General features: G+C 73.9%; 90 protein-coding genes (2 of these 90 running past the window's edge). 71 read left to right on the top strand and 19 right to left on the bottom strand.

Translation table 11 applies throughout. The annotated features are described in order from the left end of the window. Window positions 1–58, top strand: partial view of a C-terminal binding protein gene (locus BXA05_RS00700; RefSeq protein ID WP_076403327.1) — the 3' end only. 947 nt of this gene lie to the left of the window's left edge; 58 of the gene's 1005 nt are visible here — the last part of the coding sequence; its start codon lies off the left edge, out of view; its stop codon occupies window positions 56–58. A gap of 38 nt (window positions 59–96) precedes the next feature. Then, window positions 97–951, top strand: coding sequence for a fumarylacetoacetate hydrolase family protein (locus tag BXA05_RS00695; RefSeq protein ID WP_076403326.1), 855 nt, complete (start codon window positions 97–99; stop codon window positions 949–951). 15 nt (window positions 952–966) lie between these two features. Here BXA05_RS00695 and BXA05_RS00690 read toward each other — a convergent pair whose 3' ends face one another. After that, complete coding sequence (locus BXA05_RS00690; RefSeq protein ID WP_342065082.1) at window positions 967–1839, bottom strand: SMP-30/gluconolactonase/LRE family protein; 873 nt, start codon at window positions 1837–1839, stop codon at window positions 967–969. 208 nt (window positions 1840–2047) lie between these two features. Here BXA05_RS00690 and trpS point away from each other — a divergent pair, with 208 nt between their 5' ends. Both trpS and BXA05_RS00680 read left to right on the top strand, forming a co-directional pair. Continuing rightward, complete coding sequence (gene trpS, locus BXA05_RS00685; RefSeq protein ID WP_083711199.1) at window positions 2048–3181, top strand: tryptophan--tRNA ligase; 1134 nt, start codon at window positions 2048–2050, stop codon at window positions 3179–3181. A gap of 235 nt (window positions 3182–3416) precedes the next feature. Continuing rightward, window positions 3417–10151, top strand: coding sequence for an RHS repeat-associated core domain-containing protein (locus BXA05_RS00680; RefSeq protein WP_170963111.1), 6735 nt, complete (start codon window positions 3417–3419; stop codon window positions 10149–10151). A gap of 455 nt (window positions 10152–10606) precedes the next feature. On the opposite strand, the gene BXA05_RS00675 is transcribed toward BXA05_RS00680, so the two are convergent. Then, a complete protein-coding gene (locus BXA05_RS00675; RefSeq protein WP_083711190.1) occupies window positions 10607–12550 on the bottom strand; it encodes a phosphoenolpyruvate carboxykinase (GTP) in 1944 nt (647 codons plus the stop codon). 116 nt (window positions 12551–12666) lie between these two features. Between BXA05_RS00675 and BXA05_RS00670 the strand changes: the two genes are divergently transcribed. Next, window positions 12667–14163, top strand: a complete 1497-nt coding sequence (locus BXA05_RS00670) for an XRE family transcriptional regulator (protein WP_082774183.1) — start codon at window positions 12667–12669, stop codon at window positions 14161–14163. A 22-nt stretch (window positions 14164–14185) separates the two neighbouring features. Here BXA05_RS00670 and BXA05_RS00665 read toward each other — a convergent pair whose 3' ends face one another. Further along, window positions 14186–15256, bottom strand: a complete 1071-nt coding sequence (locus tag BXA05_RS00665; protein ID WP_061266650.1) for a hypothetical protein — start codon at window positions 15254–15256, stop codon at window positions 14186–14188. A gap of 162 nt (window positions 15257–15418) precedes the next feature. Between BXA05_RS00665 and BXA05_RS00660 the strand changes: the two genes are divergently transcribed. The 12 genes from BXA05_RS00660 (at window position 15419) to BXA05_RS00605 (ending at window position 26859) form a co-directional block, all read left to right on the top strand. Then, a complete protein-coding gene (locus BXA05_RS00660) occupies window positions 15419–16675 on the top strand; it encodes a hypothetical protein (RefSeq protein WP_076403322.1) in 1257 nt (418 codons plus the stop codon). A 52-nt stretch (window positions 16676–16727) separates the two neighbouring features. Next, window positions 16728–16943, top strand: a complete 216-nt coding sequence (locus tag BXA05_RS00655) for a hypothetical protein (RefSeq protein ID WP_043653789.1) — start codon at window positions 16728–16730, stop codon at window positions 16941–16943. A 180-nt stretch (window positions 16944–17123) separates the two neighbouring features. Next, window positions 17124–19469, top strand: coding sequence for a chemotaxis protein CheA (locus tag BXA05_RS00650; RefSeq protein WP_170963131.1), 2346 nt, complete (start codon window positions 17124–17126; stop codon window positions 19467–19469). Further along, a complete protein-coding gene (locus BXA05_RS00645; protein ID WP_076403319.1) occupies window positions 19466–19879 on the top strand; it encodes a chemotaxis protein CheW in 414 nt (137 codons plus the stop codon). The genes BXA05_RS00650 and BXA05_RS00645 overlap by 4 nt, the downstream gene beginning before the upstream one ends. Before the next feature lie 55 nt (window positions 19880–19934). Then, window positions 19935–21551, top strand: coding sequence for a methyl-accepting chemotaxis protein (locus tag BXA05_RS00640; protein ID WP_076403317.1), 1617 nt, complete (start codon window positions 19935–19937; stop codon window positions 21549–21551). Between the two features lie 48 nt (window positions 21552–21599). Next, window positions 21600–23207 carry a methyl-accepting chemotaxis protein gene (locus BXA05_RS20625; protein WP_076403316.1) on the top strand — a complete coding sequence of 536 codons (1608 nt, stop codon included), beginning with the start codon at window positions 21600–21602 and terminating at the stop codon, window positions 23205–23207. Window positions 23208–23271: 64 nt separating this feature from the next. After that, window positions 23272–24324 (top strand): protein-glutamate methylesterase/protein-glutamine glutaminase, encoded by a 1053-nt coding sequence (locus BXA05_RS00630; protein ID WP_076403314.1) that lies wholly within the window; start codon window positions 23272–23274, stop codon window positions 24322–24324. Further along, window positions 24321–25133, top strand: a complete 813-nt coding sequence (locus BXA05_RS00625; protein ID WP_043658116.1) for a CheR family methyltransferase — start codon at window positions 24321–24323, stop codon at window positions 25131–25133. Before BXA05_RS00630 ends, BXA05_RS00625 begins: the two co-directional genes overlap by 4 nt. After that, the gene (locus BXA05_RS00620) at window positions 25130–25513 is read left to right on the top strand and encodes a response regulator (RefSeq protein ID WP_021482437.1); all 384 of its coding nucleotides are present in this window, start codon (window positions 25130–25132) and stop codon (window positions 25511–25513) included. The genes BXA05_RS00625 and BXA05_RS00620 overlap by 4 nt, the downstream gene beginning before the upstream one ends. Next, on the top strand, window positions 25510–25980 hold the full coding sequence (locus BXA05_RS00615) for a chemotaxis protein CheX (RefSeq protein ID WP_076403313.1): 471 nt from the start codon (window positions 25510–25512) through the stop codon (window positions 25978–25980). The genes BXA05_RS00620 and BXA05_RS00615 overlap by 4 nt, the downstream gene beginning before the upstream one ends. Then, window positions 25977–26339 (top strand): response regulator, encoded by a 363-nt coding sequence (locus BXA05_RS00610; RefSeq protein ID WP_021482435.1) that lies wholly within the window; start codon window positions 25977–25979, stop codon window positions 26337–26339. The genes BXA05_RS00615 and BXA05_RS00610 overlap by 4 nt, the downstream gene beginning before the upstream one ends. Window positions 26340–26370: 31 nt before the next feature. Beyond that, window positions 26371–26859: a hypothetical protein gene (locus BXA05_RS00605; RefSeq protein ID WP_021482434.1), complete on the top strand. Its 489-nt coding sequence runs from the start codon at window positions 26371–26373 to the stop codon at window positions 26857–26859. Between the two features lie 214 nt (window positions 26860–27073). On the opposite strand, the gene fliW is transcribed toward BXA05_RS00605, so the two are convergent. Genes fliW through BXA05_RS00585 form a run of 4 tightly spaced genes read right to left on the bottom strand, consistent with a single transcriptional unit; the run spans window position 27074 to window position 30263 of the window. Then, window positions 27074–27439 (bottom strand): flagellar assembly protein FliW, encoded by a 366-nt coding sequence (gene fliW, locus BXA05_RS00600; RefSeq protein ID WP_021483278.1) that lies wholly within the window; start codon window positions 27437–27439, stop codon window positions 27074–27076. Then, on the bottom strand, window positions 27439–28311 hold the full coding sequence (gene flgL, locus BXA05_RS00595; RefSeq protein ID WP_241005902.1) for a flagellar hook-associated protein FlgL: 873 nt from the start codon (window positions 28309–28311) through the stop codon (window positions 27439–27441). The genes fliW and flgL overlap by 1 nt, the downstream gene beginning before the upstream one ends. 29 nt (window positions 28312–28340) lie before the next feature. Continuing rightward, window positions 28341–29762 carry a flagellar hook-associated protein FlgK gene (gene flgK / locus BXA05_RS00590; protein ID WP_076403311.1) on the bottom strand — a complete coding sequence of 474 codons (1422 nt, stop codon included), beginning with the start codon at window positions 29760–29762 and terminating at the stop codon, window positions 28341–28343. Window positions 29763–29774: 12 nt separating this feature from the next. Continuing rightward, entirely contained in the window at window positions 29775–30263 is a 489-nt protein-coding gene (locus tag BXA05_RS00585) for a flagellar protein FlgN (protein ID WP_021483253.1), read from the bottom strand. 205 nt (window positions 30264–30468) lie between these two features. Here BXA05_RS00585 and BXA05_RS00580 point away from each other — a divergent pair, with 205 nt between their 5' ends. From BXA05_RS00580 to csrA, 31 genes are all read left to right on the top strand, one after another. Next, window positions 30469–31269: a sigma-70 family RNA polymerase sigma factor gene (locus BXA05_RS00580; RefSeq protein WP_061266685.1), complete on the top strand. Its 801-nt coding sequence runs from the start codon at window positions 30469–30471 to the stop codon at window positions 31267–31269. 151 nt (window positions 31270–31420) lie between these two features. Continuing rightward, on the top strand, window positions 31421–32284 hold the full coding sequence (locus BXA05_RS00575; protein WP_076403310.1) for a flagellin N-terminal helical domain-containing protein: 864 nt from the start codon (window positions 31421–31423) through the stop codon (window positions 32282–32284). A 131-nt stretch (window positions 32285–32415) separates the two neighbouring features. After that, window positions 32416–33270 (top strand): flagellin N-terminal helical domain-containing protein, encoded by an 855-nt coding sequence (locus BXA05_RS00570; protein WP_076403308.1) that lies wholly within the window; start codon window positions 32416–32418, stop codon window positions 33268–33270. A 111-nt stretch (window positions 33271–33381) separates the two neighbouring features. Further along, window positions 33382–34758, top strand: coding sequence for a flagellar filament capping protein FliD (gene fliD / locus BXA05_RS00565; protein WP_061266688.1), 1377 nt, complete (start codon window positions 33382–33384; stop codon window positions 34756–34758). Window positions 34759–34784: 26 nt separating this feature from the next. Then, a complete protein-coding gene (gene fliS / locus BXA05_RS00560) occupies window positions 34785–35207 on the top strand; it encodes a flagellar export chaperone FliS (RefSeq protein WP_021483132.1) in 423 nt (140 codons plus the stop codon). Continuing rightward, complete coding sequence (locus BXA05_RS00555) at window positions 35197–35514, top strand: hypothetical protein (RefSeq protein ID WP_061266689.1); 318 nt, start codon at window positions 35197–35199, stop codon at window positions 35512–35514. Before fliS ends, BXA05_RS00555 begins: the two co-directional genes overlap by 11 nt. A 232-nt stretch (window positions 35515–35746) precedes the next feature. After that, a complete protein-coding gene (locus BXA05_RS00550; protein ID WP_021482579.1) occupies window positions 35747–36091 on the top strand; it encodes a flagellar basal body rod protein FlgB in 345 nt (114 codons plus the stop codon). Window position 36092: 1 nt separating this feature from the next. Beyond that, window positions 36093–36485 carry a flagellar basal body rod protein FlgC gene (locus tag BXA05_RS00545; protein WP_021482578.1) on the top strand — a complete coding sequence of 131 codons (393 nt, stop codon included), beginning with the start codon at window positions 36093–36095 and terminating at the stop codon, window positions 36483–36485. A 5-nt stretch (window positions 36486–36490) separates the two neighbouring features. Beyond that, window positions 36491–36820 carry a flagellar hook-basal body complex protein FliE gene (fliE, locus tag BXA05_RS00540; protein ID WP_061266694.1) on the top strand — a complete coding sequence of 110 codons (330 nt, stop codon included), beginning with the start codon at window positions 36491–36493 and terminating at the stop codon, window positions 36818–36820. A gap of 2 nt (window positions 36821–36822) precedes the next feature. Then, window positions 36823–38451, top strand: a complete 1629-nt coding sequence (gene fliF, locus BXA05_RS00535) for a flagellar basal-body MS-ring/collar protein FliF (RefSeq protein ID WP_076403307.1) — start codon at window positions 36823–36825, stop codon at window positions 38449–38451. Beyond that, a complete protein-coding gene (fliG, locus tag BXA05_RS00530) occupies window positions 38448–39569 on the top strand; it encodes a flagellar motor switch protein FliG (RefSeq protein ID WP_076403305.1) in 1122 nt (373 codons plus the stop codon). Before fliF ends, fliG begins: the two co-directional genes overlap by 4 nt. Continuing rightward, window positions 39559–40209 (top strand): FliH/SctL family protein, encoded by a 651-nt coding sequence (locus BXA05_RS00525; RefSeq protein WP_083711187.1) that lies wholly within the window; start codon window positions 39559–39561, stop codon window positions 40207–40209. The genes fliG and BXA05_RS00525 overlap by 11 nt, the downstream gene beginning before the upstream one ends. 95 nt (window positions 40210–40304) lie before the next feature. Further along, window positions 40305–41588, top strand: a complete 1284-nt coding sequence (locus BXA05_RS00520; RefSeq protein WP_232322819.1) for a FliI/YscN family ATPase — start codon at window positions 40305–40307, stop codon at window positions 41586–41588. Then, window positions 41588–42022, top strand: a complete 435-nt coding sequence (locus BXA05_RS00515) for a flagellar FliJ family protein (RefSeq protein WP_076403302.1) — start codon at window positions 41588–41590, stop codon at window positions 42020–42022. The genes BXA05_RS00520 and BXA05_RS00515 overlap by 1 nt, the downstream gene beginning before the upstream one ends. Before the next feature lie 2 nt (window positions 42023–42024). Beyond that, complete coding sequence (locus BXA05_RS00510; RefSeq protein ID WP_083711185.1) at window positions 42025–42747, top strand: C40 family peptidase; 723 nt, start codon at window positions 42025–42027, stop codon at window positions 42745–42747. 11 nt (window positions 42748–42758) lie between these two features. Beyond that, a complete protein-coding gene (locus BXA05_RS00505) occupies window positions 42759–44318 on the top strand; it encodes a flagellar hook-length control protein FliK (RefSeq protein ID WP_076403299.1) in 1560 nt (519 codons plus the stop codon). A 13-nt stretch (window positions 44319–44331) separates the two neighbouring features. Next, window positions 44332–44820: a flagellar hook capping FlgD N-terminal domain-containing protein gene (locus tag BXA05_RS00500; RefSeq protein ID WP_061266696.1), complete on the top strand. Its 489-nt coding sequence runs from the start codon at window positions 44332–44334 to the stop codon at window positions 44818–44820. Window positions 44821–44835: 15 nt separating this feature from the next. Continuing rightward, window positions 44836–46017, top strand: coding sequence for a flagellar hook protein FlgE (locus BXA05_RS00495; RefSeq protein ID WP_076403297.1), 1182 nt, complete (start codon window positions 44836–44838; stop codon window positions 46015–46017). 145 nt (window positions 46018–46162) lie between these two features. Further along, complete coding sequence (locus BXA05_RS00490; RefSeq protein WP_076403296.1) at window positions 46163–46474, top strand: flagellar FlbD family protein; 312 nt, start codon at window positions 46163–46165, stop codon at window positions 46472–46474. A gap of 3 nt (window positions 46475–46477) precedes the next feature. Then, window positions 46478–47251, top strand: a complete 774-nt coding sequence (locus tag BXA05_RS00485; RefSeq protein ID WP_021483317.1) for a motility protein A — start codon at window positions 46478–46480, stop codon at window positions 47249–47251. After that, the gene (locus BXA05_RS00480) at window positions 47251–48144 is read left to right on the top strand and encodes an OmpA/MotB family protein (protein WP_076403294.1); all 894 of its coding nucleotides are present in this window, start codon (window positions 47251–47253) and stop codon (window positions 48142–48144) included. Before BXA05_RS00485 ends, BXA05_RS00480 begins: the two co-directional genes overlap by 1 nt. Window positions 48145–48210: 66 nt before the next feature. Further along, complete coding sequence (locus tag BXA05_RS00475) at window positions 48211–49110, top strand: flagellar motor switch protein FliM (RefSeq protein ID WP_061266698.1); 900 nt, start codon at window positions 48211–48213, stop codon at window positions 49108–49110. A 3-nt stretch (window positions 49111–49113) separates the two neighbouring features. After that, the gene (fliN, locus tag BXA05_RS00470) at window positions 49114–49818 is read left to right on the top strand and encodes a flagellar motor switch protein FliN (RefSeq protein ID WP_076403293.1); all 705 of its coding nucleotides are present in this window, start codon (window positions 49114–49116) and stop codon (window positions 49816–49818) included. A gap of 5 nt (window positions 49819–49823) precedes the next feature. Continuing rightward, on the top strand, window positions 49824–50420 hold the full coding sequence (locus BXA05_RS00465) for a FliO/MopB family protein (RefSeq protein ID WP_076403291.1): 597 nt from the start codon (window positions 49824–49826) through the stop codon (window positions 50418–50420). Then, window positions 50417–51259, top strand: coding sequence for a flagellar type III secretion system pore protein FliP (gene fliP / locus BXA05_RS00460; RefSeq protein ID WP_076403290.1), 843 nt, complete (start codon window positions 50417–50419; stop codon window positions 51257–51259). The genes BXA05_RS00465 and fliP overlap by 4 nt, the downstream gene beginning before the upstream one ends. A 2-nt stretch (window positions 51260–51261) precedes the next feature. Then, window positions 51262–51537 (top strand): flagellar biosynthesis protein FliQ, encoded by a 276-nt coding sequence (gene fliQ / locus BXA05_RS00455; protein ID WP_021482560.1) that lies wholly within the window; start codon window positions 51262–51264, stop codon window positions 51535–51537. Between the two features lie 6 nt (window positions 51538–51543). Next, the gene (locus BXA05_RS00450) at window positions 51544–52296 is read left to right on the top strand and encodes a flagellar biosynthetic protein FliR (RefSeq protein WP_076403288.1); all 753 of its coding nucleotides are present in this window, start codon (window positions 51544–51546) and stop codon (window positions 52294–52296) included. After that, the gene (locus BXA05_RS00445) at window positions 52296–53429 is read left to right on the top strand and encodes an EscU/YscU/HrcU family type III secretion system export apparatus switch protein (RefSeq protein WP_076403286.1); all 1134 of its coding nucleotides are present in this window, start codon (window positions 52296–52298) and stop codon (window positions 53427–53429) included. Before BXA05_RS00450 ends, BXA05_RS00445 begins: the two co-directional genes overlap by 1 nt. Window positions 53430–53556: 127 nt before the next feature. Beyond that, window positions 53557–55602, top strand: a complete 2046-nt coding sequence (locus tag BXA05_RS00440) for a flagellar biosynthesis protein FlhA (RefSeq protein ID WP_206154354.1) — start codon at window positions 53557–53559, stop codon at window positions 55600–55602. Further along, the gene (locus tag BXA05_RS19900; RefSeq protein ID WP_170963110.1) at window positions 55574–56425 is read left to right on the top strand and encodes a hypothetical protein; all 852 of its coding nucleotides are present in this window, start codon (window positions 55574–55576) and stop codon (window positions 56423–56425) included. Before BXA05_RS00440 ends, BXA05_RS19900 begins: the two co-directional genes overlap by 29 nt. Before the next feature lie 69 nt (window positions 56426–56494). Continuing rightward, the gene (gene csrA, locus BXA05_RS00430; protein WP_061266705.1) at window positions 56495–56734 is read left to right on the top strand and encodes a carbon storage regulator CsrA; all 240 of its coding nucleotides are present in this window, start codon (window positions 56495–56497) and stop codon (window positions 56732–56734) included. Between the two features lie 83 nt (window positions 56735–56817). Here the strand turns inward: csrA and BXA05_RS19895 are convergent, their stop codons facing one another. Both BXA05_RS19895 and BXA05_RS00420 read right to left on the bottom strand, forming a co-directional pair. Next, complete coding sequence (locus tag BXA05_RS19895; protein WP_076403281.1) at window positions 56818–58188, bottom strand: hypothetical protein; 1371 nt, start codon at window positions 58186–58188, stop codon at window positions 56818–56820. A 138-nt stretch (window positions 58189–58326) separates the two neighbouring features. After that, window positions 58327–59277 (bottom strand): hypothetical protein, encoded by a 951-nt coding sequence (locus BXA05_RS00420; RefSeq protein WP_076403280.1) that lies wholly within the window; start codon window positions 59275–59277, stop codon window positions 58327–58329. A gap of 283 nt (window positions 59278–59560) precedes the next feature. Between BXA05_RS00420 and BXA05_RS00415 the strand changes: the two genes are divergently transcribed. Further along, complete coding sequence (locus tag BXA05_RS00415) at window positions 59561–60175, top strand: hypothetical protein (RefSeq protein WP_021483189.1); 615 nt, start codon at window positions 59561–59563, stop codon at window positions 60173–60175. A 12-nt stretch (window positions 60176–60187) separates the two neighbouring features. Here BXA05_RS00415 and BXA05_RS00410 read toward each other — a convergent pair whose 3' ends face one another. After that, window positions 60188–62815 (bottom strand): LuxR C-terminal-related transcriptional regulator, encoded by a 2628-nt coding sequence (locus tag BXA05_RS00410; protein WP_076403278.1) that lies wholly within the window; start codon window positions 62813–62815, stop codon window positions 60188–60190. A gap of 430 nt (window positions 62816–63245) precedes the next feature. On the opposite strand from BXA05_RS00410, the gene BXA05_RS00405 reads away from it, so the two are divergent. Beyond that, on the top strand, window positions 63246–64673 hold the full coding sequence (locus tag BXA05_RS00405; RefSeq protein ID WP_143310992.1) for a hypothetical protein: 1428 nt from the start codon (window positions 63246–63248) through the stop codon (window positions 64671–64673). Window positions 64674–64739: 66 nt separating this feature from the next. On the opposite strand, the gene BXA05_RS00400 is transcribed toward BXA05_RS00405, so the two are convergent. From BXA05_RS00400 to BXA05_RS00380, 5 genes are all read right to left on the bottom strand, one after another. Further along, a complete protein-coding gene (locus BXA05_RS00400; protein WP_076403275.1) occupies window positions 64740–66047 on the bottom strand; it encodes an alpha/beta fold hydrolase in 1308 nt (435 codons plus the stop codon). A gap of 53 nt (window positions 66048–66100) precedes the next feature. Then, complete coding sequence (locus BXA05_RS00395; protein ID WP_043658359.1) at window positions 66101–66610, bottom strand: pyridoxamine 5'-phosphate oxidase family protein; 510 nt, start codon at window positions 66608–66610, stop codon at window positions 66101–66103. Between the two features lie 151 nt (window positions 66611–66761). After that, window positions 66762–68279 carry a glycerol kinase GlpK gene (glpK, locus tag BXA05_RS00390; protein WP_021482287.1) on the bottom strand — a complete coding sequence of 506 codons (1518 nt, stop codon included), beginning with the start codon at window positions 68277–68279 and terminating at the stop codon, window positions 66762–66764. A 136-nt stretch (window positions 68280–68415) separates the two neighbouring features. Next, complete coding sequence (locus tag BXA05_RS00385; protein ID WP_233139602.1) at window positions 68416–69162, bottom strand: MIP/aquaporin family protein; 747 nt, start codon at window positions 69160–69162, stop codon at window positions 68416–68418. 188 nt (window positions 69163–69350) lie between these two features. Beyond that, window positions 69351–71099: a glycerol-3-phosphate dehydrogenase/oxidase gene (locus tag BXA05_RS00380; protein WP_076403274.1), complete on the bottom strand. Its 1749-nt coding sequence runs from the start codon at window positions 71097–71099 to the stop codon at window positions 69351–69353. 230 nt (window positions 71100–71329) lie between these two features. On the opposite strand from BXA05_RS00380, the gene BXA05_RS00375 reads away from it, so the two are divergent. Both BXA05_RS00375 and BXA05_RS00370 read left to right on the top strand, forming a co-directional pair. Then, entirely contained in the window at window positions 71330–72280 is a 951-nt protein-coding gene (locus BXA05_RS00375) for a sugar-binding transcriptional regulator (RefSeq protein ID WP_034655252.1), read from the top strand. A gap of 25 nt (window positions 72281–72305) precedes the next feature. Further along, a complete protein-coding gene (locus BXA05_RS00370) occupies window positions 72306–72959 on the top strand; it encodes an amino-acid N-acetyltransferase (protein WP_076403272.1) in 654 nt (217 codons plus the stop codon). 16 nt (window positions 72960–72975) lie between these two features. Here the strand turns inward: BXA05_RS00370 and BXA05_RS00365 are convergent, their stop codons facing one another. Then, window positions 72976–73941, bottom strand: a complete 966-nt coding sequence (locus BXA05_RS00365) for an iron-sulfur binding domain-containing protein (protein ID WP_083711184.1) — start codon at window positions 73939–73941, stop codon at window positions 72976–72978. Window positions 73942–74131: 190 nt separating this feature from the next. On the opposite strand from BXA05_RS00365, the gene BXA05_RS00360 reads away from it, so the two are divergent. Further along, a complete protein-coding gene (locus tag BXA05_RS00360) occupies window positions 74132–74992 on the top strand; it encodes a hypothetical protein (protein WP_076403270.1) in 861 nt (286 codons plus the stop codon). Window positions 74993–75073: 81 nt separating this feature from the next. On the opposite strand, the gene BXA05_RS00355 is transcribed toward BXA05_RS00360, so the two are convergent. Then, window positions 75074–75796, bottom strand: a complete 723-nt coding sequence (locus BXA05_RS00355) for a class I SAM-dependent methyltransferase (RefSeq protein ID WP_076403269.1) — start codon at window positions 75794–75796, stop codon at window positions 75074–75076. A 37-nt stretch (window positions 75797–75833) separates the two neighbouring features. Beyond that, a complete protein-coding gene (gene disA, locus BXA05_RS00350; protein ID WP_021479893.1) occupies window positions 75834–76919 on the bottom strand; it encodes a DNA integrity scanning diadenylate cyclase DisA in 1086 nt (361 codons plus the stop codon). 194 nt (window positions 76920–77113) lie between these two features. Here disA and BXA05_RS00345 point away from each other — a divergent pair, with 194 nt between their 5' ends. Further along, entirely contained in the window at window positions 77114–79579 is a 2466-nt protein-coding gene (locus BXA05_RS00345; protein ID WP_211435805.1) for a VWA domain-containing protein, read from the top strand. 85 nt (window positions 79580–79664) lie between these two features. Here the strand turns inward: BXA05_RS00345 and BXA05_RS00340 are convergent, their stop codons facing one another. Then, on the bottom strand, window positions 79665–81128 hold the full coding sequence (locus tag BXA05_RS00340; protein WP_076403266.1) for a DNA repair protein RadA: 1464 nt from the start codon (window positions 81126–81128) through the stop codon (window positions 79665–79667). Between the two features lie 84 nt (window positions 81129–81212). Here BXA05_RS00340 and BXA05_RS00335 point away from each other — a divergent pair, with 84 nt between their 5' ends. The 17 genes from BXA05_RS00335 to BXA05_RS00255 all read left to right on the top strand — a co-directional run. After that, window positions 81213–81749 (top strand): potassium channel family protein, encoded by a 537-nt coding sequence (locus BXA05_RS00335; RefSeq protein WP_061266718.1) that lies wholly within the window; start codon window positions 81213–81215, stop codon window positions 81747–81749. Window positions 81750–81979: 230 nt separating this feature from the next. Further along, a complete protein-coding gene (locus tag BXA05_RS00330) occupies window positions 81980–82720 on the top strand; it encodes a hypothetical protein (RefSeq protein ID WP_076403265.1) in 741 nt (246 codons plus the stop codon). A gap of 79 nt (window positions 82721–82799) precedes the next feature. Then, a complete protein-coding gene (proC, locus tag BXA05_RS00325; protein ID WP_076403263.1) occupies window positions 82800–83675 on the top strand; it encodes a pyrroline-5-carboxylate reductase in 876 nt (291 codons plus the stop codon). 35 nt (window positions 83676–83710) lie between these two features. Continuing rightward, window positions 83711–84763: a LacI family DNA-binding transcriptional regulator gene (locus BXA05_RS00320; protein ID WP_061266725.1), complete on the top strand. Its 1053-nt coding sequence runs from the start codon at window positions 83711–83713 to the stop codon at window positions 84761–84763. 113 nt (window positions 84764–84876) lie between these two features. Then, the gene (locus tag BXA05_RS00315) at window positions 84877–86550 is read left to right on the top strand and encodes a xylulokinase (protein ID WP_076403262.1); all 1674 of its coding nucleotides are present in this window, start codon (window positions 84877–84879) and stop codon (window positions 86548–86550) included. Continuing rightward, window positions 86547–87305, top strand: coding sequence for an L-ribulose-5-phosphate 4-epimerase (locus tag BXA05_RS00310; RefSeq protein WP_076403260.1), 759 nt, complete (start codon window positions 86547–86549; stop codon window positions 87303–87305). Before BXA05_RS00315 ends, BXA05_RS00310 begins: the two co-directional genes overlap by 4 nt. 124 nt (window positions 87306–87429) lie before the next feature. After that, on the top strand, window positions 87430–88938 hold the full coding sequence (gene araA / locus BXA05_RS00305) for an L-arabinose isomerase (RefSeq protein ID WP_076403257.1): 1509 nt from the start codon (window positions 87430–87432) through the stop codon (window positions 88936–88938). Between the two features lie 381 nt (window positions 88939–89319). Next, window positions 89320–90339, top strand: a complete 1020-nt coding sequence (locus tag BXA05_RS00300; protein WP_031315144.1) for an ABC transporter substrate-binding protein — start codon at window positions 89320–89322, stop codon at window positions 90337–90339. Between the two features lie 235 nt (window positions 90340–90574). Beyond that, the gene (locus BXA05_RS00295) at window positions 90575–92113 is read left to right on the top strand and encodes a sugar ABC transporter ATP-binding protein (RefSeq protein WP_061269177.1); all 1539 of its coding nucleotides are present in this window, start codon (window positions 90575–90577) and stop codon (window positions 92111–92113) included. After that, window positions 92110–93168: an ABC transporter permease gene (locus BXA05_RS00290; protein WP_043655183.1), complete on the top strand. Its 1059-nt coding sequence runs from the start codon at window positions 92110–92112 to the stop codon at window positions 93166–93168. The genes BXA05_RS00295 and BXA05_RS00290 overlap by 4 nt, the downstream gene beginning before the upstream one ends. An 83-nt stretch (window positions 93169–93251) precedes the next feature. Continuing rightward, window positions 93252–94229 (top strand): galactofuranose ABC transporter, permease protein YjfF, encoded by a 978-nt coding sequence (gene yjfF / locus BXA05_RS00285; RefSeq protein ID WP_021482614.1) that lies wholly within the window; start codon window positions 93252–93254, stop codon window positions 94227–94229. A gap of 263 nt (window positions 94230–94492) precedes the next feature. Continuing rightward, window positions 94493–98374: an alpha-L-arabinofuranosidase family protein gene (locus BXA05_RS00280; protein WP_170963109.1), complete on the top strand. Its 3882-nt coding sequence runs from the start codon at window positions 94493–94495 to the stop codon at window positions 98372–98374. A 208-nt stretch (window positions 98375–98582) separates the two neighbouring features. Continuing rightward, complete coding sequence (locus BXA05_RS00275; RefSeq protein WP_076403253.1) at window positions 98583–102761, top strand: beta-L-arabinofuranosidase domain-containing protein; 4179 nt, start codon at window positions 98583–98585, stop codon at window positions 102759–102761. Window positions 102762–102917: 156 nt separating this feature from the next. Beyond that, a complete protein-coding gene (locus BXA05_RS00270) occupies window positions 102918–105815 on the top strand; it encodes a beta-xylosidase family glycoside hydrolase (protein ID WP_076403251.1) in 2898 nt (965 codons plus the stop codon). A 152-nt stretch (window positions 105816–105967) separates the two neighbouring features. Beyond that, the gene (locus BXA05_RS00265; RefSeq protein WP_076403248.1) at window positions 105968–108382 is read left to right on the top strand and encodes a family 43 glycosylhydrolase; all 2415 of its coding nucleotides are present in this window, start codon (window positions 105968–105970) and stop codon (window positions 108380–108382) included. 224 nt (window positions 108383–108606) lie between these two features. After that, entirely contained in the window at window positions 108607–113544 is a 4938-nt protein-coding gene (locus BXA05_RS20340; protein WP_076403245.1) for a family 43 glycosylhydrolase, read from the top strand. Window positions 113545–113667: 123 nt separating this feature from the next. Then, window positions 113668–115343, top strand: the 5' portion of a protein-coding gene (locus BXA05_RS00255) for an immunoglobulin-like domain-containing protein (protein ID WP_076403243.1). 901 nt of this gene lie beyond the right edge of the window; the window shows 1676 of its 2577 coding nt (coding positions 1–1676); it begins with the start codon at window positions 113668–113670; the stop codon falls past the right edge of the window.

The raw sequence follows: 115343 nt of genomic DNA, 5'->3' as shown, positions 1-115343 counted from the left end.
CGCGGGCCGCCCCGTGCCGTCGATCGTCAACCCGGACCACGCGCGCGCCCTCGCCTGAGGAACCGCGCCACCCGCCCCGACCTAGGAGACCCACCCGTGCAGCTCGTCCGACTCGGCCCCCTCGGCCAGGAGCGTCCCGCCGTCCGCGAGGACGGGGTCGTGTACTCCCTCGACCCGCTCACCCGCGACATCGACGGCGCGTTCCTGGCAGCCGACGGCGTCGGCCGGGTCCGCGCGGCGCTCGCCGCGGGCGCGCTGCCCGTGCTCGACGGCGCCGACGAGCTGCGCGTCGGCGCGCCCGTCGCCCGGCCGACGGCCGTCGTCTGCATCGGGATGAACTACGCGGAGCACGCCGCCGAGTCCGGCTCGACGCCGCCCGACGTCCCGATCGTCTTCTGGAAGCACTCGAACACGGTCGTCGGCCCGCACGACGACGTGCTCGTGCCGCCCGGGGCGACGACGGTCGACTGGGAGGTCGAGCTCGGCGTCGTGATCGGCCGCCGGGCGCGCTACCTGTCGTCCCCGGAGGAGGCGCTCGAGCACGTCGCGGGCTACGTCCTGTCCCACGACGTCTCCGAGCGCGACTACCAGATGAAGGTCTCCGGCGGTCAGTGGTCGAAGGGCAAGAGCTGCGAGACGTTCAACCCGCTCGGCCCGTGGCTCGTCCCCGCCGACGAGGTGGACGTCCAGAACCTCGGGCTCCGGTCCTGGGTCAACGGCGAGCCCCGCCAGGACTCGACGACGGCCGACATGATCTTCGACGTCGCGTACCTCGTGCACCACCTGTCGCAGTACATGGTCCTCGAGCCGGGCGACCTCATCAACACCGGCACCCCGCAGGGCGTCGCCCTGTCCGGGCGCTTCCCCTACCTGCGCGCGGGCGACGTCGTCACCCTCGAGATCGACGGCCTGGGCCGCGCCGAGCAGCGCGTGCGCGACGCCGTCCGCTGACGACCGCGGGGACGCTCAGCCCGCGAACGGCAGGGCCGGGAGCCCCCGGACCCCCGGGTCCGCCACGAACAGCGACCCCGACGCGGCCTCGTCCGCGTCGGGGTCGTCCAGCCCTTGGCGCGAGGTCGTGACGAACAGCCGGTCGAGGTCGTCGCCGCCGAACGTGCACGCGCTCACCTGCGACACCGGGAGCGGGACGACGGCGTCGAGCGTGCCGTCGGGGGAGTAGCGCCGGACGGCCCCGCCGCCCCACAGTGCCACCCAGACGCCGCCCTCGGCGTCGACCGTGAGGCCGTCCGGCATGCCGTCGTCGGGGTCGATCTCCACGAACGCGCGACGCCGCACGAGACCGCGCGAGTCCTCCGCGGCGGGCACGACGTCGAGCACGTCGATCCGCCGCGTCGCGGAGTCGACGTAGTAGGCCCGCGACCCGTCGGGCGAGAACCCGAGCCCGTTCGACACCTCGACGCCGTCGAGCGCGACGCGCGACGACCCGTCCGACTCCACCCGGTACAGCGCGCTCGGCCGCTCGCCCTCGGCCTGGCCGCCCACGTAGAACGCGCCGTCGGGCGCCGCCGCCCCCTCGTTGAGGCGGACCGTCGGGTCGTCGACGAGCGTCGCGAGCCTGCGGACGGGGGCGCCGTCGCCGTCCGCCACCGCGACCGACCGCGCGAGCCCGACGACGAACCCGCCCCCGGTCCGCGGCCGCACCACGGCCGCGTGGTCGCCCACGTGGAGGCGGTCGACGCCGCCGTCGGGTCGCAGCGTGAGGAGGTCGCCCGCGAGCATGTCCACGTACCGCAGGCCGCCCCAGCCCGGCCACCACACCGGACCCTCCGCGTGGTAGGCGATGGGACCGGTGACGTTCTCGACGAAGATCTCAGGCATCCGACCATTCTCGCCGAGGGCCGTCGCCCCGCGCGGCGGGCGTAGGGTGGACGCATGATCACGCAGAGCTGGTGGTGGCTGCCTCCGCAGCCGTGACCAGTCCTGCCCACGTCCCGAGCTGCGCGCCGCAGCCGGGACGTCGTCATGTCCGGGCCGGTCCGGTCCTCGACCGGGCGTGGTGCGTGGCTCCCCACCGAAGGAGAGCACCATGACCACGACCCTCGACCCCGCGCCGTCGGCCCTCTCGTCCGCGACGCCGTCCGGGCTGTCCGCGTCGACCGCGTCCGTCGCGGCGGCCCGCGAGCGGTCCGCGCAGATCGAGGCCCGGCTCGCGACCGACCCGTCCGGCTTCCGCGTCCTCACCGGCGACCGCCCGACGGGCGCGCTGCACCTCGGGCACTACCTCGGCACCCTCGCGAACCGCGTCCGGCTGCAGGACGACGGCGTCGAGGTCGTGCTCGTCGTCGCCGACTACCAGGTCATCACCGACCGCGACGACGCCGGAGACCTGCGCGCCACCGTGCGCGAGGTCGTCCTCGACTACCTCGCGGCCGGGATCGACCCCGCCCGCACGACGGTCTTCGCGCACTCCGCGGTCCCGGCGCTCAACCAGCTCCTGCTGCCGTTCCTCAGCCTCGTCACGACCGCCGAGATCGAGCGGAACCCGACCGTCAAGGCCGAGGCCGTCGCGGCCGCCGCACGGCAGGGCCGCCCCATGAGCGGCCTGCTCTTCACCTACCCGGTGCACCAGGCGGCCGACATCCTGTTCTGCCACGGCAACCTCGTCCCCGGCGGGCAGGACCAGCTCCCGCACGTCGAGCTCACGCGCACCGTCGCACGACGCTTCAACCAGCGCTACGCCGCCGCGCAGCCCTACTTCCCCGAGCCCGACGTCCTGCTCGCCCCCGCGCCCACCGTGCTCGGCACCGACGGGCGCAAGATGAGCAAGTCCGCGGGCAACGCGCTCGAGCTGCGCGACGACGAGGACGCCACCGCGCGCTTCGTCCGCCGCCACCGCACCGACTCCGAGCGGCACGTCACGTACGAGCCCGAGCGCCGACCCGAGGTCGCGAACCTCCTCACCCTGGGTGCGTTCGCCGCCGGGACGACGCCCGAGGCGCTCGCCGACGAGGTCGGTGCCGCCGGGGCGGGCCGCCTCAAGCAGGTGGTGACCGAGGCGCTCGTCGAGCACCTGCGTCCCCTGCGCGCCCGCCGTCGTGCCCTCGCCGCGGGGGACGGGCCCGACCCGCTCGACGTGCTGCGCGAGGGCAACGCCCGCGCGAACGCGACCGCGGACCGCACCCTCGCCGAGGTCCGCGAGCTCATGGGCACCGCCTACTGACGCAGGACATCGCTCGCGCGGCGGGCCGCCGGCAGAGTGGCGGCCTCGCGCGAGCGTCGTCCCGGCGGACCGTGGCGCAGGACTCTCGCCGTGCGCTATGGTCCGTGCACCTTCGCTGGTTGTGAGCTCGCTGAGAACCAGGCTGGGGCCTGCCCGCAGGGGGTGTGGGCTTCGGTTTCCGGTGCGCGCTGGTGCGTGCCGTGACAGATCGGGCTGGTTCGCGATGGCGTTCTTGGTGTCGTTCTCTGGTGTTCCTGGTGCGTGGCGGGCGTCGATCGCCGCCCTCGCGGGGGCGGTCGCGCTGAGCGTGGGAGTGGTCTCGCTCCCTGCGCCGGCGATCGCCGCGTCCCTCCCGGCGGAGGCCGCCGCCGAACCCGCGGCGGTGGACCCGGCACTCGTGCCGCGGACCGCCCCGGACTCCGGGTCCGCGATGGTGAACGCGCGACTTGCCGGCGCGCCCGTGGAGGACCTGTCCCAGCGCACGGAGTCCGGTTCGGTGTGGGCGTTGCCGAACGGGCAGTGGACGGCGCAGCAGGGGTCGGGCCCGGTGTGGGTGCAGACCGGCGGTGACGGCACCGCGGAGGAGGACTGGGCGCAGGTCGACCTCACGCTCGAGGCCGGCGAGGACGGGGTGGTGCGCCCGGTCGCCGCGGTCTCGGGGCTGGAGATCTCCGGTGCCGTCGAGGTCGCTGACGACGCTCCGGTCGAGCTGGCCTCGGTGACGGACACCGAGACCGGTGTGGTCTCCGCGATGCACTGGACGGGCGCGTTGCCGGAGCCGGTGCTGGAAGGCCGGCGGGCGACGTACGAGGGCGTCTCTGAGGGCCTGGACCTGGTCGTCGAGGCGACGAACAGCGGGTTCGAGCAGTTCTTCGTCGCGCACGACGCGGAGGCGGCGCGAGCGGCGATCGAGGATCCGCTGGTCGTGACGGCCGAGGGCGGCACGGTGGCGGTGACCGCTGACGGTGGGTTCGAGGTGAGCGCGCCGTCGGGCGAGGTCGTGGGCGTGGGGGCGACGCCGTTGGCCTGGGACGCGCAGGTGGAGGAGCACCGTCCGGACTCCCTGCTCGAGCCCGCGGTGTCGATCGACCCGGAGGCGCCGCGGTTGGCGCCGCTGCCCGAGCTGGACGTGCTGTACGGCAAGGAGGCCGAGGGCGGGCAGGCGCCCGCGGCGAAGACGCCTGCCGGGACGCCGACCGCCGGTGGCAGCGGCCCCGTGGTCCCCGTGGAGGCCGACCCGTTGTCGGAAGCGGTGACCCTGGAGGAGTCGGTGACGATCGCCGACGCCTCGACCGCGCAGGTCGAGCTGTCCGGGGTGGAGGCCCTGATCACGGATGCGGGGACGCAGTTCCCCGTGGTGATCGACCCACAGGTGAACCTGAACAAGGGACTCGACCTGTACGTGCAGACGGACACGACGGTCGACACGTCGGCGCGCACGTACATGCAGATGGGCACCTACAACGGCGGTGCGGTGAAGGCGCGCGGGATCATCAACTTCCCGACGTCGGCGATCGCCGGCAAGGTCGTGTCTGCGGCGACGATGGAGCTGTGGAACTTCCACTCCTACTCGTGCCAGGCACGGAACTGGGAGCTGTGGCACACCGGGGGGATCTCGACCGCGACACGGTGGTCGAACCAGCCCGGGTGGTTGACGCGGCAGCTGACGACGTCGCAGACCAAGGGGTACGCCGACTCGTGCGGTGACGGCTGGGTCACGATGGACGTCAAGGGCGCGATGACCTACGCCGCGAACCGGGGGGACTCCCAGATCACGCTCGGGGTGAAGGCGGAGAACGAGTCCGACTCCTACGGGTGGAAGAAGTTCAACTCCGCCGACGCAGGTTCCTACGTCCCCTCCATCTGGGTCACGTACAACTCCTACCCGAACGTGTCCACGAACTCGGGGCACAGCGCGGGGGAGTACGCGTGGTGGCCGAGCTCGACCGCTGCGAACCGCGTGCTCTACGTCAAGGTCGCCAAGCCCAAGTTCTACTCGGTGGTGACCGACCCCGACGGCGGCAACGTCAAGGGCTTGTTCTCCGTGCTCAACCCTGCCGGGACCGCGGTCTGGAACCAGCTGCCCGGATCGAGCGTCGCGTCGGGCGGGCGGTCGCAGTTCGTGCCCGCCACGTCGACCCCCGCCCTCGTCAACGGGACCGCGTACACCACACGAGTGTGGTCGAGCGACGGTGCGCTGACCTCGAAGACCTACTCGAGCTGGGGTTTCACCGTCGACACGAGCGCGCCGGCGGCTCCGACGATCACCGCGTCGGGATACACGAACGGTCAGTGGAAGGACACGCCGCCGTCGTCGAACGCCTTCACGCTGAAGTCGACCTCGACGGACGTCGTCCGGTTCGAGTACTCCCTGGACGGCGGGGCATGGACCTCGATCGCCGCGACGGGCACGACACCGACGGCGACGATCAGCTGGAACCCCGTGAACGGGGCGCACACGCTGAAGGTGCGTGCGATCGACAAGGCCGCGTGGGCCTCGGCCGAGACGACGTTCGGGTTCGGCTCCGGTGGCGCGGCGCTGGCGTCGCCGGTCACGGGGCTCAAGTCGACGGACACCTTCCAGGTCAAGGCCAGCAGTCCTTCGACCGCGTCGGGAACGGTGACGCCGTCGATCTGGTGGCGGGCCGCGGGCACGGCGGAGCCGGCCAACTACGACGCCTCGAAGGGCTCGACCACCGGGTGGACGAAGGCGACAGATCTGCCCGCCGTCGCAGCGAACGCCGCGGTGGCGGTGAACAAGCAGTGGTCGGCGGCGGAGGCAGCGGAGGCCCTGGGGAAGTCGCGGGTCCCGGTCCTGCTGGACGTCCAGGTGTGCTTCACCTACTCCGCCTCCGGGATCGTGCGCTGCACCTGGAACCAGGACACGACGTCGCGCTCGTCCGTGGTGCGCGTACCGCACGCGTTCGGTGACAACTACCCGGTCGCTGACGCCGGCCCGGGGCAGGTCGCGCTGTGGACGGGGGAGTTCAACACCTCCGCGACGGACGTCTCCGTGCCCGGGTACGTGGGTGACCTGTCGGTCTCGCGGTCGTACTCCTCCCAGGCCGGTACCGACGACACGTCGGTGTTCGGGCCGGGGTGGAAGGCGTCGTTCGACGGCACCGACATCGGGATCGCCGGGTTCGAGGTCGTGGACTCCACCGACGTGGACGGCACGATCTCCCTGATCGACGACGAGGGTGGCGCACTCGTGTTCCGTCAGCCCGACGGCACGAAGACCGCGATGAAGCCGGGCCAGTACACCGCGGTCGACGAGGACACCGCCACGGTCGGCGCCAAGCTCAGCCTGACCGGCACCGGCACCGCGGCCACGCTCGACTTCACCGAGGAAGACGGCACCGTCACCCGGTTCACCTACTCCCACACCGCGGGAGGTGACCGGGTGTGGCTGCCTGCATCGGTGACGGAACCGGGCACTGCCGGAGCGACGTCGTTCACGCGTGACGCCACGACGAAGAAGATCACCCGCATCCTCGCCCCCGTTCCCCCCGGGGTCACGTGCCCGGCCACGGGCGCGCTGAACCCGGGATGCCGGGCTGTCGACATCACCTACGCCGCCACCACCGCGGGCACCGATGTCGCCGGGCAGGTCAAGCAGATCTCCTACACCGCCTACGACCCGGACAAGGCCGGGGGCGCAGGCATGAGCACCGTCGTCGTGGCGACCTACGAGTACGACTCCGCGAAGCGCCTGGCGAAGGTCACCGACCCGCGCGCGGGGCTGTCCACGAGCTACGCCTACGGCGGTCCCTCGACGTCCGGGCAGCCTCTGCTGACCACCGTCACCCCGTCCGGCCTCGCTCCCTACACCCTCGCCTACGGTGCCTCGTCCCAGGACGTGAAGTCCCTGCTGACGGTCGAGCGGGCGCCCGCCACGACGGGCGGGGCCGCGGCACGGCTGTCCCGGTTCGTGTACGGGATCGACCCGGCGACGACGAACACGGCGCTGCCCGACCTCAAGGCCGCCGCCACGACCACCTGGAGCCAGGAGACGCCTCCGTCGTACGGGGCCGCGGTGTTCTCCGCTGACAGGCAGCAGGTCTCCGGCTCCGGACCTGGTGACGTGACTGCGGCCGACTGGCCGTACGCGGACCTGCAGTACACCGACGCCGAGGGTCGCGTGGTCAACACCGCCGCGTTCGGGGCCGGGGACTGGCAGGTCACCGCGACCCGGTACGACTCCGGCGGACGCACCGTGCACGAGCTCGACCAGAAGGCCACCGCCCAGCTGCGCGCCCTGACCGCAGCCCAGGGCCAGCTCGCGACCGAGGTCATCGACTCCTACGCCACCATCACCCGTTACAACGCCGACATCACCGCAGCCACCGCGATCACCCACGACGGCGGCACCATCGCGGCCGGGGCCGTGCTGACCCCCGCCGGGACCGTCGTCACCGACGTGTGGGAGCCTGCGCGGGAGACCAGCAACGGGCTGCTGCGCAAGCACACCCGCACCGACTACGACCAGGGCGCGCCCAACGGCGGGGTGAACCCCAAGACGGGGATCGCCTACCGCCTGCCCACGGCCGTCACGGTCACCGAGGCGGACGCGCTCACCGGCAGCAGCGACACCAGCGTGCCGGTAGCGACCGGTGAGACGGTCGTGTCGCAGGCGCTCTCCGGGTACGACGCCATCGACGGAGTCCCGCACACCGACAAGACCTCCGGCTGGTTCCTCGGGCAGGCCACGACGTCGACCACGGTGATGGACGACCCTGCGCAGAACATCGTCACGAAGACCCGGTACGACGTCGAGGGCAAGGTGGTCGAGTCCCGCAAGCCTGGCGCCACCGGCAGCGATGCCGCGACGACGCGCAACGGCTACTACACCGCGGCTGCCCAGACCGGCGTCTTCGCCGCGTGCGGGAGCAAGCCCGAGTGGGCGGGTCTCGCCTGCTCCACCCGCACCGGCGAGTCCACGCCCACCCTGCCCGTCGAGACGACGACGAAGTACTCCTCCTACCTGGCACCGCGCGAGTCCGTGGAGTCGCTCGGTGCGACGACGCGGATCACCACCACGACGTACGACGCCGCCGGGCGCACCGTCCGGGTCGGCACCGTGGCGACGGGTCTCGCCGGGTCGACCCCGGTCCCGGCGACGCGCACGGACTACGACGCCGCGACCGGACAGGTCGCCGCGACCGTGACCCTCGGTGCGACGGGGGCCGAGACCGGGCGCATCTCCACGCGATACGACGCCTGGGGGCGCCAGACGACGTACACCGACTCCGACGGCGCCGTCACCACCACGACCTACGACGCTGCGGGGCGGGTCGCGAAGGTCACCGACCCGATCCGGTCGGTCGAGTACGGGTACGACGCCGAGGGCGAGCGCCGCGGTCTGCCCACCCTGGTCAAGATCCCTGGCACCGGGCAGTTCACCGCCACCTACGACGCCACCGGCGCGATGACGAGCCAGTCTCTGCTCGGTGGCCGCGTCACCCAGCGGCTGACGTACGACCGTGCCGGCGAGCTCACCGAGCTCGCCTACACGGGTGCCGCCATGCCGGGCGACCCCGAGCAGGACCTGCTCGCCTGGTCGATCGATTCTGACGTCCTCGGGCGGACCACCACCCTCACGTCGACGGCGGGGACGGGCGACACCGGTATCGCCCGCACGCAGTCCTTCACCTACGACAAGGGCGAACGCCTCACCGCGGTCTCCGACACCACCGGCGGGACCTGCACCACCCGGACCTACGGGTTCGACGTGCGTGGCAACCGCCTCGCGCAGAACGCGACCGCGTACGACACCGACTGCGCCAGCGTTCCGGCGAGCACCGTCGGCAAGGCCTGGAACTACGACGGCGCCGACCGCGTCCAGAAGGGGGCGAACGGGGCGGGGAGCTACGTCTACGACCTCCTCGGACGCCAGACCACGCTGCCCGGTGCCGACACCCCCGCAGGAGCCGGGGCCGGTGACCTGACGGTCGGTTACTACGACACCGACGCCGCGCGGAGCCTGACCCAGAACGGCACCACCACCACCTACACGCTCGACCCCGCCGGGCGCCGCCACACCGCGTCCACGGTCAGCGGCACGACCACGACCGGCACGGTGCGGCACTACACCGACACCAGCGACAACCCCGGCTACGCGACCAAGACTGGGACCGGCAGCCCGGTCACCACCTGGTACGGCGCCTCGATCGCCGGCGACCTCGGCCTGGAGATCACCGGCACCACCGCCACCCTGTCCCTCATCGATCCGATCGGCTCCATCGCCACGACCGTCGCTCTGCCCGCGGTCGACCAGCCGCTCCAGCTGGGCGCACTCGGCACCTGGGACGAGTACGGCAACCCGATCACCACCCCGACGCAGACCGGCGCGATCACCTACGGCTGGCTCGGCGGCAAGGAACGTGCCCGCGACACCACCGGGCTTACTCTCATGGGTGCTCGGCTGTACAACCCCACGACCGGCCTCTTCACCAGCACCGACCCTGTTTCGGGCGGTAACACCACCGCTTATACGTATCCTCAGGACCCAATCAATCAGCATGATCTTGACGGTCAAGTAAAGTGGAAGAAGATCTGGAGCAAGGCGAAGAGGATTGGCCGGTCGGTTGGGAACCACTTTCGTAAGAACTGGAGAACGTACGCTCAAGCGGGGATCGTGATCGCAGGAGCGATCGCTGCCGGCGCGTGCGCCGCCGCAACTGCTGGCGTGTGCGCCGGCGCCGGTGGCCTCATCATGTCAGCGGCGATCGGCGCTGCCACTGGGGTTGGGGCCTACCATGTGGGGACCCCTAAGAACAAGAGGACGAGAAGCGGGTACCTGCAGGCTGCGGGGTGGGGAGCGCTGCCGGGACCTGTAGGCAAATGGTTGGGCATGCGACAGATGGGCAGAGTTGTCCAGCCCCGATGGCTCACTAGCCGGTTGTTTGGGACGAACGGTGGCAAGCACACCCGGCCCATCCTCAACCGGTGGTCAGGCGCGAGGAGATAACGGTGAGGCCCAAGTCCTATCTGGCGTACATGGCTCGGTTAGTTGTGGCCGGAATCGCCTTTTTCGTGGTGGGGGTATCGAACATGTTGGACTTGGGTGGCCCGTTGCGTTGGGCTCTGACGGGCTGCCTGGGTTGCGCCTTTGCGATCTGCCTTTCACAAACGCCGCTGTCAGGCACACTTGATGATCGGAGCGCCCGCGGTTCTGGCGAAGAGAATCCACCGTCCCAACTGCGTGGCGGAAAGCGTCACCCGTAAACTGGCCGGCTGGTACGGCCCCAGCCGCCCGAGGCTCGCTCTGGGGGTCACCGTCGAGAACCTCTTTCCCTGCGTACGAACGAAGGTCAGCACCGCTTTTGACGAGAGCAATCGCTGCGTTGCAAGCCGCTGCGACGTCCTACCGCATCAATGCGGGCTCGTGGCTCCCATTCAAACGGGACCGCCTCGCTCGGGCGGCTACCCCCGCCCGAGGCGGTCCCGCAGGCGCGCGAGCTGCGCCCAGAGCTCGTCGGGCACGCGGTTGCCGAAGGTGTCGAAGAACTCCGCGGTCAGCTCGGCCTCGGCGAGCCACTGCTCGGGCGAGACGTCGAACAGGGCGTCGAGGTCGGCGTCGTCGAGGTCGAGGCCGCCGAGCTCGAGCGCGCCGGGCGCGGGGAGCAGGCCGACGGGGCTCTTCACGGCGCCGCTGTCGGTGCGGACGCCGCGCGAGCGGTCGACCTGTGCCGCGATCCACGCGACCACGCGCGCGTTCTCGCCGAACCCGGGCCAGAGGAACCGGCCGTCGGCGTCCTTGCGGAACCAGTTGACCTGGAAGATCTTGGGGCGCTTCTCGGGGTCGAGGGAGGCGCCGACGCGGAGCCAGTGCGCCCAGTGGTCGGCCATGTTGTAGCCGCAGAAGGGCAGCATCGCGAACGGGTCGCGGCGCAGCGCGCCGACGGTGCCCTCGGCGGCGGCGGTCTGCTCGGAGGAGATGGTGGCGCCCATGAACACGCCGTGCTCCCAGCCGTACGCCTGCGCGACGAGCGGGACGTTGGTCGCGCGGCGCCCGCCGAACACGATCGCGTCGATCGGGACGCCGTCGGGGTCCTCCCAGGAGTCGGCGATGGTCGGGCACTGCGCCGCAGAGACGGTGAACCGCGAGTTCGGGTGCGCGGCGGGGCGGCCGGCGTCGGGCGTCCAGTCCTGGCCGGTCCAGTCGATCAGGTGCGCCGGCGGCTCGGGGGTCAGGCCCTCCCACCAGACGTCGCCGTCGTCGGTGAGCGCGACGTTCGTGAAGATCGTGTCGCGCGCGAACGTCTCGACGGCGGCGGGGTTGGTCTCGACGCCGGTGCCGGGCGCGACGCCGAAGAAGCCGGCCTCGGGGTTGATCGCGCGCAGGCGGCCGTCGGGGCCGGGGCGCAGCCACGCGATGTCGTCGCCGATGGTCTCGACGGTCCAGCCGGGGATCGTCGGTCGCAGCATCGCGAGGTTGGTCTTGCCGCACGCGGACGGGAAGGCCGCGGCGAGGTGGTAGGCCCGGCCCTCGGGCGACGTCGCGCGGATGAGCAGCATGTGCTCGGCGAGCCAGCCCTCGTCGCGCGCCATCGCGGACGCGATGCGCAGCGCGAAGCACTTCTTGCCGAGGAGGGCGTTGCCGCCGTACCCGGAGCCGTACGACCAGATCTCGCGCGTCTCCGGGAAGTGGACGATGTACTTCGTGTCGTTGCACGGCCACGGCACGTCCTCGGAGACCGCCCCGGTGTCGTCGACGAGGGGCGCGCCCACCGAGTGCACGGCGGGCACGAACGCGGCACCGGCGTCGATGAGGTCCATGACGGCCGTCCCGACGCGCGTCATGATCCCCATGCTGACGACGACGTACGGCGAGTCGGTGACCTGGATGCCGACCTGGGAGATGGGGCCGCCCACCGGGCCCATCGAGAACGGCACGACGTACATCGTGCGGCCGCGCATCGAGCCCTCGAACACGTCGCGGAGCTCGGCGCGCATGGCCTCCGGCTCGCGCCAGTTGTTGGTCGGGCCGGCGTCGACCTCCTCGCGCGAGCAGATGAACGTGCGCGACTCGACGCGCGCGACGTCGCTCGGGTCGGAGCGCGCGAGGTAGCTCCCGGGGCGCAGCTCCGGGTCGAGGGGCAGGAGCGTCCCGGCGTCGACGAGGAGGTCGGTCAGGCGCTGCTTCTCCGCCGCGGAGCCGTCGCACCAGACGATCGCGTCCGGCTCGGTGAGGGTCGCGATCTCCCGCACCCAGGCGCGCGCGTCGCGCGGACGAGGGTCGGCCGTGCCGCCTCGCTGCCCCGGCGACCGGTCCGTCGACAGCCCGGCGAGGTCGGTCTCGACGTCGTCGAGCAGCGCGGCCTGGCGGGTGCGGCGGGTCTGGCGGGGGCCTGCGGCGGTGGTCATGGGTTCTCCTCGCTCGGCGGGTGGGCGGTGCTGTACCTCCAGCCTCACGCGGAACCGGCGTAGATTTCGCCTCAGAATGCTGTGAAGATTCGTTGATCTTGACGTACTGTCAAGCCATGGCCAGCACGACGTCGTCCAGCCGCCCCGGGGACCGTCCCGAGGCTCAGCCCACGGCCCAGGCGGACCTCATCACGCTCGGTCGGCGCGTGCGGCACTTCCGCACGGCGCGCGGCCTCACCCTCGACGCGCTCGGGGAGGCCGTGGGCACCGCGCCCAGCCTGCTGTCGATGATCGAGAACGGGCGCCGCGAGCCGCGGCTGTCGCTCCTCCAGCAGCTCGCCCAGGCGCTCGACGTCCCGGTCACGGACCTGCTCACGGACGAGCCGCCGTCGCGCCGCGCCGCGCTGGAGATCGCGCTCGACCGCGCCCAGCGCGGCCCGCTGTTCGCGGGCCTCGGGCTGCCCGCCGTGAAGGCGAGCCAGAAGCTGCCCCTGCCGGTGCTCGAGAACCTCGTCGGCCTGCACGCCGAGCTCCAGCGCCGCGCGACCGAGGCCGTCGCGACCCCCGAGGAGGCGCGCCGCGCCAACACCGAGCTGCGCCTCGAGCGCCAGGCGCGCGACAACTACTACCCGGAGATCGAGGCGCTCGCCGAGGAGATGACGCGCAAGGCCGGGTACACCGTCGGCGCGCTCACCCACCGCACCGTCGCGCGCATGGCCGAGCAGCTCGGCTTCACCATCTGGCACGTCGACGACCTGCCGCACTCGACGCGCACCGTCACCGACCTGGAGAACGGGCGCATCTACCTGCCGCCCGCGTCGATCCCCGGCGGCCACGGGCTGCGCTCGCTCGCGCTCCAGGCCATAGCGCACCGCGTGCTCGGGCACGAGCGGCCGCGCTCGTACGCGGAGTTCCTGCGCCAGCGCGTCGAGATCACGTACTTCGCCGCGTGCTGCCTCATCCCGCAGAGCGCGGCCGTCGACTTCCTGGAGCGCCGCAAGCGCGAGAAGGACCTCGCCGTGGAGGACCTGCGCGACGCGTTCGGCGTCACCCACGAGGCCGCCGCGCAACGCTTCACGAACCTCGCGACCGTGCACCTCGGCATCCCGCTGCACTTCCTGCGCGTCGGCGACGACGGCGCGCTGTTCCGGGGCTACGAGAACGACGGCCTGCCCCTGCCCGCCGACGTCACGGGCTCGATCGAGGGCCAGATGGTGTGCCGCAAGTGGGCTGCCCGCGAGGCCTTCACGCGCCGCGACCGCGCGCAGGAGTCGTACCAGTACACGGACACGCCCGCGGGCACGTTCTGGTGCTCCACGCAGACCGGCACGACGACGTCCGGCCAGTTCTCCATCGCCGTCGGGGTGCCGTTCGCCTCGGCGAAGTGGTTCCGCGGCCGGGACACGACGGTGCGGCGGCAGTCGTCGTGCCCGGACGAGTCGTGCTGCCGCCGCCCGGCCGCGGACGCGGCCGCGCGCTGGGAGGACGCGTCGTGGCCCAGCGCGCGCATGCACCAGCACGTGCTCTCCGCGCTCCCGAGCGGCGCGTTCCCCGGCGTCGACGCGACGGAGGTCTACGCGTTCCTCGCCAAGCACGCCCCGCGGGACGCCTGACCGGGCGCCGGGCGAGCGCGCCTCAGGCGACCGGCCGACCCGAGAGCGCCGCGACCTGCCGGTGCACCTGCGCCGTCTCGATCTCCGACCGCAGCGCGACGCGGTCGAGCCCGACGGCGGCCGCCTGCGCGACCGGGCCGAGCACCATGCGCAGGTCCGCGACGGCGTCGAGCGCGGCCCGCCTCGTCGTCGCCCGCTCGGCGCTCGCGGTGACGAGCGACAGCGCGAGCCCGAGGTCCTCGGCGACGAGCTCGCGCGGCGAGAGCAGCGTCGACGCGATGCGCGCGAGCGTGCCGACCTGCCGGCCGAGCTCGCGCGCGGTCGCCCGGCCGCGCCCCAGGCGGGCGGCGCGCTCGCCGAGCTCGCGCGCCACGAGGGCCGACGACGCGTCGCGCAGGTCCTCGACGTAGGTCCGGGACTCGCCCGGCCCGGCGAGGGGCCGGTGCACCCGGTCGAGCGACCACGCCGGGTCGCGCCCCTCGGCGTGCAGATGCCGGTCGAGGTCCACCGCGTCGAGCGCGGCGTCGTCCCCGCCGGCGAGCCACGCCTCGACCCGGGCGACGTCCGCCCGGTCGTCGACGTCGAGCCCGACGGTCGACAGCACGTCGAGCCACGTCCCGGTCGTCACGTCGAACAGCGGGACGAGGTCGTGGTCCTCCGGCCCGGCGGGGCGCACGAACCGGTCGTGCGCCGGGTCGTGCAGCAGGACCCACTCCTGCCCGTCGAGCGTCACCGGGCCCGCCTCGGTGAGCTCCAGCACGACGCGCAGCGCCCACTCGTCGTACGTCTCGCCCCACGTCTCGCCCGTCACCGGGTCGCGCAGGACCCGCGGCGTGCTCAGGCGCTCGGGCAGCCACAGGAGCGGGTGCCACATCGCCTCGGGGCGCACGGTGGTCCACCGCCGTCGGCCCGCGGGCACGGTCCACGGCAGGGGGAGCGGTGACGCGGACAGGGGCGAGAGCAGCACCTCGCCGTCGGCCAGGCCGGCGAACGCCTGCCAGCGGTGCAGGCGGGCCACCGTCTCGATCGCGGACGAGGGGAGCAGGAGGCCCGCTCCCGGTCCGGCGTCGAACGTCCGGCGTCTGTGCTCCACAGGGGTCCTCTCGTCGTGGTGGTCTCCACGCCTATGCGGCGGGGGCGCGCGCCAACCTGCGCGCGCCACCTCGAACGCCGCCCGCCATGGTGTGACGGACATCACAGCGCCGTGGGGCTGCGAGCGGCCGATTTTCGCGCGGGCGCCGCACACACCCTCGCCATGCACACCTCGACCGTCGCCACCGACGTCCCCGCCCCCCGCACCCACGACCGCGCGAGCGACGAGCTCGACCGCCTCACCACCGACCTCGCGCTGCGCGTGCGCGCCGGTGCGCTCCCCGAGCGCGAGGCCCGCATGGCGGTCTTCGAGGCCGTCTTCCGGACCGGGATCATCCCGTCCGAGACGCTGCGTTACTGCCACCGGCACGACGTCGCGCGGTTCCTGCACGACGACATGGTCGAGGCGGCCGTCGACTTCTACACCCGCAAGCTCCTCGACCTCCCGAGCGCCGACGGCGCGACCGGCGACTCGACCGGACGCAACGGCACCAAGTTCTTCGACCTCGAGGTGTTCGCCGACGGCGCGAGCGCGGCCGGCTCCATCCGCCAGGCGCTCGGCGACTACACGCTCATGCACCGCACGCTCCTGCGCACCGTGCGCAGCGCGCGCCGCGTGGGGCAGATCGTGTCGACCGACCTGCTGGAGGGCACGGTCGACGACGAGGGCCGGCTCGCGGGCCTCCTGCACGAGCTCCCGGTCGTCCCCGACCCCGCGACGGACGTCGTCGACGCGGGGCGCTCCGCGCAGCTCGAGCAGCTCTACGAGACGCACGTGAGCGCGGCCGCACGGCAGCGCGGCGTGCTCCGCACGCAGATCGACGCGGGCGCGATCCGCGAGGCGTTCGACCTGCCCGAGCTCGACCGCCCGCTCGACCCGGACGTGCGCGCCCGGATGCTCGGGTGGGTCGAGGAGGACGAGGGCCTCGCACTGCGCTCCGTCGTCGGGCTCCTCGCCCCGACCGACGAGCGCCGGGCGGTCCTGCTCGGCCGCCTCTGGGCCGCGTTCCACCGCGACCGGCTCTCGACCCTCGCCGACCACGAGTACGGCGCCCGGATCGCGGACCTGCTCGTCCGCGACGCGCTCGCCGACCGCGCGCGCCCCGGCCGGCCCGCCGTCTCCCGCACCCGCGTCGCCGTCAAGCAGGCCGTCGCGGGCTGCGGCGTGGACGCGGCCTGGGTCGCCGAGCTCACCGCCGTCTTCCTCGAGCACGAGCACGAGGCGCGCTCCGCGTGGGACCCCGACCGCGGGACCGGCGAGACGACGCGCGACGCGGCGCGCTACCTCGCCGCCCTGACGACGGCCGCGGCGCTGCCCGGCGCCCCGCTGGGCGCGACGCCGCTCGCCGTGCGCCGCGCGCTGGCGGACCTGGTGGCCGCGGCCCGCACGGGTGGCCAGAAGCGCTCGCTCGTCGCATAGGACCTCACGACCACCGACGCGCCTCGCCCGCGAGGCACCGAGAGGAGACCCCATGGCCGCCGTCCCGGCACGCCCGCGCACGACCATCGCCGAACGCTGCGCCCCGCTGAACAAGGAGCTCGCCCGGCGCCGGTCCGGCTCGCCGCTCAACCCGCGCGACGTCCACGAGCTCATCGCCTCGCTGGTCGAGGAGCTCGTCCTGCAGGGCATGACGCGCCCGGAGGCCGCGGGACTCGTGAACCGTGCCGCGCAGAAGGCCACCGCCTGACACGACCCCGGACGACCCGCACCCCACGAGGCGGCAGCGCGTACCGAGAGTACGCCGTGACCGCCCGTGCGAACGGGTCGGCCACCCGGGCACCCGCGGGGGTACCCGGGCCGCACGCCGGACACCGGCGACGAGACAGACACACGCCAGATGTGGCGGGGAGGTACGGACGTGGACGAGATGGACGAGATCGTCCACGAGTTCCTGGTCGAGTCCTACGAGAACCTCGACCAGCTCGACCAGGACCTCGTGGCGCTCGAGAGCGACCCGTCGTCGCGCGCGCTGCTGAGCAGCATCTTCCGCACCGTGCACACCATCAAGGGCACGAGCGGCTTCCTCGGGTTCGGCAACCTCGAGCGCGTGTCCCACGTGGGCGAGTCGCTCCTGTCGGAGCTGCGCGACGGCGAGCGGGCGATGGACCAGCCGACGGCGGACGTGCTGCTCGCGCTCGTCGACACGCTGCGTGCCATCCTCGCGAAGGTCGAGGCCGGTGCCGGGGACGACCTCGACGTCGACCCGATGGTCGCGCGCATCGTCGCGGTCCAGGACGGCACGGCGGCGCCGGAGCCGGACCTCGCGACCGCCGTCGCGGGCGGTACCTCGCCCGACGCCGCGGCCGGCACCGCGCCCGAGACCGACCCCGAGACCGCTCCCGAGCCGGAGCCGGAGCCGGAGCCCACGCCCGCGGCAGGCCCCGCGCCCGAGCCGGCTCCCGCACCCGAGCCGGCTCCCGCGCCCCGGACCGCCCCGGTGCTCGCCGCCGAGCCGGATCCCGCGCCCGCCGTCGGACCGGCGCCCGCGCCCGAGCCGGCACCCGAGCCCGAGCCGCACACCCGCAACGCCGCGGACGGCTCGATCCGGGTGGACGTCGACCTCCTGGACACGCTCATGCGGCAGGTCGGGGAGCTCGTGCTGGTGCGCAACCAGATCGACCGGATCGCCGGCGCGGGCGAGGACCAGGAGACCAAGCGGTCCGCGCAGCGCCTCAGCCTCATCGCGTCCGAGCTGCAGGAGGGCGTCATGAAGACGCGCATGCAGCCGATCGAGCACGTGTGGTCCAAGATGCCGCGCGTCGTGCGCGACCTCGCGAAGATGCTGGGTCGCGACGTCCGGATCGAGATGACGGGCGGCGACACCGAGCTCGACCGCTCCCTGCTCGAGGCGGTCAAGGACCCGCTGACGCACCTGGTGCGCAACGCCGTCGACCACGGGATCGAGGCGCCCGAGGACCGGCGCCGGGCCGGCAAGCGGCCCCAGGGGCTCGTGACGCTGCGCGCGTACCACTCGAACGGCCAGGTCGTCGTGGAGATCACGGACGACGGCGCGGGCATCGACCCCGAGAAGGTCGGCCGCACCGCCGTGGCCAAGGGGCTGCGGACGGCGGGCGACGTCGCCGCGATGGCCCCGTCCGAGCTGCTCGACCTGCTGTTCCTGCCCGGCTTCTCGACGGCGGCGAAGGTCACGAACGTGTCCGGGCGCGGCGTCGGGATGGACGTCGTCCGCACGAACATCGAGGCGATCGGCGGCTCGGTCGACGTCGAGTCGACGGTCGGGACCGGGACGACGTGGCGCATGCGGATCCCGCTGACGCTCGCGATCATGCCCGCCCTCACGGTGATGTGCTGCGGCGCGGTCTACGCGATCCCGCAGGTCAGCCTCCTGGAGCTCGTCGCCCTCGGCGACCAGCACGGCGAGATCGAGCACGTCGGCACCGCCCCCGTCTTCCGGCTGCGGGGCACGCTGCTCCCGCTGCTGTCGCTCTCCGAGGTGCTCGGGCTCGACCCGGAGTCCGAGGGCCGCGTGATCGCGGTCGTCGAGGCCGACGACCAGCGCTTCGGCGTGATCGTCGACCGCGTCCTCAACATGGAGGAGATCGTCGTCAAGGCGCTCGCGAACCGCCTCAAGCAGATCGGCATGTACTCCGGGGCGACGGTGCTCGGCGACGGCGGGGTGGCGCTCATCCTCGACCTCCAGGCGATCGCCCGCAAGGTGCTCACGTCGGACGCCGCGGACATGGCCCGTGCGTACGCGCAGGACACGACGGAGAGCGCCACGACCGTCGAGCAGATGCTCGTCGTCGGGGCGGGCGACCGCCGCGTGGCGATCCCGCTCTCCGCGGTGACGCGGCTCGAACGGATCCGCGCCGCCACGATCGAGCAGGTCGGCTCGCGCGAGGTGCTCCAGTACCGCGGCGCGCTGCTGCCGCTCGTCCGGCTCGACCAGCTCCTGGGCGCGGCGGGCGGCCCGCCCGCGGACGAGCTCGACATCGTCGTGTACACCCGCGCGGGGCGCAGCATCGCGATGGCGGTCACGGAGATCTTCGACATCGTCGAGGACGACGCGCGCCGGCGCAGCGACATCGACGGCCACGGGCTCACCGGGTCGACCGTCCTCAAGGACCGCGTGACGGAGCTGCTCGACGTCCGCAGCGCCGTCCAGGCGGCGGACCCCGGCTTCTACGACGACCTCGACCCCTTCGACGACGCGACGGCCGAGAACGACCTGTCGCTGGCAGGTGCCCGATGACCACGCAGCAGCTCGTGACGTTCACGCTGGCCGACCGGCTCTGCGGGATCCCAGTCGACCGCGTCCAGGAGGTGCTGCCGGGCCGCGCCCGGACGCGCGTTCCGCTCGCGCCCGACGACGTCGGGGGCCTCGTCAACCTCCGTGGCCAGGTCGTGCTGTCGGTCGACCTGCGGCGACGCCTCGGCATGGTGGCCCACGAGGGCGACCAGATGATGGTCGTCGTCTTCGTCGGCGACGAGACAGTGAGCCTGCTCGTCGACACGATCGGCGACGTGCTCGAGGTCGACGCCGACCAGTTCGAGACGCCGCCCCAGACGCTCCCCGAGGAGCTGCGCGCCGTGATCCGCGGCGCGTACAAGCTCTCCGACCGGCTGCTGCTCGCGCTCGACGTCGACGCCGCGGCGTCCTGAGCCCGACCGGCTCGCCCCCTTCCTCTTCTCGTCCCCACGTCCCCAGGAGCTCCTCATGTCCACGCTCGAGACCCCGCGGCCCGCCGCGCGCCGGCGTCGCTTCGCCGACTTCTCCGTCCGCACGAAGATCCTCACCGCGCTCGGCGTGCTCGCCGTCGTGCTCGTCCTCGTCGTGGGGTTCGCCCTGCAGAGCCTGCGGTCGACGTCCGACGACACGGCGTCGGTCGCGAGCGTCGCGAGCTCGCTCCTGCGCAGCAACGCGGAGGTGGACCACGGTGCCCAGGAGGCGTGGCGGCTCACCTACCAGTACGACATCGTCCAGGGCGAGGCCCGCGAGCAGACCGTGGAGCAGATGGCCGCGACGGACGCCCTCGTCGAGGAGCAGATCGGCGTGATCGACGCGGTGCTGGCCGCCGACGGGGTGGACGAGCCGAACTGGAACGCGTTCAAGGCGAGCTGGGCCGAGTGGCTCGCCTTCCGCGACGCGACGCTCATGCCGGCCGTGGAGGCCAAGGCGGTGACGCCCGAGATCCAGGCGGCCAACGACGAGATCATCGAGTCCTACCGGACCTCGCTGGCGGCGTCCGGCGACGCGGTGTACGCCTACCTCGACACCGTCGCGGACGACGCCGCGGCGAAGGCCACGCGGGCCTTCCTCCTCATGATCGTCGTCGCCGCCGTCGGGCTCCTGCTCGCGGTCGTCGTGGGCGTGCGTGTCGCGAACGGCATCCGGCGCTCCGCCGGCACGGTCCAGCACGCCCTCGGCGCGCTCGCCTCGGGCGACCTCACCGTGCGCGCGCAGGTGGAGGCCCGTGACGAGCTGGGGCAGATGGCTGCGGCGTTGACGAGTGCGCAGGAGAACTTGCGGGGGATCATCGCGGAGGTGGCGGGGACGTCGGAGGCGGTGGCTGCGGCGACGGAGCAGCTGTCTGCGGCGGGTGCGCAGTTCTCGGCGTCGTCGGACGAGACGGCGGCGCAGTCGGGTGTGGTGGCGTCGGCGGCGGAGCAGGTGTCGCAGAACGTGCAGACGGTGGCTGCGGGTGCGGAGGAGATGGGGGCTTCGATCCGGGAGATCGCGCAGAACTCGAACGAGGCGGCGAAGGTGGCGAACAAGGCCACGGAGCGTGCTGCGGCGACGAACGAGACGGTGCAGAAGCTGGGGACGTCGTCGCAGGAGATCGGTGACGTGATCAAGGTGATCACGTCGATCGCGGAGCAGACGAACTTGTTGGCGTTGAACGCGACGATCGAGGCGGCTCGTGCGGGTGAGGCGGGCAAGGGGTTCGCGGTGGTGGCCAGCGAGGTGAAGGAGCTGGCGCAGGAGACGGCGAAGGCGACGGAGGACATCGCGCGTCGGGTGGAGGCGATCCAGGGGGACACGGTGGGTGCGGTGGAGGCGATCGGGGAGATCGCGGACATCATCGGGCGGATCAACGACTACCAGCTGACGATCGCGTCGGCGGTGGAGGAGCAGACGGCGACGACGAACGAGATGTCGCGGGGGGTGCAGGAGGCGGCGACGGGGTCGAGCGAGATCGCGGGCAACATCACCGGCATCGCCGCCGGCGCCTCGTCGACGGCTCAGGCCGTCGAGCAGATGAACGGATCGATCGCCGAGCTCGCGCGCATGGCCGCCGAGCTGCGCGGACGCGCCTCCCGGTTCACCTACTGACCTGCTGACCCCCCGACACCCACGCACCCACGCGGAGAGACGACCACGATGACCACGAACCAGCAGCAGGACGCGCCCCGACGCCTTTGGGGGGACCGCCCCGTCCTCGTCAAGATCCTCACGTCGGTCCTCGTGATGGTGGTGGTGACCGCCGTCATCACGGCCGTCGCGCTCGTCTCGATGCGCCAGCTGCGCTCGGACGCCGACGAGATGTACCGCGGCAACGTCACGCCGCTGCAGCAGCTCACGGAGATCCAGCGCGCCTTCCAGGGTGACCGCGCCCGCGTGGTCCAGTACGGGATCGCGGACGCGGAGACCCGGGCGAGCCTTCTCGACGAGCTGGTGGAGCGCAAGGTCGACCTGGAGGCCCAGATCGAGGCGTACCGTCCGAACGCGGTGAGCCAGACCGACGTCGACGCGCTCGTCGCCGCTTTGGGCGCGTACTACGCGGCGGCCGAGGGCGAGCTGTTCCCGCTCGCGGACGCGGGGGACACCGCGGGCTTCGCCGCGTACTTCGACGACACCGTCCGCCCCCTGACGACGGGGGTCCTGGACGCGATGCAGGTCGAGACGGTGTCCCAGGGCGAGCAGGCGGCGGAGCTCGCCGAGGAGACGGACACGCTCGCGGCACGGGCGCTGCTCGCCACGATCCTCGTCGCGGTGCTCGGCGCCCTCGCGGCGACCGCGCTGTCCTACGTCGTGGCGCGCGGCATCGCCGTCCGGATCGGTGCGGTGTCGAGGAGCCTGACCGCGCTGGGCGACGGCGACCTCACGGTGCGTGCGGAGGTGGTGGGTCGTGACGAGCTGGGGCAGATGGCTGCGGCGTTGACGAGTGCGCAGGAGAACTTGCGGGGGATCATCGCGGAGGTGGCGGGGACGTCGGAGGCGGTGGCTGCGGCGACGGAGCAGCTGTCTGCGGCGGGTGCGCAGTTCTCGGCGTCGTCGGACGAGACGGCGGCGCAGTCGGGTGTGGTGGCGTCGGCGGCGGAGCAGGTGTCGCAGAACGTGCAGACGGTGGCTGCGGGTGCGGAGGAGATGGGGGCTTCGATCCGGGAGATCGCGCAGAACTCGAACGAGGCGGCGAAGGTGGCGAACAAGGCCACGGAGCGTGCTGCGGCGACGAACGAGACGGTGCAGAAGCTGGGGACGTCGTCGCAGGAGATCGGTGACGTGATCAAGGTGATCACGTCGATCGCGGAGCAGACGAACTTGTTGGCGTTGAACGCGACGATCGAGGCGGCTCGTGCGGGTGAGGCGGGCAAGGGGTTCGCGGTGGTGGCCAGCGAGGTGAAGGAGCTGGCGCAGGAGACGGCGAAGGCGACGGAGGACATCGCGCGTCGGGTGGAGGCGATCCAGGGGGACACGGTGGGTGCGGTGGAGGCGATCGGGGAGATCGCGGACATCATCGGGCGGATCAACGACTACCAGCTGACGATCGCGTCGGCGGTGGAGGAGCAGACGGCGACGACGAACGAGATGTCGCGGGGGGTGCAGGAGGCGGCGACGGGGTCGAGCGAGATCGCGGGCAACATCACCGGCATCGCCGCCGGCGCGCAGGAGAGCGCCCGGTCGATGGAGCAGCTCAACGTCGCCGTCGGCGAGCTCGCCCACGTCTCCGAGCTGCTCGACGCCCAGGTCTCCCGGTTCCGGCTCTGAGACCGCCGGCCATGACGCCCACACCCCGCGCGGCCGGCGCGCGCCGCGCCCGAGGAGGTCGGCGATGATCCGCGTGCTCGTCGTCGACGACTCCGTCGTGATCCGTCGCCTCGTCGCGCAGACGCTCGACCGGGACCCCGAGATCACCGTCGTCGGCACGGCGGCCGACGGTCGCCTCGCCCTCGCGAAGGTCGAGCAGCTCGATCCCGACGTCGTCACGCTCGACATCGAGATGCCCGTCATGGACGGCATCGAGACGGTCCGGGCGCTCCGCGCGGCCGGCCGGCGCATGCCCGTCGTGATGTTCTCGACGCTCACCGAGCGCGGGGCGGCCGCGACGCTCGACGCCCTCACGGCCGGAGCCACGGACTACGTCACCAAGCCGAGCGGGAGCGGGTCGGTCCAGACCGCGCTCGAGCGCGTCGGCCTGGAGCTCACGCCGAAGATCAAGGCGCTCGTCCCGCGCGCGCCCGCCGCCCCGACGGCGCGGTCCGGTGGGACGACGACCGCGGTCCGGCGTCCCGCCCCGGCCCGACCGGTGCGCGCGGTCGTCGTCGGCTCCTCCACAGGCGGGCCGGAGGCGCTGCGGACCGTGCTGTCGTCCCTGACCACGCCGCTGCCCGTCCCGATGCTCGTGGTCCAGCACATGCCGCCGGTGTTCACGCGGCAGCTGGCCGAGCGCCTGGACCGCGCGGGGCCCACGACCGTGGTCGAGGCCGCCGGCGGCGAGGTGCTCCGTCCCGGTCACGCCTACCTGGCGCCCGGCGGCCGGCACCTCGAGCTCGGCCGCCAGGGCACGGGCCTGACGACCCTCGTCACGGACGGGCCGCCCGTCAACTTCACGCGCCCCGCCGTCGACGTCCTGTTCCGCTCCGCGGTCCGCACGCTCGGCGGCGACCTGCTCGCCGTCGTCCTCACGGGGATGGGCTCCGACGGCCGCGACGGTACGGGCGAGATCGCCCGCGCCGGCGGCCACGTGCTCGCCCAGGACGAGCAGAGCTCGGTCGTCTGGGGCATGCCGGGTGCCGTCACGACCGCGGGGCACGCCCACGCGGTCCTTCCCCTCGACCAGGTCGCCCGCGCCATCGTCGGTGCGGCCGAAGGAGCGCACGCATGACCGTCTCGACCCAGTCGTTCGCCTACGTGAGCGACCTGGTCCGCAAGCACAGCGCGATCCAGCTCGCGCCGGGCAAGGAGTACCTCGTCGAGGCCCGGCTCGGGCCGCTCGCGCGCGAGAAGGGCCTGCAGGGCCCCGACGCCGTCGACAGCTACGTCCGCCGCTACCTGCGGGGCGGCTCCCCGACGGAGACCGTGCGCGTCGTCGAGGCCATGACGACCAACGAGACGTCCTGGTTCCGCGACACCTCGCCGTTCACCGCCCTGCGCCGGGCGATCCTGCCGGAGCTCGCGGGCGCGGACCTCAGCATCTGGTCCGCGGCGTGCTCGACCGGCCAGGAGCCGTACAGCATCGCGATGGTCCTGCGCGAGGAGCGGGTGCGGAGCTACCGGATCCTCGCGACGGACATCAACGCGCAGGTCGTCGAGCGGGCCCGGACGGGCCGCTACAGCCAGCTCGAGATCAACCGGGGCCTGCCCGCGCCCATGCTCGTGCGCAACTTCCGGCGCGTGGGCGCCGAGTGGGAGGTCGACCCGGCGCTGCGGGAGAACCTCACGTTCCAGCAGCACAACCTGCTCACGGCACCGCCCGGGCCGCGGATGTTCGACATCGTCTTCCTGCGCAACGTGCTCATCTACTTCGACATGCCGACCAAGCAGTCGATCCTCGCCCGGCTCCGCAGCCGGGTGCGGCCGGGCGGCTTCCTCCTGCTGGGGGCCGCCGAGACCACCGTCGGCGTCGATCCCGCGTGGGAACGGGTCGACGTCACGCAGGGCTCCATCTACCGACTCCGAGGAGGCAGCGCATGAGAGCGCTGATCATCGACGACGCCCGCGTGATGCGCCGCATCGTCGCCACGACGCTGAGGGATCTCGGCTTCGAGACCGCCGAGGCGGGTGACGGACGCCAGGCGCTCGACCTGCTCGAGGCGGGCGAGCGCTTCGACCTCGCGTGCGTCGACTGGAACATGCCGGTGATGGACGGGCTGCAGTTCGTGCAGGCCGTCCGCGCGCGCCGCGAGTGGCGCGACCTCACGCTCATGATGATCACCACGGAGTCCGAGCAGTCGCGCATCGTGCGCGCGCTCGCCGCCGGTGCCCACGAGTACCTCATCAAGCCGTTCACGCCGGACGCACTCATGGGCAAGCTCGACATGCTCGGGCTCCTGCCGACCAAGGAGCTCGCATGATCGACACCCGGGACACGCTCACCCAGAGCGTCCTGCCCATCGCCCAGGACCTCTTCGCCGCCATGGTCGACGGCGAGCCGGGCCTGCTCGAGCCCGTCGACGCCCTCGGGGCGCCGATCCCCGACCCCGTGCACGCGTGGGTCGACATCGTCGGCCCGACCTCGTGGCGCACGCTCGTCGTGACCGCCCGCCCGACAGCGGACCGCATCGCGCGCGCGCTCCTCCAGCTGGGCGACGACGAGACCGTGGGCCTCGACGACGTGCGCGACGCGCTCGGCGAGGTCGCCAACGTCGTCGGCGGGAACCTCAAGGGCATGCTCGACGGCGGCTCCTCGCTCACCCTGCCCGTGGTCGACACCACGGGCCCGGCGGTCGCGCGGGCGGCCGACCACGCGCAGGCGCTGCTGTGGCGCGGCGAACCCCTCGTCATCTCGTTGTGGACCTCGAAGGACGGAGAACAGCTGTGAGAGTCGTCGTCGCGGACGACAGCCGCGTGATGCGGCAGATCGTCGTCCGGACCCTGCGCCAGGCCGGGTTCAAGGACTGGGAGATCCTGCAGGCCGGGGACGGCGCCGAGGCGCTCGCCCTCACCCAGGCGGAGCAGCCGGACCTCGTGCTGTCCGACTGGAACATGCCGGAGATGAACGGCATCGACGTCCTGCGCGCGCTGCGCGCCGCGGGGTCGACCGTGCCGTTCGGTTTCGTCACGTCGGAGGGCTCGCCGCAGATGCGCGAGCTCGCGGACGCCGAGGGCGCCCTGTTCCTCATCGCCAAGCCGTTCGACGCGGACACGTTCGAGGACGTCCTGCGTCCCCACGTCCGTTGACCCGACGCACGTCCCCCCGGAGGAGCCCCCTGTGACCACGACCCCCCTGCCCGAGCTCAAGGAGATCCGCGACCTGTACGCAGGACTGGTCGGCCGCGGGTGCACGGCCGTGCGCGCGAGCGCGCTCCTGACGCCCGAGACGCGGCCGGGCGTCATCGCCGCGACCTACGTCAGCCACCGGGCGCAGGTCGAGGCGGTCGTCGCCGTCGACGTCCCGCTCGGTGCCCACCTCGGCGCCTCGATCGGCCTCGTGCCGCCCGGCCCCGCCCAGGACGCGGCGGCCGAGGGCACGCTGAGCGACGTCCTGCTCGAGAACCTGTCCGAGGTCCTCAACGTCACCGCCGCGCTCTTCAACGCGGAGGACGCGCCGCACCTCAAGCTCGCGGAGGTGTTCGACTCGACGCGGGGGCCGCTGCCCGGCGCGCCCGTGTCGTTCCTGCGCAGCACCGGTCGCCGGCTGGACGCGGAGATCGAGATCGCCGGCTACGGCGGCGGGGCGCTGACGGTGGTCCTCGCCTGACGGCGACGGGACCGACCCGTGCGGAGGCCGGGCCGGGGGCGCACGCCCCCGGGCCCGGCCTCTCGTCGTCCCCGGCCCGGTGCTCGTCCCCGGTGCCCGTCCCGGTGCGCGTCCCGGCACCGCACCGCACGGCACGACGACGGACAGCCACCCCGGTGCCGTGAGCGGCGCCGGGGTGGCTGTGGTGGGGGTGGGGACGCGGTCGTCCGCGACGTCAGGCGGTGACGAGGGTCCGTCGCAGGTCGAGCCCCTGGCCGTCGAGGACGGACTGGACCGCGGCGCCCGTGTCGGGGTGCACGAGCACCGGCGCCATGAGGTTCGCGTGCACGCCGCCGGCGCGCACGCTCGCGACGACGAGCACGAGCGGGTCGGTGTCCTCGGCCCCGATGCGCGCGAGGTCGGACGACGGGATGGCGGGGGAGTAGCCGGGCACCCAGCGGCCGGGGTCGAGGACGAGCATCTCGACGCCCGGGGTGTCGAGCGCGGACAGCGTGTAGACGCCGTCGCCCTGCTCGGTGAGCAGCTCGAACCGGCGGGCCGCGAGGCCGGGAGGCGGGGTGACGAAGGTGAGCGTGGTCATCAGCGGAGGTAGTCCAGGAGGGAGGGCTGCAGGAGGGTGGCGCCGATGCTCAGGGTCGCCTGGTAGGCGACCTGCTTGAGCTGGAGGTCGATCGCGAGCTCGGCGAGGTCGACGTCCTCGATGGCGCCGCGGCGCGTCTCGAGCGAGGTGCGGTTGCCGAGGTTGGTGTCGGCGGCGCGCTCGAGCTGGTTCTGGCGCGCGCCGACGGTCGTGTGCTGGGTGAGGACCGCGTCGAGCCGCGCGTCGACGGCGGCGAGATGGCTGCCGCTCCCGTTGCCGGCCCGCAGGTCGGCCGCCACGGTGTCCAGCAGCGCGAACACCGAGCCGGACCCGGTGCCGAAGACGGCGGCGCCGTCGATGTCGACGCGCACCGTCGAGTCGACGCCGATGCGGCGCTCGACGGACGCCCCGCCGCCCGTGAACGAGTAGTCGTCGCGGAACGCGACCCCCTCGTCCGAGGTCCCGGCGAAGACGGTGCGCCCGAGGTACGTCGAGTTCGACTGGCGCAGCAGCTCGTCGCGCAGCTCCACGAGCTCTGCGGCGACGGCCTCCCGGCCCTCCGTCGACGTCGTGTCCGACGCGCCCTGGAGGACGAGGTCGCGCACCCGCTGGACGATGTCGGTCACGGTGCCGAGCGTCGAGTCGAGCGTCGCGAGCCAGCCCTCGCCGTTCGCAATGTTGCGGTCGTACTGCTGCTCGGCCGCGAGGCGGCCGCGGATCGCGAGGGCGTCCGCCGCGGACGACGGGTCGCTCGAGGCGCGCGTGAGCTTGCGCCCCGAGGTGCCCTGCTCCTGGAGCTCGGCGATCCTCGCGAGGTTGGACTGCAGGCTCCTCGTGACGTACGAGGCCTGCATCTGGTTGGTGATGCGCACGGTTCTCCCCTTGCGGACCTGGTCGTGGGCTACAGCCCGACGCGGCCGGTGCGGTTGATGAGGTGGTCGAGCATCTCGTCGACGGCGGTGAGCACGCGGGCCGCGCCCTGGTAGGCGTGCTGGTACTGCATGAGGTTCACGGTCTCCTCGTCGAGCGAGACGGCGGAGTGCGAGAGCAGGTCGCTGAAGGCCGCCGTCGACGCCGTGGTCGCGAGCTTCGCGTCGTAGCCGGCGGAGCTCGACCTCACGGCGAGCTGCGTGACGTGCGTCGACCACACCGCGTCGGGACCGCCGCCGGCGCTCCCGAGCGCGGCGATGCGGTCGGCCACGGACCCGTCGAGGGATCCCGCCCCGACGGCGGCGGTCGCGACCTGGCCGGGCGCGGTCACCGCGACCCGCAGGCCGGCGCCCGCGGACCTGCCGGGCTCGATCGCGAAGAACGCGCCGCCCGGCGTGCCCGACGGCGTCAGGCCCGTCGTGTGCAGCGCGTTGACCTGCGTGACGAGCGCCGACGCGAGCGCGTCGTAGCCCGCCGCGGCCTGGGCGTAGATCCCGCCGGACGACACCGGCGCGAGTGCCGACAGGTGCCCGGCGAGCTCGCCGCCCTCGAGCCCGACGGCCGCGCCCGGGCGGTGCGACCACTCGAGCCGCACCGCGTCGTCGGCCGCGCCGTCGAGCGTCGAGGACCCGACGAGCCGGACCTCGTTCACGTGGTGGCCGTCGACGAGGAGGTTCCCGCCGAGGAGCACGTTGACGGTGCCGTCGGGGTTCGTGCTCGTCTGGGCGCCCGCGAGGCGCGCCAGGTCGGCTGCGAGCTGGTTGCGCTGGTCGACGAGCTCGTTGGCGGAGCCGTTCTGGCCGGAGGCGTCGAGGATGCGCGTGTTGAGGGCGGCGATCTTGTCGGCGACCGTGTTGATCTCGGCCACGAGCGAGCCCGCGCTCGTGCGCGCCTGGCCCCACGCGGCCTCCACGCGGGCGCGGCCGTCGACGATCCGGTCGACGACGGCGCCGGCCTCCTCGACCACGACCCAGGCCTGGGCGTCCTTGCCCGGGGAGTTCGCGGCGTCCTGCCACGCGCCCCAGAACGACTGCAGCGCGGCGGACAGCCCGGTGTCGGAGGGCTCGCCGTGGATGTCCTCGACGGCCGTGAACGCCGCGGCGCGCACGCTCGCGTACCCGTCGGCGGACGCCGTCTGGCGCACGCGCGACTCGAGGAAGAGGTTCCCGAGCCGGGCGACGCCGTCGATCGACACGCCTTGGCCGGACCGCGCGGACTGCGAGAGCCGCCCCAGGCCCATCTCGGTGAGCGGGGCCGTGGCCGACTGCTGCACGCGCTGGCGCGTGTAGCCCGGCGTGTTGACGTTGGCCACGTTCTGACCGGTGACGTCGATGCCCGCCTGGGCGGCGCTCATGCCCCGGAAGGCGGTGTTGAGGATGGAGAACGAGCTCATGGGCGGGACTCCTTACAGCACCGTGTCGAAGAGGCGGGCGACGTCGGACCGGTCCGTGGTGGCGCCGGTCGCGTCGTAGGTGCGGGGCTCGCCGCCGAGCGTCGCGAGCGTCTCCTGCGTCGAGCGCGACGCGTGGTTGACGAACTGCGTGTTCGTGTCGCGGACGGTCTTGATCCGCACCGTCAGCTCCGTGAGGCCCGTGAGGTGGCCCTCGAAGATCTCGCGCCAGGGCCCCGCGGCCGGGGCGGCCGCGGCGATCTCCCGCAGCGTGGCGTCGGGCGCCAGGCCCCACTCGGCCGCGACGGTCTCGGACGCGACGGTGCGCACGAGGGTCGCCTCGCGCACCTTCTCCATCACGGTCTCGACCTCGCGGTTCGCGTGGGCGAGCCAGCGGGTGCGGCCGGCGGTGAGGAGCAGCTGCTCCTCCTCGAGCTTGAACAGCAGCATCTCGAGCAGCTCGCGCTCTCGCCACAGCAGGGTCGACAGCTCCTGAGGGCCCAACGTGGCTCTCCCTTGTGTGCGCGGTGGTCGGTCGGGACGGCGGGCAGCGCCCGCTCGAGACCCACTGTCGGCACGCGCGGCGCGCATGTGGCGGCTGATCCCCGCGCCCGCTGCATGGGAGAGGTCAGGACGCGGTGCCACCGCGTGCCTCACCCGCGTCTCCCGGTGCCGTACCGGGCCCGCCCCAGCAGAAAGGTGCTTCGGCGTGAACCTCTCCGAGCGCAACGCTCTCGTCGTCGACAACCTTGCCCTCGTCGGCTTCCTCGTCTCCGACCTGTGCGCGCGGGCCGACCACCTCTCGCGCGAGGACCTCGCGTCGGTCGGCGCGGTCGCCCTCACCACGGCGGCCACGAGCTTCGACCCGACGCGCGGCGTGCCGTTCGGCGCGTACGCGCGGCGCCGCATCGTGGGGGCGCTCGCCGACGAGCTGCGCTCGCAGGACTGGGCCCCGCGCTCGGCGCGCCGCCGCATCAAGGCGCTGACGGCCGTGACGGCGTCGCTCACCGCGTCCCTCGGCCGCGAGCCGACCGACGCGCAGGTTGCCGAGGCGATGGGCGTCGCGGTCGCGGACGTGCGCGCGGCGCGGGACGACGCCGGGCGCTCGATCGTGGCGATGGAGGACACCACCTACGACCACGTCGCGCTCGAGGCGCCGACCCCGGAGGAGCAGGTCCTGTCCGTCGAGGAACGGCACGTGGTGCGCGAGGCGGTGGCCGCGCTGCCGGACCAGCTGCGGCACGTCGTCGAGCAGGTGTACTTCGCGGGGCGCAGCGTCGGCGAGCTCGCCGCCGAGCTGGGGATCAGCCACTCGACCGTCTCGCACGCGCGCATCGAGGCGGTCCGCCTGCTCCGCGAGGGGCTCGAGGCCCACTACTCGGGCCGCGAGGCGAAGGGCCCGGCCGCGCCGCTCACGGCCCGCCGGCGGGAGTACCTCGCCGCGATGGGCGAGCGCGTCGCGGGCGGTGCCACGCAGCGCTCCGCCTGGGCGGTGCCCGCGGCGTCGTGACCCGGGCCGCGACGGCGTCGACCGGCGTCGGTCGACGTCGGCCACCGTCGGGCCGCGGCGTCCGACAGTCCCCAGGAGCAGGCCGGTCGAGGTGACGGGCCGGTACCGGACGAGCCGGCCCGCCCGGGCCGCGCGGGACAGGAGCGCACGCATGGGTCTCTCGATCGTGACGAACGTGGCGGCGGCGACGACGTACCGCCGCCTCGCGACGACGCAGCGCGAGCAGGGCGCGTCGGCGGAGCGGCTCGCGTCCGGCCTGCGGATCACCACCGCCGCGGACGACTCCGCGGGCCTGACGACGGCCGAGGGCCTGCGGGCCCAGGCGAACGGGAGCGCCGTCGCGCAGCGCAACGCGGCGGACGCGGTCGCCATGCTCGAGACGGCGGACGGCGCGCTCGGCGGCATCCAGAGCATGCTCCAGCGCATGCGCGAGCTCGCGCTCCAGGCCGCGAACGACACGAACGGGCCGGACGCGCGCGCCGCGATGGAGGACGAGCTGTCGGCGCTCGCGCGCGAGGTGAGCCGGACCCACAACGAGTCGGCCTTCGCCGACCAGCTCCTCCTCGCGAGCGAGCCGACCGTGACCTTCCAGGTCGGTGCCGAGGGGGACGCCGCCTCGACGATCGCCGTCCAGCTCCCGCGCGTGACGTGGGCGGTGTCGTCGGTGCTCGTCGCGGGCGACGGCGACCTGCGCGTGAGCCTGACCGGCGCGGGGTACCCCGAGCTCGCGCACATGACCTCGCGTGCGGCGGTCGAGGCGATCGACCGCGCGATCTCGCGCGTCTCGGAGGAGCGCTCGCGCATGGGCGCGACGATCAACCGGCTCGACCACGCGGCGCGCGTCGCGGGCAGCACGGGGGAGAACCTGCGCGCGGCGGAGTCGCGGATCCGGGACGCCGACCTCGCCCAGGAGCTGCGCGACGGCGCCCGCCTGAACGTGCTGGCGCAGGCGGGGACGGCGATGCTCGCGCAGGCCAACCAGGCGCCGTCGTCGGTGCTGCAGCTCCTGGGCTGAGCCCCCGAGGCTCCCGAAAAGTGATGCAGGTCACTGACCACGAGGGGGTGGTGGCTGCCGAGAGTGCTCGGTGACCGGCCCATGGATGGGCTGGGGGATCATCCACTCGCCCGTCTCACGGAGGACTCATCATGGGCTTCAGCGTCAACACGAACGTCTCGGCACTCAACACGTACCGGAACCTCACGAGCACCCAGAACAGCCAGAGCAAGTCGCTGGAGAAGCTGTCCTCGGGTCTGCGGATCAACCGTGCGGCGGACGACGCCGCGGGTCTGTCGATCGCCGAGGGTCTCAAGGCCCAGGTGAACGGTTACAGCGTCGCGGCGCGCAACGCGCAGGACGGCATCAGCGTCGTGCAGACGGCGGAAGGTGCGCTGGGTGAGGCGCAGTCGATCCTGCAGCGCATGCGCGACCTGTCGGTGCAGGCGGCGAACGACACGAACAACGCCGACGCGCGCACCGCCATCAAGTCGGAGCTCGACGAGCTCGCGGACGAGCTCGACCGGATCGTCGACTCGACGAACTTCAACGGCATCGACCTGCTCAAGGCCAGCGCGACCGACCTCACGGTCCAGGTGGGCGCCGAGGGCACCGGTGACGGCAACACCATCACCATCGACCTCACCACCAACGACCTCCAGACGGTCCTCGAGGCGGGCGTGTACAACACCGCGGGCGGCAGCTCCCTCACGGTGAACACGGCGGCGAACGCGCAGGCGGCGATCGAGACGATCGACACGGCGCTCAAGGCTGTGTCGACGGCTCGCTCGGGCCTGGGTGCGACGCAGAACCGCCTGGAGTACGCGATCTCCAACATCAACGTCGCGACGGAGAACCTGACCTCCGCCGAGTCGCGCATCCGCGACGTCGACATGGCCAAGGAGATGATGAACTACTCGCGCACCAACATCCTGTCCCAGGCCGGCACCGCGATGCTGGCCCAGGCGAACCAGGCCAGCTCGGGAGTCCTCCAGCTCCTCGGCTGACCCTGACGGCCACCCGGCGGGCGGCACGGACCGCCCTCCGCGCCGTCCGCCGGGTCTTCTCCGCACCACGTCCCCAGCACGTCCCCCGTCCCACACCTGGAGGTGATCCGCGTGGGCATCTCCTTCACCGGGCTGTCGAGCGGTCTCAACACGGCAGACCTCGTCAAGCAGCTCATCGCCGTCGAGTCGATCCCGCAGCAGCAGCTCCAGGCCAAGGTCAAGGCCGAGCGCTCCGAGATCTCCGCGCTCCAGGACCTCAACACGCGCGTGGCCGCGCTCGCGAAGCTCGCCAAGGAGCTCACCGCCGGCGACGCGCTCGCGCTCTTCACCGCGAAGGGCTCGTCCGACGCGGTCTCGGTCACCGCCCGCGCCGGCGCCTCCCCGGGGAGCATCGACGTCGTCGTCGACGCCGTCGCCACCGCGCAGAAGTCGGTCACCGCGACCCTCACGACGGCTCCCACGACGCGCTTCACCCTCACGGACGCCGCGGGCGAGCACACCGAGCTGACCGCGGCCTCCACGTCGCTCGACGACGTCGTCGCGGCGATCAACCGCGCCGACGCGGGCGTCACCGCGGTCAAGGTCGGTGCGGGTACCGACGCCGCGACGGGGGAGAAGCTCTACCGCCTCCAGCTCACGGGCGCCGCGACGGGCGCCGCGGGCGCGTTCTCGTTCCACGCCGGGACCGCCGCCGAGGTGGACGCCGGCACCGCGACGAACCTGCTCGCCGCTCCCGGCGCGGCCACCGTCACGGCGGCCGCCGACTCCGTGGTGCGCCTGTGGGCCGGCACCGCCGCCGAGCAGACCGTCACCTCGGCGTCGAGCACGTTCACCGACCTCCTTCCCGGCATCGACGTCACCGTCTCGAAGGCGTCCGCCGACCCCGTCACCGTCACCGTCGCCGAGGACCCCGAGGCGCGCGCGAACAAGGTCCGCAGCCTCGTCGACGCCGTGAGCGCGATCCTCGCGCGCATCGGGACGCAGACCAAGGTGACCATCGGGTCCGACGGCTCGACCTCCGGCGCGACGCTCGCCGGCGAGTCCATCGTGCGCAACGCGCGCCAGTCGCTGCTCGGCGCCGTCACGGACCCGGTGGACGGGGCGTCGCTGTCGTCGATCGGCATCGAGATCACGCGCTACGGCGAGGTCACGTTCGACGCCGAGAAGCTCTCGGCGGCCCTCGCCGCCGACCCCGACACGACGATGAGCACGTTCACGCAGGTCGCGACGCGCGTCCAGAAGGCCTCCGAGATGCTCTCCGACAAGTACGACGGCCTCCTCACGACGTCCGTCAAGAACCGCGAGACCCAGGCCACCCGCCTGGACGACCAGATCGCCCGGTGGGACCAGCGGCTCGAGCAGCGCTTCAAGCGCCTCACCGCGCAGTACACCGTCATGGAGGTCCAGCTCGCCAAGCTCGACTCGCAGCAGCAGTGGCTGACGGGCCAGCTCGCGACCCTCATGCCCTCCTCGTCCTCGAAGCGCTGAGCCGCACCTCCCGCGAAGGAACCGCCGTGACCCACCTCGCCCGGAGCGCCTACGGGCGCGACGCCATCCTCACCGCGTCCCCCGCGCGCCTGCTGACGCTGCTCTACGACCGTCTCGTGCTCGACCTGCGCCGGGCCGAGGCCGCGCAGGGCGAGGAGCGGTGGGCCGCCGCGTCCGAGCAGCTCCTGCACGCCCAGGCGATCGTGGCCGAGCTCATGGGCTCGCTCGACACCACGGTCTGGGACGGTGCCGAGGACCTCATGGCCCTCTACGTCTACGTCCACGAAGCCTTGGTCGCCGCGAACGTCCACCGCGACATCGGGCGCACGCACGAGGTCCTCGAGATCGTCGTGCCGCTCCAGGAGACGTGGCGCCAGGCCGCCGAGGTGCTGCCCGCCGGGCACGGGAGCGCCGCGGCGCACGGCGGCGGAGCGACCGGTGTCGCCTGACCGCGCGGGCACGGTCACGGCCTGGACCCGTGCCCTCGACGAGCTCGACGCGATGGCGTCGGTCGCGGGCGAGCACGCCGGCGAGACGGCCGTCGCCCACCTCGCCGCGTGGACCCCTCCGACCGGGCTGGGGCGGCTCCCGGCCGAGCTCGTGGACCGCGCGCTCGAGGTCCTGGTCCGCCAGGCCGACGTGGTGGACCGCCTGCACGCCGCCATCGTGGAGAACCGGCGGCACTCCCGTGCCCTGACGTGCGTGCCCCGCGCGCACGACTCGACCGCGGCGGCGTACCTCGACGTGAGCGCCTGACCCTCGCGACACCTCCGGCCCGGCGGCGCTCCCGGGCGAGCACGGCTCACGCGTCGCGACCCTGCATAGGGGTCGGGTGAGCACACGACCGACCGCGCAGCACGCGTCCCCGCTGCGCGCGCACGACGCACGACGGCGGCCCCTCGGCCGTCGTCGGCTCAGGGTGAGCACGGACCGCTCCCCCCGCAGGCCATCGGACGGCCGACACCGACGACGTGGGGAATCCGCGACCGTGTTCGACTCCGTCACCTCCGTAGCGATCCAGAGCGCGCTGGACGGGCTGTCCGCCCGGCAGAGCGCCATCGCCGAGAACGTCGCCAACATCAACACCCCGGGCTACACCGCGAAGCGCGTGCAGTTCGAGGAGGCGCTGGCGGCCTCCGTCGCCGACGGCGACGCCCGGCGCACCGCCTTCACCGTCGACCGCTCGCTCGAGCCGACCCGGCTCGACGGCTCGAACGTCAACCTCGACACCGAGACCGTCTCGAACGTCGACACCGTCCTGCGCTACCAGTTCGCGACCCAGGCCGTCGGCGGCGAGGCCGCCGCCCTGCGCGCGGCGATGCGGACGGCCTGACATGACCTACGACGCTCTCGGCATCGCCGGCACCGGCCTCACCCTGCACCGCAAGTGGCTCGACGCCGTCGCGGACAACCTCGCGAACGTCAACACCGTCACGTCGACCGACGACGCCGCGTTCCGCGCCCGCTACGTCCTCGCCACCGAGGGCGGCGAGAAGAACCCGGGCGCGTACGTCGCCGGGGCGGCGTGGGGGAGCGCGGAGGGCCGGCTCACGTACGAGCCGGACCACCCGCTCGCGGACGAGGACGGCTACGTGCGCTACCCGGACATCGACATGTCCGAGCAGATGGGCAGCCTCATCCTCGCCCAGCGCGGCTACCAGGCGAACGCCGCCGTGATCGACCGCGCGAAGACGGCCTACGAAGCAGCACTCCAGATCGGGAAGTGATCCTCATGTCCATCCCCTCCGTCGAGGCCACGACCGGCACCGGGTACCTCACCGGCGTCGAGAGCCTCTCCGCGACCGCTGCCGCCGCGACCGGGTCGACCGGTGCCGCGGGCGCGAGCGCCTTCGCCGACGTGCTGGGCGGCGCGGTCGACAGCACGCAGCAGCTCCAGGGCGCCGCGAACGAGCTGGCGATCGCCGCCGTCACGGGCGACCTCGAGAGCGTCCACCAGGCGACCATCGCCTCCACCCGTGCCCAGACGACCCTCGAGCTCGTCGCCGCCGTGCGCAACAAGGCGGTCGACGCGTTCAACGAGATCATGAGGATGCAGGCCTGACGATGCCCGAGAAGATCAGGTCGACGTTCGGCCGCGCGTTCGGCGCCGTCCGCGACTTCACCATCGCCCAGCGCACGCTCGCGCTGCTCGCCCTCGCGATCCTCGTGGTCGGGATCGTCGCGCTCGTGTCGTGGGCGTCGCGCCCCAGCTACACGCCCCTGTTCTCCGGCATGTCGAGCGCGGACGCCGCCGCGATCGTCGACCAGCTCCGCTCGCAGGGCGTGCCCTACGAGCTGACCGACGGCGGCGGCACGGTGCTCGTGCCCGAGGAGCGGGTCTACGAGCAGCGGCTCGCGGCCGCGACGGCCGGCCTGCCCGCCGACGAGTCGGCGGGCGGCTACTCGCTGCTCGACGAGATGGGCGTCACATCGAGCGAGTTCCAGCAGGACGTGACGTACAAGCGCGCGCTCGAGGGCGAGCTCGCCCGCACCCTCTCCGCGATGGACGGCGTCGAGACGGCGACCGTCCAGCTCGCGATCCCCGAGGAGACGGTCTTCGCGGCCGAGCAGGGCACCCCGACCGCGTCGGTGTTCGTCGCTCCCGCCCGCGGCCAGAAGCTCACGACCGAGCAGGTCGAGGCGATGGTCCACCTCGTCTCGGCGTCGATCGACGGCATGGCACCCACCGACGTCGCGGTCGTCGACGCGCAGGGAGAGGTGCTCTCCGAGGTCGGCGTCGGGGCGCGGTCGTCGGGCGAGCAGGCCGGGCAGTACGAGGAGAAGGTGTCCGGGCAGGTGCAGGCGATGCTCGACCGCGTCGTCGGGGCCGGGAACTCGACCGTCGCGGTGACCGCGCAGATGGACGTGGCGAGCTCCGAGCGTCTCGAGGAGACGTTCCGCACGCCGGAGGGCGGGCCCGTCCTCAACGAGTCCACGACGACCGAGGAGTACACCGGCGCGGGCGGTGGCGTCGCCGGGGTGCTGGGACCGGACAACATCGCCGTCCCGGGCGGCGCCGGCGGGGACAGCAGCTACACGTCGGAGGACGCCACGCGCAACAACGCGATCGACAAGGTCACCGAGACCACGACGACGCCCGCCGGCGCGCTGACCCGGCAGGCCGTGTCCGTCGCGCTCGACGCCGAGGTGGCGCGGGGCATGGACACGGCCGCGATCACCGCGATGGTCTCCGCCGCCGCCGGCATCGACGCCGAGCGCGGGGACACCGTCGAGGTCGCGGTGCTGCCGTTCGACACGGGCGCCGCGGAGTCGGCCCAGGCCGCGCTCGCCGCGGCGGAGGAGGCGGCCGCCGCCGAGAGCCGGGCGCAGATGCTGCGCACCGCGGCGGTCGTCGCCGGGGTGCTCATCGCCCTGGTGATCGTGCTCGTGGCCGTGCGGCGCGCCCGTCGTCGCCGCGAGCGGCGCGAGACGGTCGACCTCGAGGACCTCCGTATGACGACCCTGCACGAGCTCGACCGCGAGGACGACCGCCCGGCGCTCCCGTCCGGCGGCGGTCAGGGCGAGCTCGAGCCCGTGCCCGAGCGGCCGGAGATCCAGCCGCCGACCCCGCGGTTCACGAGCCTCGACCAGCGTCGGGCCGAGATCGACGCGCTCGCGGCGACCGACCCCGACAAGACGGCCGAGTACCTGCGGGTGCTGCTCGCCGAGGACCGGGCGGGGGCGCAGCGATGAGCGTCACGACCGCACCGCCCGAGACGGCGCCCGCGGGCACCGGCGCCGCCGGTCTCGCGGCCGCCCTCGACCCCGCCGCCGCGGCGGCCGCGACCGAGGCGGCGCGCAAGGTCGCCGCGATGAGCGGGGTGCAGAAGGTCGCCCTGGTGCTCATGCAGCTCAGCCAGGAGCGGGCGGCGACGGTCCTGTCGCTGCTCTCCGAGGAGGAGGCCTCGGAGGTCGCCGCCGAGATCATGCGCACCCAGGTGGTGGACGAGGAGCTGGCGGTCGCGGCCCTCGACGAGTTCTACGACATGGCGCTGTCCGGGACGCCGCGCCCGCGCGGGGGCAAGGACTTCGCCGTCGGGCTGCTCGAGGCGTCGATGGGCGCCGACCGGGCGGCCGACGTCGTCGAGCGTCTCGTCGCGAGCATGCAGGGCAAGGCGTTCGAGTACCTCGACGGCACCGAGCCGGGACAGATCGTGTCCCTGCTCGACGGCGAGCACCCGCAGACCGTCGCCCTCGTCCTCGCGCACCTCAGCTCGGGCGTCGCGTCCGCGGTGCTCGCCAAGCTGGCCGACGACTACCGCACCGACGTCGCGCAGGCGCTCGCGACCATGGGCACCGCGTCGCCCGACGCGGTGAAGATCGTGTCGGAGCAGTTCCGCACCCGCATGGGCGCGAGCATCACCCCGCGTCAGCCGGTCGAGATCCTCGGCGGCGTCCAGCCGCTCGTCGACATCATCAACCGCTCCGACGGCGCCACGGAGAAGGCGGTCCTCGAAGGGCTCGAGGCCCGCGACCCGCAGCTCGCCGAGGAGGTCCGCTCGCGCATGCTGACCTTCGAGGACATCGCCTCGTTCGAGGCGCGCGACGTGCAGATCATCCTGCGCGGCGTCGAGATGTCGGTGCTCGCGCTCGCCATGAAGGGCACGACCGCCAAGGTCGTCGAGACGATCACGAAGAACATCTCCGAGCGCAACCGGGCGCTGCTGGAGGAGGAGGTCGCCGGGCTGGGCGGGGTGCGCATCAGCCAGGTCGAGGAGGCGCGCGCGGAGATCGTCCGCGTCGTCCGCAACCTCGAGGCCGACGAGAAGATCACGATCCACCGCACGGACGGGGACGAGCTTGTCTACTGACGCCTCCTTCGTGCCGCGGGCCGTGCCGGTCCTGCGCAGCGACCGCGTCGCGGAGGTCGAGGCGGCCGCGTCGGCCCGCGGGTACGCCGCCGGCTACGCGGCCGGGGCCCGCGCGGCCCGCGACGAGGCGGAGCGCCTGCGCGCCGCGCTCGAGGCGGACCACGCGCGGCGCACCGCCGAGCGCGACGAGCGGACCGCGCGCGCGGTCGCCGTCCTGCGTGAGGCCGCCCGGGCGCTCGGCGAGCGGACGGTCCCCGTCGTCGCCGCGGCGCAGGACGCCACGGTCCGGGGCGCGCTCGACCTCGCGGGGTCCGTCCTCGGGTACGAGCTCACCGACCGGCCGGGGGCCGCCCGCGCGGCCCTCGCGCGCGCGACGGCCGTCGCCGACGGCGCGGTCGTCGCCGTCCGGCTGCACCCCGACGACGTGCGCCTGCTGACCGAGGCCGGGGTCGACGACGTCCGCCTCGTCGCGGACGCGTCGCTCGACCGCGGCGACGCCGTCGCGGAGCTCGAGCACGGCTTCCTCGACGCGCGCGTGCGCGCCGCCGTCGACCGGGCGCGGGCCGAGCTGGCGCTGCTCGACGTCGGGCCCGACCTCCCGCCCGACGCCGGGCCCGGCGCGGCCGGAGGGTCGTCGTGACGGCCCCGGTCGGCTCCGCCGTGCCGGGCACGCGCACCACGGCGGGCGCGACCCGCCCGCACTCCCGCCCGCCCGCGCTCGAGTCCCTCGTCGCGGTGGCGCGGCCCGAGCGGGTCGGCGTCGTGACGTCGGCCGTCGGGCTGAGCCTCGAGGTCGCGGGCCTGAGCTGCGGCATCGGCGACCTCGTCCACGTCGGCGACGGCCCGCACCCCCTCGACGCGGAGGTCGTCGCGACCGCCGAGGGCAGGGCGCGCTGCATGCCGCTCGGCCGGCTCTCCGGTGTCCGCGCGGGCGACCCGGTGCGCACGCGCGGCACCGGGGTCCTCGTCCCGACCGGGCGCGGCCTGTTCGGCCGCGTGGTCGACGCGCTCGGCCGCCCCGTGGACGGGCGCGGCCCGCTCGGGCGCGCGCCCCGCGTGCCCGTGGACGCGGACGCGCCCGCCGCGATGGAGCGGGCGCGCATCGACACGCCGCTCCAGACCGGCGTGCGGGTCCTCGACACGCTCACCACGCTCGGCCGGGGGCAGCGCATCGGGCTGTTCGCCGGCTCCGGCGTCGGCAAGTCCTCGCTGCTGTCGATGGTCGCGCGCGGGACCGACGCCGAGGTGTCGGTCATCGCGCTCGTCGGCGAGCGCGGGCGCGAGGTGCGCGAGTTCCTCGAGGACGACCTCGGCCCCGAGGGCCTGGCCCGGTCGGTCGTCGTCGTCGCGACGTCCGACGAGCCCGCGATGATGCGGCGGCGCGCAGCCTTCACGGCGACCCGGATCGCCGAGTCGTTCCGGGAGGCCGGGTCGCACGTCGTCCTCATGATGGACTCCCTCACGCGCGTGTCCATGGCGCAGCGCGAGATCGGGCTGTCCGTGGGGGAGCCCCCCGCGACGCGCGGCTACCCGCCGTCGACGTTCTCCCTCATGGGGAACCTGCTCGAGCGCGCGGGCACCGCGGCGACGGGCTCCGTCACCGGGATCTACACCGTCCTCGTCGACGGCGACGACCACAACGAGCCGATCGCCGACCAGGCGCGCTCGATCCTCGACGGGCACGTGGTGCTCGACCGGTCCATCGCCGTCTCGGGCCACTACCCGGCGGTCGACGCGCTCGCGTCGGTCTCGCGCGTCGCGTCGCGCGTGACCACGCCCGAGCAGAGGTCGGTCGCGCTCACGCTGCGCCGGGTCCTCGCGGCGCGTCGCAAGGCGCAGGACATCCTCGACATCGGGGCGTACAAGAAGGGCACCGACCCCCTCGTCGACGCGAGCCTCGAGCACCAGGGGGCGATCGACGCCTTCCTGCAGCAGGTCATGACCGACAGGACGCCGGCCGAGGAGTCGTGGGCGCGCCTCACGCGGCTCACCCAGGTACTGGCCGGAGGGGAGGACTGATGGCGGGGAAGTTCCGGCTCGCGGGCGTGCTGCGCCTGCGCCGCCTCGAGGAGGACGGCGCCAAGGCGGCGCTCGCGGGAGCGCACGCGGACCTCGCGCGCACCGTGGAGGAGGCGGGCGGTCTCGCCGCCTACCTCGACGCCTCGCCCGAGCGCCCGACGACGAGCGCGGCCCTGTCCGGGCTCGCGGCCTCGCGCGCCGCGGCGAGCGCGCTGTTCTCCGTGCTCGAGTCCGAGGAGCGCGTGCGCGCCCACGCCGTGGACGAGGCGCGCGCCGAGCTCGCGCGCGCCCGCGCCGCCGCGCTGGGCCTCGAGAAGCTCGAGGAGCGGCACGACGCCGAGACGGCCCGCGCGGAAGGGCGCGCCGACCAGGCCGCGCTCGACGAGATCGCCTCGGCCGCGCGGCGCACGGTGCCCGGGGGGTCGACGACGTGAGCATGACCCAGGCGCTCGCCCGCGTGGGCGAGATCCGCACAGAGATCGTGGCGCTGCACGACGTCGTGGCCGCCCCCGGCCGGTCGACGCCGGCGTCGTCGTCCACGAGCGCGACCGACTTCGCGTCGGCGCTCTCGGCGCTCTCGGCGCTCTCGGCGCTGCCGACGACGGGCGCGGCGGGCACCGGCTCGGACGTGGTCGGGCGCCTGCTCGGCAGCCTGTCCGGAGCGACGGGCGCCGACGAGCTCGCGCGCAGCGCGCTGTTCGGGGCGGGGGCGTCGCCGGGCGCTGCGGGCGCAGCCGTCGTGCCGGCGGCCCCCACGGCGCCGGTCGGCGCCGCGACCGCGCCGGACGGCGCGACCGACGGCGCGGCGGGACGGTCGGTCGTCGAGACGGCGCGCCAGTACCTCGGCGTGCCGTACGTGTGGGGCGGCGAGAGCCTCGGCGAGGGCGGCCTCGACTGCTCGGGCCTCGTCCAGCTCGTGTACTCCGCGCACGGCGTCGACCTGCCGCGCGTCGCGCGCGACCAGATGCGCCAGGGGACCGAGGTCGGCTCGCTCGCCGAGGCGCGACCCGGCGACCTCGTGGTGCAGCGCGGGGGCAAGCACATCGGCATCTACCTGGGCGACGGGCAGATGATCCACGCGCCCAAGCCCGGCCGCACCGTCGAGATCACGGACGTCACCGACGCCTCCGTGACGACCGTCCGCCGCGTGATCGGCTGAGGAGGACCACGATGACCCTGACCACGAACGCCCTGGTCGCGGCTCCGGCACCGGCCACGACGGCGCGGCCCCGGGCGGCGTCCGGAGCCTCGGCCGACGCGTTCGGCCGCAGCTTCGACGCCGCGCTCGGCGAGGCGGCCCGCGGCCGCCCGGAGCCCGCGCGCGCTCACGGGGGCACCCCTGCCGACCGGGCCGTCGACGACGGCGCGACCACCGCCGAGTCCTCGACCGGCAGCACCCCGACCGCCGGGTCCTCGACCGACGGGCCCGCGGCCACCGGGGCCCCCGGCGCCGACTCCTCGGCGGACGGCGCCACAGCCGCGGACGGTCAGCCCGCCGTGCCGCCCGTGCCCGTCGGCCTGCCGGGCCTGCCGGTGCTCCCCGACGCGGCGCCCGTCGGTCTCGACGGCGCGCTCGCCGGCACCGCCACGCCGGACGGCGCGGCAGCTGCCGCCGTCGCGGACGACGCGGTGCCCGGCGACGAGCACGGTCCGACGCGCGCCGCGTCGTCGGCCGACGCCGCGGGCGCCCCGGACGCGTCCACGGCTGCCCCGGCCACGGGCGACCGCCCGGGCGCACCCGGCACAGCCTCGGCGGCCGGCACCGCCTCGGCGGTCGGCACCGCGGCGGCGGCCGGGCCGGGCGAGGCTCGGACGCCGACCGGTGCACCGTGGTCGTCCGACGCGACGGCGACGGCGGACGGCCCGGTGACGGTGCCCGCCGCGACGCGGGCGAGCGGTGGTGCCGGAGAGGCCGTCGCGACGGCCGGACCCCTGGCGAGCGCCGGGCCCGGGGCCGGGACGACCACGACCCCGCCGCCGGGTCCGGTCCCCGCCACGCCGGGTGCGCCGGTCCCCGCCGCGCCGGGTGCGCCGACCAGCTCGGGGGGCGTCGCCGTCGCCCCTGCACCGGGGGAGGCGGACGGCGTGACCTCACCGGTCCCGACCGGCCCGGAGGGCACGACCCTCGCGCCGGACGCCGCGCCGCGGGCCGCCGGGGAGCTCCTCGCCGCCGCCCCCGTCGCGGCCCCTGCCGCACCGGCCGCCGTCGGCGCGCCCGCGGTGACCGCCCCGGCGGCCGCGTCGCACCCGGCACAGCCGCTGCGCGCCCAGGTCGCCGGGCCCGTCGTCCGGCTCGCCGAGGCGGGCGACGGCGACCACGTGCTCACGCTCTCCGTGACGCCCGAGAACCTCGGGCCCGTGACGGTCCGCGCGCACGTCGCGGGCGGTGACCTGCGCATCGAGCTCTACGCGCCGCACGACACGGGCCGCGAGGCGCTGCGCGCCATCGTCGCCGACCTGCGGCGCGACCTCGCGGGCATCGCGGGCGGGGCGTCGTCGGTCACCGTCGCGGACGCGGGAGCACCGGGCGCGGCTGTCGATGGTCGGGACGGTCGGGACGGCCGCGGCGCCACCGCGGACGGGTCCGGCGCGCGTCGCGACCCGCAGGAGCCCGGCGCGCACGACCGCGACCCGGCCCGCCCGCACCGAGGGGCCACCGAGCCCGAGACCGAGCCGACAGTGGTCGGCAGGACGTACGGCGCCGCCCGGCGCCTCGACGTCCTCGTCTGAGGAGAGGAACCACGTGCCCGTCGAACCCGTGAGCGCGCCGGCGCCGGCATCGATGTATGCCACGAAGAGCGTGCGCGCGCCCAAGCAGGAGTACGACAGCGAGCTCTTCCTCGGGCTCCTCGTGACCCAGCTGCGCAACCAGGACCCGTCCAGCTCCATGGACACCGGCGAGATCGTCTCGCAGACGACGTCGCTCGCCATGATGGAGGCGCTCACGCGGATGAGCGGGCTCGTCGAGGAGTCGTTCGCGCTCCAGATGCGCCAGTCGGCCGCCGACCTCCTGGGCAACAAGGTCTCCTACCTCGACGCCGACGGCGTCGAGCACACGGGCACCGCCACCGCGGTGTCGTACCGCGACGCGGTACCCACCGTGACGATCGGCGGGGTGACGGTCGACCTCGACCACGTCTCCGCCGTCACCTCCTCGGTCAGCACGGATGCCACCGGGACCCCGGCAGCCACGGACGGCGCCACCGACGACCACGGCAGCTCCGCCGCCTGACCCGAAAGGACTCTCGTGCTCCGCTCCCTCAACACCGGAATCTCCGGCCTGCGCGCCCACCAGAACATGCTGGACGTCACGGGCAACAACATCGCGAACGTCAACACGACGGGCTTCAAGTCCTCGCGCACCCAGTTCCAGGACACGCTGTCCCAGCTCGTCGCGGCGGGTGTCGCGCCGGACCAGCAGGTCGGCGGCGCGAACCCCGCGCAGATCGGCCTCGGCGTCACGACGGCCGCCATCACGACGCAGTTCACGCAGGGCGCCGCGCAGACGACGGGCGTCCCGACCGACCTCATGATCGACGGCGACGGGTTCTTCGTCGTCGAGCGGGGCGGCCAGGCGTACTACACGCGCAACGGCGGGTTCACGTTCGACGGCGCGGGCCGGCTCGTCAACGCGAGCGGCGACCTCGTCCAGGGCTGGACCGCCACCGACGGCGTGGTGAACACGAGCAGCCCGCTCGGCAACCTCACGATCCCCGTCGGGGACGTGATCCCGCCCCGCGCGACCACGGGCGTGACGTTCGGAGGCAACCTGCCCTCGGACGCCGCGGACGGCACCGAGCTCGTGCGCGACGTCGAGGTCTTCGACGCGGCGGGCCGGGCGAGCAAGCTCTCGCTCGTCTTCACGGCCGCCGCCGGCGGCTGGTCCGTGAGCGCCCGCGACGGCGCGACCGGCGCCACGCTCGCGGGCCCGCAGGCCCTCACGTTCACGGGTGGTGCCCTGACCGGCGGCGGGTCCCTCGCCGTCGGCGGCGTGACGGTCGGCCTCGACGGGCTCACGTCGTACGCGGGGCTGTCGAACGTCGCCGTCGCGAGCAAGGACGGCGGGGCCGCCGGGTCGCTCACGTCGTACTCCGTCTCCGGCGACGGCTCGATCGTCGGCCGCTACTCGAACGGCCGGACCGAGGTCCTCGGTCAGGTCGCGCTCGCGACGTTCACCAACGCGGGCGGGCTCGAGAAGGCGGGCGACTCGCTCTTCGCGGCGACGCAGTACTCGGGCGATCTGCTGGTCGGCGCCGCGGGCGACCCGGGCCTCGGCTCGATCACCGCGGGCGCTCTCGAGATGTCGAACGTCGACCTCTCGCAGGAGTTCACCAACCTCATCGTGTCGCAGCGCGGGTTCCAGGCGAACTCGCGCGTGATCACGACGTCCGACGAGGTGCTCACCGAGCTCGTCAACCTCAAGCGCTGACCCGGGCGCGGTGGGGTGCCTCCCGGCCCGACCGGGAGGCACCCCACCGAACCCCGGACCGGAGCCCGCACCGCCCCCCGACCCGCACCTCCGTCCCGAACCCGTCCGCACCTGACCCGGACCCGTCCCACCCGAAGGGAGAGCCGTGATCGTCCTCACGCGCTTCAGCTCCGAGCGCATCGCGATCAACGCGGACCTGGTGGCCCGCGTCGAGACCAACCCGGACACGCGCGTGACGCTCATCGACGGCTCGCGCTACATCGTGACCGAGCCCATGGAGGTCGTGATCCGCCTCGTCGAGGAGCACAAGGCGCGCGTGCTCGCGCTCGCGCGCTCCCTGCCCGCCCCCGCCGAGCGCGCACCGCTCGAGGTCGTCCGGTCCGCGCCCGGCGACGCCCCCGCCCCCGGCGACCGCCCGGTCGCCCTCGCACCCCTGCCCGACACGAGGACGAAGTAGGCCATGGACCCCGCAACCATCATCGGCATCCTCGTCGCGTTCGGCTCGCTCATCGCGATGGTGTACCTCGAGGGGTCGCAGATCACCTCGATCCTGCTCCCGGCACCGATCATCCTCGTCTTCGGGGCGAGCATCTTCGCCGCCGTCGCGTCGGGGACGCTCAAGGACTCGGTCCGGGCCTTCAAGACGCTGCCGCGCGCGTTCACGGGCAAGGCGCCGCGTCCCGCGGAGGCCATCGAGGAGGTCGTCCGGGCCGCGGAGATCGTCCAGAACGACGGCGGCCTGCTCGCCCTCGAGGCCGAGTCCCAGAAGACGGACGACCCGTTCCAGCGCAGCGCGCTGCAGTCGCTCGCCGACGGCTCGGACGCCGAGCAGCTGCGCACCCTGCTCGAGGAGCGGATCGAGACCAAGGCCCGCGAGGACGCCGTCGCGTACGACTTCTTCAACGCGATCGGCGGCTACGCCCCCACGATCGGCATCGTCGGCACCGTCGTCTCGCTGACCCACGTGCTGGAGAACCTGTCCGAGCCCGAAAAGCTCGGGCACATGATCGCCGCGGCGTTCATCGCGACGCTGTGGGGCATCCTCTCCGCCAACTTCATCTGGCTGCCCATCGGCGCGAAGCTCAAGCGCCTGTCCGACCTCGAGATCGAGCGGCTCCACGTCCTCCTGGAGGGCTACATGTCGATCCAGGCGGGCTCGCGCGCCCGGGTCATCGACGAGCGGCTCAAGACGATGGTCCCCGAGTGGTCGTTGCCCGAGGACAAGGCCGCCTGATGGCGCGGCGTCGCAGGGGCGGCCACGGCGGCGGGGGCGGCGGTGGCGGGCACGACACGGGCGGCTCCGGCCGCTGGATGGTGTCGTACATGGACATGGTGACCGTCCTCATGTGCCTGTTCATCGTCCTGTTCGCCATCAGCTCGGTCGACCAGGGCAAGTACCAGGAGCTGAAGTCCTCGCTCGCGGAGGGCTTCGGCAACGTCGAGGACGCCGCGGTCGTCGAGGAGGTCGTGGAGAACCCGGCGCAGGAGCCGGTCGACGTCGAGACGGACCTCGAGCGCGCGCTCGACGAGGTGTCGGACCTCTCGGCGCTGCGCGACGCGATGGCCCGCGACCTCGCCGCGCACGGGCGGTCCGACACGGTCCGGTTCGACATCGACGAGCGCGGGCTCACCGTGCGGCTCGTGTCCGCGGACACGTTCTTCTCGCCCGGGAGCGCGGACCTCACGCAGGAGGCGCGGGCGGTGCTCGACGTCGTGGGCCCGGCGCTCGCGCCGACCGCGCACGAGATCCGCATCGAGGGCAACGCGGACTACACCTCGACCGTGACGTCGGTCTTCCCGTCGAACTGGGAGCTGTCGTCGTCGCGCGCCACCGCCGTGCTGCGCCACCTCGTCGAGCAGGACGGTCTCGCCGAGCACCGGATCGCCGCGGTGGGCTTCGGGTCGGCGCGCCCGCTCGCCGAGGGCACGAGCCCCGAGGCGCTCGCGACGAACCGCCGCGTCGACATCATGGTGCTCTCGTCCGCGCCGGAGGCCGTGCGCGCGCTCATCCCGCAGGTGCTCTCGGGGCAGCTCAGCGCGGCGGACGTCCCGGCCGCGGAGGCGGACGCGCGGGCTCTCGCGCGGGCCGCCGAGACGGCGGGGGAGGCGGGCGCTCCGGGGGAGTGACGCGGCCCGTCGAGCCTGCGCGACGTCGCGCAGGCTCGCGTCGTGCGCGCCCGCATAGGAGCGGTCGTGAGCACGACGACACCCGAGCGGGTCCAGCAGCCCGCACCGAGCCGCAAGGTCGAGGTCTACGACTTCCGCCGCCCGACGACGCTCGTCCGCGAGCACCACCGCATCCTCGAGATGGCGTTCGAGAGCTTCGCGCGCCAGTGGGGCACGCAGCTCACGGCCCGCGTGCGGGTCGTGAGCCAGGTCAACCTCGCCGCGGTCGCGATGCGCACCTACGACGACTACGTCGCCGAGCTGCCCGTGACGACGACGTTCGTCGTGTGCGAGCTCGAGGGGATCGGCCCGCGCGCCGTCCTGCAGTTCCCGCACACGGACGCCCTCACGTGGATCGCCCACATGCTCGGCGCCGGGCCGTCCATCCCGGTCGTCGACCGCAAGTTCACCGACGTCGAGCGCACGCTCGTGACGTCGCTGCTCACCGAGACGCTGCGCGACCTGCGCCACTCGATGGGCCGGCTGCTCGAGAACCCCCTGCGGATCTCGTCGATCCAGCACAACTCGCAGTTCGCCCAGGCCGCCCCCACCGCCGAGCTCATGATCGTCGCCGAGCTCGACCTCCGCGTCGGCGAGCGCGCGTGCCGGGCGACCCTCGCCGTGCCGTCGGTCGCGCTGCTCCCGCACCTCGGCGAGGCCAACCCGGCGGACGACCCCGCCGACGCGACCCGGCGCACGCGCCAGCACGTCGCGCGCTCGCTCGTCGACGTCACCGTCGAGCTCACCGGCGCGTCCATGACGCCGACCGAGGTGCTGGACCTCGCCGTCGGCGACGTCGTGCACGTCCCCCACGCCCAGTCCCGCCCGCTCGACGTCATCGTCGACGGCCACGTCCTGGCCCGCGGCGCCGTCGGCTCGTCCGGCTCCCGCCTCGCCTGCCGCATCGTCACCACCGAGGAGAACTGACCCATGAGCACCGCCACCCCGGTCGAGCAGTCCGTCGTCGAGGCCGCGTCCGCCGCCGCCCACGCGCTCGTCGAGCTCGTCCCGACCAGCACCCCGCTGCGCGCGGCCCTGCGCGGCGGCGCCCCCGTCGGCCCGCAGGCCGCACGGGCGGTCGTCGCCTCGTACGTGGGGGACTCCGGCACCGACCTCGCGCTCGCCCTCATCGACCAGGACACGCTCGCCGACGCCTCCCAGGAGGCGGCGCTCGACGTCACCGACGTCCTGCGCCCCGCCCTGGAGGCCGCGGGGTCGACCACCGGCGTCGGCGTGCTCGGGGAGGTGCGCGTCGCCGACGCGACCGCGCTCTTCGAGGACCCGGAGTCCGTCGTGTTCGAGCTCTCCACGGACGACGGCCCGACGGCGGGCTGGTTCGTCGTGCGCACGCGCCGCGCCCTGCAGAGCCTGCCCGACGAGGCCGTGACCGGTGCCCGGCTCGCGCGCATCTCCAACGTCGAGATGCGTCTCTCCGTCATCGTGGGCCGCACCCGGATGCCGGTGCGGGACGTGCTCAGCCTCGAGCCGGGCGCCGTCGTCGAGCTCGACCGGTCCGCCGGGGCGCCGGCGGACGTGCAGCTCAACGGCCGCACGATCGCCAAGGGCGAGGTCGTGGTCGTCGACGGCGGCGACTACGGGGTGCGCATCACCAAGATCCTCGACGCGGACGACTGACCGGCATGGACGTCACCACCGTGCTGCGCGTCGCCTTCTCGCTGGCGGTCGTGCTCGGGCTCCTGTGGGTCTCGTACCGCGTCGCGAGCAAGACCTCGCGCTCCGCGCCGCGCGGGCGCCAGGAGCAGCTGACCGTGGTCGCGCGCCAGGGGCTGTCGCAGAAGAGCGCCGCGGTCCTGCTCGAGGCCGGGGGCCGCCGGTACCTCCTCGGCGTGACGGAGTCGTCCGTGACCGTCATCGACGGCCCGTTATCCGTGCCGTCCGACGTCCCGCCCACCGCGGTCACCACGGTCACCGCCGCGGACGCGACGCCCGGTGCCCCGACCTCGGACGAGCCGTCGTTCGACGACGCCGTCACCGCGGCACGGCTGTGGCTCGCGCAGCCGCCCGCGAACGGGGACGCCCCGGCGTGGAACGGCGAGCCCGGCTCGGTTCCCGCCGACGTGCCCGCCGACGTGCCCCCGGCCGTCTCGGGGCCTCGGGCCGGGGCCCTCACGACCGCCGTCGTCGCGCCGCCCGTGCCGACGAGCGCCCTGCGCACCTTCCTCGCGCCCGACACGTGGCGCAAGGCCGCGCGGGTCGTGCGAGGAGGTGCCCGGTGACACGCGCCCTCCCGTCGCGCCGCGCGCTGCGAGTCGCGGTGCTCGTCGGGGCGGTCCTGCTCCTCGTCGCGGTCGCGACCGTCCTGCTCGCGCCCCACGCGGGCGCCGCGGTCGTCGACCCGACCGACCCGGCCCCGCCCACCCAGCCGGTCGACCCGCAGGACGGCGGGTCGACGCTCTCGGTGGAGATCAACGGGCCGAACGGCGAGCCGTCGTCGTCCCTCGTGACGCTGGTCGGCATCACGCTGCTGTCGCTCGCGCCGACGCTGCTGCTCATGATGACGTCGTTCACCAAGATCTTCGTCGTCCTCGCCCTGACCCGGAACGCGCTGGGCACCGCCACGGTGCCGCCCAACATGGTCCTCGCCGGGCTCGCGCTGTTCCTCTCGCTGTTCGTCATGTGGCCGGTGTTCGGCGAGATCAACGACGCCGCGGTCCAGCCCTACCTCGACGGCACCACGACCTTCAGCCAGGCGCTCGACGCGGGCGCCGTGCCGCTGCGCGAGTTCATGCTCGCCCACACTCGCGAGGAGGACCTCGCGCTCATGACGCGCGCCGCCGACCTCGAGAACCCGGCGACCCCCGTCGACGTCCCGCTCACGACGCTCGTCCCCGCGTTCGTCATCTCGGAGCTCCGCGCCGCGTTCATCATCGGGTTCGTCGTCTTCGTGCCGTTCCTCGTCATCGACCTCGTCGTCGCCGCGGCCCTCATGAGCATGGGCATGATGATGCTGCCGCCGACGATGATCTCGCTGCCGTTCAAGCTGCTGCTCTTCGTCCTCGTCGACGGGTGGGGTCTCATCACGACGTCGCTCATCGGCTCGTACGGGATGGGTTGACCGTGGAGACCGCCGCCGTCCTCGACGTCGCCACGCAGGCGCTCGTCCTCGCCGCCAAGCTCGCGGCCCCCGTGCTCGTCACGTCGCTCGTCGTGGGCCTCGCCATCTCGATCGTGCAGTCCGTCACGCAGATCCAGGAGATCACGCTCTCGTTCGTCCCCAAGGCGCTCGCGGTCGCCGTCGCGCTCGTCGTGTGCGGCAACTGGATGATCGGCGAGATGGTGACGTTCACGCACGAGATGTTCGACCTCATCCCGTCGCTGCTGAACGGGGGCTGACGTCCCGTGCAGCTCGAGATCGACCTCGCGTGGCTCCAGGCGACGATGCTCGCGGGCGTGCGCATGGCCGCGTTCATGACCATCGCGCCGCCGTTCTCGCACCACGCCATCCCGCGCCAGGTGCGCGCGATCCTCGCGGTGTCGCTCGGGCTCGTGGTCTCCGGTCGTGCCGCCCCCGGGTACGAGGCGACCGGGACCGCGACGTTCCTCGCGCACCTCGTCGCCGAGGCGGTCACGGGCGCGATGCTCGGGACGCTCGTCATGGTCGTCTTCTCGGCGATCACCGCCGCCGGTGCCCACCTCGACCTGTTCGGCGGGTTCTCGCTCGGCATGGCGTACGACCCGCAGACGAACGTCAACGGGTCGCAGTTCACGCGCCTCTTCGCGCTCCTCGCAGTCGTGCTCATGTTCGTCTCCGACGCGTACCAGCTGATGGTGCTCGGCCTCGCCCGCTCGTACGAGGCCGTCCCGGTGGGCGGCCTGGCCGGCGTCCCCGCGGCGTCGTTCGTCGAGGCCCTCACCGGCTCGTTCGTGGCGGGGCTGCAGATCGCCGGCCCGATCGTCGTCGTGCTCTTCCTGGCCGACGCCGGGCTCGGCCTGGTCAACCGGGTCGCCCCCGCGCTCAACGCGTTCGCGATGGGCTTCCCGCTGAAGATCTTCCTCACGCTCGCGCTCGTCGGGACGGTGCTCGTGGCGCTGCCGCACGTCGTCTCGGTGCTCACGGCCGAGGCCGTGAGACGCATGGGCGGGGTGGGCTGATGGCCGACTCCACCGAGGAGAAGACCGAGCAGGCCTCCGACCGGAAGATGAAGGAGGTCCGGTCCAAGGGCCAGCTCGGCAAGTCGCAGGACCTCACGGCCTGGGTCGGGGTCGGGATCGCCGGCGCGGTGATCCCGCTGACCGTGAGCGCCGCGGCGCGGGCCGCGACCGACCAGGTGCTGTCGCTGCGCACCGTGATCGAGAACCCTGAGCCCGCGGTCGCGCTCCAGCTCGCGCAGGACGCGCTCGGTTCCGTGGTGCCGACCATGCTGCCGCTCCTCGGGGCGATCGCCGTCGCCGTGCTGCTCGCGTCGGTCGCGCAGGGCGGCCTGCACCTGAAGCGGCTGAGGCCCGAGGCCGACCAGTTCAACCCGATGAGCGGGCTCAAGCGGATGTTCGGGGCGCAGGCGCTGTGGAACGGCGCGAAGGCCCTGCTCAAGACGACGGTCGTCGGCGTCGTGCTCTATGCGGTCGTCCAGTCCCTCATGCCGGTCCTCCTCGCCGCGGGCGGCCTGCCGATCGCGTCGCTGCTCGAGGCGGCGGGCTCCGGCGTGCGCTCGCTCCTGGTCTGGGCGACGGCGGCGGGCCTCACCCTCGCGCTGTTCGACGTGCTCGTCGTGGCGCGACGTAACCGCAAGAAGACGCGCATGACCAAGAAGGAGCTCAAGGACGAGAACAAGAGCACCGACGGCGACCCGCTCGTGAAGTCGCAGCGCCGGTCGATGGCGCGCTCGATGACGCGCAACCGCATGATCGCCGCCGTGGCCGACGCGGACGTCGTCGTCGTCAACCCGACCCACGTCGCCGTCGCGCTGCGGTACGAGCCCGGGCGCTCCGCGCCGCGCGTCGTCGCGAAGGGCGCCGACCACGTCGCCGCCCGCATCCGCGAGAAGGCCGAGGAGTCGCGGGTGCCGATGGTCCGCGACGTCCCGCTCGCGCGCGCCCTGCACCGGGCGTGCGACGTCGGGCAGGAGGTGCCCGTCGAGCTCTACATGGCCGTCGCGCGCGTCCTCGCGTTCGTCATGGCGCTCACGCGCCGCGGCGCGGCGGCCTCGTCCGTCCCGCACCGCATGGCCCGCCCGGCGATCGCGCCGGGCGAGTGGCCCGCCGCCGACGACGCCCGGGCCGCATGACGCCGCCCGGCCGAGCCGTCGGCGCGCGCTGCGGCGGCCACGACCTGCATAGGACGTCGCGTCAGCAGCCGCCGACGCCCCGGACCCGGAAGGACCAGCGTTCCGCGTGAAGAACCGATCCCTCGCCATGATCGCCGTGCCGCTCGGCGTCGTCGGCATCGTCCTGCTGCTCGTCGTGCCGATCCCCGCGGCCCTGCTCGACGTGCTCATCATCGTCAACATCCTGCTGTCGCTCGTGATCCTGCTGACGTCGATGTTCGTCAAGAAGCCGCTCGACTTCTCGGTGTTCCCGTCGCTGCTGCTCGTCGCGACGCTGTTCCGGCTGGGCCTCAACGTCGCCTCGACGCGGCTCGTGCTCGGGGACGGCTACGCGGGCGAGGTCATCGGCGCGTTCGGCCACATCGTGGTCGACGGGAACCTCGTCATCGGCATGGTCGTGTTCCTCATCCTCGTCGTCATCCAGTTCCTCGTGATCACCAAGGGCGCCGAGCGCGTGGCCGAGGTCGGCGCGCGCTTCACGCTCGACGCGATGCCCGGCAAGCAGATGGCGATCGACGCCGACCTCAACGCGGGGCTCATCAGCGAGCAGGACGCGCGGGCCCGCCGCGCCGAGATCTCCGCGGAGTCCGACTTCTACGGGGCGATGGACGGCGCGTCGAAGTTCGTCAAGGGCGACGCCATCGCGGGCATCGTCATCACGCTCATCAACCTGCTCGGCGGCATCGTGATCGGCGTCGTCATGCACGGCATGCCGGCCATGGAGGCCGTCGACACGTACTCCATCCTCACGGTGGGCGACGGGCTGGTCACCCAGGTCCCCGCGCTGCTCATGGCGGTCGCCACGGGCATGATCGTCACGCGCTCGAACTCGGGCGAGGGCGACGTCGGCTCGCAGGCGTCGAGCCAGCTCGTCCAGTCCCGGCAGGCGCTCGCCATCGCGGGCGTCGCGGCGTTCGCCATGGCCCTCATCGAGGGCATGCCGAAGCTGCCGTTCCTCGTGCTCGGGGTGGGCCTGATCGTCGCGGCCCAGCAGATCAAGTCGAGCCAGCGGCGGGCCGAGGTGGCGCGCGCCGCGGCCGAGCAGATCGAGAAGGAGGGCACGCGCAGCGACGGCACCGAGGACCTCCTCGAGCAGATGCGCGTGCACGCGCTCGAGATCCTGCTCGCGCCCGACCTCGTCGACCTGGTCACCGGCGCGCACGACGACCTGCTCGGACGGGTCCGCGCCCTGCGGCGCAAGATCGCGACCGACCTCGGGGTCGTCGTGCCCCCCGTCCGCACGCGCGACTCCCTGGAGCTCCCGGCGTCGACCTACGCGGTGCGGATCGCCGGCGTCGAGGCCGGTCGCGGCCAGGCGCCGGCCGGCAAGGTCCTCGCGCTCGGCGACGACCTCGCCGCGCTGCCCGGGCTGGCGACGGTCGACCCGGTGTTCGGCATGGACGGCAAGTGGGTCCCGGTGGAGATGCGGCACAGCGCCGAGATGGCGGGCGCCACGGTCATCGACCGGGTCTCCGTTCTCGTCACGCACCTGTCCGCCCTCATCGCCGCGAACGCGGCGCGGCTGCTGTCCCGCGAGGACGTGCGCGTGCTCACCGACGAGGTCAAGCGGACCAACCCGTCGGCCGTCGACGAGCTCACGCCGGCTCTGCTGTCGCTCGCGGAGGTCCAGCGCGTCCTGCAGGGGCTGCTCGAGGAGCAGGTCGCCGTCAACGACCTGCCCCGGATCTACGAGGCGCTCGCGCTCGCCGCGAAGCGCTCGACCGACCCCGAGCACCTCGTCGAGGCGGCGCGCGCCGCGCTCGGACCGGCGATCCCGGCCCGGCACACGGTCGCCGGCACGATCCGGGTCGTGACGATCGCGCCCGCCCTGGAGCAGGCGATGCTCGCGGGCCGCCAGCCCGGCGGCGACCAGGGCACCGCGATCGTCGTGGACCCGGCGCGCCTCGACGCGTTCCGCTCGTCCGTGGGCGAGCGGGTGCAGGAGGCCCGGGCCACCGGCGAGGACGTCGTCCTCGTGTGCGCGCCGTCGCTGCGCGCGGCGGTCCGGCGCCTCGTCGCGACGCAGGTGCCCGACCTCGCCGTGCTGTCGTACACCGAGGTGACGGCGGGCAACGCGCTCATCGAGACGGTCGGGGTGGTGAACGATGCCCCGGCGATTGCGGCTCGAGGGTGAGTCCCTCGACGCCGTGCTCGCCCAGGCGCGGCGCCTGCACGGCCCGGACGCGCGGATCGTCTCCGCCGAGCGGGTCATCACGGGCGGCTTCAAGGGGCTCTTCGGGCGGCAGCACTACGAGGCGGTCGTCGAGGTGGGCGACGCGCCGCCCCGGACCGCCGTCGGGCCGGTCCGGTTCCCCGCCGCCCGCCGGGCGGGCATCGCGGCGCTGCTCGACGACGCCGACGAGGGCGACGCGCTGCGCCCGGCGCCGTCGGCCGCGGTCGAGGTCTCGACCCGCGGCGACGACTTCGCGGCGCTGCTCGACGAGCTCGTGGCCGAGACGGCGGAGCCGCCGCCCGCGGCCCTCACCGCCCCGCCCGTGCCCGTGTCGCCGCTGCCGCGCGCGGCGCCGGGCGACCTCGTGGCGTTCGTCGGGCTGGCCGCGGACGTCGTCCCGGCGGCCCGCGCGCTGGCGCAGCGGCAGGGCCTGCTCATGGCCTGCGCGGGCAGCGCGACCGACGACGACACCGTACGCGTCGACGACCGCCGCGCGGCGACCGAGGCGCGTGCCCGCGGGGTCCGCGCGGCCCGCGCCACGGTCGTGGCCGTCGGGGTGCGCGTGGACGCGGTCGGCGTGGCGCGGGTCCTCGACGAGCTGGGCGCCGAGCAGGTCGCGGTCGTGGTCGACGCCTCGCGCAAGCCCGCGGACACCGAGCGCTGGGTCGCCGAGGTGCAGCGGCTCGTGCTGGTCCGCGCCATGGTCGTGGTCGGGCGCGAGCTGACGACGACGCCCGACTCCGTGCTCGCGCTCGGGCTCCCCGAGCTGCGGCCCGCAGGCTGACCCGGGCCGCGCCCGCATAGGTCCTCCGAACGGTCAGGATGACACGCGGGACGTCAGGAGGACGTGGCGATGCTGGTGCTGGGACGCAAGGTGGGAGAACGGATCCTCGTCGGCGAGGACGTCGTGGTCACGGTCGTGTCGGTAGGCCGGGACGGGGTGCGCGTCGGGATCGACGCGCCCCGCGAGGTGCGGGTCCACCGGGCCGAGATCGTCGACCAGGTCGCCGCGGACAACCGCGCCGCCGCGCTCGGGGCGCCCGGGGGCGAGGCGCGCGCCCGCGCGCTGCTGGGGCTGGACGCGCGCTCCTGACGCGCCGCACGGGACGTGCGGGGCCCGCGGCGGCGGAGAGCCGCCGTCGGGGGTGCCCGTCCCGTCGGGAGGCCCGCCGGGCGCTACCCGCGTCCCTCGCGGCCGCCGCCGTGGCCCCGGTCCTGCCGGCCCGAGTCCTTGTCGGGGCGCCGGTCGTCGTACGTCTGCGGCTGTGGCGTCACCGTCCCTGGCAGGGACGAGCCGCGTGCGTCGTCCGACCGCGGTGCGGGACGGTCGGGCTTCGGGAGAGCCGGACGCGTGACGGGCGGCCCGGGTCGCACGGGCGTCGGAGCGGGCCGAGCGGCCGGCGCGGGCTTCGGCGTCGACTTCGGCGACGGCTTCGCTGCAGCCGGCGGCGCGGGCTGGGGCGTGGCCGCCGGTGCCGGCGCCGCTCCCGAGGCCGGTGCGGGTGCCGGCGCGGGCGTCTGCGGGACGGCCGGGCCCGGCGGGGCCGGCACGACCACGGGCAGCGGCTCGACCACGGGCCCGCTGCCGGGCTCGGCGGCGGGCACCTCGACGGCGTCGCCCACCCGCGGACCGACCGGCTCGTCCGCCGGCTCGTCGACGAGCTCGACCGCGGGTGCCGGCGACGGCGCCAGGCCCGTCAGCACCGGGGAGGAGAGGTCGAGGCGGACGGACGCGGCGCCGGCGCCGTCGAGCGGCGCCCACGCGGTCGAGCCGGTCCCCGGGGTCGTGCCCAGGAGCACCTGCTCGGGCCGTGCCGAGACGCCCGGGCCACCACCGACCTCGTCCTGCGCGGGCGCGACGACGACCCCGAACGCGAGCGTCGCGGCCGAGAGCACCGCGGCGGCGCCCCAGCGCACGGGACGACCCGGGCCGCTGGTGCGCGCGCGGCCCCGCACCCTGGGCGCACGGCGGCGCTCCTGGCGTGCGAGGGTGTGCGCCGACGAGACCGGCGCTGCAGGCCGGACCGTCGGGAGCACGCGCGTGGCGGTGGCCTCGTCCAGCGGGTGCGGCGTGGGCGGGAGCCCCACCGCCACGGCACCCGCGCGGACGACCTCTCGCGGCGCGGGACGGTCCACGACGGCGGCGGTCTCGCGGAGCAGCAGCAGGGCCGCGCGGTCGGCCGCGAGGCGGTGGCGGTACGGCGGGACGGCGACCGCGCCCTCCGCGGCCAGCGCGCGCACCGCGCGCAGGGCCTCGAAGCGCACCGTGGGCGACCAGGCGCGGCCCTCGGGCGGACGGCGACCGGCGACGAGGTCGTCGAGCACGGCGCGCTGCGCGTCGGTCACCGCCCGCAGCGCGGCGACCTGGTCCGTCCCCGAGACCCCCGCGGCGCGCACGTGCCGCCGGGCGTCGCGCGCGAGCCCGACGGCGTGCGCGGCGACCAGGCCGTCCACCGCGCGCTCGCGCTCGCCCTCCGGCACCGTCGCGGCGACGACGCGTGCGTCCTCGACGACCGAGCGTCGAGACCCGGGTCCCTCGTCAGACATGTCCTGCTGCCCCCTGTGCTCCTGCGCCCGCCTGCGGCCGCCCCCTGGTCCCCGTGCTCGCCACGGTGCGGTTCTCCTGCTCGCCGCGGTACGCCGCGGGCCTCCCGGCAGGTGCGGGTCGTGGAGCGACGCTCGCGCTCACACGCTGTCCACGGCGTCGAGGACGATGCCGACGTCCCGGAGGTGCTGCGCCGCCAGCACCCGGACCCGGTCGATGTGGGCGACGGTCCGGTGCCGGGGCAGACCCAGCGTCCGGGCGATCCACACGACCGTGTCGTGGCCCGGGAGCGGGCCGCCGCCCCCGTAGGCCTCGGACATCCAGAGCGCCGCGACCCGTCCGCGGACCGGGTCCTCCGCGTGCGCCGCGTCGACGACGGAGCGGACGAGCGCCGGGACCTCGACCGCGTGCAGCACGCAGTCCGCGTGCGCGTCCGTCGTGCGCGCGGAGTCCAGGGCCTCGTCGAACGACAGCGCGCCGCGCAGCACGAGCTCGTCGGCCTCCGTCACGACCATGCCCTGCCGGACGACGTCTGCCCGGTGGGCGCCGAGGCGCTCGTTCGTCGCGCGGACGGCCTCCTCGACCGAGGGTGCCGCGCCGCGCAGCGCGGCGAGCTCCGACCGCGTGCGCGCGAGCTCGCGGCGGCGACGCTGCGCGGCCACCATGCCCGACGCCGGCGCGGTCGCGTGGTCGAGGAACGAGCGGACCCGGGGCCGGGCCGTGTAGACGACGATGGCGAGGAACGAGCGCATGCTGCGCAGGTACGCCGGGTCGCGCCGGGACCGCTCGAGCATCTCCCAGGCGGTCTCCACGACGATCGCCGCGACGTCGTCGAGGTGCTGAGCCGCGGGCACCGAGTTGGTGCGGCACAGGCGCGCCGCGATCCGGCGCCACTGCGTCGCGTGGGCGGCGAGGAGCGCCGAGACCTCGGCGCGGTAGCGGTCGTCGTCCTCGATCGCGACGACGCGGGCGACCTCGTGCCGGAGCGCCCCGGGGTCGTCGTCCTCCTGCGGGCCCTCGTCGACGGCACGCACGGGACGCGCGTCGCGCGCCCGCTGCGGGCGCGGGTCGAGCTGGGTCCGGTCGGTCACGGTCCAAGCATGCGGACCCGGAGGGGCTCCTGGCGCGCGGGACACCGTCTTTCACACCGGACTTCACCCTCGGGTGCCCCGGGCAGCGGGTGATCTCCGCACGCTTCGCCCGCCGCGGGTGTTTCGCGGACGTCGCCACGGTGGGATGCTGTCCTCGGCGACGGGCTCGCCGGCTGGACAGGGCAGGACGAGATCAGGAGGTGGACCGGGTGCACGCAGCGTCCTGCGCTTCGACGGCGTCGCCGTGCCGGGCCGCCGACGCCCCGGGCGGGGTGGTGTCGCGGTGACCCCGGAGGAGGACGGCGCCGGCGCGCCGTGGGACGACACGACCTGGGCCATCTGGGCCGTGGGCCTCGTGGAGCCGCTCATCGACCCCGACGACCGGCTCGCGACCATGGCCGCGATGCGCGCGCAGGCGAAGGCGCACCCGCTGCGCGCCGTGACGCTCCTCGCCGGCGCCCTCACCGACCTCCTGGACTCGTTGCCCGACGACGACCCGTGGCGCCACCTGGACCCCGCGACGTTCGGCACGTACCGGGACGGCCTGGACCTGGTCCCGTCAGAGGCCGTCGTGATCGCCGAGGACATCGGCCTCGCGGCGCTCGCCCGGCCGCTCGGGCACGGCGGGGCGCGGGTCATGAGCGAGGCGCAGCACGGGTGGGAGAACGCCGCGCACGCGGCGAACGAGCTCGAGGACCCGGTGCGCACGCTCACGCGCGCCGTGGCGTGGGCCGCCTGGCGCCGCCGCGTGTACGTGGGCGAGGACAGCTACCCCGTCCTCGTGGTCTTCTCGTGGCTGCCGCGCGCGGCGCTCATCGCCGCGGGGCGCGAGATCGACGACGACCTCGCGCGCGCCGAGATGCGCGCGTCCGCCAAGATCGTCGACGACCTCGTCTGACGGGCCCGGGCCTCAGCGCCCGTCCGTGCCGCTCGCGGGCAGGGGACGCTGGGCCGGGAGCAGTCCCAGCTCGATCCCGCGGGCGAGAGCGTCCTCGCGCCGACGCACCCCGAGCTTCCGGTAGATCGAGCGGAGCTGGCTCTTCACCGTGTTCACGGACACGGTGAGGCTCCGGGAGACGTCGACCGCGGTCGCGTGCCGCATGAGGGTGTCGAGGACGACGACCTCGCGGTCGGACAGGGGCTGGGGGAGGTCGGCCGTCGCGGCGAAGAGCTCCGGCACGGGTTCTGCGTCCCCGATGAGGCGCTGCGCCGTCTGGTCCTTGCTCCGTGCCGCGAGCTCGGCGAGCGTGAGGAGGTCGTGCCGGGCGGGGAGCGCGAGGGCGAACCGCAGCCGCCGGTCCTCCGCGACGCCGGCGAGCTTGTCCAGGGCGTCGCGCGCCTGCGTCTCCTCCTCGGCGTGCGTGAGGGCGGCGGCGAGCAGGACGGCGTGCGCGGCCCGCAGGCGTGGCGCGGCGGTCCGCGGCGGCGTGTGCGCGACGAGCACGTCCCGCGCGGTGCTCCACCGGCCGGTGAGCAGGGCGACGTGGGCCCGCAGCAGCCAGGTGAGCGACGACGTCGCCGGGGCGACCTTGAGCCAGGAGTGCACCGCGCCGACCTGGCCGCGCGCGAGCCCGAGCAGGCCGCTCACGTAGTCGAGGTGGTCGATGTCGCGCGCGGAGATGCGGCGGCGGCCGCGCTCGGACTCGATGTAGCGGCGCAGCCGCTCGATGCCCAGGGCCGGCTCGAAGGACACGAGGTCGACGTAGGCCTGGACCGTGGCGACGACCGGGCGGGTCTCGAGCGTCGCGAGGTGCGGTCGCAGCACGTCGAGGTGGGCCTGGGCGCCGCGGGCGTCGAAGCGCTCGAGGCACACGATCGCGCGGGCGATGCGGTACAGGTGGTCGTCGCGCCCCGCGCGGACCTCGGCGTGGGGCGACGCCTCGATGACCTCGAGGTCGCGAACGGCCTCCGGCAGGTCCCCGCGGAGCGCGAGCACGAGCGCACGCAGCGACAGGCCGTAGAGCGTGCGCGGGTCGACGGCGGGGGAGCCGCCGAGGTCCTCGAGCGTGGCGAGCGCCTCGTCGTCCGCGCCCGCCCGCGCGAACGACATCGCGACCTCGGCGCGGAGCCGGGGCAGCTCGCGCACGAGCTCCCGGCGCTCGTCCACGCCCAGCTCGTCGAGCGTCTGCCGAGCCCGGCGCGCCGGCTCGAGCGCGCGCTGCGTCGCGTTCGTGGAACGCAGCGCGACGCTCTCGAGCACGTCCAGGACGACGCGTTCCGTCGTCGAGGTCGCCCTCGCCCGGGGGCGCAGGGCGGCCAGCGTCAGCTGGTACGTCTCGATCGCCTCGGTGCGCTCCCCGGGGACGCTGTCGTGGTGGATCGCGAGGGCCCCGGCGAGCAGCGGCCAGCGCCGCAGGTCCGTCTGCGGGAGGCCCTTGAGGACGTCGAGGCGGGCCAGCGCCTGCGGCTCGAGCAGCTCGCCCCAGTACCGCGAGACGGCCGAGGACGCGAGCCCGAGGTCGCCCGCGCCGACCGCGTGCCGCAGCGCCTCGACGGGATAGCCGTTCGTCAGGTACCAGCGTGCGGCGGCGAGCTGGGCGAGCCCCCACTCGTCCGGGTGCTCCTCGCGGACGCGCTCCGCCACGAACGTCCGCACCACCGGGAACAGGACGAAGACCCGGCCCGCGGGACGTCGCTCCCACGCACCCAGCCCGCGCTCCTCGAGCATCCACAGCAGCTGCGGTGCCGCGGGCTCCCGCGTCAGCGCCACGGCGAGGTCGGCGGTGAGGACGTCCGCGACCGCGCACCGCCGCAGGACCTGCTCGAGCCGAGGGCGCTCGGCGCCCTCGAGCTGCTTCTCGAGCGCGGCGCGCAGCAGCTCGTCGGCGACCTGGACGTGCGCCGGGGTCCCGTGGGAGCCGGCCATCTCCGCGGCGAGCATCGCGACCCGCAGGTACAGCGGCTGGCCGCCGGTGAGGACGTGCGCCTCCGCGGGGTCGAGGTCCACGCCCGCCTGGCGCAGCATGCGGGCCGTCTCGTCCCGGGTCAGCGGCAGCTGGTCCGCCGTGATGACGGTCCGGTCGAGCTCGAGCCCGACCGATGCGGCCTCCAGGGGGGAGACCGTGCTCGTGGCCACGGCCACGGAGAGGTTCGGGCACAGGCGCAGCAGGGCGAGGACGTCGTCGTGGACCGCGGCGTCCGTGACGTCCTGGTAGTCGTCGATGACGACCACGACCTCCCCGGGCACCGCGAGGAACGCGTCGGCCAGCCGGCCGGGCACGTCGTCGGGGGCGAGCTCCGCGGGACCCAGCGCGGCCTCGAACGCCACGAGCCCGGCGCGCGCGGCGCGTCGCGCGACCGCGCGCCAGAGGTCCGTCCGGGACATCTCCGGGATGACGGACAGCCAGAGACCCGGCGTGGCCCGGCGTCGGGACCACTCGGCGAGGAGGGAGGTCTTGCCCGCACCTGCGGGGCCGCGGACCACGCGGAGAGCGGCGTCCACCTCGAGCCGGTCGAGCAGGCGCTCGCGGACGAGCTCGGTGTGCGGGGGGCGTGGCGCCCCGTACAGACGGAACGTCGTCGTGTCCGTCACCGACATGCTGCCTCCGTGCTTCCCCCGCTCCACGGGCGGGCGGACGGACGGCGGCGAACCGCGTCCGGCCACGGCTCCGCCCCGAGAGCCGGCACCGCGCCGTGATCCGCTCTCACCCTAGGCGAGGAGGTGCGCCGGTTCTCGGGGAAGGCGGGTGAAGCGCTCGAACCAGGTCGCCCGCGGCTCCCGCCACCCCGGACGAAACGGGACGCCCGGGGACGATGCGGACAGCGCGGCCCCTCGCGTGCATAGGGGCCTCGGGCGCGTCCACCCGCGGACGCGACCGGAGAGGAGGCGCACGCCCATGTCTGTGCACCGGGCCCGCCCACGGACCGCGCTCGCTGCGGTGCTGGTGTGCGCCGTCCTGGTCGGCGCGTCCACGACGGCCCACGCCGCCCCGGTCGCCAGTGCCACGGCAGACCCGGGCGTCGCGCCCGTGGCGACTGAGACCCTCGCGCGGGTCGCCGAGGACGGCCGGCCCGGTGCCGCGGGTGCGGCGACGTCCACGGCTGCGGCCGGAGCCGACGGCACGGGCCCCGACGCGGCATCCGGCACGCACCCCGGCGCGGGCACGGACTCCGGCTCCGGCGCGGGCGCCGGCACCGTGGGCGTCGGGCCGGTCGTGCCTGCCGTGCCCGGCGCTCCCGTGCCGGACGGACCGGAGCTTCCCGCGCCCGGGTCGGCCGCTCCGGAGGAGGGCGCGTCTCCCTCCGTCCCCGCTCCCGACCCGGCGGCCCCGGAGGAGGGCGAGACGCCCCCCGGCCCCGACCCCACCGTGCCCGACGGCGGGCCCGCGCCCCGCGTGGTCGTGCTGCCGCCGGTCCTCGTCCGCGCGGCGGCCGGGGACGCGGTCTACCTCGTGCCGGTGGTCGAGGGCGTGCGCTGGTCCCTGGGCGGCGAGCCGATGACGTGCACCGTGGTCGTGGTCGACGGGTACCGGACCGTCGAGGCGCCGCGGGACGGCGGCGTCCTGCGGGCGACGGCCGTGGCGGAGGACGGCCACGTGCTGCAGCTCCCGGACGGGCGGTCCGCCGCCGAGGCGGTCACGGAGCTGCTCCCCGTCGTCACGGCGGTGCTCCCCGCCGCGCAGGACGGCCCGGGTAGGGCGGACACGTACACCGTGCCCGACGCCGAGGGCCTCGTCGTCCGCGACGCGACCGGCGCGGTGCTCCCGCCCGGCAGCACGCACGCCGTCGAGGGGTACCTCGACCACGTGGCGCGCGTCGTCCTGACGCTCTCCCCGGCCGCGGGCCTGCGGCTCGCGGCGGAGGGCGCGGCGGAGCCGGTGCTGCCGGGGTCGGACGGGTCGCGCGCCGTCGAGCTCGTGTTCTCCGGTCTCACCGAGGTCCGGGCGCCGACGCCCGTGGTCGTCGCCGCGCGCCCGGGCGCGGTGGCCGCGGTCGAGGTGCCGCGGGCCGACGGCGTGGAGTTCGTCCTCGACGAGCGGGTCCTCGCCCCGGGCCGCCATCCTGCCCGGGGCACGGTGACCGTGACGGCGCGCGCGCTCGACGGCTACGTCCTCGTCGGCGAGACGTCGTGGGAGCTCGTGCTCGACGGGCCGGCCGTCCCCGAGGCGCCCGCCGCCCCGCCCGCGTCGCCTGCTCCGGCCGCCCCGGCGCCCGCTGCGACACCGGACGCGTCCGCGCCGACGACGGCGGACGGGCCCGCGCTCGACCTGGCGCCGGTGGTCGGCACGGCGGACCCGTCGGGCGCCGTCGTCGTGGCTGCGGGCGGGGCGCCCGCCGCGGTGCCACCGGCCCCGCCGCGCGGCGACGCCGGGTTCGACCTGCTCACGCTGGTGCTGGGCGGGGCGCTCGTGTCCGGGGCGTGGGTGCTGCGCGCGCGCCGCGACCAGACGGCCTGACTCCGCCCAGCCGGGGTCTGGGAGCCGGGCGCCGCAGCCCGTCCAGCGGGCCGGGCGCGGCACGCCTCAGGTGCGCGGGCCGCCGCGGGCGCCGAGCCGCTCGACCAGGCGCGCGAGGACGTCGCCCGTGCGCAGGCCGTCGTGCTCGAACTCGTTCGTCACCCACGTGCGGACGTTGCCCACGCGCGCCGCCGTCTCGAGCGAGAGCCCGGCGTCGACGAACATGTCGTCGACGTACACCGCCGCCTCGACGGGCACCTCGTTGCGCGCGAGGAGGTCGAGGTCGTACAGGTCGGGCCACTCCTCGCGCGCGGCGAGCGCCTCCGCCGCCGCGCGGAACGGCCGGAGCGCGGCGATCTCCTCGAGCATCCAGGGGTAGATCATCTCGCCGGTGAGGAGCAGCGGTCGTGCCGCCGGGTCGAAGGCCGGCTCCTCGGCGCGGACCGCCTCGGCGGCCCACGCCGTCGGGCCCGTGCCCGACTGCGCGTAGATCGACTCGTGGAGCACGGCGTACAGCGGGTTGGTGCGGAACGACGTCGCCGCCGCGACCTCCGCGAGGAACGTGTCCGTCAGGGTGTCGGGCGCGTCCGCGTCGAACGCCTCGTCCACGAGCCAGTGGATGCGCTCCGGGCCGGGCTTCATCCCGAGGTCCGTGCCGAGCGACTGGAGCCGGCGCACGGTGAGCCGGTCGCCGTCGGGCAGGCGCACGTCGTCGGCCGCGAGGAGGTCCGCGACGCGCGCGAGGCGGGCCGCGTCGTCCGGGTACCGCTCCCGGTAGGCGGCGTTCTTCGCGACGACGCGCGGCTGGGTGCGGCGGTACACCTCGCGCGCGTCCGCCGTCAGGCCGGGGAGCCCGCCCGTCACGTAGCACGCGGCGAGCGCCTCGGGCGCCCGCGACAGGTACGTCATCGTGAGGAAGCCGCCGTAGGACTGGCCGAGCGACGTCCACCGCCGCCCGCCGTACACCGTCCGGCGCACGTGCTCGGCGTCGGCGACGATCGCGTCCGCCCGGAAGCGGGAGAGGTACTCGGCTTGGGCCGCTCCCGGGCCGCGCGCGGCGAGCGCCGCCCCGCGCACGGCCGAGGACCGGCCGGTGCCGCGCTGGTCGAGCAGCACCACCCGGTGCGTCGCGAGCGCGGTGCCGACCCAGCCGTCCGGCCCGGTGGGCCGGGGCCCCTTGCCACCCGGGCCGCCCTGGAGGAACACGAGCAGCGGCAGGTCGTCGTGACGCCGGACCGGGTCGACGAGCTCGCGGACGAACAGCGTGAGGCGGCGGGGGTCCGTGTCGTCCTCCCACACGAGCGGCACCTCGAGCTCGCGGTCGGTGACGTGGATGCCGGGCAGGGTGTACGCGGTCTCGCGGGCGACGCTCACCCGGCCACCCTAGCCGCGCCGCGCGCGGCGCTCCGGGCGGCCGGCGGCACGGGTCACAGCTCGACGGTCTCGTTCTCCCCGCCGTCGTAGCGCGAGCCGGTGACCTTCGCCTTGACCAGGCTGAACAGCGTCGCGACGCGGCCGCCAGGGGAGTCCCAGTACTCCGCGGAGTGGGCGTGCAGCCGGACGAGCACCACGCCGGGCGTGTCCGGGCCGTCGGGGAACCAGGCGTCGGCGACCGTGTTCCACAGCTCGCGGATCTTGTCGCGGTCGCGGACCACCGCGGCGCGCCCGGACACCGAGACCCAGGACGTCGAGCCCGAGAAGGCCGCGTTCGCCGCCGAGTCCCGCGCGATCTCGGCGACCTTGTGCGAGTCGGCGGCGGCGAAGAACCACAGGTCGCCGTCGAAGTCGACGGCCTGGACGCCCATCGGCCGGCTGACCAGGCTCCCGTCGGTCGCGACGGTGGTCAGCATGGCGATCTTCTCGTCCTTGATGAGCTCGCGGACCGTGGCGACCTCGTCGGAGCTCGCGTGGGGCTGCTCGTGGTGCGTGCCGGTCATGTCGTCTCCCGTCGTCGGGCCGCGGGGCGCGGCATCTCGACGCTAGGCACGACGCGCGCGACTCGCCCCGTGGGAGCACGACGAGGGGGTGGGGTGCGCGACGCCGCGGCGCCGTGCACCCCACCCCCTCGGCAGGTGGTCCCGGGACGGGCTACTGCTCCACGTCCTCGTCGACCCACTCCATGGTCTTCGTCACGGCCTTCTTCCAGTTCCGGTACAGGCGCTCGCGCTCGCCGGACTCCATCGACGGGCTCCAGCGCTTGTCCTCGGCCCAGTTGTCGATGACGTCCTGCTCGCCCTTCCAGAAGCCGACGGCGATGCCCGCGGCGTAGGCGGCGCCGAGCGCCGTCGTCTCGGCGACCTTGGGGCGCACGACGTCGACGCCGAGCTGGTCGGCCTGGAACTGCATGAGCAGCTCGTTGGCGACCATGCCGCCGTCGACGCGCAGCTCGGTGAGGTCGACGCCCGAGTCGGCGTTCATCGCGTCGACGACCTCGCGGCTCTGGAACGCCGTCGCCTCGAGCGCGGCGCGCGCGATGTGGTTGCGGTTGACGTACCGCGTGAGGCCCACGAGCGCGCCGCGCGCGTCGGGCCGCCAGTAGGGCGCGAACAGGCCGGAGAACGCCGGCACGAAGTAGGCGCCGCCGTTGTCCTGGACCTTGCCCGCGAGCCACTCGACGTCGGGCGCGTCCTCGAACATGCCCAGGTTGTCGCGCAGCCACTGCACGAGCGAGCCGGTCACGGCGATCGAGCCCTCGAGCGCGTACACCGCGGGTGCGTCGCCGATCTTGTAGCAGACGGTCGTGAGCAGGCCGTTCTTGCTCATGACCTTCTCCGTGCCCGTGTTGAGCAGCAGGAAGTTGCCGGTGCCGTACGTGTTCTTGGCCTGGCCGACCTCGAAGCACGCCTGGCCGAACGTCGCCGCCTGCTGGTCGCCGAGGATGCCGGCGATCGGGACGCCGGGGACGAGGCCGCGGGGCCGGCCGTGACCGTACACCTCGGACGACGACCGGATCTCGGGGAGCATCGACAGCGGGATGCCCATGTCCGCGGCGATGTCCTCGCGCCAGGAGAGCGTGTCGAGGTCCATGAGCATCGTGCGCGACGCGTTCGTCACGTCGGTGACGTGCACGCCGCCCTCGGTGCCGCCCGTCATGTTCCACAGCACCCACGTGTCGGTGTTGCCGAACAGCAGGTCGCCCTTCTCGGCCTTCTCGCGCGCGCCCTCGACGTTGTCGAGGATCCACTTGATCTTCGGGCCGGAGAAGTAGGTGGCGAGCGGCAGGCCGACGATCGACTTGTACTTCTCGGGGCCCTCGTCGCCGCCGAGCTCGTCCACGATCTTCTGGGTGCGCGTGTCCTGCCAGACGATGGCGTTGTAGACGGGCTTGCCCGTGGTCTTGTCCCAGACGACGGCCGTCTCGCGCTGGTTCGTGATGCCGACGGCCGCGATGTCCTCGTGCGTGAGGTTGCCTCGGGTGAGGGCGAGACCGACGACCTCGCGCACGTTGTTCCAGATCTGCTCGGGGTTGTGCTCGACCCACCCCGCGCGCGGGAAGATCTGGTCGTGCTCGAGCTGCCCGGTGGAGTAGATCTCCCCGGAGTGGTTGAAGACGATGGCCCGGGAGCTCGTGGTCCCCTGGTCGATGGCGAGAACGTAGTCGGCCATGGTGCGTTCAGTCCTTCACGTCGGTGTGGGTGTGGTTGCGGCGTAGGTGCCCGGCGCCCGACGGCGCGGGTCGCGTGACCGGGGAGGCCCCCGGCTCCCCGGTCACGCGGGGGAGAGGTCCGGTCGTCCGGGTCGGTCAGACCCAGGCGGCCCCGAGCAGGCCGGCGAGGACGCCGCCGACCAGCGGACCGGCGACCGGGACCCAGGCGTAGGCCCAGTCGCTCGAGCCCTTGCCCCGGATCGGCAGCACCGCGTGCGCGATGCGGGGACCGAGGTCACGGGCAGGGTTGATGGCGTAGCCGGTGGGACCACCGAGGCTCGCGCCGATACCGACCACGATGAGCGCGACCGCGAGCGGCCCCAGGCCGGACGGGGTCTTGCCGGACGCCACGACGAAGAACACGAGCACGAACGTCGCGATGACCTCCGTGACGAAGTTCCACGCGTAGGAGCGGATCTCCGGGCCGGTGGAGAACACCGCGAGCTTGGTCGCGCCGGGTGCGTCCTCGTCGAAGTGCTTCTTGTACGCCAGGAACGCCAGCACGGCGCCGATGAAGGCACCGATCATCTGGGCCCCGAAGTACAGGAACATGTTGCCGACCGTCGGCTCGATGGTCGCCGTCACGAGCCCCTCGGGGCCGGTCACGGAGAAGAACGGCTCCTGGGCGGTGAAGAGGCCGATGGTCACGGCCGGGTTGAGGTGCGCACCCGACTTGTAGGCCACGTAGACGCCGGCGAAGACCGCGAGGCCCCATCCGAAGTTGATGAGGAGCCAGCCGCCGTTGAAGCCCTTGGTCCTCGGGAGGACGACGTTCGCGACGACGCCCGCGCCGAGGAGGATCAGTGTCGCCGTGCCGAGTATCTCGGACCAGAAGGCGTTCATGAGGAGTTGATCCATCGTGCTCTCTCTTTCGTGGTGGACTTCTCTGTCTCAACCGTCCCGACGCACCTGAGCGCCGGGTCCTCGGGTCGGTCCGCCGTCGGCGTGGCGCCCCGTGGGGTCGGTGTGCGGGGCCCCGGGGCCGACCCGTCGGTCGGCCACCGGGGCTCGCTCGCGGCGATGTGCAGCTGTCAGGTCGTGCGGAGCGGCTGGAGCGGCGCGACGTCGGGCGCCTCCAGCCGGGTGCGCTCGGCGGACGCGTCGTCGGGCTCCTGCTCGGCGGCGGCCTCGGCCTCCGCGCGGGCGATGTAGCTCGCGATCTCGGCGTCGCGCGTCGCGTCGTCCCACCCGAGGATCTCGGCGGCGACGGCCGCGATCTCGGGCAGCGCGGCGAGGCCCCGGTCGGGCACCTCGTAGTTGAGCCGCGTGCGGTGCAGCAGCAGGTCCTCGAGGTGCAGCGCCCCCTCGTGGGAGACGCCGTACGCGATCTCCGCGCGCAGGTACGCCGGCGCGTGCTCGAGCGGGCGGGCGAGGTCCGGCTGCGCCTCGCACAGCTCGACGAGCTCGCGCAGGTTCGACCCGTACCGGTGCAGGAGGTGGTCGACCATGGCCGGGGTCCAGCCGTACCGGGACGCCCAGGGCCGCGCCTGGCGACGCACGGCGTCGAGGCCGACGGCGCCGAGCAGCGGGATCTTGTGCGTGATCGACGGCAGGGCGCTCGCGCGCTGGCCGATCGCGAAGTCCACCGCGTCCTTCGCCATGACGCGGTAGGTGGTGAGCTTGCCGCCGGCGATGACCGTGAGGCCCGGGGTGGGGGAGGCCACCGTGTGCTCGCGCGAGACCTTCGCGGAGCTGGTGCCCTCCTTGGTACCCGGCTGGAGCAGCGGCCGCAGGCCCGCCCAGGTGCCGATGATGTCGTCGCGCGTGAGGGGGTGGGCGAGCACGGCGTTCGCGTGCTCGAGCACGTAGTCGATGTCGGCCGCGGTCGCGACGGGGTGCTGGAGCTCCTGCTCCCACGGGGTGTCGGTCGTGCCGATGACCCAGTAGCGGGACCACGGGATGACGAACAGGACCGACTTCTCGGTCTGCAGGATCAGCCCGACCTGGCCCTTGATGCGCTCGCGCGGCACGACGATGTGGATGCCCTTGGACGCGAGGACCCGCAGGCCGCCCTCGCTGCCGGCGAGCGCCTCGGTGTCCTCCGTCCAGACGCCGGTCGCGTTGATCACGGCGCGTGCCCGGACGGTGATCTCGCGGCCCGTCTCGAGGTCCTGGAGCACGGCGCCGTTCACGGCGCCCGTCGAGCCCTTGGTGAGCGAGACGACCTGCGTGCGGGAGGCCGCGTGCGCGCCGTACGACGCCGCGGTGCGCACGAGCGTCGTGACGAGACGGGCGTCGTCGACGGACGCGTCCCAGTACTGGACTGCGCCGACGGCCGCGTCGTGCGCGAGGTCGGGGAACTTCTTCTCCATGCGGCTGCGCGACAGGTGCCGGTGCAGCGGCATCGCGCGGCGCCCGGGCGCGACGCTCGCGAGCGTGTCGTAGAGCGCGATGCCCGCGCCGACGTAGGCACGCTCCCACACGCGGTGCTCGAGGGGGTACAGGAAGGGGACGGGGCGCACGAGGTGCGGCGCGATCTCCTTGAGCAGGAGGTCGCGCTCCGTGAGCGCCTCCTTGACCAGGTGGAAGTCGAGCATCTGCAGGTAGCGCAGGCCGCCGTGCACGAGCTTGCTCGACCGGCTCGACGTCCCCGCCGACCAGTCCTGCGCCTCGACGATCGCGGTGGAGAGCCCGCGCGTGACCGCGTCGAGCGCGATCCCGGCACCGGTGACCCCGCCGCCGATCACGAGGACGTCGAGCTCGGCGTCCGCGCTGGTGCTGGCCTCGAGCGCGGCGAGCGCCTGCCGCCGGGAGTCCGCGGTGAGTCTCGTGGATGCCATCCGTCTTCCTCTCTCGTCCCTCGGTGCTGCGGCACGCCGCGGGACGATCGCGCCCACGGTGCGCTCACAGCGACGGTCCCACGCCCGACCAGGGTGCGCGAGCGGGAACCGCCGTGCGTGCACCGGGGTCTCCGGCGCGGAGGCACACGGTCCAGACCACCACGCCGCGAACGCCCGCGCAACCGTGGTGCACGAACGTGCAGAATGGGGGTGACGGGAAGGAGACCGCGATGGTCGATCGGGAGCAGGACGTCCTGCGCGCGGCGTCGATGTACTACCTCCAGGACATGAAGATGGAAGCGATCGCCAAGCACCTGCACACGTCGCGGTCCACCGTGTCGCGGCTGGTCAAGCGGGCGCGCGACACGGGCCTGGTCGAGATCTCGCTGCGCCCCGCGCGCAGCCGCGGGCCGGGGCTCGGGCAGCACCTCGCGAGCACGTGGGGGATCGACGCCTACGTGGTCCCCGTGCCCGACCAGGCGCCGCAGGTCGAGCGGCTCGAGCAGGTCGCGCTGACGACCGCGCGCCTGCTGTCGACGTGGTTCGACTCCGACATGATCCTCGGGATCGCGTGGGGCACGACCCTCTCGGCCGTGTCCCGGCACCTGCCCCGCAAGCCGACCCGGGGGAGCGCCGTCGTGCAGCTCAACGGGGCGGCGAACACGCGGACGTCGGGCGTGCACTACGCGGGCGACCTCATCGCGGGCTTCGGCAGCGCGTTCGACGCCCACGTGCACCATTTCCCAGTGCCCGCGTTCTTCGACTACGCGGAGACGAAGCGCGCGATGTGGCGCGAGCGGTCCGTGCGCCGCGTGCTCGACGTGCAGCACCGGGCCGACATCGCGCTGTTCTCCGTCGGGGCCGTCGCCGGCGGCGTGCCGTCGCACGTGTACTCCGCGGGGTACCTCGACCCTGACGACATCGCGGTCCTCGACGCCGAGGGCGTCGTCGGCGACGTCTGCACCGTGTTCCTCCGCGCCGACGGGACCTACCGCGACATCGCGCTCAACGAGCGCGCGACGGGGCCGGCCCCCGAGGAGCTGCGGCGCGTGCCGCGGCGGGTGTGCGCCGTCGCGGGCGACAACAAGGTGGCGCCCCTGCGCGCGGCCCTGCGCGCGGGCGTGGTGACCGACCTCGTCGTCGACGAGATCACGGCGGCCCACCTCGTCGGGGGCTCGTGAGCGCGGAGCGCAGATATGCGTCCTGATGCATGACTATGCAGCGGGTGCCCCGCGCGCGTACAGTGTCGCGGTGCCCACGACCTCTGCCGTCCGTGTCCGTCCCGCGCTGCCCGCGGACGTGCGGACGGTGCGTGCGCTCGTGCAGCCCTACGCCGAGGACCGCATCCTCCTGGCCAAGGAGATGGTCGGGTACTACGAGGCGGTCCAGGAGTTCGTCGTCGCCGAGGTGCCGGACCCGGACGCGGCGGACGGCGCGGACGCGCGGCGCGTCGTCGGGTGCGGGGCGCTGCACGTCATGTGGGACGACCTCGCGGAGATCCGCACGCTCGCGGTGGACCCGGCGTGGCGCGGCCACCGTGTCGGGCACGCGCTCGTCGTCGAGCTCGTCGCCCGTGCCCGCGCGCTCGGCCTGCGGCGCGTGTTCTGCCTGACGTTCGAGGTCGACTTCTTCCGCGCGCACGGCTTCCGCACCATCGAGGGCACGCCCGTGTCCCCCGAGGTGTACGCGGAGCTCCTGCGCTCGCACGACGACGGCGTCGCCGAGTTCCTCGACCTCGCGCGCGTGAAGCCCAACACGCTCGGCAACACGCGGATGCTGCTCGACCTCGACGGCCCTGCCGTCCCCGGCGGCCCCGCCGACCTCGACGGCGACCGCGCCGCGGACGCCGCGCGCGGCTGACGGCCCGCCCGCCGGGTCAGGCGGGGAGCCGGTAGAGCACCCCGCCCGGCCCGTCCTCCTGCTCGACGAGACCGTCCTCGACGAGGCTCGCGACGCACCGGTCGAGCTGCGCGGCGTCGTGCCACACCTCGGCCACGACGCCGCGCGGCACAGGGCCCGGCGCGTCGCGCAGCGCCGCCATGACCCGGCCCCGCGCCTGCCGGTCGGTGCCCGCCCAGGCCTGCGTGCGGCGTCGGGCCGCGTGCTCGTCGCCGGGGCGCCCGGCCAGGCGCCACGCGCACGCGTCGCGGACGGGGCAGACGCCGCACCGGGGCGCGCGCGCCGTGCAGACGAGCGCGCCGAGCTCCATCGACGCCGCGGCCCACAGCACCGCGTCGTCGTCGTCGGGCGGGGCGACGGCGGCGGCGGTCGCGCGCTCCGCGGCCGTGTAGGACGGCGCGGGCAGCGCGACGCCCCCGACCGCCCGCGCCAGGACGCGGCGCACGTTCGTGTCGACGACGACCGCGCGGCGCCCGTGCGCGAACGCGGTGACCGCCGCGGCGGTGTACTCGCCGACCCCCGGCAGCGCGCGCAGCGCCTCCTCGCCGCGGGGCACCTCGCCGTCGTGCCGCTCGACGATCGCCCGGGCGCACTCCTGCAGGCGCAGCGCGCGCCGCGGGTAGCCCAGCCGGCCCCACGCGCGCAGCACGTCGGCGGTCGGTGCGGCGGCGAGGTCGGCCGGCTCGGGCCAGCGCTCCATCCACGCCCGCCACGCCGGCTCGACCCGCACGACCGGCGTCTGCTGCAGCATGACCTCGCTCACCAGCACGCCCCACGCGGTGCGGTCGGCCGCCCGCCACGGGAGATCGCGGGCCGTCGCGCCGAACCAGCGCCCGACGGCGTCCCTCAGCCCCGCGTGCGGGTCACCGGGCGCGGTCGTGCTCGACGGCGCCGGGCGGGCGCGGCCGTCGGGACGCGCGGGGCGCGGGGCGGGGGCTGGCACGGGTGGGTCCTCGGGAGGGTCGGGGCGGCGGGCCGGGGGACGGAGCAGATCGACAGGGCAGGTGCACAGGCAGGTGCACGGGCCGGACACATTGTGCCCCGACCTGCGCCACCGTCGGCGCGGCACCGGCGCCGCGGGGCGGCCCCGCGGCTAGCGTGGTCCCGACCAGCACGAGCACGACGGAGGACCCGTGAGCACGCCGCGGACCGACCGCACCCCGAGGCCGAGCACCCGCCCCAGCACCGGGCCGGGCGCTCCCACGCGCGCCGCTCTGGTACGCCGTCGGCTCGTCGCGCTCCTCCTGCTCGTCGCGCTCGTCGTCGGCCTCGTGCTGCTCGGCCAGGTGGCCGTCCGCGCCGTCGGGCCGCTGCTGAGCGGCGACGCGAGCGCGCAGGAGGGCAAGTCCCCGCCCCCCACGCCCGAGGCCGCGGGGCCGCCCCGCGACTGCACGGCGGCGTCGCTCGAGCTCGCCGTGACGACGAACGCCGCCGAGTACGAGCCCGGTCGCGCCGTGCAGCTCGACGTGACCGTCCGGCACTCCGGCGGGCGGCCGTGCCTCGTCGACGGCTCCGACGCGGGCCGCCAGGTGCTCGTCTACTCGGGCGACGAGCTCGTGTGGTCGTCGGCCCACTGCGGGTCCACCGAGCGCCTGCTGCTCATGAGCACGGGCGACGAGGACCCGTCGCGGCTCGTGCGGTGGGACCGGCACCGCTCGGTCGAGGGCTGCGCGCCCGACCAGCCCGAGGTCGGGCCCGGCACGTACACGGCGGTGGTGAGCATCGCCGGCGTCGACGGCGCGACGAGCGAGCCCGTGACCTTCACCCTGCTCGCCCCGCCCGCGCCCACGCCAGACCCGGCCGAGCCCACCGCCCCGGCGGACGGGACCACCCCGGCGGAGGGAGCCCCGGCGGACGGGACCGCTCCCGCCGACGGGACGGCCCCGGCGGACGGGACGGCCCCGGCGGACGGGGCGCCGCCGGCCGAGGGGACGGCGCCCGCCGAGGGCGCCGAGCCGCCTGCCCCGTCCGGTCCTCCTGCCGACGGCGCGTAGACCGGCGGCGCTGCCCCGCCCGGGGCGCTGCCCCTCCCGTGGGGCCCCGACGTTCCCGGGCACGCGCCCGGGTCGCGGGCGTCAGCGGCGGGCGAGGGCCCAGCGGAAGGTGTTGCGCAGCAGGTAGGACCCGTCGGGCCGCCGGAACGGCCGCGCGGCGCGGAGCACGTCGGGGCGGAGCTCGGCGCGCAGCTCGTCCGACTCGCCGAACATGATCGCGGCGACGACCTCGTCCGCGTCGGCGAGCACCATCGGCGCGTCCGCGACGCCCTCCGTCACCGGCGTGAAGCCGTGCTCCGCGAGGAGCGCGCCGAGGTGCCCCTCCTCGCGGCTCTCGTCGCTCGGCTCGTGGTCCTCGCCCGCGACCGCGCGCTCGAGGACGGTGAGGTCGTTGAGCTCGTCCTCGGCCCACGTCGCGACGGCGACCAGCCCGCCGACGCGGCGGCACTCGACGAGCGTCCGCGCGACGTCGGTGAAGGCGAGCGCGTTGACGAGCGTCACGAGGTCGAAGGAGTCGTCCGGCCAGGGGAGGCGCTCCGCCTGGGCGACCCGAAGGTCCGCGCCCGGGCTGCGGCGCCGGGCGGCGTCGACCATCCCCGCGGCGGCGTCGCACCCGGCTGCCTCGGCCCCGCGGGCCACGGCCAGGGCGACGAGCTCGCCCGTCCCGCACCCGACGTCGAGCACGCGGGAGCCCGGCCCGACGCCCGCGGCGTCGAGGATCGCCCGCTGTGCGGGCTCGGCGGCGGGCGCCCACCAGCGCGCCCAGGCGTCGGCCAGTGCCGACCACTCGTCGACGTGGTCCACGGTCCCCTCCGTGTGCGTCGTGCGGACGGTCGGAGCGTCAGACGTAGCGCTCGAGGATGCTCGACTCCGCGAGCCGGGACAGGCCCTCGCGCACCGCGCGGGCCCGCTGCTCGCCGACGCCGTCGACGGTCATGAGGTCGTCGATGCTCGCCGCGAGGAGCTTCTGCAGGCCGCCGAAGTGCGCCACGAGCCGGTCGATGATCGTCGCGGGCAGGCGCGGCACCTTCGACAGGAGGCGGTACCCGTGCGGGGCGACCGCCGCGTCGAGCGCGTCGCCGCCACCCGGCAGGTCGAGCACCCGGCCGATCTGGCCGAGGTCGAGGAGCTGCGTGGAGTCGAGGCCCCCGAGGGCCTTCTGCACCTCGGCGAGCGAACGGTCCTTGCGGCCCAGGTCGACGTAGTCCCGGATGACGAACTCGCGGTCCGAGCCGATGCCGCCGATGAGCTCGTCGAGCTGGAGCGCGAGGAGGCGGCCGTCGGTGCCGAGCTCGATCACGTAGCCGGCGATCTCCTCGGAGATGCGCGCGACCATCTCGAGGCGCTGCACGACGGCGCAGACGTCGCGCACCGTGACCAGGTCCTCGATCTCGAGCGCGGACAGCGTGCCGGACACCTCGTCGAGGCGCGCGCGGTAGCGCTCGAGCGTCGCCAGCGCCTGGTTGGCGCGCGACAGGATCGTGTCGGAGTCCTCCAGGACGTGGCGCTGCCCGCCGACGTACAGCGCGACGATCCGCATCGACTGGCTCACCGAGATGACGGGGAAGCCGCTCTGCTTGGCCACGCGCTCGGCCGTGCGGTGCCGGGTCCCGGACTCGGTGGTCTCGATCGTCGGGTCCGGCAGGAGCTGGACGGCGGCGCGCAGGATGCGGTTGGCGTCGCGGTCGAGCACGACGGCGCCGTCCATCTTCGACAGCTCGCGCAGCCGCGTCGCGGAGAACCCGACGTCGAGCTGGAAGCCTCCCGAGCACATCTCCTCGACGATCTTGTCCAGGCCCAGCACGATGAGCGCGCCGGTCCGGCCGCGCAGGATGCGCTCGAGACCGTCACGGAGCTCGGTGCCCGGTGCCACGGCGGCGAGGGTCTCCCGGAGCAGCTCGTCGGGGTGCGCGGGGGAGTTGGCCACGGGGGAATCCTACGCTGCGAGCCCCTCCGCACCTCCGGAAAACCCCGGCGCCACGCCACAAAGCGGTCACGATCCGGTCTCGGCGCCGTGGGGCGTGCCGGGTCCGGGCGCCGGGCGCACCGGTGGCCGCCTCCGGAGGGCTCCGTCAGAGTGGGTGCTCGAAGCAGATCATCGGAGCGGCTCGGGGAGGGCACGTGCACCGTCGTCGGTCGTTCGCACAGGTCGGGAGGTCCGCCGCGGCGGGCGCCGCGGCGCTCGTCCTCGTGGGCCTCGCCGCCCTCGCCACGGGCACCGCGGCCGTGGCCGAGGTACCCGAGCCCGGGGAGGGTGAGGCCGTCGTCACCGTCCGCGTGGGCGGGGACCGGGTCGGGACCCGGGAAGTCGCCCCGCTGCCCGGCGTCGTGCTCGGGCTCTACACCGAGGGGGCGACGCCCGAGCCGGTCGACCAGCCCTGGGCGCTGTGCACCTCCGACGCCGACGGGGACTGCTCGTTCGTCGTCCCGGCTACGGGCCCGGGGGGCGCGAACGCCGGTGCGCGGTTCCTCGTCCGCCAGCTGTCGGCGCCCGCGGGGTGGTACACCAACCCAACCCTGCGGACGGGAGCGGGGAGCGGGTCGGGCTCCGTCGCCCGGCCGTACGAGTTCCTCACGCCGCCGCTCGAGGCGGGCCAGACGTACAGCTCCCTGGCGGCCGAGCCGCCCTTCATGTTCGGCAGCGCCGGCAGCGGCCGACCCGAGACGGACTCGGAAGGGGTGTGGCAGCAGTCGCGCACGAACCCGGAGTTCGCCGCGCAGTGCGGGGTCGACGTCGCGCTCGTGCTCGACCTGTCGGCGTCCTTGGGCAGCCAGGTGACGAACCTCAAGGCCGCGACCGACTCGATCGCGGACGCGCTCGTCGGGACACCGTCGCGGATGGCGGTCTTCTCGTTCGACGGGACGTCGCCCGCGACGAACGGCGGCAACGCCCCGACGCTCGTCCCCGTCTCGACGCAGGGCGGCGCGGACGCGTTCAAGGCCCAGTACGCGGGCTGGGCGACAGGGTCCGGGACCAACTGGGACCAGGCGCTGTGGGCCGTCGCGCAGGCCGCGCCGGACTACCAGGTGGTCGTCCTGCTCACCGACGGCAACCCGACGCGGTTCAGCGCCGACCCGCTGCTCGGCAGCGGCGGCACCACGCACTTCCGCGACGTCGAGAACGGGATCTACTCCGCCGACGCCGTCAAGGCACGGGGATCCCGGCTCCTCGCGCTCGGCGTCGGCAGCGGGATCGACGACGTGACGCGCCTCAACCTGCGAGCGCTCTCCGGCGAGACCTTCTACGAGGGCGGCGACCCGCGGTCGGCCGACTACTTCGACCTGGCCGACTTCGAGTCCGCGGGGTCCGCGCTCCGTGACGTGCTCCTCTCGGGCTGCGCGTCGCGGCTCACCGTGACGAAGGAGCTGGTCCCCGCGGAGAACCTCGGCGAGGACGTGACGGGCGCGGTGCCCGCGGGACCGGGGTGGGAGATCTCGGCCGGCACGACGACGGCCGGGGTCACGGTCACGCCGCCGACGCAGACGACGCCCGACGACGGCACCGGCAGCGTGGTGTTCGACGTCGACTACGGCGGCCAGCCCCAGACCGCGACCCTGACCGTCGCGGAGACCCAGCAGGACGGCTACGACCTCGTCACGGCCGCCGGGGCGAACGCCGTGTGCGTCGACAAGCTCGCGCAGGACGCCCCGGTCGCGGTCGAGAGCTCCGGTGCCACCGGCTTCACGGTCGACCTCCCGCCCTCGGGGTTCGTGAGCTGCACGATCCGCAACCGGCCGCAGTCCGCGGTCGTCGTCGACAAGACGTGGGTCGTGCGCGGCGAGACCTTCGCCGAGGGCGAGCAGCCGGAGGGCCTGGAGGCCGCGCTCACGCTCACCGGGCCCGACGGCGCGGGCCCGAGCGCCCAGCCGTGGGGCGCCGAGCGGGGCGGGTACGCGGGCGCGCAGGAGGTCGTCGTGGACGAGACGACGACCCTTCCCGCGGGCTGCGTCCTCACCGGTGCGCGCGTGACGTCCGTCGACGGCGAGACGGTCGACGAGGCGCTGCCCTTCACGACGACGGCGGGGTCGCCGACGCGCGAGGTGGAGGTGACGAACGAGGTCGTGTGCCCGCCGATGCTCACGCTGGTCAAGGAGGTCGTCAACGACGACGGCGGCACTGCCGCGCCTGCCGACTGGACGCTCACGGCGTCCGGGTCTGCCGAGACCGGCGACCTCGTCGTCACGGGGGCGTCGGGGAGCGACGACGTCACCGCGGTGCCCGTCGAGGAGGGGACGTACGCGCTGGCCGAGGACGGGCCGGCGGGCTACACCACGCTCGGGTGGGAGTGCGTCGACGGGGAGGGCGCGGCGCTCGCGGTCGAGGACGAGGTCGTCGTCGTCGGGCCCGACGACGCCGTGACGTGCACCGTGACCAACGACGACGACCCGGTGCCGCCCACGACGCCGGCGCCCGAGCCCTCCGAGCCGGGAGCCACGGCCGCACCCGCCCCCGGTGGCGGCGGCCCGCTCGCCACCACGGGCGCGAGCGTCGCGCTCCTGACGGCGCTCGCTGGCCTGGCCGTGGCCGTCGGCACGGGGACGGTCGTGCTGGTGCGGCGCCGTCGCTCGGCCGGCGTCGAGGGCTGACGACCGCGGCGGGGCGGCCGTCGGGCCCCGCGCGCGGGCCCCGCTCGGTGGCTGCCCGGCAGCTACCCCGCCGCGGCCCGTGCGCTCAGCTCCGCGCGAGCTCGACCGCCTCGCCGAGGTGCCGCGCCGGGTGGATCGTCATGCCCTCGACGGGGCGCGGGAACGACCCCCGCGGCACGACGGCGCGCGTGAAGCCGAGGCGCGCGGCCTCGGCCAGCCTGCGGTCGAGGCCGGCGACGGGGCGGATGTCCCCGGCGAGGCCGACCTCGCCGAACGCGACGGTGCCCTGCGGGAGGGCCTCGTCCTCCCGCGCGGACAGGACGGCGAGCGCGATCGAGAGGTCGGCGGCCGGCTCGGTCACCTTGGCGCCGCCCACGGTCGACGCGTAGACGTCCTGGTCGACGAGCCGCACGCCCGCGTGCCGGTGCATGACGGCGAGGATCATCGCGAGGCGGCTCGAGTCGACGCCGCTCGTGGTGCGGCGCGGGTTCGTCAGCGAGCTCGGCACGACGAGCGACTGGATCTCGAGCGCGAGCGGCCGGCGGCCCTCGAGCGTCACGGTGACGCACGTGCCCGGCACGCCCGCGCCGGTGTGCGAGAGGAAGAGGCCGCTCGGGTCGGCGAGCCCCACGATCCCGTTCTCGGTGAGGTCGAAGCAGCCGACCTCGTCCGTGGGCCCGTAGCGGTTCTTCACGGCGCGGACGAGGCGCAGGCGCGAGTGCCGGTCGCCCTCGAACTGGCACACGACGTCGACGAGGTGCTCGAGCGTGCGCGGGCCGGCGACCGAGCCGTCCTTCGTGACGTGCCCGACGAGGATCACGGGCAGGTCGCGGGCCTTCGCCGCGGCGATGAGCGACGCCGCGACCTCGCGCACCTGGCTCACGCCACCGGGCGCGCCCTCGACCTGCGCGGACGCGATGGTCTGCACGGAGTCCACGACCAGCAGGTCGGGCTCCGTGGCCTCGATGTGCCCGAGGACGGTCGCGAGGTCCGTCTCGGCCGCGAGCAGCAAGCCGGGCGCGAGGGCGCCGACACGCTCGGCGCGCAGGCGCACCTGCCCGGCCGACTCCTCGCCCGTGACGTACAGGACGCGCCGCGGGACGGGCGCGGGGCGCGCGGGCTCCGCAGGCGCGCGCTCTCCGGCGGGCCGGACCGTCGGCAGGTCGGAGCCGCCCGCGGCGACGTTGCTCGCCACGGCGAGCAGGAGCGTCGACTTGCCGACGCCCGGCTCCCCGGCGAGGAGCACGACGGCGCCCGGCACGATGCCGCCGCCGAGCACGCGGTCGAACTCGGACACGCCGGTGGGCGTGGCGCGCGCGGCCTCGACGCTGATCTCGCCGATGGGGCGCGCGGGGGAGCGCGTGGGGGACACGGCCGTGGTGCGGGGGCCCGAGGCGGCCGGGGCGTCCTCCGTCACCGTGCCCCACTCCTGGCACTCGCCGCACCGGCCCACCCACTTCGCGGTGGTCCACCCGCACTCGCTGCAGCGGTAGGCGGGGCGGGCTCGCTTGGCGGCCGCGGAGCGGGCCGCGGTGGTCGACGACGTCACGCGCCCCAACCTAGCCAGCACCCCTGACACCGGCACGCCGCCGTACGCCGCGACGAGCGGGCGTCGGCGCGGGATGCTGGGCCCATGCGCATGCGCGGCCTCCCGCACGACAGCCCGTGGTGGACGCCGATCCTCACGGTGACCTCGACGGCCGCGTGCCTCACGGTCTACTACGGCGTGCCGCTGCCCGACGACGACGCGCCCGAGGTGGTTCAGCTCGTCTCCTTCGGCGTCGGGCTGGCGCTGCTGTGCGGGCTCCTCGTGGTCCAGGTGCGGCGCCAGCTCCGCGCGTGGGAGACGCCGAGCGTGCGGGTCCAGTCCGTCATGGGCCTGCTGCTGCCGGTCGTGACGTTCTTCGCCCTCGTCTACTACCTCCTCGCGGACCAGTTCGTGGGGATCGAGAACCGGACCGACGCCCTGTACTTCGCCGTCGTGACGCTCGGGACGGTCGGCTACGGCGACGTCCACCCGACGGGCGAGGCCGCCAAGATGGTGGCGATGGTCCAGATCGTGCTGGACCTCGTCGTCGTCGGCGTCCTGGTGTCGATCGCCACGTCGCGCGCGCGGGCCCGGGCGGAGCACCGCGAGCGCGCGGAGCGCACCGGGCGACGCCCCGACTGACGTCCCCGGCCGACGGTCCCCGGCCGGCGGTCCCCGGCGCGCGGCCCCCGGGCGGGCGGTCCCCGAGGCGGACGCGCGGGCACGACGACCGGGTGAACCCGCTCCGCCCGGACGACACCCCGCGTCACCGCAGGGGGTCGGGCCCGCGCGCGTCCTACGCTGGGCCGCGGGGCCAGGCCCCGGAGGATCGGCGGCCCACGAGGACGGCCGGGAGCAGAGAGGTGCGTGCGATGAGCCAGTCGCCCGGCGGGGGCACGCTAGGACGGGCCGCCACCCCGGCGCGCCCCGGGGCGACGGCGGGCGCGGCGGGCCCGTCGGGTCGACGTCGTCCCGCCGACGCGACGGGCGCGCGCGACCGGCGGCACTCCCGCCCTCCGTCGGCGGCGGTGTACCGGCGCCGACGGCTCGTGGTGCTGGTCGGCCTCCTGGTCGTCGTCGGTCTCGTGCTCGCGCTCCTCGCGTGGGTGTGGCCCGGGTTCGCCCGCTCGGACGCCCCGGCGGAGCCCGAGCCGACGGTCACCGTCACCGCCGACCCGCCCACGCCGACGCTCGAGCCCGTGGCACGCACCGGCACGACCGCGTTCGCGCAGGCGCTCCCGGACACCGTGCTCGACCTCGTGCTCCGCAGCGACTCGGCGACGGACGCGTGGACCGCCGCGCGTGCCCTGGAGGCGTACCAGCTCGAGTACGCCGACGGCGAGGGGGACGACGCGACCCGGGTCACCGTCGTCGCGGGCCAGTGGCCGACGTCCGCGGAGGCGGAGGCCGCGGCGGACGACCTCGTCGCCGCGGCGGGCACGCCCACGGAGGAGGGCGACGTCGAGGTCGCCGGGGAGGTCGCGGGCCGGTACGCCGTGACCGACGCGGGCGACGGCCGGGCCACCGTCACGTGGCGCAACGACACGGCCGTCCTCCAGGCCACGGGGCCCGCCGACGTGGTGACCGACGTCTACGCCGCCTTCCCGCTCTGAGCACCGGGGCCCTCGCGGCGGCCCGGACTCTCCGGGTGCGCAAGAATGCCCTTCACCGACTCCCGGGAGCTGATCGCCCATGACCGACCTGCCCACCCCCTCCGCGCCCCGGCTCGCCGTCCTCGGCACGGGCGTCATGGGCGAGACCGTCCTCGCGGGTGCGCTCGCGTCCGGGTGGCGACCCGACGACGTCGTCGCGACCGTCCGCAGGCCCGAGCGCGCCGACGAGCTCGCCGCACGCCACGGCGTCCGGACGACGCGCGACAACGTCGAGGCCGTGCGCGGCGCCGGGGTCGTCGTCGTCGCGGTGAAGCCGAAGGACGTGGCCGCGCTGCTCTCCGAGGTCCACGACGCGGTGGGCGAGGGCACGGTCGTCGTGAGCGTCGTCGTCGGCCTGCCGACCGCCTTCTACGAGGAGCGGCTGCCCGCGGGCACCGCGGTCGTGCGGGTCATGCCGAACACGCCGTCCGTCGTGGGTGCGGGCGTGAGCGCCGTGAGCGGCGGGAGCGCCGCGGACGACGACGACGTCGCGCTCGTCGAACGGCTGCTCGCCGCGACGGGCCTCGTCGTGCGCGTCGCGGAGAAGGACCAGGACGCCGTCGGCGCGCTCTCCGGCTCCGGTCCCGCGTACGTCTTCTACGTCATCGACGCGCTCGCCGAGGCGGGCGTGCTGCTCGGCCTGACGCGCGCGACGGCGCTCGAGCTCGCGACCGCGACCGTGCACGGCGCGGCCACGATGCTGCGCGAGACGGGCGAGCACCCGGCGATCGCGCGCGAGCGCGTGTCGTCGCCGGGCGGCACGACGGTCGCGGCGCTGCGCCGTCTCGACGCCGGCGGGGTGCGCGCAGCGTTCCTCGACGCGCTCGAGGCCGCGCGCGACCGCTCGGCCGAGCTCGTGGCGGCGCTCGCGGACGCCTCGGCACCGCGCGCGGGGACCGAGGGGGCCGGGTCGTGAGCGACGGGCCGTCGCCCCGCACGCGCCCGCCCGCGATGTCGGACGTCGCGCGGCTCGCCGGCGTCTCGCACCAGACCGTGTCCCGCGTGCTCAACGACCACCCGAGCGTGCGGCCCGAGACCCGCGACCGCGTCCTCGACGCGATCGCGACGCTCGGCTACCGCCGCAACAGCGCGGCGCGCGCGCTCGTGACGATGCGCTCGGGCACGATCGGCGTGGTCACCACCGGCTCCGCGCTGTACGGGCCGACGTCGACCCTCATCGCGGTCGAGGAGGCCGCGCGCGAGCAGGGCTACTTCGTGAGCGTCGCGACGATCCGGCGCTACGACGCCGACACGATGCACCGCGTGCTCGAGCACTTCATGGACCAGGGCGTCGAGGGCATCGTCGTCATCGCGCCGCAGACGGACGTCGCGGCGGCGGTCGACTCGTTCCGCGCGCCGGTCCCCGTCATCATGATCGCCGCGCGCGACCTCCCCGCGGACGGCGAGGCGACCGACGTCGTGCGCCCCGCGTCCGGTGCGCTCGGTGCGCCGGGGGCGATCCTGTCCATCGCCGTGGACCAGCGCCTGGGAGCGCGCGTCGCGACGGAGCACCTGCTCGGCCTGGGCCACCGCACGGTGCTCCACCTGTCCGGGCCCCTCGACTGGTTCGACGCGCGCGAGCGCGAGACGGGCTGGCGCGCCGCTCTCGAGGAGCACGGCGCCCCGGTGCCCGAGCCGGTGCGGGGCGACTGGTCGTCGGACCGCGGGTACGCCGTCGGGCGCGAGCTCGCGGCCGCGATCCGCGCGGGCGACGGCCCGACGGCGGTGTTCGCGGGCAACGACCAGCTCGCGCTCGGCCTGCTGCGCGCGTTCTGGGAGCAGGGTGTGCGGGTGCCGGCGGACGTCTCGGTGGTCGGGTTCGACGACGTCGCGGGCGCCGGGCACTTCATCCCGCCGCTGACGACGGTGCGCCAGCCGTTCGGGTCCCTGGGCCGCCGGTGCATGGGGATGATGATCGACGCGCTGGCGGGCGCGACGGTCCGCCCCGTCTCGATCCCGCCCGAGCTCATGGTGCGCGAGAGCACGGGCACGCCGCGCGACTGACCGCTCGCTCGCACGGACGAGCGCGGAGGGAGTTGGCCCCGCCGGTTGTGAGCGCTAACATTCGAAGGACACTCAACGACCGAGGCGCGACGCCGCGACGAGGAGAAGCAGCAATGGTGCAGCAGGACGAGGTCGGGCGCCGTCGGGCGGCCGTCGTGGCGGGGGACACCGCGCTCGGGATCGAGCTCGGGTCGACGCGGATCAAGGCATGCCTCGTGGACGGCGACGGCACGCCGCTCGCGAGCGGGAGCCACGCCTGGGAGAACCGGTTCGAGGACGGCACGTGGACGTACCCGCTCGACGCCGTGGAGGCGGGGCTGCGCGAGTGCTACGCGCGCCTCGTGGCCGACGTCGAGGAGCGGTACGGCGTGCGACCCACGACGTACGGGGCGCTCGGCGTCTCCGCGATGATGCACGGCTACCTCGCGTTCGACGCCGACGGCGAGCTGCTCGTCCCGTTCCGCACGTGGCGCAACACCTCGACCGGCCCGGCCGCCGCCGAGCTCACCGAGCTGCTGGGCTACAACGTCCCGCTGCGCTGGTCGGTCGCCCACTGGTACCAGGCGATCCTCGACGCCGAGCCGCACGCGGCGTGCGTCGCGTCGCTCACGACGCTCGCCGGGTACGTGCACCGGCGGCTCACGGGCCGCCACGTGCTCGGCGTCGGCGACGCGTCCGGCATGTTCCCGGTCGACCCGGCGACGCGCGACTACGACCACGCGCTCCTCGCGCTCGTCGACGAGCGCGCCGCCACCCACCGGGCCGGGCCGAAGCTCGCCGAGCTGCTGCCGGACGTCCTCGTCGCGGGCGAGGACGCCGGGCGCCTGACCGCCGAGGGCGCGGCCTGGCTCGACCCCACCGGTTCGCTGGAGCCCGGCGTCCTGCTGTGCCCGCCCGAGGGCGACGCGGGCACGGGCATGGTCGCGACGAACGCCGTCGCGCCGCGCACGGGCAACGTCAGCGCGGGCACGAGCATCTTCGCGATGGTCGTGCTCGAGGGCCCGCTCGCCGCCGTGCACCACGAGCTCGACCTCGTCACGACGCCGGCGGGCGACCTCGTCGCGATGGTCCACTGCAACAACGGCGCGAGCGAGCTCGAGGCGTGGGCCGGCCTGCTCGGCGAGCTCGCCGCGGCCGTCGGCAGCGACGCGGGCCCGGACGACGTGTTCGGCGCGCTGTTCCGCGCCGCGCTCGACGGCGACGCCGACGGCGGCGGGCTGCTCGCCTACAACTATCTCGCGGGGGAGCCGATCACCGGGCTCGACGAGGGGCGCCCCCTGGTCGTCCGCACGCCCGGCAGCCGCCTGACGCTCGCCAACTTCGCGCGGACGCAGGTGTACGGCGCGTTCGGGACCCTCGCGCTCGGCATGCGCGTGCTCGCGCGGGAGGGCGTCCGGATCGACGGGATGCTCGCCCACGGCGGGATGTTCCGCACCGCGGGCGTCGCGCAGCGGCTCCTCGCGGCGGCGATCGGCGCGCCCGTCAGCGTGGGGCGCACCGCGGGCGAGGGCGGGGCCTGGGGCATCGCGGTGCTCGCGGCCTTCGCGCGCGCCCGTGCCGGGGAGCGCGCGCCGGGCGCCGACGTGGGCGCCGACCCGGGTGCGGACCTGGGCGACTACCTGCGCGACCACGTCTTCGCGGCGGCCGAGACCGTGACGGTCGAGCCCGACCCCGCGGACGTCGCCGGCTTCGCCGCGTACCTCGAGCGGTACGCGGCCGGGCTCGCCGTCGAGCGTGCCGCCGTGACAGCGCTGCCCACCCGCACCGGAGGAGAGGACCCCGCATGAGCACGCCCACCCCGTCCGCGGACGCGACGGCCGCGCGACCCGCCGTCCCGGCGGTGCCCGCGCACCTGCGCGACGCCGTCGACGCCGCCAAGGAGCGCGTCGCCGCGCTGCACGCCGAGCTGCCCCGCTGGGAGCTCGTGGTGTGGACCGCGGGCAACGTGTCCGAGCGCGTCCGGGACACCACACGGCCCGACGGCGCGGGCGACCTGCTCGTCATCAAGCCGTCGGGCGTCGCGTACGACGACATCACCCCCGGCGCGATGGTCGTGTGCGACCTCGACGGCGCCCTCGTCGAGGGCGACCGGTCGCCGTCGTCGGACACGGCGGCGCACGCGTACGTGTACCGCCACCTGCCCGAGGTGGGTGGCGTGGTGCACACGCACTCGACCTACGCGACGGCCTGGGCCGCGCGCGGCGAGCCCGTGCCGTGCGTCCTGACGATGATGGCCGACGAGTTCGGGGGCGACATCCCCGTCGGACCGTTCGCGCTCATCGGCGACGACTCGATCGGGCGCGGCATCGTGGAGACGCTGCGCGGGTCGCGCAGCCCCGCGGTCCTCATGCGCAGCCACGGGCCCTTCACCATCGGCAAGGACGCGCGCGCGGCGGTCAAGGCGGCCGTGATGTGCGAGGAGGTCGCCCGCACCGTGCACGTCAGCCGCCAGCTCGGCGAGCCCACGCGCATCCCGCAGGACGACGTCGACGCGCTCTACACGCGCTACCAGCACGTCTACGGGCAGCAGCCCGCGCGCTGACCGGCGGGCCGCTCCGACCCGGTTCCCCCGGGCCCGGCGGCGCACCGGCACGACACGCAGCACGACCACCGGGACGGGACCGCAGCGGTGCGGCCCTCGCCCACGACACGAGAGATGGACCGACATGAGCAAGCCCTACGCGGACCGCGAGATCTGGTTCCTCACCGGCAGCCAGGACCTGTACGGAGAGGAGACGCTGCGGCAGGTCGCCGAGCAGTCGCAGGAGGTCGCGCGCGCCCTCGACGCGTCGCCGGACGTCCCGGCGACCGTCGTCTGGAAGCCCGTCCTCAAGGACGCCGGCGCGATCCGCCGCGCGATGCTCGACGCGAACGCCGACGACCGCGTGCTCGGCGTCGTGACGTGGATGCACACGTTCAGCCCCGCGAAGATGTGGATCGGCGGCCTCGACCAGCTCCGCAAGCCGCTCCTGCACCTGCACACGCAGGCGAACGTCGAGCTGCCGTGGGACACGATCGACTTCGACTTCATGAACCTCAACCAGGCCGCGCACGGCGACCGGGAGTACGCGTACGTCGCGACGCGGCTCGGGGTGGCGCGCACGACGGTCGTCGGGCACGTCTCGAACCCGGCCGTCACCGCGCGCGTCGGCTCGTGGGTGCGCGGCGCCGCCGGCTGGGCGGCGACGCACGAGCTGCGTCTCGCCCGCTTCGGCGACAACATGCGCAACGTCGCGGTGACCGAGGGCGACAAGACCGAGGCCGAGCTCCGGTTCGGTGTGAGCGTGAACACGTGGGGCGTGAACGACCTCGTGCGCGCGGTCGAGGAGGTCTCCGAGGCCGACGTCGACGCGCTCGTCGCCGAGTACGAGGACCTCTACGACGTGGTCCCCGAGCTGCGCAAGGATGGCGACCGGCACGCCTCGCTGCGGTACGCGGCGCGGCAGGAGATCGCGCTCGAGACGTTCCTCGAGTCCGTCGGCGCCAAGGCGTTCACGACCAACTTCGAGGACCTGGGCGACCTGCGCCAGCTCCCCGGCATCGCCGTCCAGCGCCTCATGGCCAAGGGCTACGGGTTCGGGGCCGAGGGCGACTGGAAGACGGCCGTGCTCGTGCGCGCCGCGAAGGTCATGGGCGAGGGGCTGCCCGGCGGCGCGTCGCTCATGGAGGACTACACCTACGACCTGACCCCGGGCAGCGAGAAGATCCTCGGCGCGCACATGCTGGAGATCTGCCCGTCGCTCACGACCTCGACGCCCCGCGTCGAGATCCACCCGCTCGGCATCGGCGGCAAGGAGGACCCGGTCCGCATGGTGTTCGACGCCGACCCGGGCGTCGGCGTCGTCGTGTCCCTCGCGGACATGCGCGACCGCTTCCGGCTCACGGCGAACGTCGTGGACGTCGTCCCGCCGAGCGCGCCGCTGCCGCACCTGCCGGTGGCACGTGCGGTGTGGGAGCCGCGGCCGGACTTCGCGACGTCCGCCGAGGCCTGGCTGACGGCGGGCGGCGCGCACCACACGGTGCTCTCCACGGCCGCGGGCATCGACGCGTTCGAGGTCTTCGCGGACATCGCGCGCACGGAGCTCCTGGTCATCGACGAGAGCACGACGCGGCGGGGCTTCCGCGACCAGGTGCGGTGGAACCAGGTCTACTACCGCCTCGCGCAGGGCCTCTGACGCCTGGGGGAGCCGTCCGTGCACGGTCCAGTCCCGGCCGCAGGCCGTGACCGAACCGTGACGGGGCGGCGGCTTCCCCTGGAGCCGTGTGAGCGCTAACATCGTCTCTCGGGAGGGTGTGAGCGATCACATCCGCGGGCCCGGGGTCCTGCCCCTCGCCTGGCTCCGCAGCTCGGGCACGTCGCAGTGCCGAGCGGTGACCGGAATGGTTACCGAACGGTGATGCGGAATGCCGAGTGGGGGCTTGCGGGAGCGGCCCTGACACCGCTAGACATTGACACAAGCAAACATGTATCAACAAGAGTCAACAGTCCGATGAGGGGCTGGCACGACCCGACGGTCCTCGGCACGGCGCCGAGGTCGCATCTCAAGGAGGAGAGCATGTTCAGCACGACCAAGGCGCGCACGCGTCTGACGGGTGTCCTCGCCGGCGTGGCGGTCCTCGCGCTCGCGGCGTGCAGCAGCGGGGGCGGCAGCACGGACGGCAGCAGCAACGACGCGGGCGGCGACGGCGGCGGTGGCGGCGACACGATCTCCGTCGGCTTCTCGCAGGTCGGCGCCGAGTCCGGCTGGCGCGCGGCGAACACCAAGTCCATCCAGGACACGCTCACGGCCGAGAACGGCTTCGACCTCAAGTTCTCCGACGCGCAGCAGAAGCAGGAGAACCAGATCCAGGCGATCCGCTCCTACATCGCGCAGGGCGTCGACGTCATCGCGTTCTCCCCGGTCGTCGAGTCCGGCTGGGACGCGGTGCTCGAGGAGGCCAAGCAGGCCGGCATCCCCGTGATCCTCACCGACCGCGCGGTCGACTCCGAGGACGACACCCTCTACGAGTCGTTCATCGGCTCCGACTTCGTCCTCGAGGGCGAGATGGCCGGCGACTGGGTCTCCGAGAACCTCGCGACCGAGCCCATCAACGTCGTCGAGCTCCAGGGCACCACGGGCGCCGCGCCCGCGATCGACCGCAAGACCGGCTTCGAGAACGCCACGGCCGACAACCCCAACGTGACGATCATCGACTCGCAGACCGGCAACTTCACGCGTGCCGAGGGCAAGACGGTCATGGAGGGCTTCCTCCAGGCGCACGACGACATCGACCTCGTGTACGCGCACAACGACGACATGGGCCTCGGCGCCATCGAGGCCATCGAGGCCGCCGGTCTCGTCCCGGGCGAGGACATCAAGATCGTCACCGTCGACGCGGTCAAGGACGGCATGCAGGCCCTCGCCGACGGCAAGATCAACTTCATCGTCGAGTGCAACCCGCTCCTCGGCCCGGACCTGGCCGACATCATCAAGAAGGTCGTCGCGGGCGAGGAGGTCGAGAAGCGCATCGTCGTCAAGGACGAGTCCTTCACGCAGGAGCAGGCGATCGAGGCGCTCCCGACGCGCGAGTACTGAGCGCACCGCGCGCGCCGAGCGGGCGCCCCGGACCTCCGGGCACCCGCTCCGCACCGCCCCGGCGGGGCCGGTCGACGCCGACCGGCCCCGCCACCACGGACGGGTCGCGCGCCGGGAGAGCACGGCTCCCCGGCGCGCGGCCGACGCACCACCGCCGGCATGCCGACCCCGCCGGCGTCCTGAGGCGCCCCGGGGCCCGGCAGCCCCGCCGCCACCGCTGCACGGAAGGTCACCCATGACTACCGCCGTCCCCGACGGTCGGCCCGTCGTCGAGATGACCGGGATCTCGATCGAGTTCCCGGGCGTCAAGGCGCTCGACGGAGTCGACCTCACGCTCCGGCCCGGAGAGGTCCACGCCCTCATGGGCGAGAACGGCGCCGGCAAGTCGACGCTCATCAAGGCGCTCACCGGCGTCTACTCGATCGACTCCGGTCGCATCCTCGTCGACGGCGCCGAGCACACGTTCTCCGGCCCGGGCGAGGCCCAGGCCGCCGGCGTCTCGCCGGTGTACCAGGAGGTCAACCTCTGCGAGAACCTCTCGGTCGCCGAGAACATCATGCTCGGCCACGAGCCGCGCCGCCTCGGCGCGATCGACTGGCGGGCCACGCGCCGTCGGGCGGGGGAGATGCTCGCGCGCCTCAACCTCGACATCGACCCGGCGTCCTCGCTCTCGAGCCACTCCCTCGCCGTGCAGCAGCTCGTGGCGATCTGCCGCGCGCTCGTCGTCGAGTGCAAGGTGCTCATCCTCGACGAACCGACGTCCAGCCTCGACGCGGACGAGGTCGCGCAGCTCTTCGCCGTCGTGCGGCGCCTGCGCGACGAGGGCGTCGCGATCCTCTTCGTCTCGCACTTCCTCGAGCAGGTGTACGAGATCTCCGACCGCATGACCGTGCTGCGCAACGGGAGGCTCGTCGGCGAGTACGTCACCGCCGAGCTGCCGCGCCTCGAGCTCGTCTCCAAGATGATCGGCACCTCGCTCGAGGTGCTCGAGGAGCTCGAGGAGGCGCCCAAGCGCTCGGTCGCCGACCGCGAGGCGACGCCGTTCGTCCAGGCGCTCGGCGTCGGCCGCAAGGGCTCGGTGCAGCCGTTCGACCTCGACGTCTACCCGGGCGAGGTCGTCGGGCTCGCGGGCCTCCTCGGCTCGGGCCGCACCGAGCTCGCCCGGCTGCTCGCGGGCGCGGACCGCGCGGACAGCGGCCAGGTCCGCGTCGGTGGCTCGCTCGCCCGGCTGCGTACGCCGCGCTCCGCGATGCAGCGCAAGATCGCGTTCTCCTCGGAGCACCGCAAGGCCGAGGGCATCGTGGGCGACCTGACGATCCGCGAGAACATCGTGCTCGGTCTCCAGGCCGAGCGCGGGTGGGCCCGGCGCCTGCCGCGCAAGCAGGTCGACGAGATCGTCGAGAAGTACATCAGCGCGCTCGCGATCCGCCCCGCCAACCCGGACGCGCTCATCAAGAACCTCTCGGGCGGCAACCAGCAGAAGGTGCTCCTCGCGCGCTGGCTCGCGACGGCGCCCAGGCTGCTCATCCTCGACGAGCCGACGCGCGGCATCGACGTCGGGGCGAAGGCCGAGATCCAGAAGCTCGTCGCCCAGCTCTCGGGCGAGGGCATGTCGGTCGTGTTCATCTCGGCCGAGCTCGAGGAGGTGCTGCGGCTCAGCCACCGCATCGCCGTCATGCGCGACCGCGTCAAGGTCGCGGAGATCACCAACGACGAGGACGTCACGGTCGAGGACGTCGTCGAGCTCATCGCGAGCGGAGGGCAGGAGTCATGAGCACCACGGCACCCGCCTGGCAGCGCGCCGTCCAGCACCGGCTCTTCTGGCCGATCGTCGCGCTGGTCGTGCTGCTGGCGGTCAACACGGTCAACCGGCCGAGCTTCCTGTCCATCAGGCTGCAGGACGGCCACCTCTTCGGGTCGCTCGTCAACCTGCTGAAGAACGGCGCACCGCTGCTGCTCGTCGCGCTCGGCATGACCCTCGTCATCGCGACGCGCGGCATCGACCTCTCGGTCGGCGCGGTGGTCGCGATCTCCGGGGCCGTCGCGCTGAGCTTCATCGCGTCGTCGCCCACGCCGGACAGCCTGACGACCGTCCTCGTCGCCGTGGGGATCGCGCTCGCGCTGTCCTTCGTCCTCGGCGTGTGGAACGGGTTCCTCGTCTCCGTCCTCGGGATCCAGCCCATCATCGCGACGCTCGTGCTCATGACCGCGGGCCGCGGCGTCGCGATGCTCATCACGGGCGGCCAGATCACGACGGTCAACAGCGCACCGTTCAAGTCGATCGGGTCCGGGTTCTGGTTCGGGATCCCCGTCGCGGTCGTGCTGGCCGGCATCGTCTTCGCGGCCGTCGCGCTGCTCACCCGGCGCACCGCGCTCGGCATGCTCATCGAGTCCGTCGGCATCAACCCCGAGGCGAGCCGCCTCGCGGGCGTCAAGGCGCGCAGCATCATCTGGACCGTCTACGCGGTCTGCGCGCTCTTCGCGGGCCTCGCCGGCCTCATGATCTCGTCGAGCACCATGGCGGCCGACGCCAACAACGCCGGGCTCTTCATCGAGCTCGACGCGATCCTCGCCGTCGTGATCGGCGGCACGTCGCTCGCGGGCGGGAAGTTCTCGCTCTCCGGCACCCTGGTCGGCGTCCTCATCATCCAGACGCTCACCCTCACGGTGACCATGCTCGGCATCTCGCCGTCCGTCACGCCCCTGTTCAAGGCGATCGTCGTCATCGCGGTCTGCCTCGCGCAGTCCCCGAAGGTGCGCGACCTGGTCGCCGCCCGACGACGTCGCGCGGCCCCGACGGCCGCCGCGGCCGCGGAGGTGAGCGCCTGATGTCCGCCGTGCAGACCCCTGCCCCGACCTCGCCGCCCGACCCCCGGGGCGCCGAGACCGCCGCCCCCGGAGGCCGACCGACCATGACCGAGCGACTCACGAGCCGCGTGCGCCTCGACCGGCGCTACCTCCCGGTCCTCGGCACGTTCGCGGTGCTCGCGCTCATGCTCGTCGTGGGCGGGAGCCGGTACGAGAACTTCCTCTCGGCCCGCGTCGTCTCGAACCTGTTCATCAACAACTCGTTCCTCATCGTGCTCGCGGTCGGGATGACGTTCGTCATCCTCACCGGCGGCATCGACCTCTCCGTGGGCGCCGTGGTGGCGCTGTCCGGCATCACGACGGCGTCGCTCCTGCAGAGCGGGTGGCCGGTCGCGGTGGTGCTCGTCATCGCGGTCCTCATCGGCACCGTGCTAGGGCTCGCCGTCGGGCTCATGGTCCACGTGTTCGACATCCAGCCGTTCATCGCGACGCTGGCCGCGATGTTCCTCGCGCGCGGCTTGTGCTACGTCATCAGCCTCCAGTCCATCCCGATCACGAACGAGTCGTTCGTCGCGCTCGCGGGCTGGAGCCAGGAGATCGGCGACGGCTGGCGCCTGACGACCGCGGTCATCATCGCGCTCGTCGTCGTGGCGATCGCGTTCTACGTGCTGCACTACACGCAGTTCGGCCGCACGGTCTACGCGATCGGCGGCGGCGAGCAGTCGGCGATGCTCATGGGCCTGCCCGTCGCGCGCACCAAGGTGCTCGTCTACGTGGTGAGCGGCACGTGCGCCGGCATCGGCGGCCTGCTGTTCGCGATGTTCTCGCGGTCGGGCTACTCGCTCACGGGCGTCGGCATGGAGCTCGACGCGATCGCGGCGGTCGTCATCGGCGGCACGCTCCTCACGGGCGGGACGGGCTTCGTGCTCGGGTCCGTGCTCGGCGTGCTCGTGCTGGGCCTCATCCAGACGATCATCACGTTCGAGGGCACCCTGAGCTCGTGGTGGACGAAGATCGTCATCGGCGTGCTGCTGCTGGTCTTCGTGATCCTGCAGCGCGTCCTCGTCGTCAGGCGGAGGTGAGCCGGCGGCACCGGCCCCCGCCCCGGGCGTCCTCGTGACGTCCGCGGCGCGGGGCCGGTGCCGCGGCCGTCTGCCCGGGCCGACGGCCCGGGGTCACCGGAGCAGGACGGGGGCCGGCACCCCTGGGTCGTTCGGGCGTACGCCCGACCGGCGGTGTCATGACGCCGCCCTTGTAGAATGTGAGCGCTCACACTAGGCTCGGGCCGAACTTGTGAACGCTCACACGCAACGGTGCGTGTCTCTCGACGATGAGAGGAAGCCCTATGGAAACGTCTGTTCACCCGTCCCTCCCCACGCCCCGGCGCAGACCGGCGCACCGCCGGTCCGTCGCGGTCGCCCTCGTGGCGGGCATGGTCGGCACGGTCGCGCTCGCGACGTCGCTGCCGGCCGCCGCCGCGGAGCCCGACCTGCCCGACGGCGCATGGGTCGACACGTTCGACGACGCCGCGCTCGGCTCGGCCTGGACCGTCGTCAACCCCGTGCCCGAGGCGCTGTCCGTCGGCGGGGGGAAGCTCACGCTGACCTCGCAGCCGGGCGACACGTACCAGGACGCGAACAGCGCGAAGAACGTCGTGCTGCTCGACGTGCCGGCGGGCGACTTCACCGTCGTCACCCGGCTCGAGGCGCCCGTCACCTCCGTCTACCAGGGCGCCGGCCTCGTCGCGTGGCAGGACATGGACAACTACGTCCGGTCGGGCCTGACCTTCGTGGGTGACCTCTCGCCGTCGGGCCGCGCGATCGAGAACGACGTCGAGACCGGCGGCGTCTTCAGCGCGGCGGCCTTCACCGACCGCCCGGGCTCCACCGGGGAGACGCTGCGCATGCAGCGCACCGGCGACACGATCGCGACGAGCTTCTGGGACGGCACCGCGTGGCAGCCCGCGGGCTCCGTGACCGTCGACTTCCCGACGACGCACGTCGGCCTCTACGCGCTCGCCGCGCAGAGCGGCGCGGCGCACACCGCGGCGTTCGACTACGTCGCGGTCCGGGCCGCCGAGGGCGCGGACCAGGTGCCCGACGGTACGTTCACGCTCGCGGGCCCGGGCGACGCCCGGTACCTCGTGGCGACCGACGACGGCCTCGCCCTCGACGACGAGCGCCCCGCGACGACCGTCGCGCTCGCCGCGACGGAGGTCGACGGCGCCGAGGGCACGTCCCCGGTGACGCTCGCCGTCGGCGACCGGCCCGTCGTCGTCTCCGGCGCGTCCCGGCTCTCCCTCGGGGCCGCGGGCGCGGACGCGACGGCGCTGCGGCTCACCGACGCGGGCGGCGGCACGGTCTGGCTTCGCAGCGCGGCCGACCCCGAGCGGTACGCCGGGGTGCGCGCTTCCGACGGCGCGCTCGTCCTCGGTCCGCGCGAAGCGGCCACGAAGCTCACGATCACGCCCGCCACGAGCGCGGACCACGAGATCACCGTGGACCTCGCGGGCGAGCGCACCCAGATGAGCGACGAGCTGTACGGCATCTTCTACGAGGACATCAACTACGCGGCCGACGGCGGCCTGTACGCCGAGCTCGTGCGCAACCGGTCGTTCGAGTTCAGCAACCAGGACAACGGGTCGTTCACCGGCCTCACCGCCTGGAGCGCCGCGAACCGCGGCGGCGCGACGGCGACGACCCAGGTCGTGAACGACGCCGGGCGGCTCAACGCGACGAACCGCAACTACCTCAACCTGACGACGACCGGCGCGGGCGCCGGGGTGCGCAACGCCGGGTACAACACGGGGCTGTTCGTCGAGGAGGGGGAGTCCTACGACTTCTCCGTCTGGGCGCGGTCGGCGACGGCCCAGACCGTCACCGTGCGCGTCGAGGACGCCGCCGGGACCACGGCGTACGCGACCGGCCAGGTCGCCGTCGACGGCTCGAACGCGTGGAAGAGGTACGACGTCACGCTCACCGCGACGGGCACGACGAACGCCGGGCGGCTCGCGCTGCTCTCCGGCGCGGCGGGCACGCTCGCGCTCGACCAGGTGTCGCTCTTCCCGCAGGACACGTGGGTCGGCCCGGTCAACGGGAAGTCCGTGCTCCGCAAGGACCTCGCCGAGAAGATCGACGCGCTCGACCCGCAGTTCCTGCGCTTCCCCGGCGGCTGCGTGACGAACGTCGGCACGTTCCGCACGTACGAGGAGTCGGGCTTCACCGACCGTCGCCGCACGTACCAGTGGAAGGAGACGATCGGCCCGGTCGAGGAGCGCGCGACCAACTGGAACTTCTGGGGCTACAACCAGTCGTACGGGATCGGGTACCTCGAGTACTTCCTCCTCGCCGAGGACCTCGGCGCGACGCCGCTGCCCGTGGTGTCGGTCGGCGCCAACGGCTGCGGCAGCACCATCCCCGAGATGACCGACCCCGCGCAGATCCAGCGGTGGGTGGACGACACGGTCGACCTGATCGAGTTCGCCAACGGCGACGTGACGACCGAGTGGGGCGCCGTGCGGGCCGAGCTGGGCCACCCCGAGCCGTTCGGCCTGAAGTACGTCGGGCTCGGCAACGAGGAGAACACGAAGACGTTCGAGGCCAACTTCCCGGCGTTCCGCGACGCGATCGCGGCCGCCTACCCGGACGTCCAGATCATCTCGAACTCCGGGCCGGACGACACGGGCCAGCGCTTCGACGAGCTGTGGGAGTTCAACCGCGAGCAGGACGTCGACCTCGTCGACGAGCACTACTACAACGACCCGCAGTGGTTCCTCGAGAACGACGAGCGCTACGACTCCTACGACCGCGAGGGGCCGCACGTCTTCCTCGGCGAGTACGCGTCGCGCGGCAACACGTTCGCCAACGCGCTGTCCGAGGCCGCCTTCATGACGGGCCTCGAGCGCAACTCCGACGTCGTGCGGCTCGCGTCGTACGCGCCGCTGCTCGCGAACGAGTCGTACGTCCAGTGGTCGCCCGACGCGATCTGGTTCGACAACGACGAGTCGTGGGGCTCGGTGAACTACTACGTCCAGCAGCTGTTCTCCGCGAACGCGGGCGACGAGGTCGTGCCCAGCACGCACTCCGGCCCGGCGCCCGCCGACGCGACGCTCGACGGTGGCGTCTTCCTCTCCACGTGGAACACGGCCGTGCAGTACGACAACGTGCGCGTCACCGACAACGCGAGCGGCGACGTGCTCTTCGCGGACGACTTCGAGTCCGGCGCGTCGCAGTGGGAGCCGCAGTCGGGCACGTGGGCGGCGCAGGACGGCGCCTACGTCCAGTCGGCGACGAACGTCACCGACGCCCGGTCGATCGTCGCCGGCGCGTACGCGAAGGACTGGTCGAGCTACACGCTCGAGCTCGACGCGCGCAAGACGTCGGGCGCGGAGGGCTTCCTCGTCGGGTTCGCCGCCGGCGGCCCGAACGACTACTACTGGTGGAACCTCGGCGGGTGGAACAACACGCGCCAGGCCCTCCAGCGCGCGTCGGGCGGGAGCGCCAACGAGGTGCAGGCCGTCGAGAACCACAGCATCGAGGCCGGTCAGCCGTACCACGTCAAGGTCGTCGTCGAGGGCTCGACCATCGAGCTCTACCTCGACGGCGAGCTCCAGATGTCCTACGAGCAGCCGTCGACCAAGTCGCTCTACCAGGTCGTCACGCGCGACGACGAGACGGGCGACGTCGTGGTCAAGGTCGTCAACCCCACCGCGACCGCGGCGCGCACGCAGGTGCACGTCGAGGGCTCCGACGGCATCGCGGACCAGGCGACGGTCACGGAGATGGTGGGCGCGCCGTCGGACACCAACACCAAGGCCGACCCGGAGCGGATCGTCCCGGTGGAGCGGACGCTCACGGGCGTGGGGGAGGAGTTCTCCTACGAGTTCCCCGCGCACTCGATCACGTTCGTCCGGCTGCACGCGTCCGACACGGAGCCCGAGCTCGACCTCGCGGTCGACGTCGCGCCGCGCTGCCTGGCGGGCACGGCGTACGTCGCCGTGCGCGCGACGAACGGCGAGGACGTCCCGGTCTCGGTGACGCTCGCGACGCCGTTCGGGCAGAAGGCGTTCGCGGACGTGGCACCCGGCAGGAACGCGTACCAGTCGTTCGCGGCGCGCGCGACGTCGGCCCCGGCCGGCACCGCGACGGTGACGGGCACGGCGACGCTCGACGGCGAGCAGGTCACCTCGACCGTCGACGTCGCCTACGACGCGCTCGACTGCGGCTGACCTCGTGACGTAGCACCGCAGGTGCCGAGGTAGAGGCGTGGTCACGACCACGCCTCTACCTCGGCCAGGAGGCACCCTCGTGGCCGGTCCGGCGGGCCACGAGGGCGCGGCCCGCGCTCCCCGCGCGGGCCGCCACCGCACGACACCGCACGACACCGCACGTCTCGACGCGCGGGCGACGACGCCCGCGCCGACCAGAGGAGCACCGATGCACCCCCGACCGACCGACGGCGTCCGCCGTCGACCCGGCGGCGTGGCCCGGCTGGCGGCCGTGGCGGCCGCCGCCGCGCTCGCCGTGACCGCGTGGGCACCGTCCGCCGTCGCGGCCGACGCCCTGCCTGCGCCCGTCCTCGACCTCGCGTTCGACGGCGACGTCGCCGACGCGAGCCCCCTCGCGCACCCCGTGGCCCTGCGCGGCCACACGGGCTCCGCGCCGACCGGCTTCTCCTACGTCGACGGCGTCGACGGGGCGGGGCAGGCCCTGCGCCTGAGCGGCAGCACGTACCTCGACCTCGGGTCGTCGACGGCGCTCCAGCCCGAGGACCTGACCCTCTCGTTCTGGGTGGAGCCCAGCGGGAAGCTGTCCGGGGAGCACGTCGTCACGTGGAACAAGCGGGCCTACAACTCCGACGGCTGGTACCTGTCGTCCGAGTCGGACACGGTGCCGCTCGCGCTGTCGGTGGGGCCGGCGTCGGGCCAGCCGTACAAGGTGCGGGTCGCGAGCTCCGACCGCGCGGCGTTCTTCCCCGCGGACGAGTGGACGCACGTCGTCGTCACGTACGACCACGCGACGAAGGCCGTCGCGTTCTACCGCAACGGCGAGCAGGTCCCGTCGACGGTGGCCAGCGCGGTCGCCGGCGACGCGACGGGGGTCCTGGGCTCCGACCCGGCGCTGCCGAAGACGATCGGGTTCAACGGGCCCCAGTACAACGGCGCCTACCTCAAGGCCGCGCTGGACGACTACCGCCTGTACGACGCGGTGGCGGACCTGGGCGACGTCGTCGGGCTGTACGAGGAGAGCGGGCGCACGGTGGACCGCGACGCGATCGCGCAGGACGACGCCGACGCGCTGTCCCTGCCGGAGCGCGCGACGGTCGCGCTCGTGCTCCCGGCGACCGGCTCGCGCGGGTCGACCGTGACGTGGCGGTCGTCGCATCCCGAGGTCGTCGCGACCGACGGGACCGTGGTCCGGCCCGCGATCGGGGAGGACGACGCGCACGTCACGCTGACCGCGACGGTGCGCTACCTCGACGGCGAGCCGGTGACGCGCGACCTCGAGGTCGTCGTGCCCGCGCTCGTCGACGAGACGCCGCTCGAGGAGGCCGCGCTGCCGTCGGTGCTGCTCTCCGACGACTTCCTCCAGAACGCCGCCGCGAAGGAGCACGAGTACCTGCTGAGCCTGGACTCCGAGACGTTCCTCTACGAGTTCTACAAGGTCGGCGGGCTGACCCCGACCACGGCCGCCGGGTACGGCGGCTGGGAGCGCAGCAACGCCGTGAACTTCCGCGGCCACGCGTTCGGCCACTACCTCTCGGCGCTCGCGATGTCGTGGTCCTCGACGAAGGACGAGGCGACGAAGGACGCGCTGTTCACCGAGATCGAGGAGGGCGTGGGCGGGCTCGCGCGCGTGCAGGACGCGTACGCCGCCGCGCACCCCGGCTCGGCCGGGTACGTCTCCGCGTTCCGCGAGTCGATCCTCGACCAGGTGCAGGGCACCGGGACGTCGGACGAGAACGTCATCGTGCCCTGGTACAACCTGCACAAGGTGCTCGCCGGGCTGCTCGACGTCGCCGAGCACGTCGACGGCCCGGTCGGCGACCAGGCGCTCGCCGTCGCGACCGACTTCGGGCTCTACGTCCAGGGGCGCGTGGCGAAGCTGCCGAGCACCGACGTGATGCTCCGCACCGAGTACGGCGGCATGAACGAGGCGCTGTACGAGCTGTTCGACCTCACGGGCGACGTCCGGATCAAGGAGGCGGCCGAGGCGTTCGACGAGGTGACGTTCTTCCGTCAGCTCGCCGCGGGCCAGGACGTGCTGCCGGGCAAGCATGCCAACACGCAGATCCCCAAGCTGCTCGGCGCGCTCAAGCGCTACCAGGTGTTCACGCAGAACCCCGCCTACTACGACCTGCTCACGCCCGCCGAGAAGGACGAGCTGCCGATGTACCTCGCGGCGGCGGAGAACTTCTTCGACATCGTGGTGCGCGACCATACCTACGTCACCGGCGCGAACAGCCAGGCGGAGCACTTCCACGCGCCCGGGTCGCTGCACGAGCGCGCGGACGAGCAGGGCACCGCGCGCAACGCCGAGACGGCCGAGACGTGCAACGAGTACAACATGCTCAAGCTCGCGCGCGAGCTCTTCACCCTGAGCAAGGACGTGCGGTACGCGGACTACTACGAGAACGCGTTCATCAACACGATCCTCGCGTCGCAGAACCCGGAGACCGGGACGACGACGTACTTCAACCCCATGGCGTCGGGCTACCACCGCGTCTACAACCTGCCGTTCACCGAGTTCTGGTGCTGCACCGGGACGGGCATGGAGAGCTTCTCCAAGCTCGGCGACTCGATCTACTTCACCGGCCAGGGCTCGGTGTGGGTCAACATGTTCTTCTCCTCGACGGTCGAGCACGCGGAGCAGAACCTGCGGCTCACGCAGGAGGCGAACCTGCCGAACGAGGACACCGTGACCTTCCGCGTCGACGCGCTCGACGGCGGTGCGGTCGCCGAGGACGCGACGCTGCGCCTGCGCGTGCCGTCGTGGATCGCGGGCGAGCCCGCGGTCGAGGTGAACGGCGCCGCCGTCGAGCCGCACGTGTCGCGCGGGTACGTCGTGCTGCCCGTCGCCGCGGGCGACGTCGTCCGGTACACGATGCCGATGGCGGCGTCCGTCGTCGACACCCCGGACAACCCGTACTTCGTGGCCTTCCGGTACGGGCCGGTCGTCCTCTCCGCGAACCTCGGCGAGGTCCCCGAGCCGGCGTGGCAGGGCACGGGCATCCTCGTCCGTTCGTCCACGCGCGACGCCGACGCCCAGACGACGATCACGGCCGCGAACATGGGCGCCGACGAGTGGAAGGAGCGGATCGCGGAGAACCTCGTCCGCGTCGAGGACGACGCCGAGGGTCGGGTCCAGCTCGAGCTGCGGAACACCGCCGACGGCGGCGACCTCGTCTTCACGCCCCACCACACCAACTGGGACGTGACGTACGGGCTCTACCTCCACCTCGACGAGCCGGACTCTGCCGCGTCGCAGGAGCGCATCCTGCGCGCCAAGCAGGAGCTGCGCGACGCCGACCGCACCGTCGACAGCCTGACGAGCTTCGACAACAACAACTTCGAGAACGCGAAGAACCTCCAGCAGAGCGGGTCGTCGGTCGGGACGTTCTCCGGCCGTCAGTTCCGCCACGCGAACGGCACGGGCTGGTTCAGCTACGACCTCATGGTCGACCCGGCCTCGGCGTCGAACCACCTGGGCGTCACGCTCTACTCGGGCGACCAGGGCCGCGTGTTCGACCTGTACGTGAACGACGAGAAGCTGAAGACGATCACCACGGTCGCGAACGCCCCGACCAAGGACGAGCAGGGGTTCTACGTCGACACGACGCAGCTCCCGGCGAAGTACCTCGAGATCGGCGAGGGCACGCGCTGGAAGGTCGACAGCGCGGGGGAGTACGTGCTCGACGAAGACGGCGAGCGCATCCCCGTGGTCACCGTCCGCTTCCAGGCGACGGGCGGCTGGGCCGGAGGCGTGTTCGGCGTCCGGGTCGACCGCGCGGCGTCGTACGACGCGACGCCCGGGCTCGCGGCGCTCGCGTTCGACACCGGGTCGCTCGCCCCTGCGTTCGACCCGGCGGTGACGGACTACACCCTCACCGTCCCCGCGGGCACGACGAGCGTCGTGCTCGACGCCGACCCGCACGTGCCGAGCGGCCTGGTCCGCGTCGACGGCGTGCTGATCGACGACACGCAGGGTCGCGTCGTGCCGCTCCCGGAGGACGGGAGCGCTCGGACCGTGGAGGTCGTCGGCGTCGCGCAGGACCACGAGACCGCCACGACCTACCGGGTCGAGATCGTGCCGGGGGCGACGGCCGTCGTCCCGCTCGACGTCGAGGTCTCGTCGCGCTGCCTCGCCGGCAGGGCCTACGTGGCGGTCCGGGCGACGAACACGGGCGCCACGCCGGTGGACGTCACCCTGGCGACGCCGTACGGGGAGAGGTCGTCCACGGGCGTCGCCCCGGGCGCGAGCGCGTACCAGTCGTTCGCGTCGCGCGCGACGGCGGTCCCCGCCGGCACCGCGACGGTCACCGCGACGGCGGTGCTCGACGGCGCCCCGGTCACCACGACCCACGACGTCGACATCGAGCCGCGCACCTGCGGCTGAGCGACCCGCGCGCCGCACCGGCGTCCTCGCGGTCGGTCCGACGGGCCGCGAGGACGCCGCACCACGGCGACGCGGCGTCAGTCGATATCGGTACCGACATCGATATCCCCGCCATGAACCCACGACAGCAGCAGGACCTCGACGAGGAGGAACGACATGAGCAGGCACCGGAGACGACGAGCCGCGGCGACGATCGTGGCGGGGGTGCTGGCGCTCGGGGCCGGCCTGCCCGCGGCGCACGCCACCGCGACGACCGACGACGCGCCCCCGGCGGCGACCGCCCTCACCGGGCTGACCACGACGGACCGCGGCGACGGGACCTACGACGTCCCGCTCCTGCGCAGCGACGTCCCCGACATCAGCGTCACGCGCGTCCCCGCGGCCGAGAACAACGAGGGCCGCGACCTCTACTACATGATCAGCACGACGATGCACCTCGCGCCCGGCGCCCCGATCATGAAGTCGTACGACCTCGTGAGCTGGGAGATCGTCGGCTACGTCTACGACCGTCTCGGCGTCGGCGACGTGTCGTCGCTGCGCAACGGGAAGAACGGCTACGGCAACGGGCAGTGGGCGTCCTCGCTGCGCTACCGCGACGGCACGTTCTACGTGGTGTTCAACACCAACGACCTCGGGGGGTCGTACCTCTTCCGCACGGACGACGTCGAGCACGGCGCGTGGGAGCGCACCGCGCTCGGCCGGGGGTTCCACGACCCGTCGCTGTTCTTCGACGAGGCCGACGGGGGGACGCCCTACATCTTCTACGGCTCGGGCGCGACGAGCGCCGTCCGGCTGAACGACGACCTCACCGCGATCGAGGCGGACTTCCCGAACATCTTCCGCGCCGCGGACTACGCGGGCGAGCCGTTCGTCGGCGGGCTGTTCGAGGGCGCGCAGGTGCACTACATCGACGGCGAGTACTACGTCGCGATCATCACGTGGCCCAGCGGCCAGAACCGGCAGGAGGTGCTCTTCCGCTCGCCGCACCTGCTGGGCCGCTACGAGACCGCCGACGGCTCGAACCCGTACGAGGCGCGCAGCGCGCTGAACTCGGACGGCTTCGCGCAGGGCGGGCTGGTCGAGGTGCCCGACGGCGCGGGCGGCTACGAGTGGTGGGGGATGTTCTTCCGCGACACCTACCCTCTCGGCCGCATCCCCGCGCTCATCCCCGCGACGTGGGAGGACGGCTGGCCGACGTTCGGCGACGACGGCGTCGTCCGTGTCGGCGACACGTTCGCCAAGCCGATCGAGCTGGACCCGGCGACGGAGCGCCGGGAGCGGCTGAAGAGCATCGTCGCCTCCGACGACTTCGCGAACGACGCCGAGCACCGCGCGTTCAGCGACACCGTCTGGGAGGTCCCCGACGCGCCCACGTACGACGAGTCCCTGCTCGGCGTCGAGCTCGTCGCCAACCCGGGGTTCGAGGACGCCGGGACCGCCCCGTGGGCCGCGCAGTTCGGGGCGACGCTGTCGCGCGAGACGAGCGGCGCGGCGTCGGGCACGGGCGCGCTGCGCGTGGCGGGCCGGACGCTCAACGGCTCCGGGCCGAACCAGCAGCTCGGCGGGAAGATCCAGGCGGGCGTGACGTACGAGGTCTCGGCCCGGGTCCGCTACGCCTCCGGGCCGGCGCAGGTCCGCTTCAACCTCGTCGGCGACTGGGGCGCGGGCGTCACCACGCTCGCGTGGGCGAACGCCACGCCGGGGGAGTGGACGACCGTGCGGGGCACCTACACCGTCCCGCAGGACGCGGACGTCCGGACCTTCAAGCTCGCGGTCGAGACGCCGTGGGGCAACCCGCAGCCGCCGTCGTCGAGCGTCGAGTACCTGCTCGACGACGTGTCCGTGGTCGGCCGCGCGCCGGCCGTCGAGACGCCCACGCTCGAGGAGGTGTCGTACAACGGCTCGGACCTCGACCTCGCCTGGCAGTGGAACCACGCGCCGGACAACCGGTACTGGTCCCTCACCGAGCGCGAGGGCTGGCTGCGCCTGACCAACGGGCACGTCGTGACCGGCGAGGCGGAGTACACCAAGGCGCCCGGGCGCGACCTCACCTACCTCGAGGAGGCGCGCAACACGCTCGGTCAGCGCACCTTCGGTCCGACGGCCTCCGCGGAGACCCGCCTCGACGTGTCGGGGATGCTCGACGGCGACGTCGCCGGCCTGGCCGTCTACGGCCGCAGCTTCGCGTACGCGGGCGTCCAGCAGGTCGACGGCGAGCGCACGCTCGGCCTCGTCACGCGGCTCCAGCCGTTCACCGACACGATCGACCGCGAGGCGGTCGAGTCGTTCGTCCCCGGGTCGCAGGTCCCGCTCGGCGAGCGCACGGACGTGCACCTCAAGGCGGACGCGGACTTCGCCTCGCCGAACGGCCAGCTCTGGGTGCAGTACTCCTACAGCCTCGACGGGCGGACGTGGCAGCCGCTCGGGCCGCGCCAGGGGCCGCTCGTCATGGACTGGAGCCTGTCCCACTTCATGGGCTACCGGTTCGGCCTCTTCTCCTACGCCAAGGAGCAGACCGGCGGGCACGTCGACTTCGACCACTTCCTCCTCAGCGACGTGCTCGACGCCGACGGCGGCGCCGACCGGACGGCGCTCGACGCCGTCGTCGCCGAGGCCGAAGGGCTCGACCCGGCGGACCACACGGCCGAGTCGTGGGCCGCCGTCGAGCAGGCCCTCGCCTGGGCGCGGTCGACGACCGCGCCGTCGACGCAGAACCAGGCCGACGCCCCCGCGCGGGCGCTCGCGCTCGCCGTCGCGTCGCTGGAGCCGACGACGTCCCCGGACGTCGCGTTCGCGGCGGAGGCGAGCCTGCGCGCGCTCGCCGGCACCGACTACGTCGCCGTGCGCGTCGTGAACGAGGAGGACGTCCCGGTGGACGTGGTGGTCACCACGCCGTACGGCAGCCGCACGTTCGCCGACGTCCGACCGGGGGCGAGCGCCTACCAGGCGTTCCCGACGCGACGGCCGCATGCGCCGGCCGGGGAGGCCACCGTCACCGTCACGCGCTCGACCGACGCCGCGACGACGACCCGCACCGTGCCGTTCGGCCGCTGACCCGCGCCCGACCCGGCGGCCGCGCAGGCCGCGCCGGGTCGGGCGCGCGAGGAGGGAGGACGCAGGACGACGGCGGGGGACCGCCGTCGGGCACGACCGTCCGCGCGAGGCGCGCGGACGCGCAGGACACCCACATCGATCGAGGAGGATCCATGGACACGCACCACCGCAGACGACGTCGCCTGCGCGGCGCCGTCGCCGGGGCCGCGCTCGTGACGCTGCTCTCCGCGTCGCTCGCCGCGCTGCCGTCGTACGCCGCGGACGAGGAGCTGGTCGTCAACGGCGGCTTCGAGGACGGCACGACCGGCTGGTTCGTCAACAACGGCAACGCGACCGACAAGGCCGTGCTGTCGACCACCGACCAGGCGTTCGCGGGCGAGGCCGCGGCCCTGACCACCGAGCGCGCGACGACCGGCTCCGGTCCGATGCAGGACCTCAGCGGCAAGGTCCGCGCGGGCGAGACGTACGAGCTCACCGCGAAGATCCGGTACGACGCCGCCGCGGCCCCGGCCACCAAGCAGTTCTTCGCCACGATGCACTACGGCGGCGGGACGTACACGAACCTGGTGAGCGTCACCGCGACCAAGGGCCAGTGGGCGACGTTCGACGGCCGGTTCACGATCCCGGCCGACCAGAACGTCGGCACCGCGCGGCTGTTCTTCGAGACGCCGTGGACGAGCAACCCGTCGGCCGACCCGGCGACGCACCTCATGGACTTCGTGCTCGACGACGTCTCCGTCGTCGGCGCGGCCCCGCCCGGACCGCCCTCGAAGACGATCGAGGTGCTCGGCAAGCTGCCCGGCGAGCACAACCCGCTCATCTCCCACAAGTTCGGGGCCGACGGGTTCGGGTTCGTCGAGGACGGGCGCGTGTACATGTACATGACGAACGACACCCAGGGCTACGCGCCCGACCCGGTGACGGGCGTCTCGCCGCAGATCAACTACGGCAGCATCAACCAGATCACGCTCATCTCGTCCGAGGACCTCGTGAACTGGACGGACCACGGCGAGATCCAGGTCGCGGGGCCGCAGGGCGTCGCGCCCTTCACGAACAACTCGTGGGCGCCGGGCATGGCGAAGAAGACGGTCGACGGCGTCGACAAGTACTTCCTCTACTACGCCAACGGCGGCGGGTCGTCGAACGTCATCACGGGCGCCTCGCCGCTCGGGCCGTGGACGAGCGAGCGCGACAGCACGCTCATCGACGGGCGCACCCCGGGCGCCGAGGCCGTGGCCTGGAAGTTCGACCCGGCGCCGCTCGTCACCGACGACGGCGCGTACCTCTACTTCGGCGGCGGCCCGGCGTCGACGTCGATGCCCGCGGCGGAGCGGTTCAACAACCCCAAGAACATCCGCGTCATCGAGCTCGGCGACGACATGGTCTCCACGCAGGGCACGGCGGCCGTCGTGGACGCGCCCGTGGCGTTCGAGGCGGCGCAGGTCTTCGAGCGCGACGGGAAGTACTACCTGTCGTACTCGTCGCACTTCGGCGGCAACGACTTCGGCGGCAACCAGGCCACGCTCCCGGGGTACCCGGGCGGCGGGCAGATCGGCTACATGATCTCCGACGACCCGATGTCGTTCCCCAAGGAGACGTACGCCGGCGTGATGTTCCCGAACCAGTCGCAGTTCTTCGGCGCGGGCACCGGCGGCAACAACCACCAGTCGGTGTTCGAGCTGGACGGCAAGTACTACTTCACGTACCACGCGCCCACGCTCAACAAGCGCATCAACGGCAGCACCACGCAGGGCTACCGCAGCCCGCACATCCAGGAGCTGACGTTCAACGCGGACGGCACGGTCCAGCAGGTCGTCGGCGACTACGCGGGCGTGGACCAGGTCAAGGACCTCGACCCGTTCCAGGTGCTCGAGGCGGAGACGTTCGCGTGGCAGCAGGGCCTCACGACCGCGAAGGTCGACGGCGGCTCGGCGCAGTTCGGCGACCAGGCGCCGAACCTCGTCGTCCGCGACGTCGACGCCGGCGACTGGTCGGCGCTGTCGTCGGTCGACTTCGGCGACGGTGCCGCGAGCGTCACGGCGCGCGTGAAGCCGCTCGTCGAGGGCGCCACCGTCGAGGTGCGCCTCGACGACCGCGAGGGTGCGGTCGTCGGCACGCTCGACCTCGACACCCCCGTGGGCGAGTGGGCGGACGTGACCGCCGCCCTGGAGGGCGTGAGCGGCGTCCATGACGTGTACTTCACGTTCGCCGGCCCCGCGGGCGTCGACCTCGTCGAGGTGGACACGTGGGAGTTCGCGGCCGACGCCGCCGGCCCGGCCGTCGAGCTCGACGTGACCGCGTCCGCACGCTGCCTCGCGGGCAAGGCCTACGTGGCGGTGCGCGCGACCAACCTCGCCGACGTCGCGGCCGACGTCGAGCTCGTCACCCCGTTCGGCACGCGCGTCGTGCGCGACGTCGCGCCGGGGGCGAACGCGTACCAGTCGTTCGCCACGCGGTCCGGGTCGCTCGCGGCCGGGGTCGCGACCGCCACGGGCACCGCGGTGCTCGACGGCGCCACGGTCGAGACGGCGCACGAGGCCGCCTACGGCGACCTGTCCTGCGGCTGACACCGGACGACCAGCACTGCCCGACGGCGGCCCGCACCCCACCCGGTGGTGCGGGCCGCCGTCGGCGTCCGGGGGCGCCCGGGAGCCCTCACGCGCTTTTCGACATCGTTGTCGGTCCCGGGGTCCCTAGGCATGTTTGCGTTCACATGTTAGCGTTCACACGCGCGTCCGACGGCGGACCCGCGACCGGCGCCGACGCCGGGCACGACGACGAGGAGTCACCGATGACCTCACGCCACGAACCACCCCCGACGCCCGCGGAGCCCCGCGCCCGACGCCGACGCCGCTCGCTCGCGGCGCTGCTCGGCCTCGCGCTCGTCGCCCCGCTCGCGCCCGTGGGCGCGGCGGCCGCCGGCCCGATGCCCGCGGCGCCCGCACCGGTCCCCGTCGCGGCCGAGCCGACCACGGACGGTCTGCGGCTCTGGCTCCCGCTCGACGAGACCGAGGGCACCGTCGCGCACGACGCGTCGGGCCACGGCCTCGACGCCGCGCTCGTCGGCACGGGCGGCGGGTGGCGCGCGGGACAGGGGCTCACGTTCGGCGGCGCGAACCACGTGGACCTGCCCGACGACCTCCTGGCCGGCTACGACGCCGTGACGGTGAGCGCGGACGTGTGGGTCGACACGTCGCTGAGCGGCAACTACTTCTTCTACACCCTCGGCAACCCGGCGGTCGGCACCCCGCAGTCCGGGAACGGCTACCTGTTCTCGACGGGCAACGCGAACTACCGCGCGACGATCTCCGACCTCGCGTGGGGCCGCGAGCAGAACACGGCCAAGACCCCCGCGGGCGCCCTCCAGCGGGGCGTGTGGAAGACCGTCACCTACACGCTCGCGGGCGGCACGGCGCGGCTGTACGAGGACGGCACCCAGGTCGGGCAGAACACCGCGGTGACGATCACGCCCGGCGCGATCGGCGGCGGCACCACGACCGCGAACGCGCTCGGGAAGTCGGCCTACGCCGCCGACAACCTCTTCAAGGGGCGCATGAAGGACTTCCGGCTCTACGACCGCGCGCTCACCGCGCAGGAGGTCGCCGACCTCGCGTCGGACGCCGCGCAGGACGCCGTCACGGCCGACGCCGCCGCGCTCGACCTGGGCGACACGAGCGCCGTCGGCACGGACCTCGTGCTCCCCGCGAAGGGCGTCGGTGGCTCCGCCGTCGCGTGGTCGAGCTCCGACGCGGGCGTCGTCTCGGCGAGCGGCGCGGTGACGCGCCCCGCGGGCGACGAGCCGGCGACCGCGACGCTCACCGCCACGGTGACGTTGCGCGGCGCGACCGCGACCCGCACGTTCGACGTCACGGTCCTGCCGGGCGACGGCGACCAGGCGAAGGCCGACGCCGCGGCCGCCGCGCTCGAGGTGACGAACCTCGACGACGTGCGCGGCAACCTCACGCTGCCCACCACGGGGCTGCACGGCGCGAGCGTGACGTGGGAGTCGTCGTCGGGCACGATCACCCCGACGGGCGAGGTGACGCGCCCGGCGCACGGCGAGGACGCCGAGACCGTGGCCCTCACCGCGACGGTGACGGTCGGCGCGGCCACCGCCACGCGCGAGCTCGCGGCGCACGTGCCGCCGCTGCCCGAGCAGGAGGACCTCGCGGGCTACCTGTTCTCCTACTTCGTGGGCGAGGGCACCGCCACGGGCGAGCAGGTCTACTTCGGGCTCAGCCAGGGCAACGACCCGCTGAAGTACCAGAACCTCAACGACAACCAGCCCGTCCTCACGTCGGAGCTGGGGGAGAAGGGCCTGCGGGACCCGTTCGTCATCCGCTCGCCCGAGGGCGACAAGTTCTACCAGATCGCCACCGACCTCAAGATCTACGGCAACGGGAACTGGGACGCGTCCCAGCGCACCGGCTCGAAGTCGATCATGGTGTGGGAGTCCACGGACCTCGTGAACTGGACCGACCAGCGCCTCGTGCAGGTCTCGCCCGACACCGCGGGCAACACGTGGGCGCCGGAGGCGTACTACGACGAGACGATCGGCGCGTACGTCGTGTTCTGGGCCTCGAAGCTCTACGCGGAGGACGACCCGGACCACACCGGCAACACCTACAACCGGATGATGTACGCCACGACGCGCGACTTCGTGACGTTCAGCGAGGCGCAGGTGTGGGTCGACCCGGGCTACTCGGTCATCGACTCGACCGTGACGCAGCACGACGGCCAGTACTACCGGTTCACCAAGGACGAGCGGAACAACACGTCGTCCACGCCGTGCTCCAAGTTCATCCTCGCGGAGAAGGCGGCCGAGCTGCGCTCGACGGACTACGACTTCATCACCGACTGCATCGGCAAGGCGAACTCGCTCGGCGGCGGGATCAACCAGGGCGAGGGCCCGACGATCTTCAAGTCGAACACCGAGGAGAAGTGGTACCTCTTCATCGACGAGTTCGGCGGACGCGGCTACGTGCCGTTCGAGTCGACCTCGCTCGACGCGGCCGAGTGGACCATGTCCTCCGACTACGAGATGCCGTCGCGCCCGCGCCACGGCACGGTGCTCCCCGTGACGCAGGCCGAGTACGACCGCCTGCTGCGCACGTACCAGCCCGACGCGTTCGTCGAGTCCGTCGAGGACGTCGCCGTGACCGTCCAGACCGGCTCCGCGCCGGTGCTGCCCGCGAGCGTCACGGCGCGCTTCGCCGACGGCTCCACGGGCTCGGCGGATGTCACGTGGGACGCGGTCGACCCGGCGTCGTACGCGCAAGCGGGCTCGTTCGAGGTCGCCGGCACGCTCGGCGGCGGGGTGAGCGTCCGCGCCCGCGCGGTCGTCACCGTGACCGACGACGTCGTCCCCGTCGAGGGCCTCAGCGTCACCCCCGAGTCGCTCGAGGTGGGCGTCGGCGGCACGCGGCAGCTCACCGCGACCGTCACGCCCGCGAACGCGACGGCGCGCGCGATCACGTGGGCGTCGGACGACGCGGACGTCGCCGCGGTCTCGGCCGACGGCGTCGTCACCGGTGTCGGCGAGGGCCACGCGCTCGTCACGGCGACCACGGCCGACGGGTCGCGCACCGCGTACGTGGCGGTCGAGGTGACGGCCGACGTGCCGGGCCTCGTGGTGCGGTACGCGTTCGACGAGACGAGCGGCACGGCGGCGGCGAACACCGCGCCCGGGTCGTCGTTCGGCCCGGCGACGCTGACCAACGGCGCGGCCTTCTCCGGCACGGGCGAGGGCGTGACCCTCGACGGGACGGACGACTACGTCGACCTGCCCGACCGCCTGCTCGCCGGGCTGACCGACGTCACGGTCGCGCTCGACGTCAAGGTCGCGACCGACCAGGGGACGCCGTACTTCGTCTACGGCCTCGGCAACACGAGCGGCACGACGGGCGACGGGTACCTGTTCACCACGGGCAACGCGTACCGCACGTCGATCGCGACGGGGAACTGGACCACCGAGCAGACCGTCACCAAGAACGCGAACCTCCAGCGCGGGGTGTGGAAGCACCTCACGTACACGCTGTCCGGCACGACGGCCGTGCTCTACGAGGACGGCGTCGAGGTGGGCCGCCAGACCGGCGTCACCATCGACCCGAAGGACATCGGGAACGGCTCGACGCTCGCCAACTACATCGGCCGCTCGCTGTACTCGGGCGACCGGTACCTCAAGGGCTCCGTGCGCGACTTCCGGGTCTACGACCGCGCGCTCACGGCGGACGAGGTCTACCAGGTCGGGGCGGACCACACGGCCGTCACGGGCGCCGAGCTCGACGCGCTCAAGGTCCCCGCGATCGTCGACGGGGCGAGCTCGACGGTGACGCTCGCCGTCGAGCCGGGCACGGACGTCTCCGCGCTCGCGCCGGTCCTCACGGTCTCGCCGCGCGCGACCGTCACGCCCGGGAACGGCTCGGTGCAGGACCTCACGCAGCCCGTGGAGTACACCGTGACCGGGCCGGACGGGTCGTCGCGCACGTGGACGGTCCAGGCCAAGCAGATGGGCAGCCCCGTGCTCCCCGGGACGTACGCCGACCCGAACATCGCGCAGTTCGGCGACACGTTCTACCTCTACGCCACGACCGACGGCACGCCGGGCTGGGGCGGCAAGGACTTCTACGTGTGGAAGTCCACCGACCTCGTGACGTGGGAGCGCTCGGAGCGGCCTTTCCTCACGCTCGACGGCGCGAACGGGAACGTCCCGTGGGCGACAGGCAACGCGTGGGCGCCCACGATCATCGAGCGGGACGGGAAGTACTGGTTCTACTTCTCCGGCCACAACCCGACGTACGACCGGAAGACGATCGGCGTCGCGGTGGCCGACAGCCCCGAGGGACCCTTCACCGCGCAGCCGACGGCGATGATCACGAACGGCGAGGCGGTCACGTCCGGCCAGGCCATCGACCCGGCCGCGTTCCGCGACCCGGAGACCGGGAAGTACTGGCTCCTGTGGGGCAACGGCGGGCCGTCGAACGGCCCGGTCATGGCGGAGCTGGACGACGACATGACGTCGATCAAGCAGGACACGCTGCGACGCATCCCCGGCCTGACCGACTTCCGCGAGGGCCTGTTCCTCAACTACCGGGACGGCATCTACCACCTCACGTACTCGATCGACGACACGGGCTCGGAGAACTACCGCGTCGGGTACGCGACGTCGGACAGCATCGACGGCCCGTGGACGTACCGCGGCGTGATCCTCGAGAAGGACGCCTCGCAGGGCATCCTCGGGACCGGGCACAGCTCGATCCTCAACGTCGAGGGCACGGACGACTGGTACATCGCCTACCACCGCTTCGCGATCCCCGGCGGCGACGGGACCCACCGCGAGACGACGATCGACCGCCTCACGTTCGGCGAGGACGGCCTCATCCAGAAGGTCGTGCCGACGCTCGAGAGCGTGGACCCGGTCGATGTCGCCCCCGCGCCCCGGGTCGAGCTGACCGTCGAGGCCACCCCGCGGTGCCTCGCGGGCAAGGTCTACGTCGCGGTGCGGGCGACGAACGCGGGCGACGTGCCCGCCGACGTCACCCTCACGACCCCGTACGGCACGAGGACGTTCGCGGGCGTGGCCCCGGGAGCGAACGCCTACCAGTCGTTCGCGACGAGGGCGACGTCGGTCCCGGCGGGCACCGTGACGGTCACCGGCACGGCCGTGCTCGACGGCACCCCGGTCACCACGCCCTACGACGTCGCCTACGACGCCCACCCCTGCGGCTGACGACCCCCCCGAGGTAGAGCCCCGGTGAGCCGAGGTAGAGGCGTGGTCACGACCACGCCTCTACCTCGCGGGACCGGGGCTCTACCTCGCGACACACCTGCATCTCGACGAGGAGAGGACGACATGGACCTGACACATCGAGCACGCTCGGCGCTCGCCGCCGGGCTCGTGGGGGCGCTCGCCGCCACGACGCTCGCCGCCGCCGTCGCGGCGCCGGCCGCGGCCGACGTCGGCGGCCCCACCGACGACGGGCTCGTCGCGTGGTACCCGCTCGACGCCGCGAGCACGACCGGCGGCACGACGGCGAACCGCGCCGAGGGCTCGACGTTCGGCCCGGCCACGGTGGTGGGCGGCACGGCGACGGCCGACGGCACGACGCTCGACGGGACCGACGACTACGTCGACCTGCCCGACCACCTGCTCGCGGGCCTCGCGGACGCCACCGTGAGCCTCGACGTGCTCGTGAGCCAGGACCAGGGCACGCCGTACTTCGTCTACGGGCTCGGCAACACGAGCGGGTCGAACGGCAACGGCTACCTGTTCACGACCGGCAACGCGTACCGCACGTCGATCGCGACCGGGAGCTGGACCACCGAGCAGACCGTCACCAAGGGCGCGAACCTCCAGCGCGGCGTCTGGAAGACGCTCACGTACACGCTCTCCGGCACGACGGCGACGCTCTACGAGGACGGCGTGCAGGTCAAGCAGGCCACGAACGTCACGACCGACCCCGGCCAGATCGGCGGCGGTCAGACGACCGCGAACTACGTCGGCCGCTCGCTCTACTCCGGCGACCGCTACCTCAAGGGCCAGGTGCGCGACTTCCGCCTCTACGACCGTGCGCTGAGCCCGGCCGAGGCGGCCGAGCTCGCGGCCCGGACCTCCACGGCCGCCGCGGACGCCGACCTCGCCGCGCTCGACCTCGGCGACACGAGCGCGGTCACCGCCGACCTCGTGCTGCCCACCACGGGGGCGCAGGGCTCGCTCGTCACGTGGACGTCGTCGGACGCGGGCGTCGTCGGCGCCACGGGGAAGGTCACCCGGCCCGCCGCGGGCGAGGACGACGCGACCGTGACCCTCACGGCCCTCGTCACGCGCGGCGCGGTCGCGCGCACCGCGCAGATCGACGTCACGGTCCTGGCCCACCTCGCGCCCGCCGAGGCCGTGGCGTGGGACGCGAGCCACGTCGTCGTGCCGCACCTCGACGACGTGCGCGGCAACCTCACGCTGCCCGCCGAGGGGGCCAACGGCTCCGCCCTCACGTGGGAGAGCTCCGACCCCTCGGCCGTCTCGGCCACGGGCGAGGTGACGCGGCCCGCCCACGGCGAGCCGGCCGCCGTCGTGCGGCTCACCGTCACGGCGACGAAGGACGGTGCGACCGCGACGCACACCTACGACGCGACGGTCCGCCCGCTGCCCGCCGCGGCCGACTACGAGGGCTACTTCTTCCCGTACTTCGAGGGCGAGAGCACCGCGGACGGCGAGTCGGTCTACTTCAGCGCGAGCAACGGGAACGACCCGCTCGACTGGGTCGAGCTCAACGACGGCGAGCCCGTGCTCACGTCGACGCTCGGCGAGAAGGGCCTGCGCGACCCGTTCATCATCCGCTCGCCCGAGGGCGACCGGTTCTTCCTCCTCGCGACCGACCTGCGCATCTACGGCGGCAACGACTTCGGCAACGCGCAGGAGCGCGGGTCGCGCGCGCTGATGATCTGGGAGTCGACCGACCTCGTGCACTGGTCCGACCAGCGCATGGTCACGGTGTCGAGCGCGTACGCGGGCAACACGTGGGCGCCCGA

Origin of the sequence: Cellulosimicrobium funkei (assembly GCF_900155925.1) — a bacterium.
In the GTDB taxonomy this organism is placed as follows: Bacteria; Actinomycetota; Actinomycetes; order Actinomycetales; family Cellulomonadaceae; genus Cellulosimicrobium; species Cellulosimicrobium funkei.
The sequence above is the reverse complement of the archived record's forward strand: the minus strand, read 5'-3'. Positions and strand labels throughout refer to the sequence as shown.

Bases quoted from the DNA above. Each gene is read 5' to 3' on its own strand.
- BXA05_RS00640 (WP_076403317.1), top strand. From the start codon at position 19,935: ATGTCCACGCTCGAGACCCCGCGGCCCGCCGCGCGCCGGCGTCGCTTC.
- fliE (WP_061266694.1), top strand. From the start codon at position 36,491: ATGTCCATCCCCTCCGTCGAGGCCACGACCGGCACCGGGTACCTCACC.
- BXA05_RS00385 (WP_233139602.1), bottom strand. From the start codon at position 69,162: ATGAACGCCTTCTGGTCCGAGATACTCGGCACGGCGACACTGATCCTC.
- BXA05_RS00630 (WP_076403314.1), top strand. From the start codon at position 23,272: ATGATCCGCGTGCTCGTCGTCGACGACTCCGTCGTGATCCGTCGCCTC.
- BXA05_RS00650 (WP_170963131.1), top strand. From the start codon at position 17,124: ATGGACGAGATCGTCCACGAGTTCCTGGTCGAGTCCTACGAGAACCTC.
- glpK (WP_021482287.1), bottom strand. From the start codon at position 68,279: ATGGCCGACTACGTTCTCGCCATCGACCAGGGGACCACGAGCTCCCGG.
- BXA05_RS00270 (WP_076403251.1), top strand. From the start codon at position 102,918: ATGAGCAGGCACCGGAGACGACGAGCCGCGGCGACGATCGTGGCGGGG.
- BXA05_RS00465 (WP_076403291.1), top strand. From the start codon at position 49,824: ATGGACGTCACCACCGTGCTGCGCGTCGCCTTCTCGCTGGCGGTCGTG.
- BXA05_RS00410 (WP_076403278.1), bottom strand. From the start codon at position 62,815: ATGTCGGTGACGGACACGACGACGTTCCGTCTGTACGGGGCGCCACGC.
- BXA05_RS00440 (WP_206154354.1), top strand. From the start codon at position 53,557: ATGATCGCCGTGCCGCTCGGCGTCGTCGGCATCGTCCTGCTGCTCGTC.
- BXA05_RS00620 (WP_021482437.1), top strand. From the start codon at position 25,130: ATGAGAGCGCTGATCATCGACGACGCCCGCGTGATGCGCCGCATCGTC.
- BXA05_RS00290 (WP_043655183.1), top strand. From the start codon at position 92,110: ATGAGCACCACGGCACCCGCCTGGCAGCGCGCCGTCCAGCACCGGCTC.
- BXA05_RS00510 (WP_083711185.1), top strand. From the start codon at position 42,025: ATGACCCAGGCGCTCGCCCGCGTGGGCGAGATCCGCACAGAGATCGTG.
- fliW (WP_021483278.1), bottom strand. From the start codon at position 27,439: ATGACCACGCTCACCTTCGTCACCCCGCCTCCCGGCCTCGCGGCCCGC.
- BXA05_RS00545 (WP_021482578.1), top strand. From the start codon at position 36,093: ATGACCTACGACGCTCTCGGCATCGCCGGCACCGGCCTCACCCTGCAC.
- BXA05_RS00505 (WP_076403299.1), top strand. From the start codon at position 42,759: ATGACCCTGACCACGAACGCCCTGGTCGCGGCTCCGGCACCGGCCACG.
- BXA05_RS00330 (WP_076403265.1), top strand. From the start codon at position 81,980: ATGAGCCAGTCGCCCGGCGGGGGCACGCTAGGACGGGCCGCCACCCCG.
- BXA05_RS00320 (WP_061266725.1), top strand. From the start codon at position 83,711: ATGTCGGACGTCGCGCGGCTCGCCGGCGTCTCGCACCAGACCGTGTCC.
- BXA05_RS00380 (WP_076403274.1), bottom strand. From the start codon at position 71,099: ATGGCATCCACGAGACTCACCGCGGACTCCCGGCGGCAGGCGCTCGCC.
- BXA05_RS00625 (WP_043658116.1), top strand. From the start codon at position 24,321: ATGACCGTCTCGACCCAGTCGTTCGCCTACGTGAGCGACCTGGTCCGC.
- fliF (WP_076403307.1), top strand. From the start codon at position 36,823: ATGCCCGAGAAGATCAGGTCGACGTTCGGCCGCGCGTTCGGCGCCGTC.
- BXA05_RS00335 (WP_061266718.1), top strand. From the start codon at position 81,213: ATGCGCATGCGCGGCCTCCCGCACGACAGCCCGTGGTGGACGCCGATC.
- flgK (WP_076403311.1), bottom strand. From the start codon at position 29,762: ATGAGCTCGTTCTCCATCCTCAACACCGCCTTCCGGGGCATGAGCGCC.
- BXA05_RS00675 (WP_083711190.1), bottom strand. From the start codon at position 12,550: ATGACCACCGCCGCAGGCCCCCGCCAGACCCGCCGCACCCGCCAGGCC.
- BXA05_RS00670 (WP_082774183.1), top strand. From the start codon at position 12,667: ATGGCCAGCACGACGTCGTCCAGCCGCCCCGGGGACCGTCCCGAGGCT.
- yjfF (WP_021482614.1), top strand. From the start codon at position 93,252: ATGACCGAGCGACTCACGAGCCGCGTGCGCCTCGACCGGCGCTACCTC.
- BXA05_RS00275 (WP_076403253.1), top strand. From the start codon at position 98,583: ATGCACCCCCGACCGACCGACGGCGTCCGCCGTCGACCCGGCGGCGTG.
- BXA05_RS00300 (WP_031315144.1), top strand. From the start codon at position 89,320: ATGTTCAGCACGACCAAGGCGCGCACGCGTCTGACGGGTGTCCTCGCC.
- BXA05_RS00315 (WP_076403262.1), top strand. From the start codon at position 84,877: ATGGTGCAGCAGGACGAGGTCGGGCGCCGTCGGGCGGCCGTCGTGGCG.
- BXA05_RS00295 (WP_061269177.1), top strand. From the start codon at position 90,575: ATGACTACCGCCGTCCCCGACGGTCGGCCCGTCGTCGAGATGACCGGG.
- BXA05_RS00370 (WP_076403272.1), top strand. From the start codon at position 72,306: ATGCATGACTATGCAGCGGGTGCCCCGCGCGCGTACAGTGTCGCGGTG.
- BXA05_RS00515 (WP_076403302.1), top strand. From the start codon at position 41,588: ATGGCGGGGAAGTTCCGGCTCGCGGGCGTGCTGCGCCTGCGCCGCCTC.
- trpS (WP_083711199.1), top strand. From the start codon at position 2,048: ATGACCACGACCCTCGACCCCGCGCCGTCGGCCCTCTCGTCCGCGACG.
- BXA05_RS00395 (WP_043658359.1), bottom strand. From the start codon at position 66,610: ATGACCGGCACGCACCACGAGCAGCCCCACGCGAGCTCCGACGAGGTC.
- BXA05_RS00615 (WP_076403313.1), top strand. From the start codon at position 25,510: ATGATCGACACCCGGGACACGCTCACCCAGAGCGTCCTGCCCATCGCC.
- BXA05_RS00655 (WP_043653789.1), top strand. From the start codon at position 16,728: ATGGCCGCCGTCCCGGCACGCCCGCGCACGACCATCGCCGAACGCTGC.
- BXA05_RS00690 (WP_342065082.1), bottom strand. From the start codon at position 1,839: ATGCCTGAGATCTTCGTCGAGAACGTCACCGGTCCCATCGCCTACCAC.
- BXA05_RS19895 (WP_076403281.1), bottom strand. From the start codon at position 58,188: ATGTCTGACGAGGGACCCGGGTCTCGACGCTCGGTCGTCGAGGACGCA.
- BXA05_RS00645 (WP_076403319.1), top strand. From the start codon at position 19,466: ATGACCACGCAGCAGCTCGTGACGTTCACGCTGGCCGACCGGCTCTGC.
- proC (WP_076403263.1), top strand. From the start codon at position 82,800: ATGACCGACCTGCCCACCCCCTCCGCGCCCCGGCTCGCCGTCCTCGGC.
- BXA05_RS00660 (WP_076403322.1), top strand. From the start codon at position 15,419: ATGCACACCTCGACCGTCGCCACCGACGTCCCCGCCCCCCGCACCCAC.
- BXA05_RS00265 (WP_076403248.1), top strand. From the start codon at position 105,968: ATGGACACGCACCACCGCAGACGACGTCGCCTGCGCGGCGCCGTCGCC.
- BXA05_RS00375 (WP_034655252.1), top strand. From the start codon at position 71,330: ATGGTCGATCGGGAGCAGGACGTCCTGCGCGCGGCGTCGATGTACTAC.
- BXA05_RS00570 (WP_076403308.1), top strand. From the start codon at position 32,416: ATGGGCTTCAGCGTCAACACGAACGTCTCGGCACTCAACACGTACCGG.
- fliN (WP_076403293.1), top strand. From the start codon at position 49,114: ATGAGCACCGCCACCCCGGTCGAGCAGTCCGTCGTCGAGGCCGCGTCC.
- BXA05_RS00480 (WP_076403294.1), top strand. From the start codon at position 47,251: ATGGCGCGGCGTCGCAGGGGCGGCCACGGCGGCGGGGGCGGCGGTGGC.
- BXA05_RS20625 (WP_076403316.1), top strand. From the start codon at position 21,600: ATGACCACGAACCAGCAGCAGGACGCGCCCCGACGCCTTTGGGGGGAC.
- BXA05_RS00575 (WP_076403310.1), top strand. From the start codon at position 31,421: ATGGGTCTCTCGATCGTGACGAACGTGGCGGCGGCGACGACGTACCGC.
- BXA05_RS00310 (WP_076403260.1), top strand. From the start codon at position 86,547: ATGAGCACGCCCACCCCGTCCGCGGACGCGACGGCCGCGCGACCCGCC.
- fliG (WP_076403305.1), top strand. From the start codon at position 38,448: ATGAGCGTCACGACCGCACCGCCCGAGACGGCGCCCGCGGGCACCGGC.
- BXA05_RS00445 (WP_076403286.1), top strand. From the start codon at position 52,296: ATGGCCGACTCCACCGAGGAGAAGACCGAGCAGGCCTCCGACCGGAAG.
- csrA (WP_061266705.1), top strand. From the start codon at position 56,495: ATGCTGGTGCTGGGACGCAAGGTGGGAGAACGGATCCTCGTCGGCGAG.
- araA (WP_076403257.1), top strand. From the start codon at position 87,430: ATGAGCAAGCCCTACGCGGACCGCGAGATCTGGTTCCTCACCGGCAGC.
- BXA05_RS00280 (WP_170963109.1), top strand. From the start codon at position 94,493: ATGGAAACGTCTGTTCACCCGTCCCTCCCCACGCCCCGGCGCAGACCG.
- BXA05_RS00485 (WP_021483317.1), top strand. From the start codon at position 46,478: ATGGACCCCGCAACCATCATCGGCATCCTCGTCGCGTTCGGCTCGCTC.
- BXA05_RS19900 (WP_170963110.1), top strand. From the start codon at position 55,574: ATGCCCCGGCGATTGCGGCTCGAGGGTGAGTCCCTCGACGCCGTGCTC.
- BXA05_RS20340 (WP_076403245.1), top strand. From the start codon at position 108,607: ATGACCTCACGCCACGAACCACCCCCGACGCCCGCGGAGCCCCGCGCC.